Source organism: Novacetimonas sp. GS1 (assembly GCF_036686925.1).
GTDB lineage: Bacteria > Pseudomonadota > Alphaproteobacteria > Acetobacterales > Acetobacteraceae > Novacetimonas > Novacetimonas hansenii.
Genome location: NZ_VSZP01000001.1, coordinates 2,485,344 through 2,600,686, shown reverse-complemented (window position 1 = coordinate 2,600,686; position 115,343 = coordinate 2,485,344). Strand labels below are relative to the sequence as shown.

Genomic DNA, 115,343 nt, shown 5'->3' with positions numbered 1-115,343 from the left:
CCCCTGTCTATGTCGCAGCGGGCGGCCCGCTTGTCGCGCGTTATGCCGGGTATATGGGGGACGGGTTCATCTGTACCAGCGGAAAGGAACCCGCATTTTATGATGAAAAGATCATTCCAAATATTGAACAGGGCCTGTCACGGCGGGAGGGCGCGACCAGCGGTTATGGCCGGATGATCGAGATGAAGGTGTCATTCGATACGGACATCAAGGCCGCGCGGGAGGCCACGCGCCATTGGGCAGCGCTGGCTCTGTCCGCCGAGGAAAAGCATTCGGTGGCCGACCCCATGGAAATGGAGGAACTGGCCCGCGCGCTCCCGCTGGAGCGAGCGGCCGCCCGGTGGCAGGTTTCTGCCGATCCAGAGGAACATGTGGAACAGGTTGCAGCTTACATCAGGCGTGGTTTCAACCATCTGGTGTTTCATGCTCCCGGCCCGGACCAGCAGCGTTTCCTGTCGCTGTATGCGAAAGAGATCCTTCCGCGCCTGCGGCGACGGTTCGGGGCGGCATGAATACCGCACAGTACACCGCCATTGCCCTGCCTGGCATTCCCGACGTGCGCAAAGGGGATGACCTGGCGCGGATTGTCATGGATGCGCTGGATCAGATGGGGCAGGTGTTGCAGCATGGTGATATCATCGTGTTGGCCCAGAAAATCGTCTCTAAGGCGGAAGGTCGCGTTGTCCTCCTTGATGAGGTGACTGTCACGCCCGAAGCCCGCGACCTGGCGCACCGCGTCAAGAAAGATCCGCGGCTTGTCACTCTTGCGCTTGCGGAATCGGCGCGTGTCGTGCGGGCGCTGCCGGGATTGCTGATCCTTGAGCATCGATTGGGATTTGTCATGGCGAATGCAGGCATAGACCAGTCCAATGTCAGCAGCCCTGATGGGCAGGCATGCGCCTTGCTGCTGCCAGTTGACCCTGATGAAAGTGCACGCAGGGTAGCGGATGCCCTGTATGCCCGCACCGGGTGTCGTATCGCGGTGCTGGTCAATGACAGTTTCGGTCGCCCATGGCGACAGGGTACCGTCGGGGTGTGCCTGGGGGCGGCAGGGTTTCCTGCCGTGCAGGACCTTCGCGGGGAATGCGATATGAATGGTCGTGTCCTGCACAGCACCGTCGTGGGACTGGGCGATGAAATCGCCGCCGCGGCATCCCTGCTGATGGGGCAGGCGGCACAGCGGCAACCGGCTGTGCTGATCCGCGGATATGCATGGGACGCGCCGGAATGCAATGCCCGCGCACTTGTGCGTCCGCTTGCGGAGGATCGGTTCCGATGACATATGACCATGTTGCAGGACGCAGGTTCCTGGCAATTTCAGGCGGTGTCGGGGGCGCCAAGCTCGCACTTGGGCTATATCATGCCCTGCCACCGGAGGATCTGTGTATCATTGCCAATATTGGCGATGACTTCGAACATCTCGGGCTTTATATCTGCCCTGACTTTGACACCCTGCTTTACACATTGTCCGGCGTTGCAAATCCTGTGCAGGGATGGGGGCGTCGTGATGAGACATGGACCTTCATGCAGGTCCTGCGCCAGATCGGGGATGATGCCTGGTTTCTGCTGGGGGATGGGGATCTGGCGCTGCATGTGGAGCGGACCCGCCGCCTGCACCGTGGGGAGGGATTGTCGGCGATCATGGCCGACATCACGCGCCGGATGGGCGTAGGTTGCACCTTGCTGCCCGCCAGTGATGCTCCCTTGCGAACTTTTGTTGATACCAGCGAAGGACGGTTGGATTTCCAGACCTATTTCGTGCGTGAACGCTGCATCCCGGTTGCGACGGGGATTGCCTTCGAAAGCATCGGCGCGGTCCAGCCCCACCCGGAGATCCTGGTCCGTCTGTCTGATCCGGCGCTGGCGGGGATTATCCTGTGTCCCTCCAATCCTTTTCTGAGCATTGATCCGATCCTTGCCGTGCCTGGCCTGCGTGACGCATTGCGACAATCGCCCGCACCGGTCATTGCCGTATCCCCCGTGATTGCCGGAAAGGCGGTGAAGGGACCGACCGCGAAATTGATGGCTGAACTGGGGCTGGAGGTCAGTGCAGCATCTGTCGCACGGCATTATGCCGATTTTGTCGATCTGTTCGTACTTGATGAAACGGATGCGGCATTGCGTCATGACATTGATGTGCCCTGTGTAACGGCGCAAACGCTGATGACCACGCTGGAGGATCGTGTGGCGCTGGCCCGGTATGTGTGCCAACTGGCGCAGGCCATGAGCAGGAACGGGTGACATGACGGGGATATGGGCCATCGTACCAATCAAGGACACACATTTTTCAAAAAGCCGGCTTGCCCCGGTGATGTCCGACAGGATGCGTCGGCAACTGGCCCTGATCATGTTCGAAGATGTGCTGACAGCCCTGCTGCACGCACCAGGGCTTGAGGGGATCATGGTACCGACACCAGATGCGGAAATCACCCGCATCGGGCGTCGGTACGGGGTCGAAATCATGGCTGAACCCACGCCCACTGATTACAACCGGGTTGCCCGGCAGGCCGCATGCCGTATTGCGGAACAGGGGGGGGATGCCGCGCTGATCCTGCCTGCCGATATTCCCCTGCTGACATCAGGTGAGGTGCAGGCCGTGCTGTCTGCGGCCAGTGCGATGCAGGTTGCCATCCTGGCCGCGCGGGACGGGATTGGTACAAATGGACTGTTGTTACGCGGTCCAGACGTCATGGTGCCTCATTTCGGCATACACAGTCTGCATCGGCACAGGCAACTCGCGTGTAGCCATGGCCTGTCCCACACAGTGATGGATTTTCCGGGATTTGGATTCGATATCGATACGAGTTTGGATATATATGATCTGTGGATGCTGGCGTCACCGACGGAAACGGGACGTTTTGTGGAGCAGGCCATCCGCAGGGGTGAGATCAAGGTAGAAAAGCCATGTCAGGTTATGTAGAGACCCGCTCCGAAGTGCCGGGACAATCGCTGGAAGATATGGCAGGGCGGTCCACAGGGACATCGCCCACAGCGACATCCTACGCCTTGGTGCCACTGATCGTACTGTGTCTTGTGTATATCCTGTATGCGTGGGACCGGATGGCGATACCCGTCGAACTGGTGGAAATCAGCCGTGCCTATGGCTTGCAACCTGTCACGGCGGCAACGCTTTCATCAATCTTCACGCTTGGTATCTCGCTGTTCGTACTGCCTGCGGGACTGGTCGTCAGTTATCTGGGGATACCGACCTGCTTTGTTGGCAGCATTATCCTGTTTTCGCTGGCAACGGGGTATACGGCCATCGGGATCTCCGCGCCGGACCTGCTGGTGGCGCGGTGTGTAACGGGACTTGGCGAAGCGGTCTTCAGTGTCTGTCTGCTGTCATTCCTCTCCAGCCTGTCGGAACGGCGCAAGGGCATGTTCATTGGTCTGTCCACGACCATTTATGGTCTGTCGGGCATTGTGGGCGCACCGTTGATCGGTGCGGTACAGCATGGGTTCGGGGACTGGCGGGCCATTTTCTATCTGCTGGGTGGTGGCGGGCTGGTGTTCGGGGTCATCCTGAAATTTGCCCTGCGACAGATGACTTTCGTGGCTTTGAACCAGAGTACGGCCACGGTTAGGGAACGCTTCGCCTGTGCGATGTCCGGGCAGATGCCGCGCTTATACGCAATCATCGCAATCAGTGGCATGGGAACCTATTCGGTGATTACCATGCTGGTGAATTTCGAACGCACCTACAATTCCCTCTCGCTGGCCCGTGCCGCGATGCTGTTCAGTTTTTTTAGCATCGGCAGCATTCTTGGCGGGGCGCCGCTGGGTCTGGTTGCGGATATCGTTGGGCAGAAACGGGTTATCGTCGCTTCCGCATTTACCAAGATGATTGCGGGAACACTGCTTTTCATGTTGCCATTCCATGCCATTTCCACAACGTTTCTGGCCATTATTTTTGGTATTGGGGTGGGGGGGATCTATGTGAATGCCTGCGCCATCATACAGCGTCATGTGGCGGCATTCGCTGCGCCGACCGCAACGGGTATCCTGTTATGTATCTATTATGGAACGGCATCGGTATCCGGGCCAGTGTTTCAGCAGGTCATGAAACATCTGGGCGTGGGGATGGGACCCGTCGTATTCTACGGTGTGCCCTATGCGATTGCCGGTTGCATTGCGTTGACGCTTGCGCTTCCGTCACGCAAAGCATCATAGCAGGTGGCATCTTTCCCGTTGAAATGCTCTCTCGGGTCTGACAGCCTGATGGTTCATTCTTGCAGGGATTATGCCAATGACAGGCCCGCAGCGACATGATGAATTGAAAGTGGAAGGAAACCAGTCCCTTTCCAATGCTCTGTCCCTGATTGATGTGCTGCGGGCAAGTCATATGGACAAGGGGGTGCGCGAACTGTCGCGTGAACTCGGCCTCGCCCCGAGTATTGTCCATCGCCTGCTGGTGAGCCTGCGTGAACGTAATTACGTTGAACAGGATCCGGTGACTACGAAATATCGTGTCAGTGCCCGTATCTTCAACGCGGCGGGGTCACTGCCACCTGCCTGCGCATTCCTTGACAAAGGCATGATTGGCAGACTGACACAGTTTGCGCAGCATGTCGGGATGGATGGCTATGTCGGGGTGATGCGTGGGAACAGCGTGATCTATGTCGCGACCACTGCAACACGTTTTACAACGGCAGATGCAACGGTGGGAGATCAGACCTATCTTCATACTACGGCTTTGGGAAAGGCCCTGCTGGCGGGATTGGAAAGCCGTAAGCTGAACACAATTGCACGGATGATCGACCTGACCCCCCGTACCGACAGGAGTATCGTATCCACGCGAAACCTGATGCAGGAAATCAAGGCGGTGCAGCGTGACGATGTTGCATTCTGTCGGGGCGAGAATCTGGAAAATATTTTTGCGATTGGCGTTCCGTTACGGAATGACGAAAATCACACGGTTGCATCCGTCAGTTTTGCCACACAGGAATATGCGCATTTCATGCAGGCGCAGGATATTGTGACGCAATATCTGCGTGAGAAAGTCCAGGCCATGTTTCCCATGACAGGATCTGTGTCGGCTTCTTTTTGAAAATACACATGATTATTGTGTATGTCTTCGTCATATAAAATAAAACCATAAATATAAAAGAAAGATCTGTTCATATATGGACAGATGGCGGCGTATCGCCATGCATCTGTTCATGTTGCGCTTATGCTGCACAGCTTGGATTAATATGTTTTGGTAAAGAAATATAATTGACAAGCAAAGTAGCGAATACATAACATATTTGAAGCACATGTTCATATATGAACAAGTTTGCAGCCAATGCAATTGTTTTGAGTTCCGTAAGCGCCGATTTCCATAAGGATGGTTCCTGCTGTCTTTTTTGGCTTTCAGTTTGCGTCTTCGTTCTCTCTGTCCGTTATTTAGTTGATCATTGCGAGGATGATACAAATGCGTAATTTTTCCCGTCAGGAGAGGTGTCGAATTCCTCTGGTCAGCATGACAACCGCGTGTGCGCTTGCGGCACTTTTATCTAATATGCCTTCGGAAATGCAGGCCGCGGAGAAGCGCAAGACCCCTACGGATTCGGCGGCGCCATCGCATGAAAAATCTGCGGCCACGACGGAAAAGACCACGGCCCCATCCGGGCAGATGGAACATATCCGTGTTGTACGCAGTACCATACGGTCCAGTAATGGCGTCACCGGGACCGCATTGGGGGGCGGATTGATGACGCGCCAGCATGAGGCCCGTTCGGTCCAGACCATTTCTCGCGATTATATCTCCAAGCAGGCCCCCACACAGAATCCGATTACGTTGATGTCGATGAACCCTGGGGCCAATGTTGTCAGTGCCGACCCTTATGGGTTGTCAATGTCGCAGATCCGCATACGTGGACTTGATAGTAGTGAAATCGGCTGGCTTTTCGAGGGCATGCCACGAAACAACTCCGCCACGAACCTGATGTTCGGGAACGAGGTCGCAGATGCGGAAAATCTGCAAAGTCTTGTAACGCAGCCCGGTTCGGCGAATTATGACACACCCACGATGTCTGCTTCGGGGGGGATGTCGCAGATTTTCATGATTGATCCTTCGCATCATCGCGGGGGCTATGTTGATTTCGCCTACGGCACCTACAAAACCAACCGGGAGTTTATTCGCCTTGAATCCGGCGATATCGGCAGGACGGGTGTCCGTGCATGGTTGTCCTTTTCCCACACAGATTCGGATTCATGGCGTGGTTCAGGTGACAATGAACGCCAGCACCTTGATTTCAAGCTTGTGAAGGATTTTCATAATAACAGCCGGATCGCACTTGCCGTCGCCTATGATAACCAGGTTATCCAGAACCTTCTGTTTCCCACCAAGGCGCAGTTTGACAAATTGGGGGCCAGTGCCAACTATAGCTCCACCTACACTCCGGGTAGTACTTCATATTATAAACAGCATCTGCTGCCGTATAATGACGTGATCGTCAGTGCGCCGAGTGTCTGGAACATTGATACTGCAGGGCATTTCCGTATCGATGAAACCCCGTATTTCTTTTATGGCTGGGGTCCTGTCGATGGTGCGGTTAACCTCAACCTTAACAATCCGGTTTATTCCGGGACACAGAAAGTCTTTATCAATAAGGCCACCAGCGGTTTTAGCCAGGATGCTACGACAGGTGTTGCGTCCACCGCGCAGGTGTCGCAAATGTTCCGTCCCGGAAGCGTGACAAAATTCACATGGAAGCAGGGCCATAATACTCTATCCGCAGGATTCTGGTATGAATGGATGTCCAACCATTCATTGGGAAGCGTCACGCGGATGGATCAGACAACCGGCGTGCCTGCGAATATGTGGGGCAACAGCTATTATCTGAATACGACCGGAGGTCAGCGCTTATATACGCGAAACACCATGACCTATTCACAGACTTACATGATGTTCATTGGTGATACGCTGAAGCTCCTGAAGGACAGGCTGACGCTGAGCGCCGGATTCAAGTATACGTACCTGAACCGGGATGGATATAATTACCTTGAGCAGGGAAACCAGCGCAAACATGTCCTGTATCAGGTTCCAACCCCATATTTTTCAGCGCATTACAACATTGATTCACATCAGCAGATCTATGTTGCCGGTTCGACAAATTTCCATGTTCCCTCTGATTCCAATATGTATAATCTCTATAACCTCACCAGTGGTACCCTTAGCACCGGCATAAGCTCCCAGAAGTCGGAATATAGCATCGAAGAAGAACTTGGATATCGCTATCAGAACCATATTTTTGCGGCAGATGTCTCATTCTTCAATTACAACTTTACCAACCGGCAGCTTGCCCTTCCGGTCTGGCAGAATGATACCCTTGTTTCTGAAAATGTGAACGCGGGTGGTCAGACGTCCCGCGGGGTCGATGTGCAGATCGGGATGGCACCTTTCCATCATTTCCGTCCCTATGTGTCTTTTGAATATCTTTATGCCCGGATGGACAATAATCTGGCGTATGGCACGACTGTCCTCAATACAAAGGGAAAGACGGCGATCGGATCGCCGCACTATCAGGGGGCTCTGGGGATAGATTACGATGATGGGAGAATTTTCGGGAACCTGAACCTGCGTTACACCGGAAGGCAATATTCAACATTCATGGATGATGAAAGTATCCCGGGTTATATCACCGATAACATCACCCTTGGCTATCGCTTCCCAAAGCTTGCGTTCCTTAAGGTGCCGCAACTTCAGGTTAACCTTCAGAACCTGACCAACAGCATGTACAGGACCGGCATCTACACCTTTACGCCCAGTGCAAAGATCAGTGCCCCGACCTATTACATCAATCCCGGCTTTGCCGCATTGTTTACATTCAGTTCCTCGTTCTGATGCGCACTGCGTGCTGCCTGCCGCAGGGGAGGCAGCACGGGCATGTTATAAAAACCATGGATAAGGCAATCGGGTGTCCATAATAATGAATGCTGATGACGGGAGTGTTGCCGAATGTATTGCCCGCCTCGAAAGCCCATCTTCGGACGGTTGGCGGCATCGGGTACGTCTGGTCGTTGGAATGGCAACTTTCCTTGATTCCTTCGATATATTCTCGATTGCTTTCGTCATGCCGGTAATGGCGCCCCTGTGGCATCTTTCACCCGTGCAGGTGGGGATGGTGTTCTCTATCGGTTTTCTGGGGCAGATGATCGGGTCTGTGGTATTCGGTTTTTTTTCAGAACGTTACGGTCGTATTCGCGCACTTTCGGTTGCTGTGTTTATATTCGCGGTGGCCACACTCCTCTCCGCGCTGGTGCAGTCCGCAGCGCAGTTCGAGGCCCTGCGGTTCATACAGGGGCTGGGACTGGGCGGGCATGTGCCGATTGCCGCGACCTATATAACAGAGATCTCCCGTCAGGCCGGACGGGGCAGGTTTGTCCTGCTTTATGAAAGCATTTTTGCGGTTGGCAATGTGCTGGCCGCGGTTATCTGCCGTATATTCCTGGCGGCTTTCGGCTGGCAGTCGATATTCTGGCTTTCTGGTGTGGCTGGTGTGCTACTCCTGCCGTTTGTCATGCGCCTGCCGGAATCGCCACGCTGGTTATGCGCGCGCGGGCAGGCGCGTTATGCCCTTGATCTGGTCCGTGGTCTTGAGACGGGCAAGCAGCAGGGCCCTGGCCCGTTGCCTGCACCGGTCCATGGTGGGGCTGCCGGTCGCCTGCGCGTGTCCTTATTCCTGCCGCGCGATAGCCTGCGCCTGCTGCTGTTGACCGTTCCGTTATGGTTCGCGTTGGGGTTCCTTAATTATGGGCTCGCGACGTGGTTGCCCATCATCTACACACGTCAATTCAGACTGCCTGTGTCCGATGCACTGGATTATAGCATCATTCGCAGTGTCATCATCTTTATCGGCACGATCGCGTGCAGTTTGGCCATCGACGCCATTGGACGCCGTAAGATCGTAATGGGGGGCTTCCTCTGTGCGGCATTGCCACTTGTTGCCCTGGCACTCATGGGCAGCGCGATGACCGCTGGGTGGGTGTTTTTCATGACCCTTATCACCAGTTTCTTTGTCGCTGTCCTTATGCTGGCTGTTTATCTCTATACCCCCGAACTCTGTCCCGCGCAGGCGCGGGGTGCGTTTACCGGGTTTAATGCCGCCGTTCTGAGGTTTGCGTCCATGATTGCGCCCGGTGCGGTGGGACTGGGCATGAGCCACGGTTCCATTGCCGGGGTGTTCATGCTTTTCGCCGCTGTTGGCCTGATGGTCAGCGGCATAAGTTTCGTAATGGCTCGGGAGACCCGGCATCTGGTTATGTGATGCCATTGCCGTGACCCTGTCCCGACCTTTTTCACAGGATATCAGGTTAATGACAGATGCCGCCGACACATGCGCGCATATGCAGATCAGTCTGGATCAGCATATCGGGCGTTTTGCCGATAAGGTTTTTGATTGGGAAGCTTTTCCGGCCAATATTGGTTATGCCGAACTGGCGCGTGGGCAGATGCGCTATATCGGGGGAGGGGGATCCCCTAAAGTTTCAGACAGGACGACCCTTCCTCCCACGCATTTTACCCTTAGCCTGCTGGAGGAGGAGACCGGTACCTATGCGGCCGGACATTCGCACGAAATCGAGGAATCTTTTCTTGTGCTGGAGGGGGAGTTGACGGTGGGATGGGAAAAAGACGGCTCCGTCATCGAGGCGATTTTGGGGCCGCTGGATATGGTCCAGAATCTGCGCGATGTTCCACATGGGTTTCGTAATGACGGTGCGCAGAAGGTGCTGATGTCCGTGACCGTTGATTCCGGGCGTCCCCTGCCGCCACATAACGTTTTCCATCCGGCACAGGTCGAGGGTACGGTGGCCCGCGCATTTGGCGCGCGACCGGGATGTACGGTGCGGGAGGGAACGCTTACCGACAGTCCGCTGCACACCCTGATTGCACCGTATCTGGTACGTTTCGCTGACAGCCATCAGATCACGGAGGCCGCAGGTTTTGAACGCCGGGTGTATGTCGGCGTGGGGGGCGCACCAGCCACAGCGGTGCGCAAGGAATTGTTCATCATTCCCCCCGGATGTGCGATCATGGCAATTACGCGGCCAGTAGAAGAGGCCATGCTTGTGATCGCAGGGGCGCTCGTCGTGGGCTGGCAGTCGGCGGCGGGTGGTGTGGAACGACGCCTGGGACGGCATGACCTCGTGCTGGCGCCAATGGGGCAGGCACATTATTTCCGCAATGACGGGGATGTGACGGCAGTGGCGTGGGTTGTGATTGGCGGGGTGGACGCGGACGATTTCGTATATTCCACAGCCATGGAGCGTGTCGCGTCGTAACAGGGCATCGCGGTTTAGAAATACGTGCAGGCCGGGAATATAGGCATGTCGATCAGTATGAAGCGATCATGCGGGTTTTTGAAGCATAATCCCCGGCAGGACGAAAGCTGCAATATATTGCAGGACATGGGGAAGGGAATTTTGGGTGTTTAATCCCGGAAAAGTGGGACTGGTAAAAAATTTCATCACGGCCTAGGATCGGTATATGGTTATGCCCACCGATCTTTCGTCGCCTGAGTGTGCCGTCGATGGCGCGGTCGTTGATGACCGCTATATTGTCCCTGGCCTTGTGCGTGGGCTGGCGCTTCTTGAATGTTTCGGGGCGGAACGACAGGAACTGTCAATTGCCGAGATGGTGCGTATGACAGGCTTGTCGCGCGCCACCGCCTTTCGCCTGACCTACACACTGGACATGTTGGGTTATCTGGAGCGTGTCGGCAGCGGCAGGACATATCGGCTTGGGACCAAGGTGCTGTCATTGGGATATAGCCTGCTGGCCGGTCGGGATCTGGTGGATATCGCGACGCCATTTCTGGAACGGCTGCGTGACGAGACGCGGTGTTCCACCCACCTTGTCGTCCGTGAAGGCAAGGATATCGTGTATCTGGCGCGCTGTGCGGGAAATACGCGACTGATCAGCGGCATTACTGTCGGCACGCGCTTTCCTGCCTATGCCACCGTGACGGGGCGGGCGATCCTTGCACATCTGCCCATGGCTGAAGTCGTCATGGAATATGAAAAACATGCTTTTCACCACTACACCCCGTCCACGGTCGGGACGCTTGGCGAACTGGTGAGTCAGTTGGAGTTGGATCGTAATCGCCCCAGCCTTGTCAGTTGGGGATATTTTGAACCGGATGTCGCGACGATTGCCGTGCCGATCCGTAATCGGGCAGGTAAGGTGGAGGCTGCGGTTAATGCGACCTGCCCGCTTGATACCTATTCACGGGAAGAATTTGAAACCCGGATATGCGCCGCAGTGGAACGTACGGTACGCGATATTTCACGCTCGATGGGATATCTGTCGTAATCTCCTGCTTCAGGCGGGAGGGGATTTGCAGAATTCCTCCAGAATCTTGTTAAAGGTTTCGGGATATTCGTAATAAGACGCATGTCCCGCCTGTTCCATGATCTGCAGGATACAGCCTGGCACGGCAGTGGTGATCTCTTGTATTGCGCGCATGGGCACGATCACATCCTCGCGGCCGGTCATGATGTAGACTGGTCGTTGCAGTCCCCGCAGATCCTGTATCAGGTTCCCGGTTGCCAGAAGATGCACCGCCTGTGTGTATCCTGCCACTGATACCCGGCCCATTGCGGCCACTGCTTCGGCAATCTGTTGTGCTGTTGCTTGCGGGGACAGGGTGCGTCGGGCGCGTTGAGCGGCCATTCCTGCCGGTCCCAGGCGGGTTATATCGTCAATCCGGCCCTGCAATGCCGGCGGAAAGGGGCTGTTGGGCGGCAGCCCCAGTCCGCTTGCCGGTGCAGAAAGGATCAGGTTTGTCACGCGGGATGGGGTGCGCAAAGCCATGCGGGCAGCCGTCAGTGCGCCCAGAGAATGCCCCACCAGATCACATTGCTTTATGCCGTTATTGTCCAGCAGGCTGCTCAGAATATCTGCATAATCATCAACGACGGGGCGTTCCATGGGAAAAGGCGCACTTTCGGCATAACCGGGAGCGTTCCATGCGATAACCTGTCGTCGGGTGCCAAATGAGGTCAGTTGTGCCTGCCATGACCGGGCGTCGGAGCCAATACCATGCAGCAGTACAAGGGGACGTAACATCGCCTCCTGTGCTGGCATGGCGTGTGCCCAGCTTATGTTCAATGGCCCGTTGCGCAAACCCTGCAGAAGGGTGGAGCGGATGTCATATGTCATGACTGTGCCTCGAACTGGATATCATCGGGCTGTGCGGTGCCGATAACGCAAAGCAGCGTAACAGGGGGAAGTTCATTATTGCGGAAATAGTGACGACGCCCGGCGGGTGTAAGGATGACATCGCGTGGGCCGATCTGCTGCTCCACGCATATGCCGTCTTCCTCCCACCCAACGGTAATGTGACCCTCTAGCACCAGGAAGGCTTCTTCCACTTCACGGCAGTAGGGCCTGACCCCGACGAAGGGTGGAATCAGAAACATCTCCTTACGCACGGTCGTCGCCTTCACACCGCCTTCACCCACATAAATCTTGCGTCCAAACCCTGCGGGCAGCCAGTGCGTTTTCTGGTTGTCATACCGGATGACATTGCGGGCCATCAGTTCACGCAACGGGAGTTCATCTGCCGATGTCAGCAGATGCGTATGCCCAGGCTGTGCGCCAAAGGCCGCCGCAAGTTCCGCGCTGGTATCCTTTGGGTGGTAAAGATAGCGTGGTGGTAGTGGTTTTCCAGCCCCGACCATGACCGACAGCATGACAGGTTCTATGCCTGAATTACGAAAACCATGTGCTATGTCACGGGCATTCAGTATCATATCCTTGGGGCCAAGTGCGACTTCTACCACTTCACCCTCTGATTCCCATCCAACGGTCAGCACGCCGGACAGGATGAAGAAGGCTTCTTCGATTTCATGGGCGTGGCATGCCGCAAATTTCCCCGGTTCCTTATAAATCAGGCTCATGGTGAAATGTTCAGGGCGTAACGTGGTGGTATCGCTACTTTTGGGCGAGCCACCAGATCCGATCATGCGCATCTGTGCGCGGGCCAGTTCCGGGTATCCGGCGTTCGATGGGAAGGCATTCCAATCAAACTGTCGCGTTGCATAACGTTGTATGTGGCCTTGGAAATCGTCTTGCAGGGACATGTTCTGAACTCCTGACCTGCCGGCCTTATGCCGGGATTGGATCGGGTGATGAGGGTGCGTGATGGGGGCTTTCAGTCTTTGTGTAAGCCGCCTGCCACACGCCGATAATTATTCATAATATAACCATAGGTTCGTATTCAATCAAATATATGGATCGGAGTCTGTGTGGGAATCTGACAGAATTTGCAGGAATTCGTCTGAATGGACGTTGCCTTGTATATGCCTAAAAATGAATATTATGTTGTTAAATAAAGAAAAATAAATGGATTTTGTCTTTAATGGCGCTGGTTGTCATTCCAATGATGTGATGCCGAAATAAGTTGATCGAGATATTTATCCGGGATATAAAATGTTCATATAGTGATTAAATGTTCAAGTATGAACATATTTACGATGCGCTGACTTGCTTACAAAAGCATGTGCTTATGTGCGTAAGTTACGGGCAGGGCTGCTGCAGGATTGTCTGGACATGAAAGGCGTGGCTGCGAAATGGACGAATATGGGCAGGATATGCACGAAGTCACCGTGGTCAGGCCGGAGGGGGAAAGTCATTACCTGTCCCCGCCGGTACAACGCGCCTGCCGGCTTTTGCGATATATTGCAGAGGGTGGTTCATTTGCGAACATCAGGGCCGTTGCAACGCAACTTGACATAAGTCGTACTACATTGCTGCGGCTTTTGCATACGTTCGAGGCCGAACGTTTTATCGAAAAGGTCTCTGGCGGTGGGGATTACCAGATTGGTATCGACCTGGTCGGCATGGTGGGCGACCATGCCTATGGGCAGGACCTTGTGCGGATCGGCATGCCGGTGATCGCCCGGCTTGCGGAGGAAACCGGACTGTCAGCGCATCTTGGGGTTCTGGACGGTCTGGATGCCATGTACCTTGCCCGTCGGGTGCCAAATGTCCCGCTGGCCAGCAATATTACGGTGGGTTCGCGTATCAGCGCACATGCAACCACACTGGGTCGTGCGATCCTTGCCGTTATGGATGCAGAGACAGTGCGGGCAATGTATGCGGGATGTGTGCTTGGGCAATATACGGACATGACACCAACCACCTGGGAAAGCCTTGAGGCACGCCTTCGGGCGGAGCGCGAGATGGGATATTCTGTCAGTGATGGTATCTACAGCAATGGGGTCAGTTCTGTCGCCGCACCCATTTTCGGGCATGGTCACAAGGTTCTGGCCGCGCTGAATGTGACTGGTCCTACCTCCTTGTTCAAGATGTCTCTTCGCAGGGAAACACAGATCATCGAACAGGTCTGCAAGGCTGCGCATACATTGTCGGTGCGTATCGGTGATCGTGAAGAGGCTGCGCCACCAGTCGGCAGCCATTGTGACCTGCATGTCGGAAGATGACAGGGGTATTCCTATGAACATGGGATTGAATGACCGCGTTGCCGTCGTGACGGGAGGATCATCGGGGATCGGGCTGGCGACGGCGCGTGAACTGCTGCGTAATGGCGCTTATGTAGCCATCTGTGGTCGTGACGCCAATCGGTTGGCCCATGCCCATGCCGAATTGGTAGGTCTTGCAGGGGCGGGACGGGTATTGGCTGTTCAATGCGATGTCCTGGAAAGCGGGCAGGTGCAGGCATTGCATGATGCGGTGATGGCGTGGCGTGGTGGGTGCCATCTGCTGGTCAATAATGCGGGCCAAGGGCGTGTTTCCACATTCGCGGATACGGATGATGCAGGGTGGCGCGAAGAGCTTGATTTAAAATTCTTCAGTCAGATAAACCCGATCAGGGCATTTCGTAAAACCCTGTCCCATGATGGCGCGGGGGCTATTGTGGCGGTGAACTCATTGCTGGCATATCAGCCGGAACCCCATATGGTATGCACTTCGGCGGCACGTGCCGGAGTGCAGAATCTTTTGAAATCGCTTGCATGCGAACTGGCGCCTGCCATCCGGGTCAATTCGGTTGTGGTCGGGTTGATTGAATCCGGTCAATGGCGACGGCGTTTCGAAGTGCGGGCCAACCGCAATCTTGGTTATGACGCATGGCTGGCTGATGTCGCAGCGCGCAGGACTATACCGCTGGGCCGGTTGGGAAAACCGGAAGATGTGGCTCAGGCGATCGTATTTCTTGGCTCTTCCGCTGCACATTATATTACCGGTGCCCGAATTGAGGTCTCAGGCGGTCTTTCACGCCAGATATGATGGAAAACACTTCATGGTGAATGCAATGACCGGGGAGGTTCCCGATACGGGGATGTCCGTGGGCGAACAGGTTGCGCAATGGTTGGAGACAATCGGGGTTACGACCGTGTTCGGCGTTATTTCGATCCATAACATGCCAATACTGGACGCATTATATCAAAAGGGCTGCATCCGTTTTGTTCCCGCGCGGGGGGAGGCAGGTGCAATGAACATGGCCGATGCCTATGCCCGTGTCAGCGGATGTCTGGGGGTGGTGATTACCAGTACCGGCACGGCCGCAGGGAATGCAGCAGGCAGCCAGGTAGAGGCCCTGACCGCCTGTTCACCGGTGCTGCATATCACGACGCAGGTTGATCGCCCCCTGATGGATCGCGACCGTGCGGCCATTCATGATGTGCCGCACCAGCCCGTCATGCTGCGTGGTGTATCCAAATCCGTGTTCCGTGTGTGGGAAGCCCGAACCCTTCTGCCGATGCTGGCGGCGGCGGCGGCGGCGGCGCTCAGCGCCCCCATGGGGCCGGTCTCCATTGAAATCCCGATTGATGTCCAGCGTGAACGTGCTGCTGTTCCCCTCTATATGCCGCGTCCATATGTTGCACCAGTCATCCCCGATCCGGTGGCGCTTGATCACTTTGCGACAATGTTGCGCCGCGCGCGACGGCCCGTCCTGTGGTTGGGTGGGGGGGCAAGGAAGGCCATGGCTCAGGCTGTCTTGCTGGCGGATCGGGGATGCGCTGTCGTGACCAGCACGAACGGGCGGGCTATCGTGCCAGAAAACCATCCGGCCACGTTGGGGGCATTCAATATGTCTCTATCGGCACAGGAAATCTATGCACGTTCTGACCTTGTCATGATTGTCGGGTCACGCCTGCGTGGAAACGAGACATGTAATAATACAATGCCATTGGGGCAGGCGCGTATACAGGTGGATGCGGATGCAACCCAGGGGGGACGGAATTACGCGGTTGATCTGTTTGTGCATGGCGATGCGCAACTCGTGCTACAGGGGGTTGTGGATCGTATTCCTCAAAATCTTGATACAGACAGAAAATTTCTTGAAGATGTCAGGCATGCACGTTGTAGCGCCGAGGCAGACCTGCGGCAGGCGCTGGGGCCTTATGCTGTCGTTGCGGATACATTGCGTCATCATGTATCGGAGGAAAAGCTCCCGTTCGTGCGTGATGTCACGATCGCAAATTCCATGTTTGGCAACCGTTATGTGACTTTGGCCGCCCCGAACCTGGGGGTGCATGCGCTTGGCGGTGGCATCGGGCAGGGGATCGCAATGGCGATTGGAGCTGCATGCGCCGCACATTCTAGAAAAACCGTGGCATTGCTGGGGGATGGCGGGGCCATGCTGTATATCGGGGAACTGGCCACGGCTGTTGAGCAGCAGGCTGATATTGTCTTTGTACTGATGAATGACCGGGGATATGGCGTGATCCGCAATATCCAGGATTCCCAGTACGGTGGACGGCATTGTTATACATTATCGAATACGCCTGATTTTGCAAAACTGTCGGAAGGTATGGGGATGGCTTATCGCCGTGTCGATGATGCGCAGGATTTTCCCGGCACATTTGCACAGACCTTGCGAATGGAAGGACCGGTCTTGCTGGAGGTCGACATGCTTGCGATTGGTCCGTTCGCACGCAGCTTTACGGGCCCCCCCGCAGGTGCCGCTGGCAGTGGTGTGGCCTGATGGGATGCATGCGGGTCAATATGGGGGTGATCGGATGTGGTGCGATGGCCGCCACGATGATGCAGGCCCTGTACGCAGCGGGAATGCGTTTCCCGACCCTGACATTCCTGGTGCCGCAAGGAAGTGCGGAGCGGGTTCGCGACCGTATCGGAACATGGCAGGAGGGTGACACCTGCCCGGCGGTCGTGACAACATATGATGCGTTTATGGCGGCCCGTCCCGATATCGTGGTCGAATGTGCCTCACAGCAAGCGGTCATGATGTACGGCGCGGATGTTCTGGCGGCGGGCGTGCCGCTGGTTCTGGCCTCTGTCGGGGCATTGGCTGATGATGATGTGCGTACATCCCTGCAGCGTGCTGCATCTTTTGGCGGCACACGTTATCTGGTCGCGCCAGGTGCGATCGGGGCGCTTGATGTTCTGGTGGCGGCCCGTCTGTCGGGTCTGCGCGAGGTGATCTATCATTCCCGCAAGCCACCACAGGCATGGCGTGGCACACTGGCTGAGCAGAAAATGTCGCTGGATACACTGTCTGTCCCAGAAGTATTTTTTGATGGCACGGCACGTGCCGCAGCTCTGGATTATCCCAAAAATGCCAATGTGGCCGCCGCCATTGCCTTGGCCGGGGTTGGTTTTGAAAAGACCCGTGTCAGGCTGATCGCGGATCCCGGTATTACGGGCAACATCCACGAGATTGTTTTTGATTCAGGGTGTACAACCGTTTCCATCCGTTTGGAGGGACGTGCATCCCCTGATAATCCACGCACTTCCCAGACTGCTGGGTACAGCCTGGCGCGTCTGGTAATAAACCATGTGACATGTGAAGTGATCTGAAAAATCCGGAGCAACGCAATGACGTTACAAGATCCCTTTCCAGAAACGGATATGCCCGATGGCAGGATTTATGTCGGCGGTGAATTCCGTGTTGGTACTGGCGAGGAAATTACGTCCTATTTTCCAGCGGATATGCGGATCAATCGGGTCATGCGTGGTGCGGGAACCGCCGATGCGGCGCTCGCACTCGAACGGGCGCAGGCGGCGGCGATGGCCCCTGCCTGGCGCAACCTCCTTCCCCATCAGCGTGCATCATATCTGTATGAAATTGCGGAGGCACTTGCACGCAATGCTGACAGGATCGCGTGGATACAGACACGTGATACAGGCAAGACCCTGATGGAAACGCGCGCGCTGGCCCAAAGTGCCGCCGCGACATTCCGTTATTATGCCGCCGTTGTGGAGACGCGCGAAGAAGCGATAACGCCAGCCCGTGGCCCTTATATGACACTGTCCTGTTATGAGCCGGTCGGTGTTGTTTGCGCGATTACACCATGGAATTCGCCCATTGCAAGCGATGCGCAGAAAGTGGCCCCCGCGCTGGCGGCAGGCAATGCGGTGGTGCTGAAGACTGCGACATGGACGCCGCTGGTTGCGCTGGAATTCGCACGTATCATTGATGCAACCAGCCTGCCGAAAGGTCTGTTTTCAGTATTGCCCGGAAGTGGGGAGATCGTTGGCGAATATCTGGTCAATCATCCCATGGTCAGGCGTATTTCCTTTACCGGTGGCACCCGTGTCGGGCATGCCATCGCCCTGCATGCCGCAAAACGCATGATCCCGGTATCGCTGGAACTGGGTGGGAAATCGCCCACCATCGTATTCGCCGATGCGGATCAGGATGTGGCAATCGCCGGGATTCTTTATGGTATCTTCTCTTCATCAGGACAATCCTGTGTCGCGGGATCGCGACTTTTCATCCATGAAGACATATATGAAAGTTTTCTGGAGCGTCTTGTCAGGGCAGCAAAAGGCCTGAAGGTCGGACACCCCTTCGTCCCACAGACTCAGGTGGGGCCGCTGGTTCATGCCGCACATCTGCGCACGGTGGAGGGATGGGTGGAAAAAGCACGTAAGGCGGGTGGTGATATCCTTGCGGGTGGGCGGCGACCGGAAGGCAGCATGTATGATGCAGGGATCTATTACCAGCCTACAGTGATTGCTGGACTGCCAAATACGTCGGAAGCCTGTAGGGAGGAAATATTCGGCCCTGTGCTGACGGTGCAGAAATTCTCTAATATTGGGGAAGTTATTGCATTGGCCAATGATAATCCTTACGCGTTGGCATGCGGTATATGGACACGTGATAACGTGCAGGCCATGCAGGTGGGACGGCGTATTACCACTGGCACGGTATGGATCAATACCTATAAGCAGTTTTCCATATCCACGCCTTTTGGCGGAGAGAAGGAAAGCGGCATGGGCAGGGAAAAAGGTCTTCAGGGACTTCTTTCATACATGCGGCAGAAATCCTATTATATTGGCATGTCTGAAATCCCGCATCCTTGGGCCGCGTCATGAGAATGCAGGCGCATTCCCGTTGTTTGAGGACGGCATATCCTGATTTTTTGTAAAAATTCCAAAAGAAGAATCTGCACAATGTTTCAGATGGCTGATGAACAGGCCCGCTGAAATTGGCAGGACATAACCGCCCATCCCGATGTAATGGCACAACAGATCCACAGCACGTGCCATGGGCGAGCGTCCATCATGGATAATCCGTGCATATAGTCCATGACAAGAGGCCTGCCGAAGCAATTCAGGCATTGGACTGCGGTTGCTGGGCATTTCGGAAACTGGACGAAAATTTCAGTTTTCAGTTGGCTTTTCAATTTCCCTTCTGACGGTGTGTTGATCCGGCTTCACGGTCTTTAGCCGCACCACAGCCATGTCATGATCGTGCAGATCGCCATCATAGCGCATCCTGAGCATTTCCATTGTTGGATACCATGGGCGGCTGGCATCTTATTGTGTCAGGAGCCCCTTCCATGGGAAACGTGTGGACATGTTTCGCCACAATGTATCCACTTTGAATGAATATCACCTATTTTTTACATAAAGAGCAGTTATATTTATACGAATGTATCCAATTAACTGATACTCGTTGCGGGCAACCTTACCCGCCCGTGTGGGGGGGACGTCATATAAGGAACAGGCCTGATGCGCACCATTCCTCTGGAACCCCAGGCATCATGGGTGCAGCTTCGCTCTACTCAGGAAGACTGGGATGCGATGGAACCTGCCATTTTGGATACAATGCTGGTTCGGTTAAGTCTGATACGGGCGTTTGAAGAAAGTGTTCTCGATCTTGCTGGTAGTGGTCTGGTCCATGGGCCTGCCCATTCTTCGATTGGGCAGGAAGGCGGTGCCGTGGGAAGCATCCTTCCCCTGTTGCCGGGGGATCAGGTCAATGGTTCCCATCGTGGTCATCACCAGTTTCTGGCAAAGGCGCTGGGATATGTCGCGCAACATCAACCGCTGACATGCACGGCCCCTTTCGATGGGGCAATCCGGGAAACACTGCATGGTGCCCTTTCTGAAATCATGGGGTTGCGTACCGGGTTCTGCCTGGGACGGGGTGGGTCTATGCACCTGCGATGGGCCGAGGCCGGGGTAACGGGAACAAACGCCATTGTCGGTGGTGGTGTCCCGCTTGCCGCAGGGGCAGCGTGGGCAGACCGCCTGGCTGGGACACACAATGTATCCGTGACCTATTTTGGGGATGGGGCTGTCAATATCGGTTCCGTCCTTGAAACCATGAACCTTGCGGCGGCATGGAAACTGCCGTTGATCTTTTTTATTGAAAATAACCTTTATGCGGTCTCCACCCATGTGAATGAGGCAACGGCCGAAGCGCGATTGTCGTCACGGGGGCTGGCCTTTGGAATTCCTTCATGGCAGGTCGATGGGATGGATCCTGTCGCGACCTTCATGGCGATGAACGAAGCCCTGGCGGTATGTCGGGCGGGCAATGGTCCGGCGGTCATCGAAGCCACAGTTTATCGTTACTTTCACCAAAATGGAAAACTTCCTGGCAGTGCCTTTGGCTATCGTGACAAGAATGAAGAAGCCGCCTGGCGTGAACGGGACCCGATAGAGCATGTCGGGCGTGAAATGATACGGCGCCAGCTTATCACATCGCAGGACATATCCGACCTGCGTGAACGATGCCGGGCGATTATGGAGAATATATCATCAGAATTGACGATTATGGAAGGGAACCAGCGCAGCATCCGACCTGAGCTTTGGCCTGCGGCATCATTCCGCGATGTCGGGATTCGCAGTGACCTTGGTGAGATCGGTAATCTGCCCATCCTGTCGAAAGATGTTTCATCTGAAGGTAAGAAACGAAAATTTGTTGATATCGTTGCAGATGTCATGAACCGACGTATGGAATGTGACCCCCGTATCGTTGTTCTGGGAGAAGATGTCCATCGTCTCAAAGGTGGCACGAACGGTGCTACACGTGACCTTGCGACGCGCTTTCCTGATCGTGTCTTTGGAACACCAATCAGCGAAAATGCATTTATGGGCCTTGCAGGCGGCCTTGCCATGGATGGGCGTTTCCGGCCGGTGGTGGAGTTCATGTATCCCGATTTCATGTGGGTGGCGGCTGATCAGGTCTTTAATCAGGTTGGGAAGGCGCGGCATATGTTTGGTGGTGCGATTGATGTTCCCCTTGTCCTGCGTACCAAGGTTGCAATGGGAACGGGATATGGATCGCAGCATTCCATGGACCCCGCTGGTATTTTCGCGACGGCTCCGGGGTGGCGTATTGTCGCACCGTCCTGCCCTGCTGATTATGTGGGGCTGATGAATGCTGCCCTTGCGATCAATGATCCCGTTCTGGTTATTGAACATGTTGATCTTTACCAGACCATATCGCCGGAGCCGCATGATCTTGATGGTATTATCCCGCCCGGTTCAGCAGCATTGCGCCGGACCGGGGACAAGGTCACTGTTATTACCTATCTGGCGATGGTTCAGCCCGTAATTGATATCGTGGATGAACTGAATGCGGATGTGGATGTCATTGACCTGCGCTGGCTGGATCGGGCCAGCCTTGATTGGGATACCATAGGGGAAAGTATCCGTAAGACAAACCGTGTACTTCTGGTGGAACAGGGCGCACGTGGGACATCCTATGGCGGCTGGCTGGCAGATGAAATCCAGCGGCGTCTGTTCGACTGGCTGGACAGCCCGGTCATGCGGGTGACGGGGGGAGAAGCTTCGCCCAGCATCTCGAAAGTTCTGGAACGTGCGGCATGTGCCGGACGGGATGAAATCAGTATTGCCCTGGGGGAACTGCTCGCGCTCGCCTAATGGCGGTTGTGGGGGCCCCTTTGGGCATTGGTCCCGTTTAATAATGGAGACTGCAATGCAGGAATTTACAGGTCGTATCCTGCTCCTGACCGGGGCAGCAGGGGGCATTGGCCGTGAAATCGCCGCGTTTTTCTTTGCACGCGGCGCCAGCCTGCTTCTGGCGGATCTTGATGAAAGCGCCGTAATCAACATGGCGCGGCAAATGGACCCTCAGGGTGAACGTATCATTGCCGCGCGGTATGATGCCGCGTGTGAACACGATGCCGGGATTATTGCCAGTCTGGCGCATGATCATTTCGGCGGAGTTGATTTCATGGTGCCGGGGGCGGGGATTTATCCCCATTGTCCGGTGTCGCAGATGGAGGGGGCTGACTGGCGCAGGGTTATTGCGATCAACCTCGACAGTGTTTTCTATCTTTGTCGGGCGGTCATGCCCATTTTGCGTGAAAATAGCGCCATTGTCACACTGACATCCGTTGCGGCCCATCGTGGTAGCCAGAATCATGCCCATTATTCCGCATCGAAGGGCGCAGTTCTTAGCCTGACGCGTTCGCTTGCCATTGAGCTTGGCGGGCGTACCCGCGTCAATGCGGTTTCTCCGGGGATTATAGAGACCGCGATGACGCGTGAACTCCGTGGAGAAAAAGGGGACATCTTAAAGGCCCAGACACCGTGCGGCCGCTTTGGTCAGCCGCGTGAGGTGGCGTCCGTCGTGGCATTTTTGTGTGGTGATGATGCAAGTTTTGTGAATGGGGAGGTCATCCATGTCAATGGTGGCCTCTATATGGCCGGCTGAGCCCTGTCAGTGAGGTAGATCTTCATGGCCGTCAATATTTGCATGCCCGACCTTTGCGCATCGTCCGGAACGATAACGCTGTCGCGATGGCTTCGGGCCGAAGGGGATGCGATTTCTGCCGGGGATATCCTTGCGGAGATGGAAGCTGACAAGGCGACGATAGAAATCGAGGCACCGGCAGGTGGGATTCTGGGGCGTATTTTGGTTCCGGATGGTACTGAAGGTGTCAGTGTTGATCAGGTCATCGGAATGGTCGTCGATCCTGGCGAACCCATCCCGGATGCGCCCGGCAATCTGAATGTTCAGGCCCCGGCGGCAATATGTCCCGATACAGGCCCCATGACGCAGGCTGTGTCCCCGTGTAGCGAGAGGGGAATATCCCTGCCGGACATAAGTGGGGACGTTACGAGGACGCGGGTTTTTGCCTCACCAGTTGCGCGCCGTCTGGCGCGGCTGCATGAGCTTGACCTGCGACGGGTTGAGGGAAGTGGCCCAGGGGGAAGGATACTGCGTCGCGATATCGAATGCCTGCTGTCGAATGAAAAAATCATTCAGGTAAAGGAAAAGACGAAACCGGATGTTGATCGCGTTGTTATGTCGGGCATGCGACGGACCATTGCCGCGCGTCTGACGAACGCAAAGCAGACGATCCCGCATTTTTATGTTTCCGTGGATGTGCAGGTTGATGCCTTACTGGACCTGCGCGAAGAACTCAATCGCGTGGCGCCATTCCACGGCGCCCCCGATGCGTTTCGCATTTCGGTTAATGACATGCTGATCCGTGCCTGTGGTGTGGCCTTTGCCACGGTGCCATCCATGAATGTCCTGTATGCCGAAGATGCGCTGCTTTTCCCGCGGCAGGTTGATATCGCCGTGGCGGTTTCTGTGTCTGATGGATTGCTGACGCCGGTCCTGCGTGACGTGGGTGGAAAATCGCTGCTCGTCACCAGTTGCGAAGTCCGCGCACTTATCATGCGTGCGCGTGAAGGAAAGCTGAGCGTGGAGGAAATGCGCGGTGGCAGCTTTACAATCTCGAATGTCGGAATGTTTGGTATTGATAGCGTGACACCGATCATCAACCCACCCCATGCTGCGATATTGGGGATTGGGGCGATCCGTCGCCTGCCAATCGTCAGGGAAGGGCAGATTGCAATTGCATCCCTTATGACCTGCACCCTTAGTGTCGATCACCGCGTTGTGGATGGTGCGTTGGCTGCGCAATGGCTGGCCGCGTTCAGGAATATCGTCGAACACCCCATAAGATTGCTGACCTGATAAACGTTTTCTTCAGATGATGCCCCTGTGGATTGGGGCATGGGAGACAGGATTATGGCTGACGGCAAATTACGGTGTTATATGCCCGACCTTGGGCGTCTGCTGGAGCAGCTTCCAAAAAACTGGGGGCGGTGGGGCGAAAATGATGAGGTTGGTTCGCTTAATTTCCTGACCGCGCAAGAAGTCCTGCGCGGCGTGGCATCAGTCCGCCAAGGAAAAGTGTTTACGCTTGGCATTCGTATCGCCGCCCCCGAAGGGGACCCGATCTGGCCCGGCCGTGCGACGGCGCACCGGGTCAACGTTATGGATCGTGGCCATTTTATGTGTGGTAAGGCCGAACCCCTGTCGGGTGGGGGCGAATGGGCCGACGACATGGTGGTGATGTATCTGCAGGGATCCAGCCAGTACGATGCGCTGGGGCATGTATGGTATGATAATACCCTTTATAATGGCTACCCCGCCGTGACGACAGTGGGGGGCATGAGCAAGGCCAGTGTCCTTCCCATTGCCGAACGTGGCGTGGTTGGGCGCGGTATCCTGATTGATATGGCCCGTTTCCGGGGCAAGGAATGCCTTGATCGTGGCGAGACCTTTACACATACGGACCTTGAAGCCGCAGCAGCGCAGCAGGGGGTTGAGATCCTGCCCCATGATGTTCTGGTGATCCGCACAGGCTGGATTGGCAAATTCTATCGCACGCCAAAAGAGGAGTTCTATCGCGACTTCCTTGAACCCGGCCTGACCTACAGCCCGGAGCTGGTGCGCTGGTTTCATGAAAAGGAAATTCCCAACCTTGTAACGGATACGATCGCCAATGAAGTGACCGTTGATCCCGAAAGTGGGGTAACTCTTCCGCTGCATTGCGCATTGATGCGTAATCTTGGGGTGGCCTTTACCGAAATCATCGCCCTTGATGCACTGGCGGAGGATTGTGCCGCCGACGGGCAGTGGTCTTTCCTGTATACAGCAGCACCGCTGAAGGTGGTTGGTGGATCGGGTGCGCCAGTCAATCCGGTTGTCATAAAATAAAAATACCGCTCGGCGGAGGAACTTTCATGAAACCACTATCTGGTAGTACGGCGCTTGTGACCGGTGCAGGGTCGGGTATCGGCCGTGAAACAGCTATAGCCCTGGCAAATGCAGGTGCGGCCATTCTGGTCAATGACGTCTCGGGCGATGCCGCACGTGCGACATGTGCGATCATTGGTAAAACCGGTGGGCAGGCCACTCCTTATGTTGCGTCCGTGGCGGACCCGGATGCGGTACGCGCCCTGTTTGAAATATTTGATGATGAAGGGAAAACGCCTGATATTTTAGTCAATAATGCAGGGATCAGTGGAAATGGACCAACATTGGACCTGACGGATGAAAGCTGGCTGCGTGTCGTGGGCATCAACCTGAATGGAGCATTTTTCTGTAGCCGTGAGGCCGCGCGTCGCATGAGCGCAACGCGGAAGGGGACGATTGTCAATATCGGCTCGATTTATTCCATTGTCGCCGCCCCGCAACGCCTGTCCTATTGTACGACAAAAGCTGCGATTGCGATGATGACGAAATGCCTCGCGCTGGAGTGGGCGGACGCTGGCATTCGTGTCAACTGCGTGGCGCCTGGATATGTGGACAGTGCCTTGACGCGCGAACTTGCCGCGGCAGGGCGGCTTGATATGGCGGCGCTGGAGCGTCGTACACCACAGCATCGCCTGGGTAAGGCAAGCGAGATTGCAGACGCGGTGTTATATCTGTGTGAACCGCGCAGCGCGCATATCACGGGTCATGTCCTTTCGGTGGATGGTGGCTGGACAGCGAATGGATATCTCTGATCTGTGTCTGCAGGCTGTTTCCAAATATATCGGTATCGAATCCATGGGAATGAAAGACAGTCATCATGGAGCAATCCCATCCGCTTCCAAGGTTCAGATGGCGTATCGGCTGTCTGCTCGCCCTTGGGGTTTTCGTCAACTATATTGATCGTATCGCCCTTTCGGTGGCTTCACCGCAGATACAGGCTGAATATGGTCTTGATAGTATTCAGCTTGGCTGGCTTTTCAGTGGTTTCTTCTGGGTCTATGCATTTGCCCAGATCCCCAGCGGGCTGCTGGCTGACCGATATGGTGCATGTGCGACAATGCGGGTCAGTACTGTCCTGTGGACGGTTTCATCCGGCCTGATGGCATTGGCGCGTGGGTTCCCCGGCTTCTTTGCGGCACGCATGCTGCTGGGACTGGCGGAAGCTCCTGCTTATCCGGCTGGTACAAAAGCGACCGGATACTGGTTCCCACGCAGTGAACGTGGAACAGCTACGGCGGTATTCGACGCATCCGCACGGTTTGCGAATGTGCTTGGGGTTCCGCTTGTGGCACTTGTGACCGTTTACCTGGGCTGGCGCTGGTCATTCGTCATGACGGCATGTTTCAGCCTGTGTTACGCGATTACATTTTTTCTTGGTTATCGCGATCCATCACAGCATCCGCGACTGAGTTCACATGAACATCGTTATATGCTGGCGGGTGGTGCCTGTGTCGAAGGGGATGCAAGCGCAGGAAGTGGCTGGGCCACTATTCCACACCTTCTGCTGCAGCGTAAAATATGGGGTATCATACTGGGGTTTGCGGCATATGGGTATTTTTTTACGCTGTTCCTGACATGGATGCCAAATTACCTGGTTCGTGAACTGCATGTCGGCACGATGCAGTCGGCGATGTATGTCATGATCCCGTGGGGTATTGCCACGCTTGGCGAACTGTTGGTCGGTGGCTGGTTTATTGATGCGCTCTGCCGTCGCGGTTATGACGATACATGGACGCGCAAGGGGATGCTCCTGCTTGGTTTCATTCTGGGCATGGCCATGATCGGCGCCATTTTCACGCATCGTCCCGGATGGGCGGTATTCTGGATTTCACTTTCCCTCGGGGGCTTGTCGAGCGCCGCGCCAGTAATCTGGAGCTTGCCTTCTCTTGTCGCACCACGTGGGGTAGGGGGAACGGTGACTGGTATTGCCAATTTTGTAAATAACGGCGCGGGCATCGTGGCAACGATTCTGACCGGGTATCTGGTCAACCTGACGGGATCGTTCGGGGCGGCGTTCACGTGCGCATCAGCGATGTTGCTGGCGGGTTTTGTCGCTATTGCCATCCTTGTGGAATCCTTTACACCCGTTGGGGAACCACCGGAATGCGGGATTACAATACCCTTGTCCGGCAGGTGGATGAAGGGACGGTGAAGCCCTGAGGGTGACAGGGATAATTTTCCATGCTGAGTAACGTATGACAGAGAATGCCGCTTCGCAGCCATTGGCCCCGACCGCCCGCCGGATTGCAGATGCATTGCGACATGACATCCTGTCGGGTGTGCTTGTTCCGGGAACACGTATCCGGCAGGAAGATTATTCGACCCATTTCGGTGCCAGTCGCATTCCCGTGAGGGAAGCCCTCAAAGCCCTGCAAAGCGAAGGATTGCTTGTCCTTCAGGCGAACAGGGGGGCATGGGTTGCCCATATGAACCAGGCACAATGTCTGGAGATCTATAAGATACGCGAGCGTATAGAGCCACTGGCCCTGAGCGAAAGTACGCAACGCATGCCATCGGCAACCATGGACGTGCTTGAGGAACTTGTCGATCGTATGGAGCAGGCGGAAACTGTTGATGCGTTCATTCCCCTGGATCGGGAGTTCCATCTACGAAGCTATGAGCATTCATCACTTCCTGAACTGAATGCGATGATCCTGCGATACTGGAACACGACGCAGCAGTATCGTCGGACATATATGAACGAGGTGGGATTCAGCCTGCGCACGATCGTCGATTCTGAACACAGGTTGCTGATGGATGCAATCCGGCGACGTGACAGTTACAATGCGGAATGCCTGCTTCAGGTGCATATCCGTCGGACACGCCTTGAGTTTGAAAAAAACAAGGTTGTCGCGACAGGGGAGAGGTAACACCATTTACCATACGAAGGGAATGCGGTCATGGTCGGATTGCCGGGATTGCGCGGTGTGGAACATATTGGTTTCACCGTGCCGGATATTGAAGAAGCCACGCGTTTTTTCGTCAATGTCATCGGATGTGAATATGTCTATTCTCTGGGACCGTTTCAGTCGCCTGATGATTGGATGACCACGCATCTGAACGTTCCTGCAGATGCGGTTATGCGGGAATTAAGGTTTTTCCGGTGCAGAAATGGTCCAAACTTTGAGGTATTCCAGTATGAAACACCAGCCCAGCATTGTATCCCGCCCCTGAACAGTGATGTCGGTGGGCATCATCTGGCCTTTTATGTAGACGATTTCGACGCAGCACTTACACATCTGAAGTTGCATGGTGTCCGTCTACTGGGCAAGCCCACATACCGCAACACGGGGCCAAGTGCTGGTCAGACATGGGTATATTTCCTGACCCCATGGGGGATGCAATTGGAATTGGTAAGTTTTCCAGAAGGCAAGCGGTATGAACGCACAGCAACCACTATGTTGTGGCAGCCTGCGTCAGCCTGAATGACAGTAATATTCATTTGAATGACCGCAACCCATACAGAGCAGTGTTCGTTATGACGGGCAACGAAATTCTTGCAATGTGTGGATGGGTTATAAATGGCAGAATGAAGTATTTTTGCACTATGTAAGTAATATATTTTTCTGTAGGTTTTGGAAAAATATTCCTTAAGTCCGTGTTCCAAAAAATAAAAATAATTCATGAACCAAGCGAACTCAGGCTGATGCATAAAATCAACATGTCCATGGATGTTAGCTTAAGGAACATAAGGTAATAGTTCCTGGGTAATGGTGATGTTGTCATGGGTATCCATGGATCAATAATTCGTATTGATATTATCAGCGCTGGTTGATTCCGGTTCATGATCTTCATCGGATGAGGTTCAGGGCATGCGCGTCCTTCATGAATCATTTTTTCTTTATGTTTTAAATCATATTCGCTCAGCAACATGGACTTCACGAAGTCGGAATGCCGTGAAGCTTCCATTGGGGATCGCCGCCTGTTTTGGCTGCTGTCTCCTGCTTCAATCTGTGGCGCTGGCTGCGACAGATCAGGATTCGGTAATTCTGCCGGTTCAGCAACAGCAAACAAAAGCGGCAGATCAAGATACGCAGGATGTTAAACTGCCACGCTGGATTCAGAAAATACTAGGAAAAAAAATCAAGGCCACAGGTCCAGAGGAGGTATCAAACCCTACACCATATGCCGAAACGCAGCCTACAACGCCGTTTTATCTTGCGATACCGGGATTTTTACAGGCACCATATGGCCCACCTTCTTTTGGTCCGCCATTCGGTACTACCCATTTGCTGGGTGATTGGGGCGGGGTGCAGCCTTGGCTTCAGAAACGGGGGCTATATTTTGCATTTGATGTTTATGAGGATCTTGCCGGAAATGTGGCTGGTGGTAAAAAGCGTGATTACAGTGTGGCTGGACAGGTCGGTTCTACACTCGACGTGGACTGGGAAAAATTGCTGAATGCCGGATCATGGTCAAAGGATCTATGGCTGCATCTGCTTGTTGTAAATGGGCATGGTCGGAATCTGAGTCGCCTGTTTGGTGACAATAGCAACCAGGTGCAGCAGATATATGGAAGCCGTGGTAACGTAATTGCACATATGGTCTGGGCTTATTTTGAAAAATCCTGGCTGGATCACAGGATTGATTTGTCCATGGGGTGGATACCAACCGGCGTTTTCTTCCAGAATTCTCCATGGGTCTGTAACTATATGAACGTGTGGTTATGTGGTGGGGAGGCACCTACAAAATTCTTGACGGGTGGTCGTGGCTGGCCATCGGGGAATATTGGGACGGTCCTGCGGGTGATGCCGACAAAACAGGTATATGTCATGGGCGGATTGTTCGCCGTGTCGCCACATCCCTATAATGGTGGTATTTCTGGATGGTCCTGGGCGCAGGATGGGTTGGGAAAACTTTCGACACAGGTTGAAATCGGCTGGATTCCTGCGTTCGGTCGCGACCATCTTGTAGGGCATTACAAGGTTGGCGTGATGTATGATAATTCCCGTTACAGTCATCTGTATGAAGATATCAATGGCAATCCATGGGTGTTAACCGGTCAGCCCGCACGCAGAGAGAGCGGCCAGACATCATTGTGGGTGATTGCAGACCAGATGTTGGTTCGCCATGGGCCAGGAGAACTGAATGGTCTGATACTGGGTGGATATTATGCCTATGCATCCGGTCAGACATCGCAGATTAATCATGCCTTTGTGGCGGCCCTGATGGATACCGGCGCGGCATGGAAACGTCCGTTGGATAGTGTGGGTATTGCGTTCTTATGGGCCAGTTTCAGCCGTTCCGCAATCCTGTCACAAGAAGCTGCTGCTGGGCATGGGCTGTCACTGCCAGGGGCAAATTTCGGTGTTCCATATGGTATTCAGGGGCATGAGAGCATTTATGAAGCATATTACGGTTTTCATATAATGGATGGCCTGTCGATCAAGCCGGATTTCCAGTATATAAATCATGTTGGTGGCACAACAACCTTCAGAGATGCTGTTGTGTTGAGCACCGCTGTCAACGTTGCGTTCTGATTTTTCAAGACTACAGGAAGCCGTGGCATGACTTGCTACGGCTTTTTTGTATTTATCCTTAATAAAAGGTATTTTCCAAAAATGGTTTATGTAAGGGGCATTTGATTGTGCTGTTGCTCATAAATACCCAGATTTATGTTTGTGAGGTCAAGGAGGGGAGTTGAAAGATCATGCTTGCGTGCCCGTATCACAAGATCACCAATAATCTGCTGGGCTTCGATCGGTCCACCCCGGCAAAGATCGCGAAACATTGATGATGTCAGCGAGGAGTCTTTCTTACTCAGTAGCTTTATAATGCCGTCTATGGTTTGTCCATCAGGGCAATATCCTGTTACTGTGGCAATGGCAACACATTCGTCAATGACGGCGTGTATGAAATTTGTTCCGTATTTTTGGCTTGATATTTCCCCAACTGTTCCGCGCATCAAGCAACAAATACTTCCCAGAGATGCGAGAAGTACCCACTTGTTCCACATATCTTGCAAGATATGCGTCGAACATATTGTCTCAAAACCAGGGCTGGAAATAATTTTTTTGATTTGTTGTGCTTTGGCTGTTTCCCGACCGGATATTTCCCCAAAAGACAGCCGCGGCATGAAGCCGCTTTGTTCGATATGTCCTTGCTTATTCAGTTTGCTGACAATAAAGCATGTTCCGCCCATGACGGCATGTTGGCCGAAACGTGCTGTCAGGAGATCAAGATGCCGCATGCCATTGAGCAGCGGTATAATATGAGTGCCTGTACCGACAGCAGCAGAAAAATCATCCATGGCAGACGCAAGGGAATAGGCTTTTACGCTGAGCAGCACAATGTCATACGGATTTGTGATATCTTGGGTGCTGGTGGTTTTGGGCGTGAGCGTAATATCTCCGATGGTGCTGCGCAGGCAAAGGCCGTCTGCCAGTAATTGAGACCGCCGTTTTGGGCGCACAAGGAATGTCACATCATGTCCGGCTGCGGCCATGCGGGCACCAAAATATCCCCCCACAGCGCCTGCGCCGACAATAAGGATTCTGCTAGTCATCGGGCGATTTCCTGTCTTTGTTGAGGCCTGACCCAGGCAAAGAAATTCAGTGAACGCATTCAGTCTGATATTAACCTATCACACGAAGGTTTACATCTGGCTGAATGCGTAGGCAGTTCAGGCCACTTGATTTGTGATTCAATATGATGCTCGGGTGAGGACAGATCATCATATCGATGGTGTTATCAATTGGCTTATTTGTATGTACACCTGACAGCAACAGATCCATAATCTGCATGGATTGCAAAGCTACCCGAGCATCATCAGGACTGATACACATTGGCGGAAAGGGGGCGCATTCTGATTGAGGCCCTCTCAATCCTTGCTCAGGTGCCGATCGCGGCTTGGACAGGAGAACATGCGTTTCACAATCCAGCGTTCGGATAAAATTTCCGCATCGCATTGTGCACGATTTCGACGTTTACAGCGCAGCAAACCTGGTTCAGTCCTTGCCGAAATTTCGATCTCTGATAGCCAGTGCTGATATAGAAGTTTCAGAAGGAATGGATGCAGCCCAAACAAGGTTGCCATTAGCAGGCCCTGTGTATCGACGAGGAGATAACGTTTCTTCCCCTTGATGTTTTTGCCGCTGTCGGGCAGCCATAATGGGTTGTTTGTTCTCGGCACAGGACGTAGGACGCATGGTGTAGACGATCGAGTGTACCTTCATGTTGCCAGCAGCGAAAGTAGTAGTTCACTATGCTGCACGACGGCAGATCTTTCGGGATTGCACGTCACTGGCAACCTGTTCCAAGAACATACATCAAGTCGTGTTTGGAACATACTGACAGGTTGTGAACATTGCAATCTACAAGTTCTTCCTAAAAAGCAACTTTCTGTTCGTGATGCGTCTTTTTGTCAGGAAATAGCGGTTTCATCTTTGCCCATCAGGCATTCATAAATCTGGTACAGTTTATATAGATATTTCCTGACAGACTCTATAATACATTCCGGCATTCCATTTGACGTGCCCCCTTTTTTGTATCCACTTAAAAGGAGAGTTCCCGTTTTTTATGGCTTGGGGTTGATGGAATGACAAGGGTCTCGGGGGCATGCCCCCGAGACCCTTGTCTGGCGATCTGATCCGGTGTCCTGCCATCCAGCTGGGAATGGGGACGCACCGTATTGTAGTCTTCCCGCCAGTCAGCCAGAACCTGTCGGGCATGGCTGAGAGACGTGAACAGCGTCTCGTTGAGGCATTCATCCCTCAACCGGCCGTTGAAACTTTCGACAAAGCCGTTCTGTTGCGGTTTCCCGGGGGCGATATAGTGCCATTCAACCTTCATCTCATCCGCCCATTTCAGGATGGCATGGGATGTGAACTCCGTACCGTTGTCGCTGACAATCATGAGGGGTTTGCCATATCGTTCCACCAGGGCCGTCAGTTCCCGCGCCACACGTCCACCTGATAATGACGTGTCGGCAACCAATGCCAGGTTCTTGCGACTGAAATCGTCGATAACAGCCAGAATGCGGAACCGGCGGCCACAGATCAGGGCATCCGAGACAAAATCCAGGCTCCAGCGCTGCCCGGGTTCCTGAGGGATGGTCATGGGAGAACGCGTCCCCAGTGCCCTCTTGCGGCCGCCCCGATGGCGGACTTTCAGCCCTTCCTCCTGGTAAAGACGGAACAGCTTCTTGTGATTGGGGCTGAACCCTTCGCGTGCCAGAAGATAACCCAGGCGGCGATAGCCAAAGCGGCGTCTCTGGCTCGCCAGATCCCGCAGGCGCTGGCGCAGGGTGGCATCATCTGCCCGGGTGGAAACATACCGCGCAACACGCCTGGCAAGACCAACAAGGGCACAGGCGCGACGCTCACTCACCTCCAGAGCCTTTTGAAGGTGTAGGACCGCCTGCCGCTTTGCGACAGGCGTCACCACTTTTTTCCAACAATTTCCTTCAACGCCGCATTATCCAGCATCGCATCCGCCAGGAGACGCTTCAGACGACCGTTTTCATCTTCCAAGGCCTTCAGTCGTTTGGCCTCAGATACCTCAAGGCCACCATAGCGGGTCTTCCATTTGTAAAACGTCGCATCACTGATCCCGTGTTTGCGGCAAAGATCAGAGACCTTGAGCCCAGCCTCCTGTTCCTTCAGCACCCCTATGATCTGCTCTTCCGTAAAACGACTGCGTTTCATTCGTCCGTATCCTTCTCGATCGGACTCTACTTTAAAATGGTTACATTTTCGGGGGGCACGTCACATTATTCAGGGTTGGTTTTGGAATGCCGGAACTGTTAATCAGAAATCAGCACTTAATGAGACCATGGCCGTAAAAGCAGAACCAACGACATAAGTCGGTGTCGATGCATGAACCGTGTTGCCCTGAAGACCTTTCTGGGTCACGGCAGTCATGCCAAAACCGTTGATGGAGGAGAGGTAGTTAACCCCTCCCATATTTACCAAGTTAAGCATAATTCTGGGACGAACATGTGTGTGGAATGACGGAAGTGTCCTGCCTATATTCAGGTCCGCGGTAAAATATCCGGGAATTTTCTGGTCATTCATCAGGGTTGAATACTGCTTCCCCTGATAGCGCAGGTTGAAATTACTGAAATAGGTGCCATCATCATATGTCAGGCCAATCGCACCACTCCATTTAGGAGAGCCCGGTTCTTCTTTTCCTTTGGTCGGCAGATAGTCAGTGCCTGCATTCACGTTATTCCCGATGGTTGTATTTAGATACTGCCCTGAAGCATAGGCACTGATATGATGCCATGGGCGGGTACCAATTTCTCCCTGGAAGCCCCATGCTTCCTCGCCGCCAGCAGAAATGGGCGTACTGATCAGTACGCTTGTTCCCGGAAGGTAGGATGAACTAGAAATCTGGTGGTTCGTCAGGTTGTAGTGAAACCATGCCGCAGAGAAATTGACAGGACCATTATGTCGGAACCCGACTTCCTCCCCAATAAAATATTCAGCATTCAAGTTGGAAGTAGGCTGGCTGGAGGGTTTAGGGGATGTCATGGAGAACTGCTGTACGTAAGGACTCCATCCGGCAGGAAGTCGATAAGATGTCGTCGCATTCATATAAACCTGATCAGATTTAGTAATATTATAACTGGCCAGGAATTGTGGTGTAGGTTCAAAATAATTTTTCCCAGCCTTGTAAGGTGAAGCGCCGGGCAGATTTTCTGTTGAAGTCACTGAAGCCATGGAGGCTTTGAAACCAGCATCAAGGACAAGCCTGCCCCCGAGCAGGATAACCTTGTCATCAATACCTATGGCATTGACCTGCTGACGTGTATTTTCCTGATATCCGGTAACACGCATCCCATTGGCCGTCAGGTATTTTTCGCCATAATTCCACGATCCCGTGGCCGACAGAGGATACTGGTCCTGATATTCGGTATGCCCCCCATAGGAATACCAATAAAATACAGACAGTGAATTATGCTTTGTCTTCCAGTTGAGGTTTGTCGTAAAGCCACTGGTATTCTGACGCCAGGGATGGACACTCTCAACAGTGACGGTGCCTGATTGAGCTGCATAACCATCAAGGTGATCATATTGCTGTGTGCCGATATAACCACCAGAAATGGGAATTGTGGAACCGTAATTATTCGGGCCGCTCTGAAACGTTGTATAAGGTTCGACATGTAATGTCAGGCCGTTCCCAAGGGCGAAATCATTATGTATCGCACCAAAAACGACATTCGTAAAACGTTCGTTGATGGCGTAATAGTTCGAATCCCCTGCCTTATATTTTCCGTCGTAATTGAAGCTGCTTCCGTACTGGTTCCACTGTGCAAGAGATGGATTACGATAAATATTCTGGTGCGATGTTGTATATCCAAATACAATATCAGAAGAACTATTTTTTGACCAACGTTTTTCAAGATTCGCATCAATATGATAACGCTCGATATTACCCATTCCACGCCATAGGTTGCCAGCGGAATGTGAAAAAGAAGCAAAAGCCCTTACATCGCTATGGCCGATTTCGCCTGAATTAAGACGAATGAACTGCTTTTGCAGACTATGAGTGCCGCCAGCGAAGTCAACGCTGCCACCAAATTTATCTGATGGGCGGATTTCCTGCATGGAAACAATTGCGCCATCGGCATTGTAAAGCGGTGCAGACAGATCAACAGATCCCTGTGTTACCTTTACCGAAGCGATATTTTCGTTATCAACCATCGATGATGCCCAAGGGGCATAGCTGAAAGCATCCGAAACTGGAACACCTTCAAACAGAAAACCGATCTGGGTCTGGTCAAGGCCGCGGATATGCATGGTTTCCGTTTCGGTATTCAATGGCCCTTCATTGCCGGCCTGAACACCCGGAAGGCTGGCGATCAACTGAGTTGGTGAAACGGTTGGTACCTGTTTTGAAATATAGGCGCGCGAAACCTCGCTGACTGACACTGGGGCCGTCTGCCGTACAAGAAGGCCACCACCAGAATTATGGTGCTGCGCGGTGACGCTCAGTTCTTCATTCTGCGGAGGCTGCTTGTTCTGGCTTGTGGTGGGTCTATGTGAGGCTGAGGAGCCTGATACCACCTCTTTGGCTTTGCGAGGGGATGGTTGCTGGTCTGATCTTGCCGCAAGGGCATGCCCCGTGGTCATCAGAATGCCACAGCTCATCATGATGCATGAAGAGAGAAGATGGCGACGCAATCGGCCATGTCGGGTACTATCTCTTCCGATGGTCAGAATCGTCATAGAAGAAACCTTGGATTGGTAAAGATGTTGGACAGGAAGATATGGTTTACAAACCATAAATTTTTGCATGTAAAAATCAGGGCAGATTGCATGGAAAGACAGCGCACATCTTGAATGAGAGGCAGTTTGTGATACTGTTCGGTATCAACAGGTTTCCGGTCATTTCGTATCAGAATATATCAAGCAGCCTCGCATATGTGCCCTTTTGGGGAGAAGGAGATGCTACAAAATCTATGAGAGGAGACGTGTTATTATTTTATGATATTTTTGTTTCTATCGTGTAAAAACGATTTATTAATATTTTTGATTTTCTTTATTTTTTCTGGATCAAGTATCGTTTATGATGCCTTGTAATTTTTGAGGATGTAAAAGTCAGTGTTGATAATGCTGATGGATATTGACACGGGGAATGGAATTTGAAGAAAATCTTATATAAGACGTCTCTGGTGCTTGTATGCGTAGGCTCTCTCAGCTTCTCGTTGCCAGCGGTGGCACAAGAACTTCCGCAAATACATGACCATGTCACAGAAAGCCTGCAGCGTCGGATATTTCCGCAACTTTCTGCCATGATAGCTGATGCTGGTTGGAGAAAAATTTTCTTTTCTGATCAGAATATACAGAAAATATTACAAGACCGCCGTGCCAGGTTTTCAGATATAACCAAATGTATTCCTGCCCCTCATTGTGTTGTGGAGGCATGGAAAATCACCCCCGATGAACGGCGCATCATTGGGGAGGTTCTTGGACAGATATCCTCTCATTTGCCGGTATCCCGTGGTTATGGCATATCTCAATGGGAACATGATGCAGATGCAATTAACTACATCCTGTCAGTGTATGGCGAAGGTAGCCCGCCTCATTATCCACATATTGACGCGATGACACAGGATACAACGTCAAAAGACTTTAATCAGTTGATTTCAGGTCTGCAATTGCAGGAGCTTCAGAACTGGCCACAACAGGACATGGATATTTTTTCTGCCCCTCTGCGGTATGCAGCGATCCTGCTTGATATGAATGATCGTGATGATGCCATACATTTCCCGATGTTATGGCAGACGTGGAATGCGCCAGCCCTTCATCTCGCGCAGAATCTTGACTGGCGTCACTATCCTTATACAGCAATCATTGTGCCTGGGGCGGGGCCGGAGGCGCAGGGCGTATCTTTGTCGGCAATGGGAAAGTTGCGACTGATGTTGGCGGTGGATGCCTTCCGTAAGAAGCAGGCGCCGTTTATTCTGGTTTCAGGTGGAGCAGTCCATCCCGCACAAACCCATTATGTTGAGGCGCAAGAAATGCGTCGTGAGTTGATTTCCCGCTTTGGTATTGCGGAACGCAATATTATTATAGAGCCCTATGCAAGGCATACGACAACCAACCTGCGTAACGCATCAAGGCTTCTTGCCACGATGAACGCACCACGACAACAGCCTGCCTTGATTGTAACGGATCAGGATCAGAGCGCATATATTGCAAGTCAGACTTTTGCACAGCGTAACCTGAGGGAGTTAGGATGCGCGCCAGGAGTGCTTGATGCACGTATATCCCTGTTTGCCATCCCGTTTCATCCTGATGTGCATTGCAATGTTACGGACCCGATGGACCCGCTTGATCCGTAAAGATCAAGCGGGGGCAGGATATTACAAACACAAGGGATACAAGTTTTTTGATGAAAATTTAAATATATTTTTGCATGTTCTTGGACGGACACTTAGAAATATCTCGACAAGGGTGAAATTTTATTTGCTATAGCGTCCAATTGCCGGGTCTGTTGTGCTGTTGCTTCCTGTTTCAATATGTCCAGCAATATGCCATCGAATATGGTGATGATGCTTGTTGCGTAAGATCAGGTCATACCACCCGGATGTGTGCCGTGTATCAACCTCGATACAAACAGGGGCGGGGGTGGGGGCATAATCCGTCACATGGCCTGTATAACCATTTTCTATCTTCAGATGAGTGAATGGGGAATGGAATGTAAGAATGCAGATGCCACGCTTGGGGTCATTTTCTGTTGAAATCGATGTCTTTCCATAATCATGATGCATGTATCCCGAAAAGCTACGAAAGAAGCCATTAGGGCCATGGATATCGATGTCATAATGACCGTGCTTTGTTGTCCACCTGTCTGCAAGGGTGCTTCCCGGCTGGACACTATAGGATCGGGGCTGGGTATTGTCGGTAATGTCACGGACATGAAAAACTGCTGCGGCTTTTCCGGTATTGATAAAAACAAGACTTATTTCCTTATCCGAATTGTCAATCTCTGCCGTCACATGCAAATCATAGGGAAGGGGCCGGGCACGACGGATGCCGGGTTCCTGGATCGGCATGGCCTGGTGCCGTGGAAGGGTGATGTTGGAATTGGGATGTGTTTTCTGGTCCTGTGGTGCGTAGGATTTGGTGGAGGGAAGGGCCGGAAGGATCGTATTGGGATTCGTAAAATCAAATGCTGATGTCAGGTCGCCGCAGATGGCGCGCCGCCATGGGGTGATTTGAGTTTCCATAAGCGTTGGATGTTCGTCCCCGAACCGACGTTCAATGAAGCGGATGAGGGAGGTATGATCAAACACTTCTGAGTTGACCCAGCCTCCTTTACTCCATGGGGAAATGACCAGCATGGGAACGCGTGGCCCAAGGCCATATGGGCCTGCATCATGCGTGGCGTTACCTGGAAAAATCTCATGTTCTGGTGAAATGTTGGATTGTCCCTGCATTGGATGCGCCGGTGGGGTGGGGGGCATGGCATGGTCAAAAAAACCATCATTTTCATCATATGTAATGAACAGCGCTGTGCGGCTCCATACATCCGGATTGGACGTCAATGTCTCGATGATCCGCGAGATGAACCAGGCCCCGTAATTTGCAGGCCAATTTGGATGTTCATCATATGCATTGGGGCACATCAACCATGAAACTTGTGGCAGTGTACCATTGGTCACATCTTTCTGTAGGTCATCAAACAGCGTGCCGGAAACGGCAATGTTCGTACCGGTTCGTGCTTTGCGCGCCAGTGGACTTTGCATCGTTGCATTCTGGTAATTGACAAAGCGCAGTAGCGTATTGTTGGCAGAGTTCCCGATATAATGGTTTGGGTCATCGCCCCAGTTGTTTGCTGCTGTCAGGCCGCTGCCAACATCCTGATAGATTTTCCATGACAGACCCGCATGCTCCAGCCGTTCTGGTAAGGTGTGCCAGTCACAGACCATGTCATTCGTGTCAAGTTGCGGTCCATATCCCTTGCCATCATTGCCTGTCCATCCGGTGAACATATAATTGCGGTTGGGGTATGTCGGTCCCATGACCGAGCAATGATAGCTGTCACAGATGGTGAATGCATCTGCCATGGCATAATGGAACGGAATGTCGGTGCGGTTGAAGTGTATCATGGTTGACGGCGTCTTGTGTGCAATCCACTCGTCCCATCGCCCCTGGTTCCAGGCGCGATGTGTACTGTTCCAGTCATGGGGGGGATCCCCGATGAAGCTTAAGCCCAGATTGTCGCTGGCAGGGCGAAAAGGCAGCAGGACATCTTTGCCATATGGCTGTTTCCAGACGGGTTGTCCGTTGGGTAATCGCATCGCCCGTGGATCACCAAAGCCACGCACGCCCGACAAAGTCCCATAATAATGATCAAAGGAGCGGTTTTCCTGCATGAGGATGATAACGTGTTCCACATCCTTGATGGAGCGTGTGCGGGTATTGGCAGGTAGGGCAAGTGCCAGCCGAATGCTATCCTGAAGTGCGGTGACAGTCGCGCCTGCTCCAAGAAATTTTAAAAAGGAACGGCGATCCGACCGTTGCATGGCATGCTCCTAAGGTAACATCAGGAAGGAAGATGTTATCTTAGGGTAATTTATGTTCAGGAAGTGTACGGTTTGAATGAAGATTTTATGACAGCGGACGGCGTCCAAAACCCTTTCGGAATGGTTCAATCAAATCCCGGGGCTTCTTTGACTGATGAATTTCTGGCCCCGGAATATGTGTGTTCCTTGTAAAGATATTTATTGGATGGATATTCCCTGAATGGGTTTCATGTCTTGGGTCTATGAAACCTGTATCTGGATGTTATCTGTCCAGTTGGGCGATACTTTTTCTGATATCAGGCTGGGTGGTAATCAGCTTTTCCTTGTAGAATGCCGCTGAGATGGCCTCTTGCTGCGCAATCGCGTCGTCATCCATGGTGTTGAATCTGAAGGTCAGTTTTTCAACGGAATTCCCCACAATGTCCGGTGACAAACCAGTACTGCTGGCAAGGATATGCGTTACATCTTCCTTGTGTGTCTGTGCCCAGTTGTCGCATTCAATAATGGCATTTCTGACGATGGACAAAAGGTTGGGATTGTTTTTGTAAAATGGAAGGCTGGCAAGATAGAATGCCATCGCCCCTTTGATGTCTGCGCCCGTGGCAAGGGGGCGGACCTTCTGACCTACGGCGGAAAGGTAGGGGTCCCATATGGCCCATGCGTCAATGGTTCCGGCCTCAAACGCCGGTCTTGCCGCCGCAGGCAACAGGTAGGAAAGGTGAATGTCATGGAATGACAGGCCTTTTTGCAAAAGGGATGATAATAGCAGCCAGTTGGCGTCTGATCCCCTTGTTACGGCGACTTTCTTGCCTTTCAGGTCTTCAATGCTGCGGATTGGGCTGTCGTCATGGACGATGATTGCCTCACTCGATCCGCATTTGGGTTCATGTCCGAAATATACAATTGAATCCGGTATGTTCGCCTGTGCAAATACGGGGGGCAGATCGCCAGTCTGTCCTATATCTATTGCACCTGCGGCCATGGCTTGCAGCAATGGTGGCCCAGCAGGAAATTGTGACCATTCAACCGCAATGCCTGTATTGGCAAGTGCCGTCTCCAGAAATCCTTTTTCCTTGAGCAGGATAAGCGTACCATATTTCTGGTATCCGATCCTGATTGTCTGGGGCGCAGCAAATGCTTTCTTTCCCATCGATATGCTGGCAAGGGCAGACAGCGTGAATGTCATTAAGCTGCGTCGATCCAGCATCATCCTGTTTTCCATAAAAACGTTCCCTTCAAAGGTGATAGGTAAATTCACCGCCAAACATGGCGGGATCACCGAGTTGCCCGTAAAACATTCCCCCGTGGGCCTGTGGGGTCATTGTAATGAAATAGCGTTTGTCCAGCATGTTATGTCCCCAGAAACTGACATCCCATTTCCCGGAACGTGGGCGTGCACCGATATGGGCGTCAAACAGGCCATACGGCGCGATCCGGGTATAGGCAGATTCAGATGGGTCTGCGTAATAACTGCTGCGATAGGTATAGTCTCCACCGATATAGAGCAGGAGATCCGATCCCCAGTGTGACGATGTGGGCAGGAACGATTGAAACGGGATCGTATATTCCAATCCGGCGGATAGGTTCCATTTGGAATTAAGGGGAATCTGGTTTCCAGAAAGATCGCGCATGGTTTTGATATTTGAGGACTCCAGCGGCTGTGTCGCATTTCTAAACGATGCATAGAAGGCATCGGTGTAGGCAGCGGAGAGGCGTCCTTCCAGCCCCGGTGCAATCGTTCCGCGCGCATCAAGTTCGAATCCCCGTGAAACCACGTGCTTTGCGTTGGTAAGATAGGAAATGATCGTGCCTGTAGGCGTATAATAGCTGGCGCTGGTGATATAGTTATGGACGTTATTCCAAAATGCCGATGCGTTCACCAGCAGTCTTTTGTTGAAAAAGGCGTTCTTGACCCCAAATTCAAACATGTCATTCAGTTCAGGCTTCACATCGGGATTCGCCCCTTGTGAAACATTCAGGTTGGCCACATTGATTCCCCCGTTTCTGACGCCACGACTGTATGTCGCATACAGCAGGTGTGCCTCACTGGGCCGGTAAACCAGACTGAGGCTACCGCTGGGTTCCGTTTCACGGTGAAACGCACGATAAGACATGGCCGATCCAAACATGGAATTGCGCAATGTCGCGGCCGTACGGGCATCCGTTGCCGACAGACCTGCAAATGACGCGCCTGAACTTGTGCTGGACTCATACCCTCCTGATTTGGTTACGAAAGAATATCGGAAGCCGCCTTCGATCGTCAGTTGGTGGTTGATCTGGTATTTCGTCCTTACATATCCAGCAAGGGAATTCGTCACCGGATCGTCTGATGCGCTATATCCATATCCGTTCAGGGCGGCGTTATAGACGGCCGGGCTGTATCCATAACCATAATATTTCGCCCCTTGTGGCGTGATGGCGTCATAGATTGAATCAGGTACGGCCTCGTACATGTAAAATACCCCGCCGCTGACCTGCCATGGTCGGTTTTCTGGTGAAGATATACGCAGCTCTTCGGTGGCATGCTGTTCATACACCTGATTATTTCCGGCGGTCTGGGCCCATATGCCCGGAATGATACCCGTGCCACCGGTATAGGCATTGTGGGGATACCAGTACCAGGTTCGCCACGCCGCGATATTTTCCAGCTTCCAGCCGTGCGCAAGCCGATAATTGAGGTCAAGCGACACGCCATAGGATTCCTGGTCATAGGCCTGGCTGCCTGGCCCGCTGATCAGCATGTCACGAAAGCTGTGCGCCGGGATTGCCGTCGCCCCCGCATAGGCCGCGCGTTGTGCATAGGTCCCGGCAATCGCCGCGCCGTTGGCGTAATGCGACAGCATGGTGGAGGGAACGGACACGCAGCAACTGCCGCGCATGTGGGTATAATCGGCGATCAGGCGCAGACTCAGCCTGTCTGTCGGGTTCGCGAGTATCTGTCCCTTGACGCCGATATCATGGTAATCCTGATACATGCGACCAGTCGTCACATTTTTTATATACCCATCACGATTATTGGAAAAACCTGAGATACTGTAGGCAACCTTGTCACTGTTTCCGATTGCCCCTGTTGCGCGGAGCCGTATATTCCCCGTGTTATAGCTGCCGTAATCCCCGGTGACGCTATACTGTCGCTTGAATGACGGGGCAGCTGTGGTGATATTGATCATCCCGCCATCGTTATCGACGCCACCACGTGTCGCCTGCGGCCCCTTGAGCACTTCGAACCCACTCAGGTCACTGATATCGTAAAGGGCAGATCCCGGTCGTGTCTGGTAAACTCCGTCGATATAAACCGCCGTCCCGTTTTCCAGCCCGTCCTGCGCCGTGGAACTGAAATTCCCAAGCCCACGTATATTGATTGCCGTATTACGTGGGTTCGTGACCTGAAGGGTAACGGACGGCATCAGTTTCTGCGCCTGTTGAAGATTGGTGATCTGGTGTGACTGCAGGTCTTTTTCCGTCACGGTTGTGACGGAAACCGGGTCATTTTGGTGTGCAAGCGCCTGACGTCGGGATGTCGAGGCCGCAGCACGCACATGTATGGTTTCCATGCCGCTGCTTTTGGCATCTGCTGCGGTGTCTCTGGCGGCGCCTGGTCTGCCTTGAGCGTGGTGGGCTGCGTGTGGTGTGCCGGTCAGGTCGGCTGCATGGGCGTCAGCAGCGCTGAACAGGCAACAGGCAAAAAGGGTCGAGGTCATGACAAGGCGTTCCGGGGCGTTAAGGGCCGCACGGTTCGTCATGTGCCGGGATGTTGGATTCTGCCTGTTTGTGAAAGCCATGAAACAACACTACCGAATCGGTTGAAGGTAAAACAACATCCAATGATCGTGAAAAATTAGCAATAGTTTCGTAAATATGCATTGACATTAGTTATATGATGGATTTGCATGATCAGGGGCGTGAAAGCGCGACAGGAGCAAGGCGCGTGAGGGGCCACAGGTGCTTACGGGTCAGGAGGATTAATCAGGCGCATGAAGGAATTAACGGGAATCAGCGCGCAATGCCGACATGACGTGACAGACCGCGTGCAACAGCCCGCCGCGGATCGTGCGCGCGCGGGGCTGTGGCGCCATGGGTGGCAGCGTTATGTATCATCCGTGATCGTGCTTTGTGCATGGCAGGCCGCGTCCTGGGGGGGGCATCATCCCGCCGCGCATCCTTTCATCACCCCTTCAGATCCTGCAGACGGGGTGGGGATTGGTCGGTGATGGGACTTTGCCCGCCAATCTGGAAATATCGCTCCTGCGGGCATCGGCAGGGCTGGGGCTGGCTGTGGTGGTGGGGGTGGTCCTGGCGCTTGTGGCGGGCCTGTCGCGTGTGGGGGAAAACATTGTGGACGCCCCGCTGCAGGTGGTCCGTACGTTGCCCGCGCTGGCATTGGTGCCACTGTTTATCCTTTGGTTCGGGATTGGGGAATGGCCCAAGATCCTGCTGGTCGCATTGGGGGCAATGTTTCCCGTCTATCTCAACCTGCATAAGGGAATACGCGCCGTGGACCCAAAGCTGATGGAAATGGCGTCGATCCTGGGTCTGTCGCGATGGGCAACCATCCGGTTCGTTGTGATCCCGGGTGCCATGCCTGATTTCCTGATCGGCCTGCGTTTTGCCGTCGGGATTTCATGGCTGATGCTTGTGGTGGCGGAACAGGTCAATGCGGAAAGTGGGATCGGCCATATGATGATGGATGCGCAGGACTTCTTGCGCACTGACATCATCCTTGTCGGCCTCGTGATTTATGGCGTGCTGGGATTGGTGTCCGATCAGGTCGTACGGTTTTTGGAAACACGTCTTCTGTCATGGCGACCCGCCAGCGAAAGGAATGCGTGACATGGTGCAGTCCCAACAAACCCCGCATATTGTGCAGCAGCGTGGTGAGGTGCAGGTGCGTGCGCTCATGCATCGTTTCGGTGCAGGGCGACCCGTGCTGGACAACCTTGACCTGACGATCAGGGCGGGGGAGTTCGTCGCTCTGCTTGGCAGGAGTGGTTCGGGAAAATCTACACTGTTACGCATGCTCGCCGGGTTGGGGCAGCCCACGCGTGGGGAGGTGCATGTCCCATCAAACAAGGCGGTTGTGTTCCAGGAAAGCCGCCTGTTGCCATGGATGCGTGTATGGCAGAACGTCGCGCTGGCTACCCTGCCGGAAGGAAAGGCCGATCGTACTCGTGCAGAACGCCTGCTGGGGGAGGTCGGGTTGTCGCATCGGACGGATGCATGGCCCCTGACGCTGTCGGGGGGGGAGGCGCAGCGGGTCGCCCTGTCGCGTGCGCTGGTGCGTGATCCGGATTTCATCATGCTCGATGAACCCTTTGGCGCGCTGGATGCACTGACACGCCTGCAGATGCAGCATCTGGTATTGCGGCTATGGGCGCGGCATGCCTGTTCGATCCTGCTGGTAACACATGATGTGGACGAGGCGCTTTTGCTGGCGGATCGGGTATTGGTGTTGCAAGAGGGGCATATCCATATGGATGTGTGCATCGACATACCCCGTCCACGCCACCATGCCGACCCTGATTTTGAGGCATTGCGCACGACGCTGCTCAATGCCTTGGGGGTTTTTGTGGATTAGCAGGTCATTGATCGGGGCAATGAAATCTGGTGGAAAAAGTATTTTTTGAAAATATGACCTGACTTGTGGAGATTTCTGGATACGGATTCACCAAAATATTTTCCATATCCCGTGTGATGTAGCGTGAAAATATCGTGGGTGTTCAAACGGTTTGTGCAGGGGATTTTTTTGTGACACAATCGTATCGAAACCCATGTAACCGAGATCCCGATGACCCCAGGATACCGTCCCCCGGCCTTCAGAACGCTGCTTCTGCTTTCCGCCCTCGTGCTTCCTGCGTTATTGCCACCCGGCAGTGCCCATGCGGATGCCGTGGGGGAGGCCACGACCAAAAGTGGCTATGTCGTGAAAGAAGTGATGATTGCCATGCGCGATGGCGCGCATCTGCAGACCGTGATCGTCACCCCCGCCCACCAGAACGGTCCCTTGCCGATCCTGATTACCCGTACACCATATGGTGTGCCGGATCAGGGGATCGTCGATCGGGAATCCATCAAGCCCGTCTCCAGGGAATTGCCAAGCTGGCAGGCCTTCCAGAAGGACGGCTACATCATGGTTTATCAAAATCTCAGGGGGCGGTTCAAGTCCGAAGGTGAGTTCCTCAAGACCTCGCGCTATGACAAGAACGATCCCAAGCAGGCCAATGAGGTCAATGACGCCTGGGATACCATTGACTGGTTGGTGAAAAATGTCCCGCAGAATAATGGCCGTGTCGGGATCTATGGGGTTTCCTATGCTGGTCTGACGGCCGGCCTGACGCTTTTGAACCCGCATCCCGCGCTTAAGGCGATCAGTGAGCAGGCGTCCCCCGCGGATCAGTGGATGAATGATGATGATCATCATTATGGTGCGCTCAGGGAAGCCTATACATTTGAATATACCGTATTGGAGGAGGCGAGCCGGACTGCGAACACAAACTTTGATTTCAGTAAACATGATGTCTATGACTGGTATCTTTCGCTTGGTCCGCTAACGAATATCAATGCGAAATACCTGCATGGCAAACTTGATTACTGGAACAGCGTCATGGCGCATCCAGATTATGATGCGTTCTGGAAAGAGGAAGCATGGGTTAACAAGGTTCATGCCTCCACTGTTCCAAACCTGAATGTCGCGGGTTTCTGGGATCAGGAGGACCCGTGGGGGCCGTGGAAAATATTCCGTGGAGCAGAACAGCATGACCCGGACAACACGAATTTCATTGTCGGTGGTCCATGGTATCATGGTGGCTGGCAGCGGACGGATGGGGAAAATATCGGCCTGCTGCCCATGGGCGGGCACAGGACGGCTGAGGAATTTCGCGGACAGATAGAAGCCCCCTTCTTTCGCTATTACCTGCATGAAAAAGGGGAAAAGCCTAACTGGAAGGCCAAGATGTTCGAAACCGGCTCGAACGAGTGGCGCCAGTACGCGACATGGCCGCCTGCGGGTGCAACGCTGAAGGAACTGTATTTCCATTCCGACGGCACGTTGTCCTTTACCGCGCCAAAGTCTGGCGAGGTCGCATTTAGGCAATATGTGTCGGACCCGGCCAATCCCGTTCCCTATCGTACGCGTCCGATTTCGCCCACCTATCCCACGCCGGAATGGCGGACCTGGGAAACCAATGACCAGCGCTTTGTCGATCATCGCCCTGACGTGCTGACCTTCACCAGTGCGCCGCTTGAAGAGGATCTGCGCGTTGCAGGCCCGCTGGAGGCGCACCTGTTCGCATCCACGTCAGGTCGGGATTCGGATTTCGTGGTGAAACTTATTGATGTCTTCCCCGAAAAAGACCAGAAGGCTTTCGTCGCGCATCCTGATGCTGCGACATGGGCGGATTCCCTTGATGGATATGAACTGCCCATCGCCATGGAGGTCCGGCGCGGGCGTTACCTGCATGATTTCTCGCATCCTGCACCGCTTGTCCCAGGCAAGGTAGAGGATTGGGAGGTGCCGTTGCGTGACCACGATCATGTATTTCTCAAGGGGCATCGCGTGATGGTGCAGGTGCAATCCACCTGGTTCCCGCTGATCGACCGTAATCCGCAGACATGGATGGAGAGTATCTATCAGGCAAAGGAAGCGGATTTCCGCCCTGCCACGCAAAAGGTTTTCGCAACCCCCGCCAGCCCGTCACATATCACGCTCCCCGTGCTTCCCGCAGGGGATTAAGCCCGCCGGTCCTGATATCGGGTGATGAAACCCCTTGGATGATGCCTTGTGAAAAGGCATCATCTTTTCAGGATGTTTTTGAAAAAACTGTAGCCCAATGAGGCTGTTGGGGGGGCTGATTTGGTCAACTGGCGTATGCCGTGTCGTGATGGTTTTCAGGGCATTTCATGGGTGGCTTTTTTCAGGCACGCCCATCAGGCTTCGCGCCTGCCGCAGGGGCATGTTCGCCACGATCAGCGGATGGGTATGTTTCGTGACCCCCACCCGTTGGGACAGGTAGATGCCTGAATGGCCCGAACATAGGTAGGCCACGAAGCAGCCTGTGGCGATATAGACAATATCAGTTGCCCCAAACAGTTCGACCCCCATAAAGGTACAGGCCAGCGGTGTATTGGCGGCCCCAGCGAAAACCGCGACAAAACCCACACTGGCCAGCAGGTCGGCGGGAACGCCCAGTATGCCGGACAATGTATTGCCCAGGCCCGCACCAATGAAGAACAGGGGCGTGACTTCGCCGCCCTTGTATCCCGTCGCCAGCACAACAACCGTGAACAGCAGCTTGTAAAGCCAGCTCCACGTATAATCACCCGCGTGAAAGAAGTTTACGATCGACGGCGCGTCATGTCCCATGGACACGACACCAAGGCCAAGGTAATCGCGCGACCCGACAAGATAGACCAGCAGAATGGTTGCAACGCCACCAATGGCCGGACGTAGCCATGGGACAGGGCAGGCACGACGGACCAGCGGGGTCAGGCGATGGATGCCCTCGGCAAACAGCAGGCTGGTGAGGCCGAAGCAGACTGCGGCAAGTCCAACCTTGATCAACAGGGCAGGGTGCGTGTGAAAGACGCTGCCGCCCCAGTCAGGAATAATGCCGGATGCCACGTGGTAGGACGTATGGTGGATCCCCCAGGCGTGGCATACCCAATCGGCCAGGATGGAGGAAAAAGCAGCAGGTAGTAGGGGGCGGTAATTGATCTGTCCGATACTTAAGACCTCTAGCGCGAAGATCGCCCCGGCAATGGGGGTTCCAAAAACCGCCCCAAAACCTGCGGCCACGCCCGATACCAGCACAATGCGCACCGCATCGTGGTCCAGTCTGAACAGACGGCCAAAGCCGGATGCAATGCTACCCCCGATCTGTACGGCTGTCCCTTCGCGGCCGACAGATGCACCAAACAGGTGGCTGATGACGGTGGCAACAAGGACAAGGGGGGCCATGCGCAGGGGGACGCCCCCTCCGGGTTCATGGATCTGGTCAATGATCAGGTTGTTCCCGCCCTCAGCACATCGCCCGAGATGGTGATAGGTCAGTCCAACACCTACACCAGCCAGCGGCAGCAGCCATAGCAGGCCCGGATGGGCGATGCGGTCGTTTGTAACCTGGTCCAGTAGCCAAAGAAATATCGCACATAATGTACCAATACACGCAGACATCGGTGCGAGAAGCCCCCCCCATTTCAGAAGGACGCGCATGTTTACCGCCGACAGCGTGATGAGCCGGGAAAGATTCATGGGAAAATATGCCTGTGCAGGATTGGGGATGGCGTCCCGGCAGCCGGCGCATGGCCAAGGCTAACAAGTGACGGACGGAGGTCGTGGGACGGGTATTTCATGGCTCTGTACAAATTCCTCCCTCTGTTGCCGTTATGGCGAGGTAGGAATCATCAGCCCAAGGGGCGGTTCGGTTCGCCGTGAAGGCTGCACCTGGCAGAGTCCATTGCCGGGTGACAGGATGCGTTTTGCACGATGTGAAAGTCAACCCATGTGATGCTCTGATCCCTGATCCCTGATCCCTGATCCTGCGTGTGCGAAGATGCGCCTGTCTCGGGTCATGCGATCTGTATGTGATGTGGCTGTATGTGATGCGACTGGCATGCGCGACGCGGAGCGTATAATGTTGCCACTCCCGCCCTGGTTGGCGGGGGCGGGGATCGGATCGCGCGATGTTCCTTCCGGCAGGGCGGGCATGGATGCCTTGTTTTCCTGCCGCATGGCCCATTGTTGCGGCATCCATGTGCGATGCCAGCCCGAAAAGCGGCGAAACCAGTTTTGTGCGGTGGGGAAACATGAAAAATACCGATGAAATATGGGGCGGCGTGGATGCGCTTGGGGCGGCATTTTGTGGTTTTGCTGACCGCATATGGGATACGCCCGAACTTGCATATGACGAATATCGCTCTGTCGAGACACAGCGCGACATGCTTGAACGCAATGGGTTCAGGGTTACGCGCAACCTTGCGGGAATCCCTACCTCCGTCATGGGGGAGGCAGGTGAGGGCGGCCCGGTCATCGCCTTCCTTGGTGAATTCGATGCACTTCCCGGCTTGAGCCAGCAGGCCGGGGTCGCCAGTTGCAATCCGATGGACGGGACGTCCAACGGCCATGCCTGCGGGCATAACCTGCTGGGCGGGGGCGCGATGCTGGCGGCCACGGCGCTGAAGAACTGGATGGCGGAAAAGGGGATGCCCGGACGGGTGCGCTATTACGGCTGCCCGGCGGAAGAAGGCGGCGCGGCCAAGACCTTCATGGTGCGTGATGGCGTGTTCGATGACGTGGATATCGCGCTGTCATGGCATCCGGGGTCGATCATGGGGCCGTTCTATCCGGCCTCCCTTGCCAATACGCGCATCGACTTTACATTCCTTGGGCGCGCATCGCATGCGGCGGCGGCACCGCATCTGGGTCGTTCCGCCCTTGATGCGGCGGAACTCATGAATATTGGCGCCAACTACCTGCGTGAACATATGCCATCGTCCGCGCGGGTTCATTATGCCTATATGGATGCAGGGGGGCAGGCCCCCAATGTGGTGCAATCGCGGGTCACGATCCGTTACCTTGTACGGGCCGATGACCTGCGGCAGTTGCGCGAACTGGTCGAACGGGTGCGCGCGATTGCCCAGGGCGCGACCCTGATGACCGAAACAACAGTGCAGGAACGTGTCGTAAGCGCGGTTTCCAACCTGATGGGCAATCTGCCGCTGGAAGATACGCTGTTCGCCAACCTTACCCGTCTTGGCCCGCCTGTATATGCACCTGAGGATTACGACTTTGCACGAGAGATCCAGGAAACCCTAAGTGCGCAGGATATCCGGGCGGCCTATCTGGCGGCGGGAGTTCCCCCCCGTGATGGCAGCCCTTTATGCGAAGTGATTGCACCGCGTGAGTTCGTGCCGCCGCCATTCGGGTCCACTGATGTGGGGGATGTCAGTTGGGCAGTGCCAACGGTCCAGGCCTGGGGGGCGACATGTGCCATCGGGACGCAGTTGCATTCATGGCAGATGACAGCACAGGGCAAGAGCGGTATCGCCCATAAGGGCATGATCCATATGGCCAAAGTGCTGGCTGCGACGGGGCGTGACGTGCTGCAAGATCCGGTCCTGCTGGACCGTGTGAAGGCAGACCATGCCCAACGTCTGGCACAGGATCCCTATGTCTGTCCGCTGCCGCTGGATGTCATGCCGCCCATCGGGCAGGGATGACAATCGCGCAACAGGGATGGCAGAAAATACCACCGGGGCAGGCTGCCAGCCGCAAAGGTTTTTGGTAAATCTGTTTTCTGCTCTTCCTGAACAGGCATTGCCTGGTCAGGAATGAAGGCGATATCCTGAAATCCCCGCCAGTAGAACCCTTGCGCAGCGCTTATTCCGGCACGGCCCATTCCACATGTGACTCCGCTTGCCCATCCCCAAGGAAATGGCACAGCGATGTAAGGATGGTGCGAGCCTCTTCTTCAAAGCGGAAAGGAGGATTGGCGATGATGATGCCGCTGCCGTTCAGGCGTGACGGGTCCAGCGGTGGCCGTAACGTCAACTCAAGGGTCAGCAACTTGCGTTGTCCCGCATCCTTCAGGGTATTGACGAAGGCGCGGACGGGGGCGCGATGTTTTATGGGATACCACCCCGCGACAATGCCTGCGGGGAATCGCTGGCGTGCCGTCATGATGGCGGTGGCAAGGCGCTGGAACTCATCACCGCGTTCGAAAGGCGGGTCCATGAAGACCAGCCCGCGTTTTGCCTGCCGCGGGGGCAGCAGCGCCGTGATGGCTTCGTAACCATCGCGCCCATGTACGCTGACATGGCGATCATGGCGGAACAGATGGCGCAGTGTCTGCTGGTCTTCGGGGTGGAGTTCGCAACAGATCAGGCTGTCGCCTGGACGCAGAAGGCGTGCGACCAGAGCGGGGGAGCCGGGATAGGACAAGCGCCCTGCCTGCTCATCCCGCATGACCGTACGGATGATCCGCAGCCAGTTTTCCACGCCCGGTGCCGGGGCGCCGGCAGATGTGGGGTGGGATGGGGCGTCAAGCAGACGGCCGATGCCATCGCGCCATTCCCCTGTTGACTGTGCCTGTATGCTGGAAAGGTCATACAGGCCAGTGCCCGCATGGGTGTCGAGGACACAGAAGGGCGAAGGTTTGCGTCGCAGTACCTCGACCAACGCCATCAGCACGACATGTTTCATGACATCAGCGAAATTGCCCGCATGGTAGCTGTGTCTGTAATTCACGCTCTTTCGGCCCCACAGGTTGATCCACCCCACGCATGGGGTGGGTGAGTGTTAATGCATGGCCGTATCCTTTTCCATCGTCGCGCGGTTTTTTTGCCATCTTGCCAGTAGATGCATTCCAACGCCCGTTCCCATGATGAGGAGATAGAGGCCGAACGCCGCAGGGTTGCTGATGGCCATGCCCATAAACGACAGCACCGCGGCGACAAGGGCAAATCCGGGAATGATGGGATAACCCGGCGCGCGCCATGGGCGGTGCAGGTGCGGCTGCGTGTGGCGTAGTCGAAACAGGCTTCCCATGGCGAAGACATACATCGTCAGCGCCCCGAAGACGGACATGGTCACGATATTGGCCGTCAGCGGTTGTCCCCCGATGGTGACGTACTGGTCTGCATAAATCGCCACCAGTCCGACACTCCCCCCCACGAGTATCGCCGCCCATGGGGTTCCGAAACGTGGATGTACCCGTCCCAGCAGGGCCGGAAGATAACCTTCGCGCGCCATGGCATAGATCTGGCGTGAATATCCCATAATGATCCCGTGAAAGGAGGCGACGAGGCCGAACAGCCCCAGCCACACCAGCATGTGGACATACCCGCTGCGCGGTCCGACGACGCTCAGCATCGCCTGCGGCAACGGGTCATTCAGGTTTGCCAGTAATTTCCAGTTGCCAACACCGCCCGCCATGATCATGACACCAAACGCCAGCAGCATCAGTGTCGTGATCCCTGCGATATAGGCCATGGGGATGGTGCGTTGTGGTGCGCGTGCCTCTTCCGCCGTCATGGCCACACCTTCTATGGCAAGGAAGAACCAGATCGCGAACGGCACGGCGGCGAATATGCCGATGATGGCATGAGGGGTGAACGTATCCGACCCCGCCCATCCGTCATGGATGAAATGCCCCCAGGAAAATCCTGGTGCGACCACGGCCATGAAGATCAGGAGTTCCACAATCGCGGCGATGGTGACGATCAGTTCGAATGTGGCGGCGATGCTGACGCCTGCGATATTGAGCGCCATGAAAATTACGTAGGCCCCGGTCGCCGCCATTTGCTCGGTGATGGATGGATATTGCACATGCAGATAGGCCCCGATCGCCAGTGCGATTGCCGGGGGAGCAAAGACAAGTTCCACGATGGAGGCGAACCCCGCGATAAAGGCCGGCACCGGCCCGTAAGCCGCCAGTACATAGGCGAATGGGCCACCGGCGCGCGGGATGGAGGTTGTCAGTTCGGTATAGGAAAAGATCAGCGCCGCATACATCAGCGCGACCATGACCGTCGTGATCAGGAATCCCAGTGTGCCCGCTGTGGCCCAGCCATAACTCCAGCCGAAATATTCGCCCGAAATGACAAGGCCGACCGCGATCCCCCACAGGTGAAAAGTCCCCAGTCGCCGTTGCAGGGAGGGCGCCCCCGTATGGGAATGGGGCGAATGCGAAGGCCGTTCGGAAGGTGATGCGGGCATTGTCCGAAATCGTGCGAGAGGTGGGATGGATGGCGGGCATGGTGCGCGCGCCGTCATGATAGCGGGCCACGATGTCATGTTATGTTATTATTATGTAATGATGTTGACGCCCAAGCAATGTGGGTGATGATGAAAAGAGATGTCCATCCCCGCCGCATGATCGGGATGGCGTACACGCATGCAGGACGGGAATGGTCATGGAGAGGAAAGTTTCGCGGCCGGATGGGAATGAACCATGGCAGTGGCCCGAAAGCCGGTGGCGCGGGATTGTCAACCGCGTCAGGGCCGGGCGCAGCCTGCGGCCGCCCTCATGGCCCGGTGGTGCCCGCTGTGCTTTTGCGGTTTCCTTTGATGCGGATCACGATACGATTCCCCTGCGCGATGGGGATGAAAGCCCCATGCGCATCAGTCAGGGTCATTATGGCAGCAGGCGTGGCATCCCGCGTATCCGCGCCCTGTTGCAGGCGGCGGGGATTCCGGCGACGTTCTTCTATCCCGCAGTATCGGCCATGCTGTATCCTGACGAAGTACGGGCGTTGGTGGGCGACGGGCATGAAATAGGCATTCATTCATGGATACATGAACGCAATACCCTGCTCCCGCCCGAGGATGAATTGCGTCTGTCATTGCGCGCGCGCGAAGTGCTTGCGGAGATTGGCGGCGTGGAACCCGTCGGCATGCGGACCGCAAGTTGGGATTTTTCCGTCCATACCATGTCCATCATCCAGCAGATGGGCTTACTGTATGACAGCAGCCTGATGGCGGATGACGACCCGTATGAACTCCTTGCCGATGGGCGGCCCACAGGAATTGTCGAACTGCCACCCGAATGGATACGTGACGATGCGATCTATTTCAATTTCGAACGGTTTTCCGCCCTGCGCCCCTACACGCCGCCTTCGGGCGTGGCGGAGGTTTTCCGGGCGGAGTTCGATGGGGCCTATGCCGAAGGCGGCCTTTTCCTGCTGACGTTGCATCCGCATGTCAGTGGACATCGCAGCCGGATTGGCATCATCTCCGACCTGATTGCCCATGCGCGTGCGCGCGGCAATGTGTGGTTTGCGACGCATGCCGATATTGCGCGATGGTGTATGGCAAACGCAACGTCGGGCGATGGCGCGGTCCCGTAATCACGTTGCGCATACGCCCGTTTTCGTATCGAAGGTCAGCATATCGTGGCATATTACGCATCCTTGGCAGGGGAGCGTTTTACGTTCCCCTCCCTCAAGCAGGTTCTGGCCCATGCCTCGCCTTATCGCAGTGGCGATGAACTGGCCGGGGTTGCCGCCCCAGATCCCGTGCGTCGCGCCGCCGCGTGCGAGGCGCTGGCCAATATCCCGCTTGCGGCATTCCTGAACGAGGTTCCGGTTGCCTATGAAGCGGACGAGGTCACGCGCCTGATTATTGATACCCATGATATGCGCGCCTTTGCCCCTGTATCGCACATGACCGTGGGGGAACTGCGTGACTGGCTTTTGTGTCATGAAACCGACGGCGCGTGCCTGTCCGCCCTCGCCCCGGGACTGACGCCCGAAATGGTGGCGGGTGTCAGCAAGCTGATGCGTAATCAGGACCTTGTCGCGGTGGCGCGCAAGATCACTGTGAAAAGCGCATTTCGCAATACGCAGGGCCTGCCCGGACGCATGGGGTCGCGCCTGCAGCCCAATCATCCTGTGGACAGTCTGCCGGGAATTGCGGCGGCGATGCTTGATGGGCTGCTGCTTGGTGCGGGGGATGCGGTTGTGGGGATCAACCCGGCATCCGACAACATGGCCACCGCCCACGACGTCCTGTGCATGATCGAGGATGTACGCCTTCGCCATGCCATCCCGATGCAGCACTGCCTGCTGACGCATGTGACCAATACACTGCAATTGATGGAACGTGGGACACCGGTTGACCTGGTGTTCCAGTCCATCGCCGGCACACAGGATGCGAATGCGGGTTTCGGGGTTTCGCTGTCCCTGCTGGAGGAAGCCCGCCTTGCCAGTTGTGCGCTGGGACGTGGCACGGTCGGCACGGACACCATGTATTTCGAAACGGGACAGGGGGCGGCGCTGTCGGCCGATGCCCATCATGGAATGGACCAGCAGACGGCAGAGGTCCGTGCCTATGCCGTTGCGCGTGCGTTTTCACCCTTGCTGGTCAATACCGTCGTCGGGTTCATCGGCCCGGAATATCTTTATGATGGCAAGCAGATTATCCGCGCGGGGCTGGAGGATCATTTCTGTGGCAAGCTGATGGGCCTGCCGATGGGCTGTGACGTCTGTTACACCAACCATGCGGAAGCCGATCAGGATGATATGGACAACCTGATGATGCTCCTGTGTACGGCAGGCGTGAATTTCCTTATCGCCGTCCCCGGCAGTGACGATATCATGCTTAATTACCAGAGCCTGTCCTATCATGATATCCAGACCTTACGCTCTGTCTTTGGTGTTCGTGCTGCGCCAGAGTTTGAAGACTGGCTCCGTATCCGTGGCCTGATCGACGGGCGGGGACGGATGCGTCTCAATTCCCCTGCCATGTTTGCCGATATGTTTTCCAATATGTATCCGGGCGGCGATGCCCGTTTGGGGAGGCATGGCGATGAGTAAGGCGCCTGTCGTGTCATGGGATATCCTGAGGGCGCAGACATCGGCGCGGATCGGGCTGGTACGCACGGGGGATACGATGTCAGGCGCGCATGTGCGGCAGTTCAGGCATGCGCACCTGCGTGCGCGGCATGCCGTGTCCATGGTGATGGAGGCATCACGCCTCGGGCTCGACCGGCCATGGATGGAGGTCGAAAGCGCGGCGCGTGACCGTGATGAATTCGTCCGTCGTCCCGACCTGGGGCGGCAGCTCTGCGCCGACAGCCGGGCACGCCTTGTGCAGGCGGGACATGATCGCGCGGTCTCTGGTCCTGATGCCTATGGTCCCGGGCGCTCCTATGACATTGTGTTTGTGATTGCCGACGGATTGTCGGCCCGCGCGGCAGAACGACAGGCGGCGGGGGTGCTGTCCGGGGTTTTGCCGCTTCTGACGGGGTGGCGTATCGCACCTCTGGTGGTTGCCCATCGTGCCCGTGTGGCGTTGGGCGATGAAATCGCCACCTGCCTGAACGCGTGCAGCGTGGTCATGATGATTGGCGAACGCCCCGGCCTTGAATGTGCCGAAAGCCTGAGCCTGTACATGACATGGAACCCGCATCCCGGCATGCGTGATTCCGCACGCAACTGCATTTCCAATATCCATGGACAGGGGGGACAGTCGCCGGTGACGGCGGCAAACCGCCTGGCATGGCTGCTGAAGAATGCGCGCCAATGCGGGTATAGCGGTATCAACCTCAAGGATGAAACCTGCCTGATCGAAGGGGGCGTCTCTCACGCATTATCAGGTAAAGGCTGAGGGGGGAGGCCTGGTAAGGCGCCTTATGGAGGACTGTTTTCAAAGAGGCCCTTGGGAAGTGATGTCGCATTTACTTAGAGAGTGTTTGAAAACAAATCATTGATAAAAAACAGGAAAAGTTTTTGGGTGCCGCCTTTTTTCAAAAAGGCGGCGTCTTTCGAAGCTTTTTGGAAAAAGCTTCACCAAAAACCTTTATCATTTCATGATCTTATCTTGAACCAACCCGATCAGGTGGAGAGGCGCGACGTATCATGGCGGGCATGGTCCCTGTTGCGCGATGGCGGTGCGTGCGCGAAGGTGCAGAAGACGACACTCAGCACAAGAAAGATGACGGCACCTGCCTCCATCACGGTGGGCCATCGTCCCGTCCACAGGCAGCCATAGAGCAGCGCGAACAGGGTTTCTCCTACCGCCATCTGCCCGCTGAGCGTCATGGGAAGGAGGCGGCAGGTGCGATTCCAGAAAATCCCGCCCAGCAGTGATGACACCAGTGCAATACCGGTGCCAAGCGCAATGAACCACACCCATTGAGATGGCGTATGCGATGCCGCGCCATGGCAGGCGAACGGGATGAGGAACAGTGCTTCGGCCCCTGTGGCAACCCCGGTCAGCAGGCCCCATTCCTCCGCACTGGTATCAGGAAGCCGCCTGAGCCAGCGTGCATTCGAAATGGCAAAGATGCTCCATGATGCCAGTCCGCCGACAGCACATATGAAACCTGTAAGGTGGGCGGTGTCGAAACCTGCCTGCGTGTCAGGTGCATACAGGGCCTGTACGGCGGTCAGGCTGATCCCCATCAGCATCAGCAGCATGGATGGCACAAGTCGGCGCAGGTCCAGCCCATCGCCTTCACGCGTGCCCAGCACCCCGACAATTACCGGCAGGAAACCTGTGACGATGGAGGTGATGTTGATACCGCAGAGCCCGACCGCTGTTGCGATCAGGATGTAATAGCCAAGATTGCCAGTCAGCCCCAGCCACAGCAGGGCGGGGCGTCCCCCACGCGGGATGCGCGCGGCAAGGCGGCCTGCGCGTGGCAGCAGCAGCGCCACGGAAAAGACCCCGTACATAACGTAGCGTACCGTTGCCAGTTGCAGCGCCGTGAAATCCGGCATCATGGCCGGTGCGACGAACACCAGGCCCCAGCAGGCCCCGGCGGCCACGCCATTGCCCAGGCCAGCCAGCAGGGAAGAAGGAGACCCGGCGCGTAAACTGTTCATGTCCGTCCTGTTTCAGGTGTCTGTGGTCAGTATGGAATAGTGCAGGCGATATGGAAATGCCACGGCCATGCATCATGTTGTGGCGGCGGTTGGGCCTCTGACGCTGATGGGTGCATGGACGGGTTTCGGCCTTGCCTCCACGCCGGTGAAAGGCGATGAAAGTTTGTCCTCAGATGCTCTCTTTACAGGAATAAGATGCCATCCCGATCGGAGCCCATATATATTTCCTCCTCCAGGTCGGGGACGGAGGATGCCTTCCCTTTGGGCGCTCCTGATAAAGTGGAAGGACAGGCGACCGGGGGCATCCCGCCGCAGGGGGAAGCATGCCTGCATGCCGGGGTCAGGGCGGCCCTGCTGGCACTTGGGCAGGGAGTACTCGATGCCAATGTGGATATCCGTGATGCGGTTGGGGCGGATGGTCGCATATTGTCGCGTCTGTTTGACGAACTGCTTCGGGTGGTTTGTCGCCTTGCATTCCTTGCGGGGATGGAGGCGCGTGGCCTGCTGCATCATGTAGAGGGGGATGCAGGGCGTTATTTTTCATACTGGCTGGCGCGGGCCTGCGCACCGGACGGGGCGATGGATGACAGGGTTTGGGAAAGCCTGCGCCGTGTCCTTGCCGCAATGGATGTTGGTGATCCTGAGCGCGGGATTCCGGCATTAGGGGCGTGGGGGGATCCGGTGGGGATGCCTATGCTGATGTCCGCACGGATTGAGGATCAGGCATGCCTGTGTGCAATTCGTCACCTCGGCTTTATTGGCGGCGAAGCGCATGCATCGCTTCGGGTTGACTGGTGCCGTGTTGGCAGCGGAGATCTTGCGACCGTGTATGAAAGCCTGCTGGAAATACGGCCCGGTAGTGTCGGTGGGCTATTCACGCTTGATGATGCCGGGCGCGGTAACGATCGCCGGACATCGGGAAGTTACTATACACCTGACAGCCTTGTTCAATCCCTGCTCGACAGTACGCTCGATCCCGTCATGGACCGGGCCGAGGCGTCCGGCGGGGCGGCGGCCCTGCTTGCGCTGCGGGTGATTGACCCGGCCTGTGGTGGGGGGCACTTCCTGCTTGCTGCCGCACGGCGCATGGCCATGCGTATCGTGCGCCACCATGCCCCGAAGGGGGGGGAATATCGCACCATCCTGCGTGAGGTGGTGGCGCGGTGTATATATGGGGTCGATTGCAATCCCATGGCGGTGGAACTGACGCGCATGGCATTATGGATCGAAATGGGCATCCCCGGACGTCCTTTGTGCTTTCTGGCGGCGAATATCCTGTGTGGGAATGCGTTGCTTGGCGTGGCTGATGTGGCGGTGCTCCAGCAGGGGGTGCCAGATACGGCCTATCGTGTAATGGGCAATGATGATCCCGCCATCGTCCGTCGTTGCCTGCAGCGCAACCAGCGCGCAAAGGCTGCATTGCCCCCACCAGACGTTCTGCCGCTTCATGCCCCTTTTGTGGCGGGCCTGTCCGGCCTGCGGGAAATGGCGGAGGATACGGTGCATGAAATCGCGCGAAAGCAGCAGTATTTCGAGGACTGGTGGTCTTTCGTGTCCTGTTCCGCCCTTGGCCGGGCCTGTGACATGTATGTCGCGGCGTTCATGCTGCCCCGCCCCGTGGGCAGCACCGCCGACATGGTGCCTACGACGGCGCAGATATGGACGCGGCTGTCGGGTGATCCTCCCCCCGCCGGGTATGAGGACGCGGCCATTCGCATTGCACGCGGGGCACGCGTATTGCACTGGTCACTGGCCTTTGCCGACATCATGGGGGGGCATGGGGGATTTGACGTCGTGATCGGCAACCCCCCGTGGGAGGTAATGCAACTGGAGGAGGAAGAATATTTCGGGTCACGCTTGTCCGAGATATCCACCCTGAAGGGGGCGGCGCGCAAGGCTGCGATTTCAGCACTCAGCACAGTGCGACCCGACCTGTTCGCGCAGTTTGCCCATGCGCGGCGACATAGCGAGGCGATGGGTCTTTTCGTACGTGCCAGCGGTCGCTTTCCCCTTGCCGGGCGGGGCAAGGGAAATACCTACGCGCTTTTTACCGAACTGTTCCTCTTTCTTGTACGGCGTGAGGGGCGGGCGGGGCTGGTGGTACCGACCGGCATTGCGACCGATGCCACGACTGCGCCACTGCTGGGGCATCTGGTGGGGGAAAGGCGATTGGCGCGCCTGATGGATTTTGAAAACAGCGCACCGCTGTTTCCCGGGGTTCATCGCAGTTTTAAATTCTGTCTGTTGACGATTGGTAACGCGATTGTGGAAACGGAATTCGCCTGTTGCCTGACCGATACGCAACAGTGCCACGACATGCGGCGCTGCTTTTCCCTGTCGGCAGAAGAAATCGCGCGGATCAATCCCAATACGCGGACGATGCCTGTTTTCCGTTCACGCATGGATGCCGCCTTGACCTCCGCGATTTATGCCCATGTCCCCGTTTTCGTGCATGAGTCTGATGGACCAGCCGGGAATCCATGGGGGGTAGAGTTCCGTCAGGGCCTGTTCAACATGACAAGTGACAGCCGCCTGTTCCGTACTGCGGCCCAGTTGGCGGGGGGAGGCTGGCGACGCAGGGGGGTGGACTGGGTCCATCCTGCCCCAAGGGCGAAGGATGCGGCGGAAGATGGACATGCAGGACGTTATGTCCCGCTGTACGAGGCCAAGATGGGGTATTTTTATGACCACAGGCATGCGGGTTACGGCGCGCGCAAAGGGGAGCGTGGCCATCGCGTCCTGCCGCAGACCGGGTTGCGTGAACATCGTAATCCTGCATTCGAGATCACGCCCCATTACTGGGTTCCGCAGGCAGAGGTCGTGCGCAAGGTCGGGAATATAGCGGATGCACCGGTATTTTTCGGATTTCGCAACATCATGTCCCCCACGAACGGGCGTACCTTCATCTGTAATCTATTACCGCCATGGGGGGTGGGGAACAGCATGACCCTGCTGTCGCCCCGCATGGGATGGGCCGACCCGCGGGCAGCCTGTCTGGTTGCCAATCTGTCGTCGTTGCCATTTGATTTTGTCTGTCGGCAGAAAGCGGGGGGGGTTAACCTGAATTTCTTTATCGTGCGACAGCTTCCCGTGCTGCCCCCTGATTTTTATGGTACGGATGATGTGGCATTCATTGCGTCGCGGGTGCTGGAACTGACCTATACCACCGAGACCATGGCCCTGTTCGCGCGGGGTATGGGGTATGGGGGGGCACCTTTTGCATGGGATGTGGCACGACGCGCATTGCTTCGCGCGGAACTCGATGCATGGTACGCGTGTGCTTATGGCCTGGATCGCAGGCAACTGGAATATATTCTCGATCCCCACGATGTTATGGGGACCGATTATCCATCACAGACGTTCAGGGTGCTGCGCAAGCACGAAATGGCCACCTATGGCGAATACCGTACCCGTCGCCTTGTGCTGGCGGCCTATGACCGGCTGGAATGTAAAAATTAAAAAGAATTGAAAGACATTGATTATTTAACAGGGCGTCGGATTGGAGTTGAAATGGATATTATTCATAACTGATGAAAACATATTTATTTTTGCATTGAAATTCTATGGTTATTCATAATTCACGCAATGCCGTTACGTAAAAAATCCTAGGGCCTGTTAGGCCTTGAATGACGGAACGGATTGCATAGCTGTTTATGATGAGCATGATGCAGTCTGTCTTTTCCGATACCGCATGGTCTGTCTGGGAGCCTTTGATCGAGGAAGTCCGTCCGAAGGGCAAGACCCCACCAAAGAACCTTCGACGGACGATATCCGCGATTTTCTGGCGCCATCAGAACGGCGCGAAGTGGCGTGCCTTGCCATCAGAGTTTGGTCCCTGGTGGATTGCAGCACAGTTGTTCATTCGCTGGTCGAAACTCGGTGTGTGGCAGCGCCTCTTTGAAAAGGCCAAAGACAGGGATCAAGACCTCGGCATGGTCTTTCTTGATGGCACGACAATCCGTGCCCATCATAAAGCGGCCGGAGCGGCTAAAAAAGGGGGCACAGAGAACGCCGAAAGGATCGTGAGGCTCTTGGCCGCTCACGTGGAGGATTTGGCACCAAGGTCTGCGTAGCTGCGGACAGTCATGGCAGGGCACTGTCCTTCACGCTGGCACCCGGACAGGCACATGAATTACCGTGTGCCTACGCCCTGCTTGACGCTCTGCCATACCCACCAATCCATGTCGTCTGCGATCGTGGGTATGCCTCACATAAATTTCGTGAAGATCTTTGGAACCGTGGATCTCGTCCTGTCATCCCGCCAAGGAAGAATGATCCAGAAGTCGCTTGTCCCAAATGGGCTTACAGACACCGGCATCTGGTCGAAAACCTGTGGGCAAGGCTCAAGGAGTGGCGGGCTGTCGCGACCCGATATGAGAAAACCGCCGCATCCTTCCTCTCCGTCATTCTCATCGCTGCTACAGCAGACTATATCAAGGCCTAACAGGCCCTAATCCGACAACCTGTCAGAGGCTGTTTGAAAAGTCAGGATTAATAACATCCTGAAATTATAAAGGTTTTTGGTGAAGATTTTTCTAAAAATCTTCAGAAGACATCACATTTTTCAAAAAAAGTCGGTACTTAAAAAATTCTGGATATTTTTAAAATTAATTCGTGCTTTTGGAATTTTCAAAAACACTCGCCAGACATTTTTATTGTTTCTGCGGATTTCTAGTCCTGCCTTTTCAACCGATCCCTTATTCAACGGATCGGTTGAAAACAGGCATCCCGTAGATCAGGTTTCAGATGATCTGGTTTGTCATGACGCCACCGGTTTCGAGTGCTGCAAGATTCTTCATCAGGATATCGACGACATTGCGTTCATAAAACTGGGTCTCCCCCGCCGTATGCCCGGTCATTACCAGATTGGGGCGCGACCACAGCGCGGAAGACGATGGCAAGGGTTCCTCGTCATAGGTGTCAAGTGCCGCACCGGCGATCCGGCCCGCATCAAGCGCCTCTATCAGGGCTGTTTCCTCCACCACCGGGCCGCGCGCCACGTTCACCAGGCAGGCATCGTGTTTCATCGCGCCAAATGCGGCGGCGTTGATGAGGTGGCGCGTCTGCGCGGTGAGCGGGCATGTCAGGATGACGTAATCCGCCACCTTCAGGCCGGAATGCAGGTCATCCATGGCGATCTGCTCCACCCCCGCAACGTCGAGGGGACGTGCGCTGTGGCGTGCGCCACTGACCTTCATGCCCAGTGCAAGGCACAGGCGCGCGACACGATCGCCGATCGTGCCCATGCCAACGATCAGTACATGCTTTTCCGACAGTTCCTGAAGGCGTGGGCGCGGATCAGTGCCTGTCGTTGACCAGTGGCGGAGTTTCTGGTTGTCGCGTGCTTCGTAAAGGCGTCGCGCAAGGTTGAGCATCAGGGCCAGCGCATGTTCTGCAACCGCATTGGCGTTGACGCCACGGGCGTTGCACAGTCGGATACCGCGTTTCTTCAGGCGGTCCAGGTCGAACTGATCCACGCCGGAACTGATGGACTGGATCAGGCGCAGCCGGGGCGCCATGTCCAGCAACTCGTTCCGCCAGAGCATGGAAGTCACAAGCACTTCGGCCTGGGGAATGATCGCCTTGAGGTCATCCAGGGTGGACACCTGCGTACAGGCCGGTGCGCCGGGCCGCTTTTCCAGTTCCTGGCGAATATCGTAATATGCGTGCGCCGCGTAGATGTGCTGTATCTTGTCCTGGGGCATGGCGTGTTGACAGATTCCACGATTGGGATGGGTGTCAGCGCATATATGGTCAGGTTCAGGCCGCCAGCACCCCTCCGGGAAAGGGATGTATACATTATGATGCTATAATGACGGGCCGTCTTGTTCAATACAGAAACCGGCAGGGGGCGATGCCGGTGCTATGCAGAAGCAGAATAACAAACGTATTTTTATAAGGTATTGATAAAAATAAACATTCTGATGTCGCCTTTTGAAGGGCGACATCTTTGCGAAGTTTTTTTAAGAAGTTTTCCCCGTGAAACACGGGACCATAGCATTATCGGGTCGGATGATGCTGTTCATGTCTCAGAGATTGTTTGAAAACAGATCATTGATAAAAAACAGGAAAAGTTTCTGGATGCCGCCTTTTTTCAGAAGGGCGGCGTCTTGTGAAGCTTTTTGGGAAAAGCTTCACCAAAAACTTTTATGATTTCATGATGTTATTACGCCCGACTTTTCAAACAGTCTTTCAGTGCTTGTAGTTTTGGTAAAACTGTCCAAAGCGGTTTTCGAGGAATTGCGACAGGGCGATGTCTTCTTGCAGGATCAGCCCGGATGCGGGGATGCGCCCTTCGGCCAGCAGGTCAAGCACCGCGCAGATTGCGCCGGCCGTCGTGATCTGGATGCCGGTACGTGCCCGACCGTTGACGGTTGTGCCATGAATGGCACGTACAAACGTCTCCTGCGTCAGGCGGCCGTCACGTTGCCCAGAAACCGTCACAAGAATGATGATGACGTCCTGCATCGTGACCGGCAGGGCATGTTCAAAGATCGACTTGATGACATCGCGCCGTTCAGACAGGCGCAGGTCATTAAGCAGCACCTTCATGATTGCGGCATGCCCCGGATAGCGGATGGTGCGATAGTTCAGTTCCCGCACGCGCCCATCATATGTATCGCACAGCGACCCAAGCCCGCCGGAGGTATTGAATGCCTCGTACTTCACGCCGTCGATCGTCAGGCTTTCCAGCCCATCCAGCGCGGGCACTAGGCGGCGCTTTCCGCTGACGATAGCTTCGCAGGGTTCGATATATTCATTGATGACGCCATCCGTACTCCATGTCAGGTTATAACCCAACGCATTGGTGGAATATTCCGGCAGCGCGCCGACACGCAACTGAATCGTATCCACACTGTCGAACCGGCGTGCGATGTCATGGGCCACGATGGAGACAAAGCCCGGGGCAAGGCCGCATTGCGGGATAAAGGCCACCGATGGTGCCTTGGCCGACAGTTCGCGCACGATCTTTGTGCTTGCAACATCTTCCGTCAGGTCAAGATAGTTGACCCCGGCCGCTGCGGCTGCACTGGCGATGCGGGTTGTCAGATGGAAAGGGGCGGCGGAAAGCACCGCGAAGCAGCCTTGCAGCAGGTCGGGCAGTACATCCCCGCTTTCAAGGTCGGCGGTGACGCGACGCACAGAGTCCGGGACGTTGGCGGTATTAAGCGTGTGTTGGTCACGATCGGTCAGGGTGACGGTATAATCGCCCGTACTGGCGAGGAAATCGGCAATGGTGGACCCGATGTTTCCGGCCCCGATGACAAGTATTTTCCGCATGACCATCCTCTGCATGTTCCATGGCATATGACCCTTGGATCAGACCGCGCCCCACTGTCGGCAACAAGCCGAGGATAGACGGCAGATGGCACTTTTATTTCGGCGTTATGCTGCTAATTATCGGCATTATGCATATCGACGCCACTGATCGCCTCATCCTCTCCCTGCTGGAGGAAAATGCCCGCATGCCGACGGCCGAACTTGCCCGGCGTGCAGGCCTGTCGCGCACGACCGTGCAAAGCCGGATCGAACGGCTGGAACGTGGTGGTGCAATTGCCGGGTATGCGGTGGTGATGGGGGCGGCTGCGCGTGATGCGATCCGGGCGCATGTCATGATTACGCTGGCGCCACGGCATGTTTCCTCGGTCGAAGATGCGTTGCGCCGCTTTCCCGAAATCCGTGAACTGCATGCCGTCAGCGGACAGATCGACATGATTGCGGTTGTTGGCGCACAGACGACGGAGGCCATCAATGATGCGATTGACCGGATTGGCATGCTCGAAGGGGTGGACCGTACGACATCCGCCATTGTGCTGTCCACGCGTGTGGTAAGGCAGGGGGCGGTTGCCGCCACGCCACCGCGTCAGAAGATACGTTAAGAGATTGTTTGAAAACAAATCATTGATAAAAAAGAAAAGTTTTTGGGTGCCGCCTTTTTTCAAAAAGGCGGCGTCTTCTGAAGCTTTTTAGAAGACGATTCACAAAAAACTTTATGATTTCAGTATGTTAGAAAGCCCGACTTTTCAAGCAGTTTCTAAGGGATGTCTGAAGATAACCTGTTGAAGAAAATGAATTTCCGGGCCTGATTTTTCCCCTGCCCATCAGGGCAGGGGCATGATTTTGGCGATTTTCATCACAGGGGAGGAAGGGGTAAGCCATCCCCCCTGAAACCCTGCACGCTGCAATCCTGCGCGAATATAGGGATTATGCTTCATGACATTCCATACCAGCCCGGAGCGCCAGTTTTCAATCATGAGCAGGATCGGTCCCTGATCAATTCCAAGATATTCATTATCAGACCAGAATGACGTTCCGTTGCGAAAGCTGGGATTGAACGCATCGACAAAACCGTATCTGCCGTAAATCCGGCTGCCATAACGTGATTTCATGTCCCTGACCGTTGGCAGGACGATTTCCGGTGCGAAGGCGATCGACCCAACGGCAGCGGTTGGTGCAATGGTGCCATCATCTTGCGTATAATCCCGTCCCGCCCCACGTGCGGAATAGGACAGGAAATGCCGGTCCTGTCCATCCATCCGCTGTGTGACCTCGCCAGGTCCGTCACAGGCGGTCAGCCCCCATGTCGTCGCGCTGTAATCGCGCCATTTCCCAGGGTTCGCAATGGCATAGGCACGTTGCGCATATACGGCGCGGCGGCTGTTTTCGAAATAATCAATCTGCTTTTCGTGTGCCCATTTATCCTGGATGCCGCGGAAATCAATCCATGCGTGACTGTATTGATGGCCAAATAACGGTGCGAAATTCAGGAAGGTCTGCCCATAATAATCCCCCCACCGACGGTTATTGGTCGCAAGCCATGCCTGCCACGATATCGGGTCCAGTGCATGTGTGGGGGACCCAAGCCCAAGGATATAGGCCATCATCCCTTCGCTATAGCCTTCCCAGTAACTGGCGATGAACTGGTGTTCGGGACTCCATCCCATGCTGAGGCGGTTATCCGGGCGCCGCATCCATTGCCAGTTGACACGCCTGTAAAGCTGGTCGGCCATGTCGCGTATGTCGTGCTCCGGCTGCGTCTCCCTGTCGTAGAAGGACTGAGCGAACAAGACGCCCTGCATCAGCAGGGCCGTATCAATGCTTGATAGCTCGATATCACGATTCAGGCGTAGTCCATTGTTTTTCCTGAGGAAGTGATAATAAAAACCCTTATAGCCGGTCGCACCGTCTTCGCTGTCATTCTGTTCGCTGTGCAACAGGTAATGCAAGGTGGCGCGTGTCCGTTCTGCGGCCTGTTCACGGGTGATATATCCACGCGTCGCGCCAATGCCGTAGGCGGTTAACCCGAATCCGATTGAAGCGACGCTGGCCTGTGTCTGATCCGAAGGATAACGATCTGGAATTAGTCCCGAAGCCGGGTCCGCCGACTCCCAGAACCATTGGAATGTCCGATGTTCAAGATCGTCTATCAGGATGGTGTCTGCCGCACCGGGATCAGGTGTGGTCGCCGGTAAGGGGGCCGGGGGCTGCATGATGTTCACGCCCTGCCGATCAAGGGCATGGGCCGGCGGGGGGGAAGATGAGGCACAACACAGGAGAATTGATACAAAGGCGGTAATATGCCGCCCACCCATTTTCCGACAATGCAACGTCTTGGCTCCTGAGCGCTACCCGTCGGCATTTATGAATTGAGGGGGGGATAAATTGCAATCCCGTTATGGTTCCTTTCTCGGGCTGTTACAAAACATAAAAAATCATGCACGCATATTGGGATCAGGTGTGGTGTTGGGCGGCCCGGCTTCATCTGCCGATGGATGCACCAGTGGCAGGATTCCGGTGCGCAACGGCAGTGGCGTGCCCAGCCACAGGCTGTCACGATCATGATCGTGGCGCGGATAGGTCGTATTGGGATGGATCAGGATCGTCAGCCCGTTGCGATTCAGCATAAGCCAAGGCACGAAGGTTGCGAACAACGACGTTTCAAATGCAACCTGAAACATATTTGCGCAATGTGGCCCCACAGGGGTCTGGTGCATATGGCCGACCCGAACGGAAAAACGGGCCGACAGCGCGTCCCGCAGGGCGACGGCGCCAGGCATTGTCTCAGCAGAAAAATAGATGTGCGCGTGATAGCTTGCAATTTCATCAATATGCCGTACGGCGGCGGCCGGAAAGTCCATTGCCGGGGTGTCCATTGTCAGTCTTTCCTTCACATAAGAGAGGGTGTCACCCGTATCATACAGGTTTTACCGTGATATCGCAGGTACAGGGGATGAAGTGGTATCGCCACCATCGTTGATGACATGATGTTGCACCCCAAGGTGTGCGGGCAGATTTCTGATGATGGAGGGCCTGATGGGCATCGATCCGTGCCTTTATATGGACGCAAGGCCATGGTTGCCTGCGCAAGGGGAATGGGCAAGATGTCGTGATGATGTCGGGCAACCGGCCCCTGAAGGACTAAGGAGGACATGCCATGAGGCATCGTTGTATTCGGCTTGCGGTTCCATTGGCATTCTCCCTTGTGGGGGCAGGGATCATGGCGTCTCCGGCTGATGCGGCCCATGTGCCGTATATTCAGTTGGCACAGTGGAGTGGGGAGCAACAACAGCAGATGCAGCAGATGCAGGAACAGTTCCGCCAGCAGCGCGAACAGTTGCGACAGCAGCATGAGCAGCAACGCCAACAGATGGAACAACAGCGCCAGCAGATGGAAGAGCAGTACCGTCAGCAACAGGACCAGTTGCGCCAGCAGGCCGAGCAGATGCGCGGACAGCCGAATGCCGGATTCCAATTACAGCAGCGTCAGCAACAGATTGAAATGCAGCGCCAGCAGCAGATGCAACAGATGCAGCAACAATACCAGCAGCAGGAAATGCAGTTACGTCAGCAGGCGCAGCAGATGCGTCAGCAACAGATGCAGCAGATGCAACAGATGGGGGGAGCAGGCTGGAATGGCCAACAGTGGAACAACGGCCAGGACTGGGGCAACTGGTAAACCGATGGCGCCAGATCTGCATGAATGAGGTTATGGAAGACTTGGGTGAACCTTGTCCCAAAATCTTCGGGTCATGCCACCCGTAGCAGGCCGCCTGAAAATTTGTATCGATTTCCTTCTGGAATGCCGGGAGATTGTTTAAAAACAACTCATTGATAAATAATAAGAAAAGTTTTTGGGTGCCGCCTTTTTTCAAAAAGGCGGCGTCTTCTGAAGGTTTTTGGAAAAAGCTTCATCAGAAACCTTTATGATTTCAGTATGTTATCTGGTCTGACTTTTCAAACAGTTCCTTAAATAAAGGGAGGCACCCTTTATGGCACTTGTTATCCCATGAAACTGCAATGGCTGTCTTTTGGGGAATATAGCAAAAGGAAAACCGTCATCCGTCACATGCACGGCATGTAATGAATGACGGTTCCATTTCACTCTGGGAAATGCTCAGGGTGTGTTCTGCGCACCGGCTGGGCGCAGCTTTGCGACCTGTGCCGCAGTGACGGCAGGGTCGCCGCTCCCGAAGGTTTTCATGACGTAATTGACCACATGCGCGATTTCGGTATCGCTAAGGCGCTGGACATCCGAACTGGCGCCAAAACCCGGCATATGCGTATGCAACCCATCTGCCGTCCGGTCCACGCCCTGCAGGACTGTCATGATCAGGTTATCTGGGCGCCCGGCCCCTGTGACCGAGTTATGGAACAAAGACGGGGCATAATGATCGGCCGTGCCCGCCCCGTTCATGCCATGGCATGCGGCACAGTTCGCGTCATAGACATGCTGTCCGTCCATTTCCGTCAGGTCGTCGATGCGAGTCAGATTGCCGCTGCGTATATCGGCCTCTTCCACAGGGTGACCAAAATTCTGGCGGGGTTTCTGTTCGGCGCTGTCTTCTTTGGCCGGTACCTGCAAGATATAGGCGGCAAGTGCATGCAGGTCCGCATCCGTCAGGTGGCTCGTGCTGTGTTCGACCGCTTCACCCATCGGGCCTGCAGCCTGGCTGAGGCCCGCGACATGGCCGGTATGAAGATACTGAACAAGGCTGTCCTCGCTCCATCCACCGATACCGCTTGTCTTGCTTGATGTGATATTGGGGGCATACCACCCCGTCAGCGGCGCACCGGCAAGGTAGTTGTCCTGCTCTTCGCTCATCATCATGTTGCGCGGTGTATGGCAGGTGCCGCAATGTTCAAGCGCGGTAGCCAGATACTTGCCACGCCGCATCTTGTCGAACGTTGCGGAATCGCCACTTTCCGGCGGGACGGTGCCTGCCACCATATTCCATGCACTCATGGCGATACGCAGGTTGGCCGGAAAGTTAAGCGACGTGGTGGGCGGGCTTTCCGCCACCGGTTTTTACACTGTGCATGAACCATGCATACAGCGCCTTGACGCCCTCGTCCGTTATCCCGGAATACGATACATAAGGCATTGCGGGATAAAGGTGGCTGCCATCACGGCGCAGGCCATGGCGCAGACTTTTTTCAAAGTCTTCTTCGGTATATTTTCCAATCCCGTGGTCGGGGTCGGGCGTGATGTTGGTGGAGATGACATCGCCCATCGGCGTTGCGATCTTCAGCCCCCCGGCAAAGGGCTTCCCACCCGGAGCGGTATGACAGGCCACGCAGTCGGCGGCCGTGGCCAGGTATTCCCCACGGGCGAGGACAGCCGCCGATGTATCCTGCGCCCGGGCGGCGGGGAACGACAGCGAAGCAAGGGTCGTCCCTGCCGCCATGATGGACCACAGGGCTTTGCGCACGATATCAGGCATGGGAGAGTTCTTTTTTCAGCGTATCGGCGACACGCAGGGCAAGGGCAGCCACCGTCAGGGTAATATTGCCGGTTCCAACCGAAGAGAAGACCGACGAACTCGCCATGAACAGGTTCTCATGGTCATGTGTGCGGCAAAAGCCGTCCACTACGGAATCCTTCGGGTCCGTGCCCATGATGGTACTGCCGGCGGGGTGGTCCTGCGGGAAATATCCCGGTGTCCATTGTTCGTCCGTGCCATGCATCAGGCCGATCAGCTCACGGAACATGCCGCGCGTATGTTCGCAGCTTTTTACCGTGTATTCGGGAAGCTTGTAATAGACTTCCGGGTGCGGAATACCCAGTACGTCCTTGTGCGTCTGGCTCAGTGTCAGGCGGTTCTGCGGGTCTGCAATCCCTTCATTATGGCTGAAGAGCCGGACGGTATGGGACGCGAGATAGCGTATCTGCTCCTCCAGTTCGCGTCCGACATACCCCTTGGAAATCGCCAGCGCCGTCGCCAGATCCACCTGGTTGTCATCGACCATGTGAACAAGGTAGGCACCACGGGTGTCACGCCATGCACCATCGCGGAAATTGTCGATGACGTTTGTTTCCAATGGCCCGCGCCCAGGCCATAGCGCCTTGTCCCCACTGATGAAACTGACCTGCACGCCGGTATGGTCCATCATGTTGCGACCGACATGGCCCGAACTGTTGGCGATGCCGTCGGGGCTTTGTTCGTCCGCGGAAACCAGCAGCAGCTTTGCCGTTTCGATGCAATGGGCCGCAATGACGAAATACTTGCCCGTCACGCGGTGGCTGCCCTTGTCGGGGTCATAATAATGGACCGCCGTCACGCGCTTGTTCGCGCTGTCGCGCTCAATCCGGTAGACCACGGCGTTGGGGATGAACTTCGCGCCCGCCGCCTCGGCGTGATACACTGAATAGCTGCCATTATACATTGCCCCGATGGGGCAGATCGGCATGCAGTTATTATGCCCCTCGCAGGTGGGACGGTTGTCATAGGGACGCGTGTTGCGTGCCTGCGGTTCATGCACGACGCGCCAGGGGGTCTTCTCGCTGATCAGCTTGCGGAACTGTTGCGCGGCATAGGAGATCGGCAGCGCTTCCATCGGGTATGGTTGCTGGCGTGGGGAACCGAGGTCTTCCACCGACGGGTCGGGACCACAGACGCCCATCATGACCTCGGCCTGGTAATAGAACGGCTCAAGGTCTTCGTATTTCAGCGCCCAGTCACGTCCCTGCCCATAGCGGCTTTTCAGTTCGAAATCAGACGGCAGGTAACGCCATGCGCAGCCGGCCCAGTGCCATGTGGTCCCCCCCATCATGCGCAGGTACACCTGCTGGTACGCTTCGGCATCGGGGCCGGTCGTGTGCAGGTATTCGTTGGGGGTGATCTGGTTGGGGGGATGGATCGCCCACGGTACCGATGGGAATGGCCCCTGATAGGAGGGCTTGTTTTCGAGGTTGCGGAAATTTTCCACGAAATGCTGGCGGTCCACCCTGGGGCCAGCCTCCAGCACGATGACGGAAATACCGGCCCGGGCCAGTTCGTTGGCGATGGAACTGCCCGCGACGCCGGACCCGACGATCACGACATCCGCAGAAAGGGTTTGTTCGGAAGACATTGCGCGACGCTCCGGCTGTCAGGTGGGTTCCACGACGAATGTCGAGGGCGAAAGGGCTGGCTCGCCGGTTGGAACGGCCACTTCCGGTGGGGTCTGGGTCCAGTAGAACGGGCCACCCGCCGCATAGGTCTTGGGATAGACGGCGTCCTTGGTGATGTCGAACATCAGGGCGGAGCGGTAGACGACGACCTTGTGATCCGCAAGGCCGCGGTACCACCCCGTCATGATGTCATGGATGACGTCCTTGAAACCCGGGTCAGCCTGTTCGGCGGCCTTTGCCAGGTCATGCGCGCTGGCAAAGCTGTTTTTGGTCATCAGGTCATGCAGGCGGCTGACCTGGTCGCGGCGCGTGGGCGTGGCATGAACGATTCCCGCGAACAGGGCATGGCCAATTCGCATGTCGAGGGTGTCACGATCCGTCAGGCGTTGTGACACGGCCATGAATGCCGCGATGTCGGCATCATCGGATGTGGCGGCAGCAGCCCCGGTGGCGCCAGCCAGTGCGGCCCCCATCCCACCCATCAGGACATCACGGCGCGACATGCGCAAAAGCCGGTTCAGTCGCGCACCGTTGGGGGTGGAAAGATGTAGGTCAGCAGGAAAACAGCGCTGCTCTGTAGCCATTTAGCGTCGCCTCTCGAAGACGTTTGGTCCAACCGCGATGTCCATGACAGGGTATGGCCGTAACGATGCAATAATGTCCGCATCATTACAGCTTTTTCATTTATTCCGGCAACCTCTGACCTACTCACCTATGGAATGGCTGCCGCGCGAACAGGTGGTATATTCCATATGGATTTCATAAAATCCGCATATTACAGCCAAAAAACAGGGGAATTTCCTCCCTGTTCCTCAATCGTGATGAACAGATTTTCGGCTTGTGGGTAATGATGATCCGGCAGCAAGAAAAGATGTATTTTTATTCCGGGTTTTTACGGGCTGTTATGGGTGGGAAAGCCCGTATTTACGTATCAGGAGATGTCGGCCATCAGCGAAACATGCGCGGCGATGACTTTCCACCCGTCGGGTGTACGAAGCCAGGTCTGGCTCTGGCGGCCTATGCGGGTTCCCCCGATACGCTGGAATTCAAGGTCAACCGTCGCCACATCCTGCCCCAGTGTGGTGATGACGCGTCGCAGGACCGTGCGTGGCGGCGACCCACCGGTACGGGCTCGGCGAAAGGCTGCGATCTCTGCAGCGCCATAAAGGTTTTCGCCCACGCCATATCGTACCGTTTCCGGACCGTCATAAAACAGGCCATCAAGGGTTTCGATACGGTTATCGGCCAATGCCTGTTCATACAGGTCTGACATGGCGGTGACTTCCGCGAGGGTGGCGGGATTGTTCAGTTCCGGCATAGGAATCTCCTCGGTCTGCGCGCATCGTGTCGTAATATGTGCTTTGGCGGTCTGTGGCTGGGTGCGGGGCATGATGTTTCAGGATTGCAAAGGCACCGGCCCCGAACCTGATCCCGACGCGTCCGCATGGGGGGCAGTATTGCGTACTCTATCGCGGGATTGGAAATATTGCGCCACCATAACCAATCCGAAGCCGATCGCGGCAAATTCTGCCGACAGGATCGGCAGGCCGCCATATGATCCGTGCATTCCCACCAGAATTCCCCCCGCCCATGCGCCGATGGCATTGCCGAAATTGAACGAACTCTGGTTCATCACTGCGGCAATATTGGGGGCAGATCCGGAACAGGCCACCACATAGGATTGCAACGGCGCCATGGGGGCATAGATACACACGCCCCACAGGAACAGCAGGACGAGGCAGCTCCATACATGCAGGCTGCCTGGTGCAAGCAGGATCTGGATAATGGCCACCGCGCCCATCAGGCCCGCGCAGGATGGAAGCATCTTCCAGTCCGCCAGCCGCCCGCCCAACAGGTTCCCAAGACACAGGCCCGCGCCAATCATCAGCAGGACGCCATCAATCACATGTTCCGTCAGGCCCGTCCGGATGTGCAGGAATGGCGAGATATAGGTGAACAGCGTGAACATGCTGGCGGATGTGCACATGGAAACCAGCATCATTGTGACGACCAGCGGGCGCGTCATGGCGCGAAACTGCTCATACAGGCGTATGGTGGGGCCAGCCTTTCCGTCCTGTGGAATCCATAGCCATATGGTGCCCCAGGCGGCAGCACCCACACAGCAGATCAGCCAGAATGCGATACGCCATGACGTCATCTGTGCCACAACCGTGCCAAGCGGGACGCCCAGGATCATCGCCAGCGTCAGCCCGATATAGACGAGGGACAGGGCCTCGGCGCGTTTTTCTGGCGGAACGAGCTTGCCCGCCATGATGGACGCTGCGCCATAGAACGTGCCGTGGGAAAATGATGTCAGAACCCGTGCGATCATCAGCGACCAGTATCCCGGCGCCACTGCGCTGCAGGCGTTTCCCGCGATGAAGATCGCCATCGTCAGCAACAGCGTATCCCGACGCGACAGGCTGTTGGTCATGATTGCGACCAGGGGGGAGGCAATGGTCACGCCGATCGCATATCCCGACACAAGCATTCCGGCCTGCGCGATGGTAACGCCCAGCCCATCGGAAAGTTGGGGCAACAGGCCCATGACGATTGTTTCGGTGGTCCCAAGCCCAAACGCCCCGATCGCAAGGGCCAGCAGTGCAACAGGCAAGAACGTCATCCTTTTTGCGCAGGTCATGCAGGCGGACGGCATCCGCCATGTCATTGGGTTTTTCATACCGCCTGTGGCTGCGCCAGTGCTGGCATGGGGCGTCTGATCTTCGTGATTTACTATTGATATCTGGTGGGAAAACTGAAACGTCTTCAGGAAACCCTGTCCGCCCGCTAGAGATTTGTAATATTCTGAATAATAAAAGTTTTTGGTGAATCCCGTTCCGGGGAAAACATCAATGGCGTCGTCTTTCCCGAAACAGGGGCCGCAGGTAAAAACATTTGCCCCCACTGCAACCGTGGGGGCTTCGGCATGAAATTGTGCCTGGCGGTTTGTAAGGCCGGTGACGTCATGCACTGCATAAAATACATGCATTGCACGGGCATTATATTGGCAGGTCGGTTGGGATGGGTATGTATGTTTATTCCCGCAGTCCCCCTGCGAAGTCATGGAAGCGGATTTTCAAAAGGCTGCTGATACCTGTAAACGTACCACGGCCTGCCAGGTGCGGGCGGGCGCAGTAAGTGGCGGGCCGTGAGGCCATGACAGCAGGGGGCGGTATCGATGCGTGTTTTTACATTTTATGGGTGGTATGGGCATGTCACCTGAGATGGTGCATCTGTTGCTTGAACTTCTGTCTGGCGTGGTCGTGGGGTTTACACTCGGGCTGATCGGGGGGGGCGGGTCGATCCTTGCCGTGCCGCTGATGGTATATGTCGTGGGTGTGCCCAATGCACATGTGGCAATCGGCACCAGCGCCGTCAGCGTGGCAGCGAATGCGCTGGCCGGGTTGGGGTACCATGCACGGGCACGTACGGTTAAATGGCGGTGCGCGGGCATCTTTGCCTCATGCGGGATCCTTGGCGCGCTTGTCGGTGCATCGGCGGGCAAGGCAGTGGATGGGCAGAAACTTCTGCTGTGTTTTGCGGTCCTGATGATTGGTGTCGGGTTCCTGATGTTGCGTGGGCGGCATGATCGGGGGTGCGCCGATGCGCAGTGTAATCGCGACAACGCACCGCGTGTCATGGCCTTTGGTGGGGTGACGGGGCTGCTGTCGGGATTTTTCGGTATTGGGGGTGGGTTTCTGATCGTACCCGGCCTGATCGCATCGACACATATGCCCATACTCAACGCCGTGGGCACGTCACTGGTGGCGGTGGCGGCATTCGGCCTCAGTACCGCCATCAGCTACATGATGTCGGGATATGTTGACTGGGGGCTTGCGGTGTTGTTCATCGCGGGGGGAACGCTCGGCAGTTATGGTGGCATGCGGGTGTCGCGCCGTATGGCGGGGTCATCCGGGATGCTGACCGTTTTTTTCGCCGGGGTGATTTTCTGTGTGGCGACGTACATGATCTGGCGTAGCCTGCATGGCTGACCATGGTGTGTCACACCATCTGCCCCATTAATGCAGACCCCCATGACACGCGCATGGGCCTGATGCCCGCTCCTATCGAACGGCAGCCTGTTTCTTGCCTGTCGGATACGTACCCATGATATTGGGGGCAGGCCAGTATAATAGAGCAGGCTGTCAGACCGCAGCAGTCCCAGCACCCTCATTCCCCGCCGCTGGAAGGCAACATGGCGGATATTTGCCGCCTTCACGGTTCAGGCCGTGTTCAGCCCTGAGAGCGCCAGCGTAGGCCCTGTCGGCCAAGCATCCATGCCTGGGCCATGCCGTGTCGCAGGGAGGCCCGTTCCTCGTCGGCCAGTCCCTGCCGCCACAGCACGGTATAGAACACCACAAGTCCACCGGCCCCGATGGCGCCGCCCAGCAGGTGCGTAATGTTCGGTAATGCAAGGAGCATCGTGCCCACCCCGGCGATTGCCGTGGGAATGAGGTGGCGCAGCATCTGTGACAACCATGGATAAAGGCGGATACCCAGGCGTATGCGCACCACGCAGTCCATCACGCTACGGCTGGCCCAAGCAAAGGCGGCACCATCAACTCCGAACCAGTGCAGGAACAAAAGCAGCAGCGGGATATAGACCACCACCTCCACTACCGAGAGGATGGCGTTCATTTCCGCACGTCCGATCCCATCAAGGAAACCGGCGGCCACCGCATCCATGCCAAAGACAAAGACCCCGATACTGAGGCATTTCATGATCAGTGTGCTGTGCAGCGCGAAATCCGGCCCGACCCACAGCGTCAGGATATCGTGACTGAAAAGGGAGCCGAGCAGGCAGAACGGAAACAGCAATCCCACCACTGTCAGGATGCTGTTGCGATAAAGTGCGACCGTTGCGGTGGTATCGGTGCGCCAGCATGCGGCCATTGCAGGATAAGCCGTGCTGGTCACTGCCATGGTGATCATCGACAGGCGTGCGACCACGTCAAAGGCGGTGGTATAATATGCCGTGACCGCAGCGGACAGGACGGTGGCGATCATAAAGCGGTCCATATAGGACAGGATGGGAAACATCAGGTTGGAAATGGTCATCCACCCGCCAATCCGAAACAATGGGCGCAGCAGGCCGAACGCCGGACGTGCGCGGCGCAGGGATGGCATGATACGCAGGCAGACCGCACCATATCCCACAGTCATCGCCAGGCGGCACAGCGCCAGTACCAGCATAACGCCCACCAGGCTGTTCCAGACCTGTAATACAAGCAGCGGGCCAAGATAATACATGATGGAAATTGGGATATTGATCAGGTTGGCCGTGCGGAATGCCTGATACGCCGACATAACGCCCCACATGGCGGCGTTGATCATCACCAGTGGCGCGGTGCCACACAGCACCCACATCGCAATCATGGTCTGGTGTTGCAGGTCGGCTGGAATCTTCAACCCGTGATAGACCCAGAACCGCACGCACAATGCTGCGATCCCGCCCCCGATCACCCCGAAAAGGCCAAGTGTCAGGATGCCCGTTAACGTCAGGCTGGCGCTTTCTTCTTCTTCCCCGTCCGCGATACGTTCTGCGATGGCGCGTGTCAGCGCGCGGCCCAGCCCGAAATCAAAAATACCGAATGTCCCGACAAGGCTGAGCGCAATGGTCAGCACCCCCCATCGCGCCAGCCCCAGCCGGGTAATCAGCGGCGGTGTCACCAGCAGGGCGACGGCAACCGGCCCGATACGGCCAAGCATGTTCCAGCCTGCATTGAATAATACTGCCTGCATTCGGGTCAGGCGTGCATGGTCCGTGGGTGTCATTGAAATATGATCCTGCCCGTTCTGCGATACTGATGCATCAGGTGATGGTGACGTCCGCCATGGCATGGCAGCCGCGATCGGCTGACCTGGCGGGAAGAGGGGAGGGCGTGGCGCGACAATCTTCCCGCTATCAGGGGGAGGACGGCCGGAAGGCCTCTTCGGGTGTGGCAGGTAAAGGAAAATCCGCGACCAGGGGGATGGCGGGGCTGGTCTTTTCCACTGCCCGCACTGTGGTGGGGGACGGCAGCGCATATCCGTCGGGATGGATCAGGCGCCAGCGGAATGCGGTTTCAACAATGTCATCAAGTGCGGCGATACGTGGCGTCCACCCTGTTTCACGACGCAGGCGTTCCGATCCCGCAATCAGGGTGGCAGGATCGCCCTGCCGTCGCCCCGACCATGACCAGTTCACCGTGCGCCCTGTGACGCGTTCGACCGCACGTATGACGTCAAGGTTTGAAAATCCTGTTGTATTGCCAACGTTATATGTAACGCTGCGGGTCTCGATCTGCTCCAGTGCCATAAGATGTGCATGGGCAAGGTCGGTGACGTGAATATAATCACGCACGCATGTCCCGTCTGCCGTTGGATAATCCGCGCCAAAGATCGACAGGTCGGGGCGACGGCCCAGCGCCGTATCAATCGCCAGCGGGATCAGGTGGGTTTCGGGCCGGTGGTCTTCGCCTGCGCGCCCCATCGGGTCGGACCCCGCCGCATTGAAATAGCGCAGGCATGCACTGTGCATTCCATAAATCGTTTCGGCCCAGTGCAGGACACGTTCAATCAGGAACTTGCTTTCCCCATAAGGGGAGCCGGGATTGACCGTGGCATGTTCCATGATCGGCTGCTGTTCAGGGGTGCCAAACAGGGCTGCTGTGGATGAAAAGACGAAACGTGGAATGGCATGATGGATGCACATTTCAATAAGTTGAAGGCTGTTGAGGTAGTTTTGTCGAAGGTAGGTAAAGGGAACACGCATGCTGTCCCCCACAAGGGACAGGGCGGCAAAGTGCAGGACACCATCGAAGCGTTCATGCGTCATAACCGTGTTAAGGAGCGCCTGATCCGACAGGTTGCCGACAACAAGTGTGACATCCGGCGGAACCGCGGCACGATGCCCTGTGCTGAGATTGTCAAAGACCACGACGGAATGGCCTGCATCGCGCAAGGCAAGGACAACATGGCTGCCAACGAAACCGGCGCCCCCTGTGACAAGGTAATGCATCGTATTTTCCCTGTGGTACTGCACTGCGATATGAACTTGTGTGGCAGGGACATGCCGGTGGGACCATGCCTCTGGCTGCTTTTCGCGAACGACAGGGCTGTGGCTACGGTTGCATGATGTTGGGGGGATAGAGTGAAATTTAATATTTCATTTCTGTTTTATTATATCACGAAATAATAAAATTTATCTTATCATGCTGTATTTGGTGGGGAATTTTGCATCCCCTGCCGGAATTGCCATGCCGTGTCATGGGTGGGTTGCAGTCTTTCCTTTCTCTGTAAAGGAATGAACAGGATCATCTGGTACGGAAATCGTATGGCGGGATGGAAATATTTTTGATCCCATGTAAAACCCGTCCGGTGACTGGCCTGTTCCCTTGCGGAGGTCATGCAGCAGACAGGATCTGCGAAAGGAACGGGACATGGATGCACCCAGACATCATTACGCCGCTTTGGATGGGGTGCGTGGCTTTGCCGCCCTGTCGGTGATGATCTATCACCTTGGGCACTGGCTGGATGTGCCGCAACTGGCGGTCAATAGTGGTCTTGCCGTGGACCTTTTTTTCTGCCTCAGCGGTTATGTGCTGTCGCTTTCATATGACACGCGCATGACGGGGTCGCGCGGCCTGTCGATGGGACAGTTCTTCAGTCGGCGTCTTGTTCGCCTCATGCCCGTGGTCGTTGTGGCCACTATTCTGGGCGGGGCTTATGTCATATTGCGGGCGTATCTCAATGGTGGGGATGTCCCCTATGCGGCGTTGTGTGTTGCGCTTGTCCTGGCGTTACTTGATCTGCCATATCTCTTTGCGCCCCATGAGATCGGCGGCCCGCAGGTTTTTCCGCTCAATGGGCCGCAATATTCTCTGTTCCTTGAACTGTTCATCAATCTGTTGTGGTGGATGACCCGTCGTCTGGATCAGCGCCTGCTGGCGGTGGCCATGGTGGGAGTGTGCCTGCCGCTGGTATGGGTGACCGGACTGGGGGGGGATGTGCCCGCCACTTTCTGGAGCGGTTTCCCAAGGGTTGGCGCATCCTTTTTCATGGGGGTGGCGCTGTATCGTTTCACGCAGGTTATTCCGGCTGCCATTTCTGGCGTGTCCATGTTCATGACATGTTTCTGTCTTATGTTGGTACTGTTTTTCTGGCCCGGTGTGGCCTCGCGCGGGGTGGAAATGGCATGGATTGCCATCTTCTCCCCCCTGCTGGTCATTTCTGGCGCCCGGGTCAGGATGCCGGCTGCCCTGACGCGGCTGTCCCTTTTGGGGGGGGAGGTCTCATACCCGCTTTATGCGCTGCATTACCCGGTTTTCTGCTGGGTTAATGGTCTGTTCCAGGCAATGGTGCATGCACGCGTTGCGATTGTCGAAATCCCGCTGGTCTTTGTCATGGCTATTATGGTTTCTGTATTTGTCCTGAAGAAGGTTGATGAACCGGTCCGTCGCATGCTGTCGCACCGCAGTCCCCCCAATGCACCGGGTGGGCGTTCCTATCCGGTGGTGGGGGAGGCTTCGGCTGTCATGCCGGTGCATAATGAAAGATAACCTCTGACGCGACCAAGGAATGTCATTGCATAATAACGGAAAAATGGAATATTCCCCTTGAGCAGATAAAATGCGCTTCCCCCGATGGGGCGCAGCATGAATGTAAGGACGGTGCCGGGGCTGAGGTGGTTGTTGCGCATAACCCGCCCCATCCCCGCGCCATAGCTGTAGGCGCGTGCGATATTAAGGGAAACGGGCTTGTCAGGATGGATGATGCGCAGATCAGGAAGATAAAGACCTGAAAATCCTTTTTTCAGAAGGCGTAAGGCAAGGTCCTGTCCCTCGGCGGAGCCAAAGGGCGTGCCCGGCCCGATATTTTCATCAAACCCGCCGACAGCATTGAAGGCGTGACGACGAATGAAGAAATTGAACTCGATCAGGCATGTCCAGACAGTATGGGTGTCGATGACGGTTTCCTCGGCCTTCCATCGTCCTGAACGACCTGTATGGCCTTCATGCGTGATGACGGAACCGGTTATGAATTCAGGCGAACGCACACCGCTGAATGTTCGGTTGACGGTCTTAAGGATGTCTTTTGTATAAGCACAGTCATCATCAGGGAATGCAAGGATATCGCCCCCCGCGCGACTGGCGCCGAGGTTGCGGGCATGGTTGCATTTTCGGATGCTGCTGCGCAGGTGAAGGATACTCAGCCTGTCATTGAACTCCGCCACGACGGGGGCAAGCCGGTCATCGCCGTTCTGGTCCACGATAATGACTTCAAATGTCCTGAGCGACTGCTGCGACAGGGAAAGCAGGAGGTTGCGTAATTCTTCAACCCGTCCCAGCGTCGGTACGATCAGTGAAAAGAACATTGAAAAAAGCCCCCATGGGTTAAAGTGTCAGCATTTTTTCAGGTGATATGCGCCCCAGGATCGCGTCACGTATGGCAAGCCAGTTGCCAATGATACGCCCCCGACGGTCGATATAGGGTTCGGGCCACAGGCTGCGTATGGTATTCATCGCCATGTTGCGGCCAATACTGCGCAAGGCATGGTCCAGGGGGAACGTTCCCTTGCGCGACAGGTAAAGCGGGTTTGCCACCTGCGAATATCCCAGTTTTCGCCCCGGCGTACGTCCGGATTTGCTGCCCAGATGGATGCCCTTTGCGCCGTTGACGCGCACGATACGACCCTGCCGTCCCAGTTGACGTGAAAAATCAATGTCTTCGTACCAGGCATACAGGGGCAGGCGCTCATCAAAACGCAGTTCTGCCGATGCGATGCTCGACAGGCGATAGGCCATATTGCACCCATAACCGTTCCACGCCGCCTGTATGGCGGGCAGGGGGGGGCGTGTCATTCACGCTCGGGTTCGCCAGCATGTCGCGCGCGGCCTCCACCGTCAGGCCCGGCCCCTTTGCCCCATCCGCCAGTACGCGCCCGGTCGCGACGACAATATCGGGGTCCATGGCAAAGGCGCGTGCACAGTGTGCGAGGTAGTCGGGATCGGGCAGGAAATCATCATCGAAAAACACGATGATATCCGCATCCCCCATATGCCGCAGCAGCAGGTTACGCTGATGCGCCAGGCCCCGCGGTCCCTGAAGGAGGATCAGCCCTTCGGACGGGGTTAGTCCGGTCATGTCCTGCATGGTGGGGGCACACACGATGATCCTGTGTGCCTGATGGGTCTGCCGGCCCAATTCCGCGATCGTTTCACGCAGGATGTCCGGTCGACCGCTTGTCGCGATACCGACCGTAATTTTCATGTTCCGTGCGGCGGCAGAGGGCGCATCAGCCATCGGGGCCTGTGTGGTGGATGTGCGCTGTGACAGGAGTTCGCGCGACAGCGCGACATGGCGCAGGGCATAGGATTTGGAATTGAGGCATGTGTGCATGCGTTCACGCGCATTGCGCACCATCCGCGCGCATCGGTCCGGGTCACATGCCAGCGTGACAATGGCGTGCCCCATGGCCTGTGCATCCCCGACCGGGACATAAAAAACACATGTCCCGTCGAAATAATGACGCAACCCGCCGGTATCCGTGACAATGACCGGCAGCCCGCGCAAGGTGGCTTCCTCGATCACCGTAATGCCGGATGCATGCAGGTTATGTGTCAGGGGGACCACCACGATATCGGCGGCATCATACAGCCCGAACAGTGCGTCGTTGTGTGTCGGGGTGACGCGCGTGACATGGGCGGCAGAGGGCGGAAGGCTGGCGGTTGCGATGGTGACATGGCACGTCACATCGGCAGGCAGGGAGGAGGTCGCGGTAATCAGCGTGGTCCAGTCGCGATGGCGGTCATTCCCGAGTGACAGGACCTGTATCGGGGCACCCGGTGCATGCCGGGGGGCAGGGTGGTCCGTCATTTCGTCCGCACGGATGCCAAACGGAATCCATTCCATCCTCTGCCCAGGGAAAATGGTGCGTGCCTGCGCCAGGTTTTCGGGGGACAGGAATGTCAGTATGTCCGCGCGTGACAGCAGGCTGCGCATTAACAGTCGCCGCCATGCGGGTTCATGGGGCCAGCGATCCATCAGCCACACGCTCTGCGCGATCAGGGGGGGATGGGACGCGCCTGATGTCAGGCGGTACAGCAAAAGCACCGCCAGGGCCTGTGCCTCGGTATGGGTCCAGACCACGTCGGCGGACAGAATGCCCCCCCGGTTGCGCCAGGCCTGTACGAAATCGAAGCCAAGGATGAAGCGTACCCCATAACGCACAAGGCGGGACAGCGGGCCTTCTACCTTGTCCTCGGATTGGGCGATAACGATGCCGGGTCCTGCCGCACGATAATACCCATAGGCATAGGGTTCGTTAATTCCAGGAATCTCCCCCTTTTTCCAGCGTGTATGCCAGTTTGTCGCGCCATAGCCGTAGCTGAGCTGGACAAAGGCGCGCAATGGGGGGGCAGTATCTGTGGGCATGGGGGCGTCTCCTATGCGCGGATCTAGAAAATACCGACCGGGACAATCCTGAAATTACGCTCCGCCATATGTGCGATCAGGTCAGCATGGGCTGTCGCGGCGCGATGGCGGGTAGGAAAGGCATGGCAGTAAGCGCCTTCCAGAACCACATGCATGCCAAAACGCAGGTTGACCGTGCGGGCAAACCTGCCGCCATAGGCATATACCGCCATCCGTGATGTCATGGGCAGGGAGTAGGGAGTGCTGATGAAGATCTGCTGGCTGGCGGGATCGCTGATGCTGCACCATACCGACTGCGTGGCGGCCGCACCTGCCCCCTGCGCGCAGGCCATGACCATCATGCCCCCCAGATATAGCGACCCCAGCCAGTCGAATGTCCAGCCCAAGGTATGGATGTGCCTCATGCGGTCATATCCTGTGCAATCTGTAACAGCGACTGTGCCGCCCTGTCCCATGTGAACTCCGCAACCCGCTCCTTGCCCGCGGCCCGCAGTTCCTGCGCCACGACGGGTGTGTCCAGGATACGCACCACGCTCTGTGCGATGGCGTCTGGATCGGCGGGATTGGCATAGATCGCGGCCATGCCACAGATCTCATGCAGGACGGGGATATCTGCGGCGACCACGGGACAGTGACAGGCCATGGCCTCCAGCGGGGGAAGGCCGAAACCTTCATACAGGGATGGAAACACGAAGCATGCCGCAGCCTCGTACAGCGCGCGTAGCTCCCCGTCGCTGACACGCCCGACATAAGTGGCAGGGTGGGGAAGGGTCTGTGTGCCGCTGGCATTGAATATGGTTGTGTTCACGCTGCCGCTGATGACAAGCGGGATGCCACGCAGCGACAGCGCACGCGCCACCACTTCCAGCCGCGCAAGGTTCTTGTGCGGGGCCAGATTGCCAACCGCGAGGACGAAGCGTTGCGCCTTGAGGTCATGACGGGCCAGGATGGTGGTGTCGGCGGGCGCGCGCACGATATGCTCTGCCCCTTCGCCCATGACCGAAATCCGTTCGGCGGGAATGCGCAGGTACCGCGCAAGTTCCATGCGGGAAAACTCGGAAACTGTAACAAGGCGCGTACGCGTACGGGACAGCAGGACATGCAGGACCCGGTACCACAGCCGGAATTTCCATGAATAGGACTCAGGATGCCCGAATACGCCTGCATCATGAATGATCACGATCTGGCGGCGCCCGAATAAGGGGGCCGTATTGCCAAGGTTGAGCAGGATTCCATTACGTGCAGCCATGGGCAGTTCGCATTGTTCCCACACCTGCCCATGGCGTGTACCCACCGTGCGGCGTGGCAGGGCTGGTGCATCATGTTCGGCAACATGTCCCGATGGTGTCAGAAGCACCGGCGTGGGCCGTCCCTGCGCATGGCTGACCCTGGCCAGGGCATGGCAGATTTCAATCGCGAACCGCTGCACCCCGCTCAGGGGTTGGGTCATGAAGCGGCCATTGACATAGATGGCAGGTCTCACCAGAGCACTCCAAACGTTGCGCGCCACCTCAGGTCGGGGGGAGCAGTCCATAATGGCTGTAAATCCGGAAGGGGTGCCGCTCTGCTTCACCCAGGCTGTGCGGTGGGGCCTGCGTCAGTACTGCCCCCAGCGTGCGTGCGTCATAGGTGTGCAGCGTACGCATCGCCTGCACCAGTGTCGCGGCGCTGGTGCGTCCCCATTTGACCACCATCACCACCCCATCGGTCAGGCGTGACAGCACGGCCGCATCGGGAAATGCCAGTGCAGGCGGCGTGTCGAGCAGGATCATGTCATAGTGCGATCCCACCTGCGCCAGTATCTGTCCCAGTTCCTCGGGCAGGAGCATTGCACCGCCGCCCCGATGCATCATTCCCTCGGGCGTGAGGATGTCGACACCGGGCAGTACGTCGCGTTCCAGCCCGGCGAGCAGCGGGGACACCGGGGCATGGGTGTTGCGTACGATACTGACCGCACCCATGATGCGCATGGCCGATGGATTGCGCATGTCACAATCAATGACCAGCGCGCGTTGGCCACACCGTCCCGTATTGGCCGCAAGCGACAGGGCGAAGGTTGTCTTCCCCTCGGCCTGCTCGGCGGAAGTCACGAGTACGACCTTGGCGCGAAAACGGCTGTGGCCAAAGGATAGGACACTGCGGATGGATTCCACCGTCTCCAGATACGCCGAACGGTCCCGGCTGGCATACTGGCGCGACAGTGACCCGGCGAAGGCAGGCACCAGTCCCAGCGCGAACAGGCCGGGTATGGCATCAAGTTCGGCTGTGCTGCGTACTCCCTTGCGCATCCGGTCGATGACCAGCGCGGAGCCTGCCCCCATCATAAGTGCGAAGATGAAGGCAATGAGCATATATTGCTTGCGCGGTGGCCCATAGGGGCCAAGTGGTGTTTCGGCCCGTGAAATCAGGTCTGCTTCCGCTACCTGAAGTTCCGCCTGTGTGGAGGTCTGGGCAAACCTGCCAAGGTAGTCCTGATAGACCGTGCGTGCCGCGGTTGCCTCGCTTTGCAACTGGCGCAGGGTCACGTCCGCCTCATTTTCAGCAGTGACCTGCCCCTGTAGCCTGTCTACTTCGGCGGACAGGGCTGCGACGCGGGCTTCAGCGCTGGAGAGTTCCTTGGCGGCGCTGCTGGCGACACGCTGGATTTCCGCACCAATGCGCGCACGCACCTGTGCGGCGGCCGCACGTACCGATTGCAGGTCGGGATTGCCGTCCATGACCGTTTGGCTCAGGCTTGCGGCGCGGCTGCTGATCTGGGCTTCCTGCGCCTGCAACTGCTGGATCAGGGGGGAGGAAACTGCATCGGGAATACTGTCGAGGCTGCCATTATGGATTGCGTTGCGTATTTCCGTATAACGCGCACGTCTGCTTTCAAGGTCGCCGCGTGCAGTAATCAGTTCACGGTTCATCTGGATCAGTTGCTGGTCGGTCACGGTCGTGCCACCGCCATCGGCATTGCTGTTGCCGTTCGCGCCCGGCGCGCGCTCCAGCTCCGCCGCGATCAGGCCGTTTTTTTCACGGAATGCCTGCACCGCCTGTTCTGCCTTGCGCAGGCGTTCCCTCAGGGGGGCGATCTGTTCGTCAAGCAGGGCATTGGCCTGCCATGTCGCCGAGATTTTCATGTGGCGTTTGAAATCGAGATAGACATCCGCATAGGCATTGGCGATGCGCGCGCTGGTTGCCGCATTGACCGTACTGGCCGTGATGGTGATGATATATGACCGGCCGTCATTGAGGACCGTCACCCATTGGTTGAGCAGCAGGCTGGTGGCCTGAAGGCGTTCGTCCGCTGTCATCGGAATTTGTGGCGGTGGTGTCACGAACATGCGCGAAATTGCGTCGATCATGCGTTTACTGATCGGGACATGATCGAGTGCTTCCCGAAAATCCGGGTCATTCACCAGATCCAGTTTTTGGGCGACCGCACGGGCAATGGCCGGGCTGCGCAGGATGCTGACCTCGCTATTGACGGCCACGGTGTCCACCTCGGGGGAGGAAACCGTGGCCTGCAGATCGCGAAACGGGGCCTGATGTGTGCCGATGATCAGGATCGAAGATGCATTGTAGTACGGCCTGAGCGAGAATATGCCGATCCCCGCAGGGACCGCGATCCCCAATGTCACAAGGGCGATCGCCAGCCGGTGGCGCCCCATGATGCTGAAGGCATGCAAGGGTGAAACCTGCTGTGTTGCCGTTGGTTCCGGCGCGGGGCCGTTGAAGGATGCGGGCAATTGGAGCGTATTCATCACTTGCGTCCTTCCGAAAGGGTCGCTGTGGACAAAAGGGGCATGGTGGCTGCCTCTGTCCTGTGGGCAATCTTTAACGCGCGCCTTTCTGTGCCAGGACGGCAGGCACGGTCTTCACAAGGATGACGACGTCGCGCCACAGGCTCCAGTTCCGCACGTACCAGTTATCCAGTTGGACACGGCGTGTATAGGATGTGTCACTGCGGCCACTGACCTGCCACAGGCCGGTAATCCCGGGGCGGATGGCCATGTAATATTCCATGTCCTCGCCATAATGGACTTCTTCGGCCATGACGATCGGGCGCGGTCCGACAAGGCTCATTTCCAGGCGCAGTACATTGAAGATCTGCGGCAGTTCATCAAGGCTCGTCTTGCGCAGCAGCCGTCCGATGGGGGTAATGCGTGGGTCTGACGTCAGTTTGCGTGTGCTCGCCCATTCGGCTGCCGCCTGTGGGTCATGCGCCAGGATATCGGCCAGAATGGCGTCGGAATTGACCGCCATCGTCCTGAACTTCAGGCAGCGGAAAGGACGGCCATTGTGCCCGATGCGCATATGGCCAAAGATGGCGGGGCCGCCGTCGATGCGGACCAGCGCGTATACCAACGCCAGTAATGGAAAGATCGCCACCAGGACAAGGGAGGCTATGAAAAGGTCGAGCGCCACTTTCATGGCCCGGTGAACCGGTCGGTCCAGGTTGTTGCGGAACGTCATCATCATGGCGTCATGGCTGAAATATGCCTGGCACCCGTGGTCCAGCGGCAGTCCGTGCATTGACGGCATCAGGGAAAATGGCAGGCGTGTGCGGGTGACATGTTCGACCACGCGCCGCCCGTCACCATCATGCACGTCCATGACCAGCAGCAGTCGCGCCGCCCCGTGGCGGGCCAGCAGCATGCGGTGCAGGTGGGTGCCCGACATATGCAGCAGCCGCGATGGCGGGATGCAACCAACCGAGCGCAGGCCGGGGAAGCGTTCGCTGGAAAATATCTCGATGGCGCGGCCGCAATCCTCGGGTTCGCCAGCCAGCAGTACGGGAATGCGCCACAGTCCCATGGCATGCAGCACCCGTTTCGTGATCTGGCGCAGTGCCACATCGACAAAGGGGAACATCATGAATGGAAACAAGGCGGAAAGGACATGTGTGTCAGGCCATGACAGCACAAAAACGACCATTCCCGCCATGGCTGCCGCCATGACGATCTGTGCCACCTCGTTCCAGAATGGGGGGCGATCGGTGTAATGGCGCTGATATGTAAAATAACCAATCATGACCACAAGCATGGCGCAGGACAGGAAAAACACGTTTTCCAGTTCCATGTAATGAATGTTTTTTGGGAAAAACATTTCTTCGATGGCCAGGCATAGCGAAAATGCGGCACAATCCGCGGCAATCAGACCTGTTGTGCAGGAAAAATGTATATGTCGTAATTGGATGGTAGGCGTATGGATTCCCTCCACCTCGCCCAAGGGTGCATCACTACGGGGTATTGCCGCAGGGATGGGGCCGACGGCCGCGGGGGAGAGATGAGTATCCATGATATACTCCGCATTATTTCAAAATATGTAGAGCCAAGAATACTTGGTGCCGCGTTTTTTATTTGGTCCGGCAACGCAGTTGCATGAAAGCACTTTTGACGATTGCCGGTTTCACCGTGACAGGCCCTATACGTGGCAGCGTGGAAGCAAGTTTCGCCGAAAGGTTAAAAATTTATTTCCAACAATAACGCGAAAGTGACCACAGTTTTGTTATGAAAACGCGAAAATGGAAAAGACGCCGAAATAATTTAATATTAAGAAGGAATTAAATCTGCGTGCCTATGCCTCCTTGTCCGAAGAAAGAAGCAAGAATACCCCATTAAGGCAGGTTCCCAGATGGCTGTTCCCCGGCGTTTCCATTCATGAATGTTCAATAGGTCTCTGGTGCGCAAAATAATTGTCTTCAGGCTGGGCCTGACTGCTGCGGCTCCGATTTTCCTGGCCGATGGCGCATATGCCCAGGTTATCGACAACTATTTCCCGGCCATTGGAAGCGGGGCGGGTGAATTGGCGCAGGAACCGGCGCAGGTGCGTGCGATGGGGGCCTATACGCCGCTGGGTAAGCGGTACGGACCTTTGCGCATTGATGCCGATGGCAGCGAATCGGAAGGATATGCCAGCAACGTTGACCGCAACGTCGGCGGTCATTCCAGCGCGGTTGTCTCCACACAGGGGAACCTGTCGGCGGTGTCAAGGTGGGGCAAGCGCGATCAGGTCCATGGTAATATCAACGTGGACGATATCCGCTATCCGTCGCGCAGCATCCAGAACCGAACGAACTGGACCGCCAACCTTGGCGGGGTGCATGATTTTGGTCACGATACGATTGGTGTCTCCTATACTCACCTGTCGCTTGTGCAGATGCCCACGGATCTTGGCGCGCTGATTGTCAATCGTCCTGTGCCGTACCAGGTTGATGACGGCAGGCTCAGCTATACCGCGACGACACATGGGCGGCTGAGTATCATCCCGCAGGTTGACGTGCAGCGTTATCATTTTGATTATTTTACCCCGACCGCGAATCAGCCAAGCCAGGGATATCGTGACCGTGTGCTTGTGACCGAAGGGGTAACCGCGCAATATGAGCTGCGGGGTGACAGCCATGTATTGCTGGTGATGCAGGGGACGGAAATCCGTTACCAGAACCCGTTGGAAAATGCGCCATCGCGTGATTCCAACGGTGCATCGGTCATGGCGGGGTATGATTTCGGCATGCGCGGTCCGTTACGGTTCCGTGCCCTTGTAGGGTACCAGACCCGGCGTTACCGTGCCAGCGCATATGGCAGCATCAATTCCCCCATGGCGGAAGCCGAACTCAGTTGGGTGCCGACGCGCCTGACCACGGCAACCCTGAGCGTCCGGCATGGGATTGAGGACAGCGCCTTTGAAAATGTGGTTGGCTATACATTTACCAGCGCGAGGATCGGTGTAACGCACACGTATCAGCGTAATATCGTTTTTTCTGCATATGGACAGATACAGAAAGCGAACTATCCGTCGGCTCCGGCCTTTCTACAGAACACGGTCCTGTACCAGGAGCACAATAACCAGACGTTTTATGGTGTGGGGGCCGAGGTGCAGTGGCTGATCAACCGCCACATGCGCCTGTCGGCAAATTATGATTTCAGCAGTCAGAATACGGTGGGAAGCGGACAGTTCCCGATACATACTTTTCTGGTCGGGTTTCATCTCTCGCTTTAGGCGACGCGTATCCGGGCGTCTGGTCTTCCTGCCGGGATGGATATGATGACAGGAGCATACGACGCAATGCCGACGACCTGTTCAAGACCCTGCCGGGCGGCCATCTGGCTGCCGGCGATCATGGGCGTGATGGGGGGCCTGCTTGCAGGTTGCGCGCCCGGTTCGGATTTGAAACCGGTTCCCCCTTATGACCCCGGACACTACCGTCTGGGCGTGGATGATGAAATCCGTGTCATGACATATGAACAGGATCAGTTTACATCGGATTTTCGTGTCGATAGCAGCGGAAAGGTCGCCTTTCCCGTTGCGGGCAGCCTGCAGGCAGCAGGGTTGACCACAGTGGAATTCGCAGCCGAGGTGTCAAAGGCCCTGCAGGCGGCGCGGATGCTGCGTGACCCGAGTGTTTCGGTCGAGGTTTCGGCCTATCGCCTGGTGTCAGTGCTGGGGGAAGTAGCAAAGCCTGGCCAGTATCCCTACCAGCCGGCCATGACGCTGCTGACGGCGGTTGCGGCGGGGGGGGGATTTACCTATCGTGCGCTGGAAACCCGTGCCTATGTCGTGCGGCAGGAAGGGGATCATGCGGTTGTCGGGTATCTTAAGCCCCATGATTACGTAAAACCGGGCGATGTCATAAAAATATACGAACGTCACTTCTGATACCATACCCGCGCTCATCGCAGCAGACAGAAGGCCGCGATGATCGCCCCCCAGCATGCAAGGCCGATCATGATGCCGATAACCATGCCCCGCGCGGGGCGCAGGCGGTCCGGTACGGTGGGGCGCAATCGGGCGCGCGATGACGATGTGGGGGTACCTTGTGGCCTGTGGCGGGATTTCAGGGGCAAAGATCATCTCCTGCTCGGTGCCGCGTCAGGCCCTGTTTACGTAATGTCGGCGATATCTTCATGCCTATGTCTGAAGATATGGATAATGCCCACGTGCCTGCCCTGTAAAGCATGTGGACACATGCACGGCAAGGGGACGTGACAGTCAGCAAAGCGGAGGGGTAATTCATGAATATTCTTCCTGCGGCACGCCCGCAGCCGATGGCCCCGCGTGTTGCCATCGTCCACGAATGGCTGGAGCATTATGCGGGATCTGAACGGGTGCTTGAACAGCTTGTGCTGATGTATCCGCACGCTGCACTCTTTGCGATCGTTGATTTCATGCCCCCTGATCGCCGCGACTTTCTGGGGGGGCGATCAGTCGAGACAACGTTCATACAGAAACTTCCTTTTTCCAGAAGGTATTTTCGATATTATCTTGGCCTGATGCCCATTGCCGTGGAACAGCTTGATCTTGCGGGATTCGATCTCGTGATTTCCAGTAACCATGCGGTGGCCAAGGGGGTGATTACGGGGCCGGACCAGGTCCATGTCTGTTATGTCCATTCACCGATGCGTTATGCATGGGACATGCAGGCGGCATATCTGCGCCATGGCGGGATGGAGCGTGGGATAAAGGGGATATACGCGCGCTGGCTGCTGCATCGGTTGCGCAACTGGGATGTGCGGTCCGCCGCCGGTGTCGATGTGTTTGTGGCCAATTCAAGCTATATCGCGCGCAGGATACGCAAGGTCTATCGCCGGGAGGCTGTGATTGTATATCCCCCTGTCGATATCGACAGGTTTCATGAAAAAATGCTTCCACGACGCGAGGCTTACGTCGTGATATCACGCATGGTTCCCTATAAACGCATCGACCTTGTGGTGGAGGCATTCCGGCGCATGCCCCATCGTGTCCTGCATGTGGCGGGTGACGGACCGGAGCGTGACCGGATCGAGGCGGTGGCGGCAGGCGCGCCGAACATCATCTTTCGTGGCCGTGTCAGTGATGCGCAGGTTCTGGAGATGATGCAGGAGGCACGCGCCTTTGTTTTCGCGGCGGAGGAGGATTTCGGGATCGCGATGGTGGAGGCGCAGGCATGTGGCACCCCGCTGATTGTTTTCGGGCGTGGTGGGGCATGTGACATTGTTCGTGATGCCGATGATCCCGAGGGGCCGACAGGTGTGTTTTTCGAGGAGCAGGAGCCGGACGCCATTATTGATGCGGTCGAACGGTTCGAGGCGATGCGCGACCGGATGACTGCACGTGCCTGTCGCGCCAACGCCCGGCGTTTTTCGCATGAGGCCTTCCGCCAGTCCATGTCTGACGTGGTGGGGCAGGCGATGCGTGATACCTGCGCACGCCGGATGCACACGCCGCGATAGGTCGCGCATGGAAACAGGTAAGGCGGAGGCTATGTGCAATGACGATCCCGGTTGTCGGACTGATTCTGTTTCCGCTGTGCCTGCTGTTATGGATGCGTCCGCTGCTGATGCTCCATATCCTGCTGCTTGCAGGGATTCTGCCTGCGGCGGCGGCACTGGTGCTGGGTGGGTTGGGGGTACAGCCTGCCATGGTGCCCGCCATGGCGTTCATGAGCTTCGTGATGCTGCAATGGGTGATGGGGGTTCATTATCCAGGGGAACGTACGGTCATGGCGCTGTGTTTCCCGTTCGTGGCGGTGGTGGCATGGACGCTGCTCGCCTCCATGATCATGCCACGACTGTTCATGAACCAGGTCATGGTCTGGCCGCAAAAGAGCGATTCAGTGGGGGGCAGGGTACTGCTTGCGCCGAATTTCGGGAATATCTCGCAGGATATGTATCTGCTGATAAATACACTCTTCCTGGTGCTGGCGGCACGTTTCCTGACCCGCAGCGACATTCGGCTGGATCGTCTTTACCGGACCTTCCTGCTGTCGGGGTGGTGTGTCGTGGGGATCTGCATGTGGCAGTTCGCGCACCGGATCGGTGGTGTCCCGTTTCCCGATACGTTTTTTTATTCCAATCCCGGTTGGGCCGTCCTTAATACCCAGACCGCAGGGCCGGTGCCACGCATCAATGCGTCGTTTTCGGAACCAGCCGCCTGTGCCGCCTTTCTTGGTGAAATCCTGTTTTCCAGCGTCTGGATCGTTTTGCAGGGATATTCCGTGGCCCGTGCCAGATGGCTGGTCCCTGCGTCGGCCCTTGCGCTTGTTTGTACGACCTCGACCACGGGTTTCATTACCGTGGCGATGGAAATCTGCCTCCTGCCCGTGGCGGCCATCGCCACCGGGTCGATGCAGCTTTTGGGAAATATAACCCGAATGATTGTCGTGGGGATTGCACTGCTGGCCTGTGGCGGGCTGGTGGTCGTCACGGTTGCGCCACAGGTCGTGCCTGCGGCACAGTTCGTGTTCCAGTCCACGGCGGAAAAGAAAGACAGCCAGTCTTATCAGGATCGTTCCCAGGTGGATCGGGATTCCATGTCCCTTGTCGGGGAAACCTATGGGCTTGGGGTGGGGTGGGGCAGCAACCGGGCGTCCAGCCTACTGCCTGGTCTGTTATCGACCATCGGGGTGGTGGGGGCGATTGGCCTTCTGGTCTTTGACTGGCGGTTGTTACGTGCGGCGATGGCGGCGCGCAGGCGTGTGCCGCCGGGGCCGGAGCGCCTGGTTATCGAAGGCGTGGTGCCCGCCCTTGTCGCACGTCTGATTGCGGCATCGCTTTCCAGTCCGACTGTGGGCTTTCTCGATTTTTACCTGCTGATCGCCATGCTGGTTGCCGCGATCGCGCGCATTGACCTTCAGTGCGCGGCCATGGACCCCGCACGTATCGCGCACCACGCGCTGGCGCCGGTATATGCCACTACGGGACAATACCATGCGGAGGTGGAGACGGACAGGCCGCAGATCCATGCATGAGACGGGATGGAAGATGATGCATGTCCTGACCAATGCGGGGGATCAGGCCCTGATGATCCCTATGGAGGTAGGGGTCTTGTTTGTCTTCATGCTGTGTCGCTGCTGGCGTATGGCCGTGGCATGGGCTGTCATGGTTCTTGCGGGATCAGGGGTGATGCTGCTGCTGAAGCTGTATTTCGAGGCATGTGGTCCCGCCCGTCATCGTGTGTTGTACAGCCCCAGCGGTCATACGATGGCGGCGACCATGGTATATGGTGGCCTGCTGTCGCTGACGCGGCTTGACCGTGTTTCCCTTGCGGTCGGGGTGCTGGCCATTGCGGTGCTGGAGGGATGGACCCGTGTTGCGCTGGGTTATCACACCGTGGTTGAGGTCATGGTGGGCGGGGGGATCGGTATTGTGATGGTGGCCGGGTTTGTGGCATGGACCCCGCCAAGACAAACGAAATTTCGTCCGATCCTGTCCGTCCTGTTCGTGGTCATGATCGTGGCGATATCCATGCATGGATGGCACCCCAATATCGAACGCACGATACAGTCGGCCTCGCGGTTGTATTTTTCAAAGTGGGAATGTAAAAAACCGCCTTTGCACGAATAAGGCAAATATTGTCATAACATGCCGGATGAAGCGTTTGGACATATCATGCGGCGAACAAATGTTTTTACATCGTGATCGGCTGGTTTTATACGCTTGGTCCGGCATATGGGGCATGATGTGGTGATGTCCGGGTCTGGCGATCATGCCCCATGATGAATATGGCCACCTTGCGCTGCGCAATTGCAGGGTGGAAACATCTGAATATACAACAGGTAACAGACACCCGACAATGCGCCATGTCCCAAAACGACCTGACCATCTGATACTGTCGCTGTTGTTTCGGTGCGGATGTCTGGCAATGGGGGGGATGGCCATGTTTTCGCTGTCCCAGCAGGCGTATGCGGCACCATCAGTCGCGCGCCATACCCATGCACGACGGCCGGCAAAGGCCATGCCCACCCGGGCCGAAGCCATCACGGTCAATGCGCAGCGTCGCGATTTCCCCTATCCTGAGGCGCAGCATTCCCCGGATGCGGATACGCGCCTGACCGGTACGCGCCTGATCGAACGCGGGGTCGTATCCCTGCGCGGGTTGGAGCGTGTGGCACCAAACCTGACCATCCAGAGCATCAACGGCACGGCCTCGACCAATTTTTACCTGCGTGGGGTTGGTTTCAACGATTTTACGCAGAATAACATGCCGTCGGTACTGTCCTATTTCGATGACGTTCCTTTTGCGTTTTCGACGATGACGGACGGGATGATGTTCGATCTGGCTGGGGCAGAAGTTACGCCGGGGCCGGTGGGCACACGCCATGGACAGTCCGATACGGGGGGAGAGGTGCGGTTGCGTACCAATGACCCGACCGATCACTGGCATTACGGCGCACGGCAGGATATCGCCTCCTACGCCCGCAGCCGCAGCGAGGCGTATGTTTCAGGTCCGCTTGCACGTGGGCTGAGCTTCCGCCTTGCGGGACAGACGCAGCAGGGCGGCGGGTGGCAGACTGATCCGGTCAATGGTGCCCACCTTGGCGATGCTGACCTGTGGGCCTTGCGCGGCAAGTTGAAATGGACACCTGACAGCCATACCACCTTGCTGGTTTCCGGGCATTTTACCCAAGATGACAGCGAGGTGGTCAATCCCATTCCCGTTGATCGTCTGGTGGGGAAAGCCCCCCTGCCCACGGGGTCATGGCAGCAGACGCAATGGTCCATGCGTCCCGAATTCGCCCGCCTGATTGGGCGCAAGCCGGGGCTGAAACCCAGCGAGCATAACCAGTTCTGGGGGGCGGATGTCCATTTCTCCCATGATTTTGGCCCGGTGACATTTTCATCCATCAGCGCGTTCGAGACGGAACGGCAAGGTGAGTATACGGACCAGGATGGCACCGCACTGGCACAGGCCGATACTTATCGCACCATTGACGCGAATACTTTTACACAGGAAGTGCGCCTGCAATCTTCCCACCCGCATGACCGGTTGCAATGGACGGTGGGGGCCTTTTACCAGCGCAGCCGCATGCAGCAGCGCTTCTTTTTTGATTATACCGATTATGTTCCGCAACGCGGTTATATGATGGCCACCCATTTTGGTATGGATCAGGAAAACACCTCAGAATTCGGTAATGTCAGCTATCGCGTGGGACATGGCGTAACCCTGTGGGTGGGGCTGTTGCATGAAATTGATGACCGGTCGATCTCCGGCCTGCAATCTGTCATCTTTGGCGGTGTATCGCGCGATTTTCATGGTGAAAGCACGGCGGCCGCGCAATATGCGGGACAGGCCGGGGTGTCATGGCAGGCAGCAGCGCATGAGCTTGTTTATTTCAAGATCAGCAAGGGATTCAAACCTGGCGGGTTCACGGCAAACAATACCCAGATCCAGGCACAGTTGAACCCGTTCAAGCCCGAAACTGTCCTGACCTATGAACTTGGCCTGAAAAGTGACCCCATTCCCAACCGTATCCGTCTTAATGCGGCGGCATTTTACAATGATTACCATAACCAGCAACTGGTTGGGACAGTATTGATCCCTGATTATGGACCGTTGAGTGAAATTACAAATGCGCCCAAATCCGAAAGCTGGGGGTTTGAGGCAACGTTGGACATACATCCGTTCGCGCATCTGTTCGTGACGCAGAATCTGGGGTGGCAGCGGGGAAATTTCCAGAATTTTCCAACCGTGAACCGTGCCGCCACCAATGCTTATTATGCACGGCATGGGGTGTGGAAGGCGATTGAGGATAATTTTGCCGGTGTGGATAACGGACAACCCAAGCTGACCCTGAATGGTAATGCGGAATGGCGTCAGGCGCTGGGCACGCATTATGGTATTGATGTCGGTCCCGACTGGCTGTATCGCGACAGTCAGGCGATTACGCCCGGCGGGACGGGGTTTTATCGCCTGCCGCCCTATTTCCTGCTGGGTGCGCATGCGACGTTCCATCCGGCATCCGGGCACTGGTCGGCCACGGTTTATGCGACGAACCTGCTCAATCGACGTTATGCCGAAAGCGGTGGCATGGCGACTACCACCTATTTCTATATTCCTGGCGCCCCGCGTTTCATCGGTGGTCGCGTGTCGTGCGATTTTTGATACGCCGTGCCATCACGTCACCAAAATGTGTGCTGTTACGTGTGGCAAAGTCACGTGTCGTGAACGTCGATCATGTAATATCGTCCCACATGAAAAAGGTATGTGCCGGGAAACGTTTTTCCTGTTGGGAATAATGATGGCAGCCTTTTGACAGAGGGAAGCCCATGCACGAAGACGACGCCAAGCCATCTGGTGAACTGACCATCCGTGTCGTGGCAATGCCCGCGGACACCAACCCGGCAGGGGACATCTTTGGCGGCTGGCTGATGTCGCAGATGGACCTTGCCGCCAGCACGACCGCCGCCCTGTGTGCGGGGGGACGCTGCGCGACGGTTGCGATCGACCGTGTTGTGTTCCATCGCCCCGTATCGGTGGGGGACGAGGTCAGCATTTATACCCACCTGACGAAACAGGGGCGTACCTCCATGACCATCGCTGTGGAGGCATGGCGCAGGGTGCGTCGCGCAAGCCAGCGGCAGAAAGTGACGGAGGGACACTTTGTTTTTGTCGCACTTGACGAAAACGGGCGCCCGCGTCCTGTGGATGCCCCCTGACGCGGCAGAGAAGTTAGGGATTGTTTGAAAACAACTCATTGATAAAAGATAAGAAAAGTTCTTGGGTGCCGCCTTTTTCAAAAAGGCGGCGTCTTCTGAAGCTTTTTAGAAAAAGCTTCGCCAAAAACCTTTATAATTACAGTATGTTATCAAGCCTGACTTTTTAAACAGTCTCTTACAATGTACGGGTATCTTCGCCCACAGGCGTCATATCATGCAGCATCGCGGCCATTTCATCCAGGGAGGGTAGGGTGCGATGCGGTGGGGAGACGATTTCGGGCCATTCCATCTGGCGCATGACCTGTGCAAACCGTGCCGGTGTGGTTGCCTCCGCGCTGGAGGGGGACAGGGAGCGTTCCATCCAGTTGACACTGGCCATTCCCGCCATCTGGCGCAGGGCAAACAGGATCTGTTCCGCCCGGTCCAGGCGGGCGGATCTGTGCAATCCTTCCAGCCGGGTCTGCTGGCACTGGATTTCGGCCCGGGTGCTTGTGGTGCCTGCCATGCGGCGGGCCTGTTCGATTTTCTCACGTTCGGCCTCATGCGTGCCGGTCGCCATGACGGCGTAGCGGATATTGGCGATAAAGGCTTCCGCCACCTGTGTCGCCAGGGCAGGGCCGCGGCGTTCGGGCCAGAGCACAAGGCATCCCGCCAGCCCGACAAGGCTGCCGATGATGTTATTGACCGATCGTGCCATGCCCACATCCCATCCTGCGCCTGGACTGACAAGGTCCGTAACCAGGACGAACAGTTGCGTCATGAACAGGACAAGCAGTGTGTAATTGACCGCCCGTAATGCAATCGTTGCCGCAGCCAGCGGGAAAATCAGCACGAGGATCAGCCACATGGGCAGCACGACGCCCATGATGGCAGCCAGCAACCCGCCCGCGATGCTGCCCACGACACGTTCGATCGTGCGGGGCAGGGTGATCACGCCCTGTGGCTGCATGACCACGACCACCGCCATCATGGCCCAGTAGGCATAGGGCAGGGAGAATTCCCGCGTGATGCCATAAGCCACCAGCACCGATACCGACAGGCGCATGGCGTGGCGCAGTACCATCGGCCATCCGCGCCATCGTGCCTGATGCGCCGTCCGCCCCCCGTCATGGATCACGGGGTGCTGACGTGGTGTTTCGGACAACGTGGAGAGCAGGTCGCGCAGGGCCGTGGCACATGTGCGTGCGCCACGGCCATAAAGGCTGTTTTCATGGGCGCAGAGCATATCAATCCGCGCGATATGGCGTTGTAGCGCCATCGTATCGGGGGGGGGGTGACCCACCACCCGGGCCGCACGTTCAAGCATGACCATCAGATGACGCAGGATACGGCGCGTCATCGGCGATGGCGGTGCCAGCAGGACCGCATGTTCAAAAGCGATCAGGACCACGAAAATCCGATCGCATATTTCCAGTGTGGGCAACAAAACGGCGCGTGTCTGGCTGCCTGCGGCATCTGGTGACAGGATTTCGATGCGTGCGCGGGTCCGTTCGATGCGACTGCGGATTTCGCGACGATAGGCACCAATCGAAGTGTGCGCACCGCTTATGCCAGCCATACCCTGACGCGGTGGGATCACCATGCGTCGGGTCATGCGCCCTTCTTCGCGAAATATTTCTGCACAGGCTTGGCGCAGCGGGGCATATGCATCCACGGGCCATGCAATGGTACAGACCACCACGGCCCATCCGGCCCCCAGTGCAAACAACCCGGCCAGTACAAGCGCACCATGTGGTGGCATGGGATAACAGATGGCCACGACCGCCACGATGGCGGCCAGTACCCCGATCTGCGTCGCGGTGGCGCCACGCAGACGGCTCAATCCGCAGCACAGGACAATCACCGCCAGTAATGGTGCGGCCAGCACGGGACCATACCCCGCCGCCATGGACATTATGGCGGCAATTACAGTGCCCATCGTGCCGAATGTCAGCAACGTACGCAGCCGGGCGACCAGCGGGCCACCAGGGTCGACCAGGCAGGTCCAGAACGCGGCAAAGGCCGACCATGCCATCAGCGGCATCTGCAACGTCAGCGCAAGCGCCATCATGATGCCGACCGCCACCGCCGCACGCAGCCCTTCGCGCAGGGCAATCTGTTCGGGCGCCATGCTGATGGCCCGTATGCCCAGCCAGTGCGTCAGGCGGGTGGGCGTCAGTCGGCGCGACAGGGTGCGCAGGGGGCCATACTGGCGTGGGCGTAGTTTTGTCTTCATGGACTACCGCATAAATGGAGGCACGAAAGTAAAGTGTAGGCTGGCATGGTCGGTCTGTTGCAGGTTCCTATCATGAAAGAACAGGCTGACACGATAACTGTCGATTGTTTCATGAAAGAAAAAATACCGACGTAGCCGATTTATCAACATATTCCCGCCATCATAAGGGGACCGCGTGGGATTCTGGCCGTCATGGTGCATTGTTGATCCATCGGGGGCAGGCAATGTGGCTGCCTGCGTCATCAGGGAATGGCGGAGTGCTGATAAAGCCCGATATCGTGTCGCTGGCGCTGATGCCATCCGTGATCGGAAATGTGCCAGATGCTGTCTGTATGGTGCGTGACCTGTCGGATATGCTTTTGGTGCCAGCTGCCTTTATTCATGTTGTGGTGCGCAATGGTGGCGCTACGCTTCCCTCGATATCATGCCTGCCCTGCCTGAACCGGAGCTGAGTACGTTCAACGGTTTTGTAAATGACAGCACTTGATCCAAAGTTAAGCATGACGAAAGCCATGGTCCACATCCCGGACGCCATGACCGATGATATGATGATTGCGTTCCTGCTGGCACTCAGTCATTGGTGGGGGGGGGGAACTGCCCCGTATCGCGTGTGGCAGCATGGCGACGGGAATGTGCTATCCATGGGCCGGTATGATGGGGGGCAGGCCGGATGCCGTCCCCCGATGCCCATGCTGGCGGTGGAAACTGTCATGATCCAGCCCCATCGCATCAGCGCCACGATGGAAATGCGCCGGGCGATGGGATGCAAGTGCAGGATAATCCCGCCGCATTTGATGCGGGCAGCGCACGTTCCTGCGCTGTGGACCGATGACCTATAGAGGCCCTTCGGGCACGTCCGCTGCCGACAGGACCGGCAGGGCATCGCCATCGGGCAGGTTGTAATGCCACCATTCCGGCTCATAACTGTCCCACCCCGCCGCACTCATCAGCCCGAGCAGGAGGGCACGGTTGCGGATCACCTCAGCCGACAGGTCCTCAAGCGCGCCATGGGCCGAGAGTGGGGTTACGGCATCGAACCCGGTTCCCATGGGCAGGTCCTCCCCCGTGGCAAGGTCGAACAGCGTCAGGTCAAGTGCGATGCCGCGTGGATGGGTGCCGCCAAGGGCCGGGTCGGCTACAAATGTCTTGTCCGATACCGCGTCCCACAGGATGGATTGCACTTCGATGGGGCGAAATGCATCGAATATCCGAAAGCCAAGTCCCAGGACCTGCGCGCGGGCAAGTGCGCGGACAAAGGCCGCATGTGCCTCCCGATGCAGCAGGGCAACAGGGCGGGCATAGACCGCACGACCGACAAAATTATTGTCCGAAGCATAGCGGATGTCGAGAATGACTCCCGCAGTTTCCTTAATGGGCAGTAACATGCATATCCGTCCCGTCTGCTGTATCAATTAAGGGAATGTTCGCAAAAATTTCAAACGAACTATATTAAAAAATTCTGGAAAGTATATTTCGAACCCTATGCAGGCTATTTCCTTTGTGGGGAAGGCCTTGTCCTACTTTATACCCATTTCATCCTTCATTTTCCGTATTTCCACTTCGTTTTCATAGGCGACCATCTGGGGCCGCATATGGGCGAACAGGATCTGGTCGTTACGGATCACCATTTTTCGCAGGTGCCAGAACTGTTCGGCATCCATGATCAGCGTGCGCGAAATGCCATCAAGGGCGTCAACCTGGATATATTCAAGGTGCTTTTCCAGATCCCTGTATGTTTCCTCGGCAAAGATGGGGACGAAGCAGAGTTCCAGATGGCACGGAATCCCTGAATAGGGTGTAATATTCAGACCATCAAAGACCTTGATGCGGCTGATATCGAATTTTGTGAACTGTTTCAGAAGCCACGCTTTTTCCTCCTGGGTGGCCATCTGGTCAAAATCCTTGAGATGCACGTCAAGGAACACGCTCTGGTCACGGACGACCGTCTGGTTCACTTCATCCAGTTGCTGGACATAGGCGGCCTCTTCCTGTGAATGTTTCATCAGGATGTTATGCCTGGCGAAATCCACGTCCCGGTTGTCCGACCACAGGAAATAACCGCCCATCAGCAACAGGATCGACAGACCGGTCACGCCCGCCGCGATCAGTAGCAGGTTGCGCTTAATATACAACAAAATCCCCTATCGCGCATTGTGCGTCACAAGCGGGCATCGTATCCGTGAACCTGCCGTTCAGGCAATCCGTATCAGCATGGCCGGGTCCTGTTGCGGTGTCCCTGTCGCGCGCATATTTACGCAACACCGCCCCCTGCATATCGCGACAGTGTCGCGATGGGCGGTGGTGTTACCCCTGCACGGGCGGTAAAGCGCGCGGTGCTGGTGTCGCACGCATACAGGGATGCGGCCTGTCTGCTGTCGCGGGCAAGGGTATCGACTGCATGGATGATCTTATCTGCCTTTGCGTCATCCATCAGGACACTGAAATTGAGGCGTACCCATCCTGGCTTGTCAATTTCCTGCCCGGACAGGATGGCCGTGCGCAACAGGTCCGAATGTGCCTGCTCAATGCCCATCAGGCGATGCGCATATGGTCCTGCGCAGGCGCATCCTCCGCGTGCCTGAATGCCGAAAAGGTCCGAGAGCATGCGGGTAAATAATTGCTGATGGACGGGTTCGCCCGTCTCCGGGTCGCGCACCTGAAACGAGAAGAAGGGCAGATGCGCATCGGCCCGCGGGTTGCCAAGGATACGCAGCGACGGATTGGTGGACCATACGGATAATGCACGTTGCCGTAACCGGGCATGGCGTGCGTCCATCGTATCCTGTCCTATGGCGTCCTTGACCATGAAGGCCAGCGCCGCGCGGATGTCGCCGATGACATTGGGGGTGCCGGCTTCCTCCCGGCTGATCGGGCTTTGGGAATAATCATGCCCCCATGGGGAGACGAAGCGCACAGTCCCGCCCCCAGGCATGGTGGGGCGTGACCGGCGCAGGGCTGCGTTGCGCACGATCATGACACCGGAAGATGCCGGGCCACCAATGAATTTATGCGGCGACAGGACCACCGCGTCCTTTTCCCACGGGGTCTGCGCCATCATGTCCACCGGCAGGTAGGGGCCACCCCCGGCATAATCCCATACAGCCAGCGCCCCATGACGGCGGAGGAGCGCAGTGGTCGCGTTGGCATCGGTGATGATGCCCGTAACGTTGGAGGCGATCGAGAATGCCCCGACCCTGATCCTGTCGGGCGATGTGGCGCACAGGGCGCGTTCAAGGGCGGCAAGGTCAGGGCCGCCGGTCTGTGCCTCGGGGATTTCGATGACCTCGGCGCCACTTTCGCGCCACGGCAGGATGTTGGAGTGATGTTCATATGGCCCGATGAAAACAATCGGCCTGCCCACGTCCCCATTGTCGCCGTTCGGCCCTACGCCCAGCAGGTGGACAAGACGATTGATCCCTGCGGTGGCGCCCGACCCGGTGAAAATGACCGAAAATCCATCATCCGCACCGCACAGCCGGGCAATTTCCCCCCTGGCGCGGGCGCGCATGCGGGTCATGTAAGCGCCGCAGAAGGACGCTTCGGTATGGCTGTTGGCATAATAGGGGAGGACATGGGTTGCGATGAACGCCTCCACCTGCCGCAGGGGACGGCCTGAAGCCACGTAATCGGCATAGATCAGCCCATGCGGCCCAAAAGGGCCGGGGATCATGATACCTTCCCCGATCAGGCCCGCGCGCAGCAGCGCCAAGGTGTCCCCTTCACGCAGGCTGGCGGCAAAGGAGGCATAGAGGGTGGCTTCGTCCTGCATCTGTCGGTTTTCCCGTGAATGTCGTGCTGCGCAGAGCCTATCTGTTTGTACAGGAGGTGTTTTCCCATTTTCTGCTTTATTTTTATATTTTTGTGGTCATATGATCTAAAATGACTAAAGAAATGGATCATTTTGATCGTTGCATCCTGCAGGCCCTGCAAAATGATGCCGGCCTGTCGCAACGTGAACTGGCCGATCGTGTGGGGCTGTCGCAAAATGCCTGCTGGCGGCGGGTGCAGGCCCTGCGTGAAAGGAAGGTCATCACCGGGCAGACCGTGCGTCTTGACCCGGACAGGATGGGCCTTGGGCTGACGGTATTCGTCATGGTGCGTACCCGCCATCATTCACGTGAATGGCTGCAGAAATTCCGCATGATCGTCATGGGCATCCCCAATGTGATCGATTTTTACCGCATCGCAGGCGATTATGATTATATGCTCAAGATCATGTCAGAGGACATGAACGCGTTCGATGCGATCTACCAACGGCTTATCGAACAGATCGAACTGGACTCCATCACGTCGTACATCACGATGGAAGCCATCGCCAATAACCGCGACCTGCCCGTACGCTGAATTCGTGGCGTTGCGTGCGCGGATGAGGTAGTGGGAGGACATGAAGGGACCATCTTCTTCCGCCAGGGCGCGTGCGCGAAAGGACGGGCGTGGCGTTGCGGCGGCCGTGCGTAAACGGCGCGAACGCCGTGCATTGTTGGGATTGGCGGCGGCAACCGCGATCCTGTTATGCGCGGCGGCGGGTTTTCGTGCCCTGATCGCAAACCGGCCGGTGGAGGAAATCGGTGGTCCTTATACCCTGCTGGATGATACGAACCATGTCGTGACGCAGCAATCGTTCCATGGACGTTATACGTTGCTGTATTTCGGCTATACTCACTGCCTGGATGTCTGCCCGCTGACGCTTGCGACCGTGACGGCGGCGCTGGATCGGCTTGGTGCGCGTGGGGCGCAGGTTGTGCCGGTTTTCATTTCCATCGACCCGGCACGTGACACGCCTGTGCGTGTCCATGATTATGTCACATCCTTTTCCCCGCGTATTACTGGCCTGACAGGTGACCCGCAGGCGATCCATGCCGTGGCTGCGGAATTTCACGTGATGGTCCGCCCACGACAGGCCACGCCTGCCACCGCCGGGAATTATCAACTGGATCATAGTTCGATGCTGTTCCTGATGGATGGGCAGAACCATATGGTGTCCATGTTTCCCGTGGATTCCAGTGCGGAGGAAATTGCCACACGGTTACGCAATCTCCTGCCCGCAGGGTAAGAGAGTGTTTAAAAACAAATCATTGATAAAAAACGAGAAAAGTTTCTTGGTGCCGCCTTTTTTCAAAAAAGGCGGCGTCTTCTGAATCTTTTTGGGAAAAGCTTCACCAAAAACCTTTATCATTTCAGGATGTTGTCAAGCCTGACTTTTAAACAGTCTTGAAGAAAATAAAGGTTAAGTGGTCCCGTGTTTTTTCAGGCAGGAGATCTCCTTTTTAAAGCCTGCGAAAAAATCTTCATCAAAAAAACTATGATTTATCGGCTGAGTTTCTGCCGGGGTTCGTCAGGGCACATAGCAGGACAATCACCATTAGTGCGGCACCGAGTTCCGGCAGAACAATCCCCATCACCACAATGCAGGTGATGGTTGCCCCCCCCAGATGTCCGTCGCGCACCGATGGCGGGATACCGATATGGCCCGGTGGCCTGCGACGGCTCCACATTACGAAGGCGGCAATACTCATCGCCAGCAGGCCGAGTGCAACCACAAGGTTGATGATCTGGTTGGCAATCCCGAACAGTTGGCCTTCATGGGCGGCCACCCCATAGCCGATTACCCGATCTACGATCGGTTTGTCCGCAAATGTGTCGCGCCCTACGACCTGCCCGTCGGGGGTGACGCGCACCGTCATGCGCCAGGGGCGGTCCTGTGTATCGGAACGCACCTGCCATGGTTGTCCGGCCTGTGGCGGGGGGGGTAAGCAGCACGGGATAGCGCAGGCCGAGCGTCGCCCCCGTCAGCGCAACCCTGTCAAAAGCGGCCTCATCCAGGGGAGGAACCGGTGCGGTGGCGACGGGGGGCATATCCATACCAGGCATGGAGGACATACCCTTCATGCCTGTCATCGTGTCCGGTACGGGGGGCGTGGCAGGTGTCCCCGCGATGGTGTCGCGCACGCGGACATGACCGATTTCCCAATCCTGTATTGTTGTGATGCGACCAATGGTTTTTTCAACGGATTGCAGCGCGTGCCCCCATACAAACGACCAGGGCAGGCCGGATGCAAGGAACAGTATGACAAAGAGCGAAAGCCATGCGCCGGTGACGGCATGCAGATCGCGCAGGCGTGTCCGCCCCCACGCGTTGAGGCGGGGATATACCACGCCGCCGGTTTGTCCTTTGCGCCCGCGTGGCCACCACAGATACAGGCCGGTTACAATCAGAACGATTGTCCACGATGCCACCATTTCCACGATTACGGAACCGACATTGCCAAGTAGCAACTGCCCATGCAGGTTGAAAATAATACGCTCGAAACGGTGTTCTTCAGAAACATGCTTTAATATCTTAAGCGAGTGGGGATCGACATAGACACGTACCGCATCGGCCCCATGGCTTACGATCACACGTGTGGCGCTGTGTGCCGTGCGTGGCAGTTCATAGGCCAGGAGATGCGATCCTGGCACCGCCGACAGGGCGGCTGCGACCACCTGTGACGGGGGGGCGTTATTGCCCCCCGTGGCGAGATGTTCGTAACGCCAGTCGATCAGGTCATCAACCTGTGGCTTGAACAGATAGATGCCACCCGTCAGGGACAGGAAGGCCACAAAAGGCAGGCAAAGCAGGCCGGCAAGGAAATGCCATCGCCAGACCATACGATAATCGGGCCACAGCGCGCGCATTATGCGGTGGCGGGCACCGTTATGGGGGATATTCATCAATCTATCCTCAGAAACGGACCTTCACGCCGCCATAAAAGGCGCGTGGGGAACCGGCGTAGATCGAGCCTGTACGGGTCGCAAGAACAGCCGCCCCCGCATTATGCCCATTTGATGCAAGCACATCGGTAATATTGGTTGCCCCGGCGATGTAGGTCTGGTTGGCCACGTTCTGTATTTCGAAAAAACCATGCAGATGACGTATCCATCCGAAACGTGCAGGGGGATCGTAATGCAGTTCAAGGTTGAGCAGTGCGTATCCTGGCGCCTTGAGAAGATTGGCATTGTCCAGCCAGTAATCCCCGCGCCATGTCACCTCGGCATAACCACCCAGTCCCTGTAAGGGGCCGCTTGGCTGGTCATACAGAAGGCGGGCATTGAGAAAATGCGGAATGACGCCCGGAATGCTGTTCCCGGAGCGGTCAAGCGCGCGTGACATCGTGCTGTTGGAAAGGACTTCGGTATAACGGGTATAGATCTGGTTGTCATAGGTGTAGCTCAGCATGACCCTGGCCCCTGACAGCGCGCGTGGCAGGGGTGTCCATGTCGCCCCGACTTCCACGCCGCGATGTTGTGACGCGGGGGCATTGAACGTATAGGCGCCCACCGTGTTCACCCCGGCTGACTGACTGACCAGTTCATTGCGGTAGAATTCGTAAAAACCCGTTGCCTGTATATTAATGGTGGAGGATGGATGCCATTCTGCCCCCAAGTCAAAGCCAAGGCTCGTTTCGCTCTTCAGCCGGGTATTGTTGCCATATGTGCCCTGCGGCGTGATGAAAAGGTTTGATGTGGTGGGGGTGGCATAGGCCGTGCCTACCCGTGTATGCAGCGTCCAGTTACGTGATGGCGCATAGGTCAGTGCGGCTTCGGGGGCAAGGTTGAAGAAATGCCGGTCAGCAGCGACAAGGCGGCGTGTGCTACCGCTGGCGCTGTTGGTCAAAAGGGTTTCCTGCGCCTCCAGACCTGAATAGGTGCCCCCCAGTCCGACCACAAGGTGCCATGCCCGTGCGAATTGCAGATCCTCTTGGAAATGCAGCCCCGCGTTCCACTGGTGACTCCAGCTTGATTGCGTCAGTGCACCCTGACGGGCATGTCCGCCAGGGGCGACATTATAGACATTGGACAGGCCATCCAGGTCATCAAAGCTGATGCCCCCCGAACTGTTCAGCGCCATGCGACCGGGATGCGCCGTATTGGTGACCTCGCTGCTGGCAGCATAGGAATCATAGGGACCGGTATAGGCATAGGGTGACGTGGGCTGGTCGATATGTCGCTGGTCATAGGTGAACTGCGTCCGTACCGTGGTGGATGCGTTGATATCATGTTCCCACCGCACGCCCGCGACTGTCCGGCGGTCGAACCGGCCCAGCCCGGCAGCCTGCGGGCTGGTGGCGACACGCGCCCCATAACTACCGTTCGACAGCAGGCTGACTGTGGCGCATCCTGCGGCTGCATGGCTGGCATCGGCGCATCCCGACTGGAACGGGTTGGTGGTATATTGTGCCAGTGATAACCGTACCGGCAGGTGGGTATCGGTGATGTTGTTGACGAACTTTACGATCAGGCGGTCTGATGGCGTCAGGTTGACCCGAAGGCGCAGGTTTTCAGTCGAGGTCTGATAACCGCTGTTGGCGATGAAGCCATTTCCGCGCACGTCGCTGCCAAAGATGACAAGGTCATATTTCCGGCCCGATAGGCCCAGCGTGGCATAATTATTGACCATGCCGAAACTGCCGAAATCCGACCCGACCTCCAGCCCATGGATATCCGCGCCCCGGCGTGTGCGGAAATTGATTGCGCCATTGATTGCGTAATTGCCAAACACGGTGGAGGCCGGTCCCTGAAACACATCCACCCCGTCATAGGCATGCGGGTCGATCAGGTCGGAACGCGCCGTCCCATCGGGTTGGGTCATGGGAAAACCATCCTCCAGTACCTGGATGTTTTTCATGCCATAGGCCTGCCTGTCGCCCGAGCCGCGCACGGACACCACGACGTCGCGTGGACCATTTCCTGCGACAAAGCTGACCCCGGGGATTGTGACCACCATGTCGGCCACGCTCTGACCCACATGACCGGCAAAGCTTTCGCGTGATGCGCTGTAGGTTGTCTGACCGGCGGGGCGCAGTGTCGCCGGGACATGTGATGTCCCGATTACAGTAATCCGTTCCCCCGCAATCCGTTCCCCCGCGCTGACTGAAGGTTTCGGCGCGCTGGTTGTGGTGTGGGTATGATGATGGGCCGCCCCATAATGATGGGGGGCGTCAGCGGCATGGGCGAGTGAAATCGCGGTGCAGGCCGCGAATGCCGCCATGCAGCCCGCGACGCGCGCAGGACGCCACGCCGCATTGAATGCACAATACATGGTTGAATAGACCTGAAATATGAATCGGGTGCGCCCGCACGATGGCGGGGCAATAAGGAAGGCGATTCAGTTCAGGTGAGGGGGGCCTTGCGGGCATAGTGGGGAATAGCGTGCACGTGGCGGGCCGCGCACTGGTGGGAATATCCACACCCCCGACAGCAGTGCCAGCATGTCGGGGCCCACTGGTACAGTCCCCAGCATCGGGGGGGGCATCCAGCCCATGTGCTTCGGCCAGCAGGGTCGCCATATCGGTGGCAGGCAGGTGATGGGCGTGATGGCCATCATCTGGGGGCAGGTCGCCTTCGCACAGGATCGACAGCAGTGATTGCTGTTCGCCTTGCGAATGAAGCACATTATCCGGGGAAGCCAGTCCACCAAAGGCGATGCGACTGATCAGCGCCAGCAGGATCAGCGACCATGCGATAATGGTCGGGCCTCCCTGCTGCTGTCTGGCTGTCATTGCGTGGCCTTTATGGAAATGGTCGGACCAGCGGGAACATGTGGCTGGGCTATCGCTATTTTGACCGGTGATGGAGGGCAAGGCAATTGCAAATTTCATGACCGTCCGTTCGATCAGGGGCGCCTGTATGGTGAGCATGGCATATCCACGATTCTCACGTCCATATGGCATGGGATTTGTAAAATTTACAACATGAATCGTATATAAAAATATAAAACAAAAAAGAATGATATTTTTATTGACGCACTTTCAGGGCGCGCATATTCTTTGCCCATCGTTCATTCCCATGCCGGGATCAGGACAGGAAATACAGGTTCATGCCCCGTCTGACCGCACGAATGTGTCGCATCGGCCGATGTTACCTATCGAATATGCGTCCCTGGCCCACAGGGCGCATCTGGAAAGGATAGTCAGTGGCAATGCTGCTGGCATATGGCCTGTAATGACGGGCAGGAAAGGCAGTAAACCGATGCTTGAATCTCATATTATCGAAATCGACGGCACGTTTGTTGGAACGGTTATTGTAGAGCTGGATGGCAAGACCCGACGTTTTTATGCCACGCATGACAGTGTACGTTCATTTCATAACCGCTCGCTGTCGCATGATGATGACCTGACACAACAGGTGGCGCTTTCCTTTCGGCGCACCAGCCTGTCGCGACAGTTAACTGTGGAGTTCAACTGATTTGCAGGCGGGCAGAAAATTGATCCAAACCCGTTCCCTACATGCTCCTGCGGCGGCATCATGTTCAACGGGCAGGGGAGTAAGACACGACCATGCGGCAGTGGGTATGATCTGTGGCGCATTGTTTGTTTGGATCGTGCATTGTGCATGGACCGGGGCGTTGACGATGTCCGCCCTGTCCGATGCAACTGCGACATTTTTTCAGTATTGATGAGGCTGTTGGGAAAATATTTAGGAAACATAATAATATTTTCATAAGATATTATTTGAAAAGCTAAATCCGATAAGATCGTGAAATTATAAAAGTTTTTGGTGAAGCTTTTTCTAAAAAGCTTCAGAAGACGCCGCCTTTTTGAAAAAAGTCAGCACCCAAAAACTTTTCTTTTTTTCAGGGGATTTTTGAAAACAAGCCTTTGATAAACAGTAGGAAAAGATTTTTGGTGTTTCCTTTCGATCGCAAGGCAACGTCTTTCAAAGGTTTTTTAAAAAATATTCACCAAAAACTTTTATAATTTCACAATCTTATCGGATTTACATTCTTAAAAAGTCTCTAAGGTTTTTCAAAAAATTCTTCATGCAGCATGATATGACCGTCCTGCCTGCACGCCTCCGGCTTTGCAGCAGGCATGCGGGATTTCATGGCTGCATGGCGGTGGGGGCATGCAGGGCTGAATTGCGCTTGCGGGTTGTGTGGCGCACTTCTCTGGTCTGACGGGAAGGGTATAAAAGGCAGGCTGCGTTATAACGCGTAGTGTATGAAACCTTCTTCAGACCGGAATGGAAATTATTAATGTCAGTTCATGATAGCCTGCGTGAGGCAATTCAGAAAAAAGTTGTTGTTGGATTTGCTTTTAATGAAAAAAATTATATCGGTTCCCCGCATGCTCTGGGTGAAACCGATGGTGTCGCGCATGTCCTGATTTATCGTGGAGAAGATGCACATCAAAAAGGTGTTGCGCCGACCGGGCAGTGGAGTTGCCTGCCGCTGACGGGCATTTCCGATCTAAAGATGCTGCCGTCTGAACCTTTCCATGTCGGTCATCCTGATGCACATGACCTCAAGGGCTTGCATACAGTGGAAATTCGCGTGGCCTGATACCAGTTTTCCCTGCCTTGCCTCATGTAAGCGCGCAAGGCAGGGTGACGGAGATGCGCGGTGTTCAGGTGGTCTGCGGGGGAACCGCCTGTGGTCCTGCTTCCTGTCCAGATATTGGGGGCGTAGTGCCTTTCAGGCGGATATCGAGTGCCGAAGCCCCGGGTACGTTAGCCAGAAGATTGATGTTGCTGGGTGTTGGGAATTTTATTCCTTCCTTGTTCATCCTGACTGCAAGCCTGCTGTAATAAGCACGATAGACCGTCCATTTCGATCCGGGCGTCGTGCGGAACGCCCCAAGGAAATTCGCCCCGTTGCCATCTGCCTGCTCGATCCCGAGGAAGGAGAATTCCGTCAGGATCAGGTGTCCGTAGCGCGTGGTTTTGCGCAGTTCTTCCAGTTCCTCATGCAGGATCGTGGCAACACGCTGCGGGTCTTCGCTCAGGTCGATCATGAAATTCGTGACCACAAGGTTATAATCGCGTGATGTATTGGCGATGGAGGATACTTCGGAAAATGGGATGATATGCAGGTCTCCATTGACCGAACGCAGGCGCAACGTGCGGATCGACAGATGTTCGACGGTGCCGGAAATACCGCTTGCCGTAACCCAATCCCCCACCTGCACCGCATTTTCCGCCAGCATGAAGAACCCGGTGATGAAGTCCTTGACCAGGCTCTGCGCGCCAAAGGCGATGGCCGCGCCCATGATCCCCGCCCCTGTCAGCAGTGGAGCGACATTGATCCCGATCTGCGACAGTGTGGTCACTGCCACAATGATAACAATGATCGCCAGTAGCACCGTCTTGATAATGGGCAGGACGGTGCGCAGGCGACTGGCGCGGCCTTCCTGTGCGGTGGCATCGAAATGGTCGATCTGTTTCTGAAGTGCCGCATTGACGCCTTCCCATACGATGATCGCAATCGTGTAGGCGACAAGGACCGTCAGGAGTGCGGCAATGATCTTGGTTCCAAGCCGTCCATGCAGGAAAAAATGGATGGCCGGCAGCCCCAGGGATTGCAGGAAAAGCACCATGGTCACGAAAGAAAGCAGGAAAGCCAGTGTTTTGCGCGCAATGGGGTAATAATGGTTCACGCGTGCCTGTAGGCCGGGATAGCGTGCCTCCAGCGTGGGAGAGATATGAAATAGACGATTTTGCAGGTTATAGGCCAATAATGAAAACAGCCGCGACAGGATGATGACAAGTGTCGTCAGGATGACCGTGCGGATGATCCATTCATATCCCCCGCTGATATGTGTTGCCCAGATCAGCCATAATGCGAAGTTGAAGAACATCGCCGGAACCCACCACAGATAGACGATCCGCCCCATGAACATCCAGAATGGCTGTTTGCGCAGACGTTCGGACGGTTGCAGGGCGGCCGCCACATGCATGCGTACCCGCCATGTAAAAATTGCTACAAGCACGTGTTCCACCAGGACCACAGTGCGAATAATCGCTTCTGTCCCACGTGCGGGCATGTCAAATACGCCACCAAGCGTGGACAGGCAGACCACAACCGAAGGGGCCGCCACAAGGAAATTGAGCCAGCGCGTCACCATGAAGGCCGTCTGGTCGGAGGCGTTGCACAGGCGGATGGCGGGCGAATGCGGAACGAAAAGCGTTTCCATCAGCAGATACACTACGCGCGCGACGACATAGGCGTTTGTTAGTGTGATCGTGACAAGTGCCGCCTGGTGCGTCGTGGTCAGAAGGGAGGCAAAAGCATAACCCAATGCAAGGAACAGCCCCACCGGTAGCAGTTTTATCAAAAGATGCAGAAGGGAATATGGCACGCGCGCCAGCAGGCGTAATGTGGCGTGCTGCGCCTGTGCATCCTGTTGCTGGGCCTGTTGTGCATCCATATCATTCATGGCCTGTGGGGTGGCCGGGGATGCCGTCATGGCAAGGCGATGTTCGGTAGCGATGGCACGTGCCGTAACACTTTTGAGCGGGCGACGTAGCAGGAGGGAGATGACATGTTCTGCCATCAGGGCAATCAGCAGGATAAACGTCGCCCGTCCCACTGCATCAAGCATGATGCCGCGTGATTGCTGGTCGGCGAATACCGTGTGTGTCCAGTGTGCAACAAAGACAAGATCCCCAAACAGGGCGACGAAATGCTGGGCCTGCACCAGCAGGCGATCGCGCAGGGACGACATGTCCTGCACAAAGTCGCTGCCCAGGCTATCGGGTTGGACGGAAAGGGTATCCGTAGCGGTGGGGGATGCGTGGTGAGGGGAGGATGGGGGCGGCAACTGGGATACAAGGGCAGAGAGCGTATTTTCAAACGCAGCCCGCTTTTCAGGATCGTTGATGACCGACAATACCTGTTGCGCCTGTGCACGGCTAATGCCGGGGGCAGAAGCACCGTTATCGAGAACAGGGGCAGTGTCCTGCGCATGGGCGACACCATGGAGGCCCGCAAGTGAAAGCAGCAGGATCGCCATGATGGCGATGTGCTGGATCATGGGCGTAAGGACGCCCTGTATTATTGATGTCCGTTGCAACCGATTGGCGGAGGCCCCATCCTGACAAGCAATATCCATAGAATGACGCATGTTCCACGTTCCGTTCCGACAGCAAGGTTCAGCCTGTCCGTGGACATAAATGCGGGCCTTCATTCAGCGTGCCACACAGGCGGCATGCGTTATCGCAGAGATGGGCTGTAAACCGCATGCCTGAAAATGCTAGCCTGATATGCAATAAATTATTTTATTTTCCTGATTGTGGGATGGTATTTATTTCCCATTTCAATGGGTATTGTATCCATATATAATTAAAAATTAAATATATATTATATATAAAATTTAATTACCGAGCCTGATTTTGGATATGCTTCCCCTGCCGGTCCTGGGTGGTGATTGGGATGGTGCGGTGTTGGCATTCTCCCCCTCGGGAGAAAGCATGTGCAGATAGGGAAAGCGACTGGCAGGACTTTCGCCTTCTGGACCGGGTCTGATATGTGGTCATGCGATCTTATTCACCTTGATGGCTGATTCTCAGGCGGATGAAAGCTCATATATTGACAAAAAAAGTTATTTTTTACAGTCCCCTGTAGCCGGATTTGATC

The 115,343-nt window shown here is 56.1% G+C and carries 90 protein-coding genes, 2 pseudogenes and 1 riboswitch (1 of these 93 only partly in view); of the genes and pseudogenes, 51 read left to right on the top strand and 41 right to left on the bottom strand.

From position 1 onward, the window contains the following. The 10 genes from fgd to FYB92_RS11380 all read left to right on the top strand — a co-directional run. A protein-coding gene (fgd, locus tag FYB92_RS11425) for a glucose-6-phosphate dehydrogenase (coenzyme-F420) (RefSeq protein WP_332828682.1) crosses the window boundary here: on the top strand, positions 1 to 512 show its 3' portion. It extends 499 nt beyond the left edge of the window; the window shows 512 of its 1,011 coding nt (coding positions 500–1,011); its start codon lies off the left edge, out of view; the stop codon is at positions 510 to 512. After that, positions 509 to 1,279: a coenzyme F420-0:L-glutamate ligase gene (cofE, locus tag FYB92_RS11420; protein ID WP_075594895.1), complete on the top strand. Its 771-nt coding sequence runs from the start codon at positions 509 to 511 to the stop codon at positions 1,277 to 1,279. Before fgd ends, cofE begins: the two co-directional genes overlap by 4 nt. Then, on the top strand, positions 1,276 to 2,241 hold the full coding sequence (cofD, locus tag FYB92_RS11415; protein WP_332828681.1) for a 2-phospho-L-lactate transferase: 966 nt from the start codon (positions 1,276 to 1,278) through the stop codon (positions 2,239 to 2,241). Before cofE ends, cofD begins: the two co-directional genes overlap by 4 nt. A 1-nt stretch (position 2,242) precedes the next feature. Next, positions 2,243 to 2,920 carry a 2-phospho-L-lactate guanylyltransferase gene (gene cofC, locus FYB92_RS11410; RefSeq protein ID WP_075631846.1) on the top strand — a complete coding sequence of 226 codons (678 nt, stop codon included), beginning with the start codon at positions 2,243 to 2,245 and terminating at the stop codon, positions 2,918 to 2,920. Next, positions 2,905 to 4,170 (top strand): MFS transporter, encoded by a 1,266-nt coding sequence (locus tag FYB92_RS11405; RefSeq protein ID WP_081380259.1) that lies wholly within the window; start codon positions 2,905 to 2,907, stop codon positions 4,168 to 4,170. The genes cofC and FYB92_RS11405 overlap by 16 nt, the downstream gene beginning before the upstream one ends. Positions 4,171 to 4,246: 76 nt before the next feature. After that, on the top strand, positions 4,247 to 5,047 hold the full coding sequence (locus tag FYB92_RS11400) for an IclR family transcriptional regulator C-terminal domain-containing protein (protein WP_332828680.1): 801 nt from the start codon (positions 4,247 to 4,249) through the stop codon (positions 5,045 to 5,047). A gap of 453 nt (positions 5,048 to 5,500) precedes the next feature. Next, entirely contained in the window at positions 5,501 to 7,828 is a 2,328-nt protein-coding gene (locus FYB92_RS11395) for a TonB-dependent receptor (protein WP_075594900.1), read from the top strand. 85 nt (positions 7,829 to 7,913) lie between these two features. Then, positions 7,914 to 9,251 (top strand): MFS transporter, encoded by a 1,338-nt coding sequence (locus FYB92_RS11390; protein ID WP_332828679.1) that lies wholly within the window; start codon positions 7,914 to 7,916, stop codon positions 9,249 to 9,251. Between the two features lie 49 nt (positions 9,252 to 9,300). Continuing rightward, complete coding sequence (locus FYB92_RS11385) at positions 9,301 to 10,266, top strand: cupin (protein ID WP_332828678.1); 966 nt, start codon at positions 9,301 to 9,303, stop codon at positions 10,264 to 10,266. Positions 10,267 to 10,471: 205 nt separating this feature from the next. Continuing rightward, a complete protein-coding gene (locus FYB92_RS11380; protein ID WP_332828677.1) occupies positions 10,472 to 11,296 on the top strand; it encodes an IclR family transcriptional regulator in 825 nt (274 codons plus the stop codon). A gap of 9 nt (positions 11,297 to 11,305) precedes the next feature. On the opposite strand, the gene FYB92_RS11375 is transcribed toward FYB92_RS11380, so the two are convergent. Continuing rightward, a complete protein-coding gene (locus FYB92_RS11375; RefSeq protein WP_332828676.1) occupies positions 11,306 to 12,145 on the bottom strand; it encodes an alpha/beta fold hydrolase in 840 nt (279 codons plus the stop codon). Then, positions 12,142 to 13,068: a cupin domain-containing protein gene (locus FYB92_RS11370; protein ID WP_332828675.1), complete on the bottom strand. Its 927-nt coding sequence runs from the start codon at positions 13,066 to 13,068 to the stop codon at positions 12,142 to 12,144. The genes FYB92_RS11375 and FYB92_RS11370 overlap by 4 nt, the downstream gene beginning before the upstream one ends. Positions 13,069 to 13,557: 489 nt before the next feature. Between FYB92_RS11370 and FYB92_RS11365 the strand changes: the two genes are divergently transcribed. Genes FYB92_RS11365 through FYB92_RS11345 form a run of 5 tightly spaced genes read left to right on the top strand, consistent with a single transcriptional unit; the run spans position 13,558 to position 19,291 of the window. Next, positions 13,558 to 14,430: an IclR family transcriptional regulator gene (locus tag FYB92_RS11365; RefSeq protein WP_003619229.1), complete on the top strand. Its 873-nt coding sequence runs from the start codon at positions 13,558 to 13,560 to the stop codon at positions 14,428 to 14,430. A 13-nt stretch (positions 14,431 to 14,443) separates the two neighbouring features. Then, entirely contained in the window at positions 14,444 to 15,235 is a 792-nt protein-coding gene (locus FYB92_RS11360) for an SDR family oxidoreductase (RefSeq protein ID WP_332828674.1), read from the top strand. A gap of 13 nt (positions 15,236 to 15,248) precedes the next feature. After that, the gene (locus FYB92_RS11355; RefSeq protein ID WP_332828673.1) at positions 15,249 to 16,937 is read left to right on the top strand and encodes a thiamine pyrophosphate-binding protein; all 1,689 of its coding nucleotides are present in this window, start codon (positions 15,249 to 15,251) and stop codon (positions 16,935 to 16,937) included. A gap of 8 nt (positions 16,938 to 16,945) precedes the next feature. After that, positions 16,946 to 17,770, top strand: a complete 825-nt coding sequence (locus tag FYB92_RS11350) for an aspartate dehydrogenase (protein ID WP_332828672.1) — start codon at positions 16,946 to 16,948, stop codon at positions 17,768 to 17,770. An 18-nt stretch (positions 17,771 to 17,788) separates the two neighbouring features. Next, on the top strand, positions 17,789 to 19,291 hold the full coding sequence (locus FYB92_RS11345) for an aldehyde dehydrogenase (protein WP_332828671.1): 1,503 nt from the start codon (positions 17,789 to 17,791) through the stop codon (positions 19,289 to 19,291). On the opposite strand, the gene FYB92_RS11340 is transcribed toward FYB92_RS11345, so the two are convergent. Continuing rightward, complete coding sequence (locus FYB92_RS11340; RefSeq protein WP_075594908.1) at positions 19,286 to 19,465, bottom strand: hypothetical protein; 180 nt, start codon at positions 19,463 to 19,465, stop codon at positions 19,286 to 19,288. The genes FYB92_RS11345 and FYB92_RS11340 overlap by 6 nt on opposite strands. Positions 19,466 to 19,930: 465 nt before the next feature. Here FYB92_RS11340 and FYB92_RS11335 point away from each other — a divergent pair, with 465 nt between their 5' ends. The 9 genes from FYB92_RS11335 (at position 19,931) to FYB92_RS11295 (ending at position 30,712) form a co-directional block, all read left to right on the top strand. Continuing rightward, the gene (locus FYB92_RS11335; RefSeq protein ID WP_332828670.1) at positions 19,931 to 22,093 is read left to right on the top strand and encodes a thiamine pyrophosphate-dependent enzyme; all 2,163 of its coding nucleotides are present in this window, start codon (positions 19,931 to 19,933) and stop codon (positions 22,091 to 22,093) included. A 55-nt stretch (positions 22,094 to 22,148) separates the two neighbouring features. Beyond that, positions 22,149 to 22,889, top strand: coding sequence for an SDR family NAD(P)-dependent oxidoreductase (locus FYB92_RS11330; RefSeq protein WP_003619241.1), 741 nt, complete (start codon positions 22,149 to 22,151; stop codon positions 22,887 to 22,889). 24 nt (positions 22,890 to 22,913) lie between these two features. Beyond that, positions 22,914 to 24,164, top strand: a complete 1,251-nt coding sequence (locus FYB92_RS11325) for a dihydrolipoamide acetyltransferase family protein (protein ID WP_332828669.1) — start codon at positions 22,914 to 22,916, stop codon at positions 24,162 to 24,164. 39 nt (positions 24,165 to 24,203) lie between these two features. Further along, positions 24,204 to 25,193: a cyclase family protein gene (locus FYB92_RS11320; RefSeq protein WP_239015730.1), complete on the top strand. Its 990-nt coding sequence runs from the start codon at positions 24,204 to 24,206 to the stop codon at positions 25,191 to 25,193. Between the two features lie 26 nt (positions 25,194 to 25,219). Then, positions 25,220 to 25,984, top strand: a complete 765-nt coding sequence (locus FYB92_RS11315) for an SDR family NAD(P)-dependent oxidoreductase (protein ID WP_192264519.1) — start codon at positions 25,220 to 25,222, stop codon at positions 25,982 to 25,984. A gap of 65 nt (positions 25,985 to 26,049) precedes the next feature. Then, positions 26,050 to 27,384 carry an MFS transporter gene (locus tag FYB92_RS11310; RefSeq protein WP_332828668.1) on the top strand — a complete coding sequence of 445 codons (1,335 nt, stop codon included), beginning with the start codon at positions 26,050 to 26,052 and terminating at the stop codon, positions 27,382 to 27,384. Between the two features lie 43 nt (positions 27,385 to 27,427). Further along, on the top strand, positions 27,428 to 28,102 hold the full coding sequence (locus FYB92_RS11305; RefSeq protein WP_003619250.1) for a GntR family transcriptional regulator: 675 nt from the start codon (positions 27,428 to 27,430) through the stop codon (positions 28,100 to 28,102). 30 nt (positions 28,103 to 28,132) lie between these two features. Beyond that, positions 28,133 to 28,657 (top strand): VOC family protein, encoded by a 525-nt coding sequence (locus FYB92_RS11300; RefSeq protein ID WP_075623868.1) that lies wholly within the window; start codon positions 28,133 to 28,135, stop codon positions 28,655 to 28,657. A 387-nt stretch (positions 28,658 to 29,044) separates the two neighbouring features. Then, the gene (locus FYB92_RS11295; protein ID WP_332828667.1) at positions 29,045 to 30,712 is read left to right on the top strand and encodes a carbohydrate porin; all 1,668 of its coding nucleotides are present in this window, start codon (positions 29,045 to 29,047) and stop codon (positions 30,710 to 30,712) included. Between the two features lie 86 nt (positions 30,713 to 30,798). Here the strand turns inward: FYB92_RS11295 and FYB92_RS11290 are convergent, their stop codons facing one another. The 3 genes from FYB92_RS11290 to FYB92_RS11280 form a co-directional block, all read right to left on the bottom strand. Further along, positions 30,799 to 31,737 carry a ketopantoate reductase family protein gene (locus FYB92_RS11290; RefSeq protein WP_332828666.1) on the bottom strand — a complete coding sequence of 313 codons (939 nt, stop codon included), beginning with the start codon at positions 31,735 to 31,737 and terminating at the stop codon, positions 30,799 to 30,801. A gap of 989 nt (positions 31,738 to 32,726) precedes the next feature. Further along, a protein-coding gene (locus tag FYB92_RS11285) for an IS3 family transposase (RefSeq protein ID WP_237915129.1) occupies positions 32,727 to 33,877 on the bottom strand; the annotation gives its coding sequence in 2 pieces (ribosomal slippage) (positions 32,727 to 33,619 and positions 33,619 to 33,877; 1,152 coding nt in all). A gap of 102 nt (positions 33,878 to 33,979) precedes the next feature. After that, positions 33,980 to 36,403 (bottom strand): TonB-dependent receptor plug domain-containing protein, encoded by a 2,424-nt coding sequence (locus FYB92_RS11280; protein WP_332828665.1) that lies wholly within the window; start codon positions 36,401 to 36,403, stop codon positions 33,980 to 33,982. Positions 36,404 to 36,819: 416 nt separating this feature from the next. On the opposite strand from FYB92_RS11280, the gene FYB92_RS11275 reads away from it, so the two are divergent. Then, positions 36,820 to 38,022, top strand: a complete 1,203-nt coding sequence (locus FYB92_RS11275; protein ID WP_332828664.1) for a YdcF family protein — start codon at positions 36,820 to 36,822, stop codon at positions 38,020 to 38,022. Positions 38,023 to 38,142: 120 nt separating this feature from the next. Here the strand turns inward: FYB92_RS11275 and FYB92_RS11270 are convergent, their stop codons facing one another. The 3 genes from FYB92_RS11270 to FYB92_RS11260 all read right to left on the bottom strand — a co-directional run bounded on the left by FYB92_RS11270 (position 38,143) and on the right by FYB92_RS11260 (position 43,910). After that, positions 38,143 to 40,209: a phosphocholine-specific phospholipase C gene (locus tag FYB92_RS11270; protein WP_332828663.1), complete on the bottom strand. Its 2,067-nt coding sequence runs from the start codon at positions 40,207 to 40,209 to the stop codon at positions 38,143 to 38,145. A gap of 262 nt (positions 40,210 to 40,471) precedes the next feature. Next, on the bottom strand, positions 40,472 to 41,467 hold the full coding sequence (locus tag FYB92_RS11265) for an aliphatic sulfonate ABC transporter substrate-binding protein (RefSeq protein ID WP_332828662.1): 996 nt from the start codon (positions 41,465 to 41,467) through the stop codon (positions 40,472 to 40,474). Further along, complete coding sequence (locus FYB92_RS11260; RefSeq protein ID WP_332828661.1) at positions 41,445 to 43,910, bottom strand: TonB-dependent receptor domain-containing protein; 2,466 nt, start codon at positions 43,908 to 43,910, stop codon at positions 41,445 to 41,447. Before FYB92_RS11260 ends, FYB92_RS11265 begins: the two co-directional genes overlap by 23 nt. Positions 43,911 to 44,183: 273 nt before the next feature. On the opposite strand from FYB92_RS11260, the pseudogene FYB92_RS11255 reads away from it, so the two are divergent. The 3 genes and pseudogenes from FYB92_RS11255 to FYB92_RS11245 all read left to right on the top strand — a co-directional run bounded on the left by FYB92_RS11255 (position 44,184) and on the right by FYB92_RS11245 (position 47,938). After that, positions 44,184 to 45,039 (top strand): annotated as a pseudogene (locus tag FYB92_RS11255) (ABC transporter permease). Continuing rightward, the gene (locus tag FYB92_RS11250; RefSeq protein ID WP_003619271.1) at positions 45,032 to 45,784 is read left to right on the top strand and encodes an ABC transporter ATP-binding protein; all 753 of its coding nucleotides are present in this window, start codon (positions 45,032 to 45,034) and stop codon (positions 45,782 to 45,784) included. The pseudogene FYB92_RS11255 and the gene FYB92_RS11250 overlap by 8 nt, the downstream one beginning before the upstream one ends. 210 nt (positions 45,785 to 45,994) lie before the next feature. Further along, a complete protein-coding gene (locus FYB92_RS11245; RefSeq protein ID WP_062809266.1) occupies positions 45,995 to 47,938 on the top strand; it encodes a CocE/NonD family hydrolase in 1,944 nt (647 codons plus the stop codon). Positions 47,939 to 48,103: 165 nt separating this feature from the next. Here the strand turns inward: FYB92_RS11245 and FYB92_RS11240 are convergent, their stop codons facing one another. After that, positions 48,104 to 49,456 (bottom strand): voltage-gated chloride channel family protein, encoded by a 1,353-nt coding sequence (locus FYB92_RS11240; RefSeq protein WP_247066922.1) that lies wholly within the window; start codon positions 49,454 to 49,456, stop codon positions 48,104 to 48,106. A gap of 136 nt (positions 49,457 to 49,592) precedes the next feature. After that, positions 49,593 to 49,675: riboswitch (Fluoride riboswitch) on the bottom strand. A gap of 335 nt (positions 49,676 to 50,010) precedes the next feature. Here FYB92_RS11240 and FYB92_RS11235 point away from each other — a divergent pair. Then, positions 50,011 to 51,423 carry a M20 family metallopeptidase gene (locus FYB92_RS11235; protein WP_075595204.1) on the top strand — a complete coding sequence of 471 codons (1,413 nt, stop codon included), beginning with the start codon at positions 50,011 to 50,013 and terminating at the stop codon, positions 51,421 to 51,423. A 160-nt stretch (positions 51,424 to 51,583) separates the two neighbouring features. Here the strand turns inward: FYB92_RS11235 and FYB92_RS11230 are convergent, their stop codons facing one another. Together FYB92_RS11230 and eat are read right to left on the bottom strand one after the other, a co-directional pair. Next, complete coding sequence (locus FYB92_RS11230) at positions 51,584 to 52,450, bottom strand: 23S rRNA (adenine(2030)-N(6))-methyltransferase RlmJ (protein ID WP_075624693.1); 867 nt, start codon at positions 52,448 to 52,450, stop codon at positions 51,584 to 51,586. A 51-nt stretch (positions 52,451 to 52,501) separates the two neighbouring features. Next, positions 52,502 to 53,920: an ethanolamine permease gene (gene eat, locus FYB92_RS11225; RefSeq protein WP_075631864.1), complete on the bottom strand. Its 1,419-nt coding sequence runs from the start codon at positions 53,918 to 53,920 to the stop codon at positions 52,502 to 52,504. 191 nt (positions 53,921 to 54,111) lie between these two features. Here eat and FYB92_RS11220 point away from each other — a divergent pair, with 191 nt between their 5' ends. From FYB92_RS11220 to eutC, 3 genes are read left to right on the top strand one after another with little or no spacing between them, the layout of a single operon-like run. After that, positions 54,112 to 55,050, top strand: a complete 939-nt coding sequence (locus FYB92_RS11220; protein WP_081378553.1) for a polysaccharide deacetylase — start codon at positions 54,112 to 54,114, stop codon at positions 55,048 to 55,050. Between the two features lie 45 nt (positions 55,051 to 55,095). Beyond that, complete coding sequence (locus FYB92_RS11215; RefSeq protein WP_003619280.1) at positions 55,096 to 56,517, top strand: ethanolamine ammonia-lyase subunit EutB; 1,422 nt, start codon at positions 55,096 to 55,098, stop codon at positions 56,515 to 56,517. After that, positions 56,510 to 57,310: an ethanolamine ammonia-lyase subunit EutC gene (eutC, locus tag FYB92_RS11210; protein ID WP_075624683.1), complete on the top strand. Its 801-nt coding sequence runs from the start codon at positions 56,510 to 56,512 to the stop codon at positions 57,308 to 57,310. The genes FYB92_RS11215 and eutC overlap by 8 nt, the downstream gene beginning before the upstream one ends. A gap of 227 nt (positions 57,311 to 57,537) precedes the next feature. Here eutC and FYB92_RS11205 read toward each other — a convergent pair whose 3' ends face one another. Next, positions 57,538 to 58,530, bottom strand: coding sequence for a DMT family transporter (locus FYB92_RS11205; protein ID WP_062809262.1), 993 nt, complete (start codon positions 58,528 to 58,530; stop codon positions 57,538 to 57,540). Between the two features lie 261 nt (positions 58,531 to 58,791). On the opposite strand from FYB92_RS11205, the gene FYB92_RS11200 reads away from it, so the two are divergent. After that, positions 58,792 to 61,989 (top strand): Eco57I restriction-modification methylase domain-containing protein, encoded by a 3,198-nt coding sequence (locus FYB92_RS11200; RefSeq protein ID WP_332828660.1) that lies wholly within the window; start codon positions 58,792 to 58,794, stop codon positions 61,987 to 61,989. Positions 61,990 to 62,195: 206 nt separating this feature from the next. Then, positions 62,196 to 62,974, top strand: a protein-coding gene (locus FYB92_RS11195) for an IS5 family transposase (RefSeq protein ID WP_332829011.1) whose coding sequence is annotated in 2 segments (ribosomal slippage) — positions 62,196 to 62,535 and positions 62,535 to 62,974 — 780 coding nt in all. Because the reading frame shifts where the segments join, the coding sequence is not laid out codon by codon here. A gap of 298 nt (positions 62,975 to 63,272) precedes the next feature. Here FYB92_RS11195 and FYB92_RS11190 read toward each other — a convergent pair. Further along, positions 63,273 to 64,235, bottom strand: a complete 963-nt coding sequence (locus FYB92_RS11190; RefSeq protein ID WP_062809260.1) for a D-2-hydroxyacid dehydrogenase — start codon at positions 64,233 to 64,235, stop codon at positions 63,273 to 63,275. A 487-nt stretch (positions 64,236 to 64,722) separates the two neighbouring features. Further along, positions 64,723 to 65,811 carry a saccharopine dehydrogenase C-terminal domain-containing protein gene (locus FYB92_RS11185; protein WP_332828659.1) on the bottom strand — a complete coding sequence of 363 codons (1,089 nt, stop codon included), beginning with the start codon at positions 65,809 to 65,811 and terminating at the stop codon, positions 64,723 to 64,725. 128 nt (positions 65,812 to 65,939) lie between these two features. On the opposite strand from FYB92_RS11185, the gene FYB92_RS11180 reads away from it, so the two are divergent. Then, a complete protein-coding gene (locus FYB92_RS11180) occupies positions 65,940 to 66,410 on the top strand; it encodes an Lrp/AsnC family transcriptional regulator (protein ID WP_048859198.1) in 471 nt (156 codons plus the stop codon). A gap of 222 nt (positions 66,411 to 66,632) precedes the next feature. On the opposite strand, the gene FYB92_RS11175 is transcribed toward FYB92_RS11180, so the two are convergent. After that, positions 66,633 to 68,021 carry a glucoamylase family protein gene (locus FYB92_RS11175; protein ID WP_332829010.1) on the bottom strand — a complete coding sequence of 463 codons (1,389 nt, stop codon included), beginning with the start codon at positions 68,019 to 68,021 and terminating at the stop codon, positions 66,633 to 66,635. A gap of 222 nt (positions 68,022 to 68,243) precedes the next feature. Then, on the bottom strand, positions 68,244 to 68,684 hold the full coding sequence (locus tag FYB92_RS11170) for a DOPA 4,5-dioxygenase family protein (protein ID WP_081378554.1): 441 nt from the start codon (positions 68,682 to 68,684) through the stop codon (positions 68,244 to 68,246). Positions 68,685 to 68,965: 281 nt separating this feature from the next. Between FYB92_RS11170 and FYB92_RS11165 the strand changes: the two genes are divergently transcribed. Continuing rightward, complete coding sequence (locus tag FYB92_RS11165) at positions 68,966 to 69,487, top strand: hypothetical protein (protein ID WP_332828658.1); 522 nt, start codon at positions 68,966 to 68,968, stop codon at positions 69,485 to 69,487. A gap of 438 nt (positions 69,488 to 69,925) precedes the next feature. On the opposite strand, the pseudogene FYB92_RS11160 reads toward FYB92_RS11165, so the two are convergent. The 5 genes and pseudogenes from FYB92_RS11160 to FYB92_RS11140 all read right to left on the bottom strand — a co-directional run bounded on the left by FYB92_RS11160 (position 69,926) and on the right by FYB92_RS11140 (position 75,545). After that, positions 69,926 to 71,252: pseudogene (locus FYB92_RS11160) on the bottom strand (c-type cytochrome). After that, positions 71,245 to 72,882, bottom strand: coding sequence for a GMC family oxidoreductase (locus FYB92_RS11155; RefSeq protein ID WP_075595178.1), 1,638 nt, complete (start codon positions 72,880 to 72,882; stop codon positions 71,245 to 71,247). Before FYB92_RS11155 ends, FYB92_RS11160 begins: the two are co-directional and overlap by 8 nt. A gap of 18 nt (positions 72,883 to 72,900) precedes the next feature. Then, positions 72,901 to 73,506: a sorbitol dehydrogenase family protein gene (locus FYB92_RS11150; RefSeq protein WP_062809256.1), complete on the bottom strand. Its 606-nt coding sequence runs from the start codon at positions 73,504 to 73,506 to the stop codon at positions 72,901 to 72,903. Between the two features lie 347 nt (positions 73,507 to 73,853). After that, positions 73,854 to 74,240: an oxalurate catabolism protein HpxZ gene (gene hpxZ, locus FYB92_RS11145; protein WP_040511838.1), complete on the bottom strand. Its 387-nt coding sequence runs from the start codon at positions 74,238 to 74,240 to the stop codon at positions 73,854 to 73,856. 78 nt (positions 74,241 to 74,318) lie between these two features. Beyond that, entirely contained in the window at positions 74,319 to 75,545 is a 1,227-nt protein-coding gene (locus FYB92_RS11140; RefSeq protein WP_332828657.1) for an MFS transporter, read from the bottom strand. A gap of 589 nt (positions 75,546 to 76,134) precedes the next feature. Here FYB92_RS11140 and FYB92_RS11135 point away from each other — a divergent pair. Continuing rightward, positions 76,135 to 76,914 carry a sulfite exporter TauE/SafE family protein gene (locus tag FYB92_RS11135; RefSeq protein WP_075595199.1) on the top strand — a complete coding sequence of 260 codons (780 nt, stop codon included), beginning with the start codon at positions 76,135 to 76,137 and terminating at the stop codon, positions 76,912 to 76,914. Between the two features lie 241 nt (positions 76,915 to 77,155). Here FYB92_RS11135 and FYB92_RS11130 read toward each other — a convergent pair whose 3' ends face one another. Together FYB92_RS11130 and galE are read right to left on the bottom strand one after the other, a co-directional pair. Next, positions 77,156 to 78,697 (bottom strand): flippase, encoded by a 1,542-nt coding sequence (locus tag FYB92_RS11130; RefSeq protein ID WP_332828656.1) that lies wholly within the window; start codon positions 78,695 to 78,697, stop codon positions 77,156 to 77,158. 130 nt (positions 78,698 to 78,827) lie between these two features. After that, positions 78,828 to 79,922, bottom strand: a complete 1,095-nt coding sequence (gene galE, locus FYB92_RS11125; protein WP_075631872.1) for a UDP-glucose 4-epimerase GalE — start codon at positions 79,920 to 79,922, stop codon at positions 78,828 to 78,830. 421 nt (positions 79,923 to 80,343) lie between these two features. Between galE and FYB92_RS11120 the strand changes: the two genes are divergently transcribed. After that, positions 80,344 to 81,462 (top strand): acyltransferase, encoded by a 1,119-nt coding sequence (locus FYB92_RS11120; RefSeq protein ID WP_332828655.1) that lies wholly within the window; start codon positions 80,344 to 80,346, stop codon positions 81,460 to 81,462. Here FYB92_RS11120 and FYB92_RS11115 read toward each other — a convergent pair. The 7 genes from FYB92_RS11115 to wbaP all read right to left on the bottom strand — a co-directional run bounded on the left by FYB92_RS11115 (position 81,408) and on the right by wbaP (position 89,620). Further along, the gene (locus FYB92_RS11115) at positions 81,408 to 82,277 is read right to left on the bottom strand and encodes a glycosyltransferase family 2 protein (protein ID WP_062809250.1); all 870 of its coding nucleotides are present in this window, start codon (positions 82,275 to 82,277) and stop codon (positions 81,408 to 81,410) included. The two genes, FYB92_RS11120 and FYB92_RS11115, sit on opposite strands and share 55 nt — an antisense overlap. A gap of 19 nt (positions 82,278 to 82,296) precedes the next feature. Next, positions 82,297 to 82,764 (bottom strand): hypothetical protein, encoded by a 468-nt coding sequence (locus FYB92_RS11110; protein ID WP_332828654.1) that lies wholly within the window; start codon positions 82,762 to 82,764, stop codon positions 82,297 to 82,299. Further along, a complete protein-coding gene (locus FYB92_RS11105; protein ID WP_332828653.1) occupies positions 82,661 to 84,337 on the bottom strand; it encodes a glycosyltransferase family 4 protein in 1,677 nt (558 codons plus the stop codon). The genes FYB92_RS11110 and FYB92_RS11105 overlap by 104 nt, the downstream gene beginning before the upstream one ends. Positions 84,338 to 84,360: 23 nt before the next feature. Then, the gene (locus tag FYB92_RS11100) at positions 84,361 to 84,741 is read right to left on the bottom strand and encodes a hypothetical protein (protein ID WP_062809249.1); all 381 of its coding nucleotides are present in this window, start codon (positions 84,739 to 84,741) and stop codon (positions 84,361 to 84,363) included. Next, the gene (locus FYB92_RS11095) at positions 84,738 to 85,787 is read right to left on the bottom strand and encodes a glycosyltransferase family 1 protein (RefSeq protein WP_231105584.1); all 1,050 of its coding nucleotides are present in this window, start codon (positions 85,785 to 85,787) and stop codon (positions 84,738 to 84,740) included. Before FYB92_RS11095 ends, FYB92_RS11100 begins: the two co-directional genes overlap by 4 nt. 61 nt (positions 85,788 to 85,848) lie before the next feature. Continuing rightward, positions 85,849 to 88,083: a polysaccharide biosynthesis tyrosine autokinase gene (locus FYB92_RS11090; RefSeq protein ID WP_003619321.1), complete on the bottom strand. Its 2,235-nt coding sequence runs from the start codon at positions 88,081 to 88,083 to the stop codon at positions 85,849 to 85,851. Between the two features lie 73 nt (positions 88,084 to 88,156). Beyond that, on the bottom strand, positions 88,157 to 89,620 hold the full coding sequence (wbaP, locus tag FYB92_RS11085) for an undecaprenyl-phosphate galactose phosphotransferase WbaP (RefSeq protein WP_192264488.1): 1,464 nt from the start codon (positions 89,618 to 89,620) through the stop codon (positions 88,157 to 88,159). Positions 89,621 to 89,986: 366 nt separating this feature from the next. Between wbaP and FYB92_RS11080 the strand changes: the two genes are divergently transcribed. Continuing rightward, positions 89,987 to 91,321, top strand: a complete 1,335-nt coding sequence (locus tag FYB92_RS11080; RefSeq protein WP_332828652.1) for an outer membrane beta-barrel protein — start codon at positions 89,987 to 89,989, stop codon at positions 91,319 to 91,321. Positions 91,322 to 91,387: 66 nt separating this feature from the next. Next, positions 91,388 to 91,978: a polysaccharide biosynthesis/export family protein gene (locus FYB92_RS11075; protein WP_332828651.1), complete on the top strand. Its 591-nt coding sequence runs from the start codon at positions 91,388 to 91,390 to the stop codon at positions 91,976 to 91,978. A gap of 14 nt (positions 91,979 to 91,992) precedes the next feature. On the opposite strand, the gene FYB92_RS11070 is transcribed toward FYB92_RS11075, so the two are convergent. Continuing rightward, positions 91,993 to 92,166, bottom strand: coding sequence for a hypothetical protein (locus FYB92_RS11070; RefSeq protein WP_155116145.1), 174 nt, complete (start codon positions 92,164 to 92,166; stop codon positions 91,993 to 91,995). Between the two features lie 168 nt (positions 92,167 to 92,334). Between FYB92_RS11070 and FYB92_RS11065 the strand changes: the two genes are divergently transcribed. The 5 genes from FYB92_RS11065 to FYB92_RS11045 all read left to right on the top strand — a co-directional run bounded on the left by FYB92_RS11065 (position 92,335) and on the right by FYB92_RS11045 (position 98,736). Continuing rightward, the gene (locus FYB92_RS11065) at positions 92,335 to 93,531 is read left to right on the top strand and encodes a glycosyltransferase (RefSeq protein ID WP_332828650.1); all 1,197 of its coding nucleotides are present in this window, start codon (positions 92,335 to 92,337) and stop codon (positions 93,529 to 93,531) included. A 38-nt stretch (positions 93,532 to 93,569) separates the two neighbouring features. Next, positions 93,570 to 95,048: a hypothetical protein gene (locus FYB92_RS11060; RefSeq protein ID WP_332828649.1), complete on the top strand. Its 1,479-nt coding sequence runs from the start codon at positions 93,570 to 93,572 to the stop codon at positions 95,046 to 95,048. Then, positions 95,041 to 95,643 carry a phosphatase PAP2 family protein gene (locus FYB92_RS11055; protein ID WP_003619327.1) on the top strand — a complete coding sequence of 201 codons (603 nt, stop codon included), beginning with the start codon at positions 95,041 to 95,043 and terminating at the stop codon, positions 95,641 to 95,643. The genes FYB92_RS11060 and FYB92_RS11055 overlap by 8 nt, the downstream gene beginning before the upstream one ends. A 313-nt stretch (positions 95,644 to 95,956) precedes the next feature. Then, on the top strand, positions 95,957 to 98,182 hold the full coding sequence (locus tag FYB92_RS11050) for a TonB-dependent receptor (protein ID WP_239021126.1): 2,226 nt from the start codon (positions 95,957 to 95,959) through the stop codon (positions 98,180 to 98,182). Positions 98,183 to 98,346: 164 nt separating this feature from the next. Continuing rightward, entirely contained in the window at positions 98,347 to 98,736 is a 390-nt protein-coding gene (locus tag FYB92_RS11045; RefSeq protein WP_003619330.1) for an acyl-CoA thioesterase, read from the top strand. A gap of 175 nt (positions 98,737 to 98,911) precedes the next feature. On the opposite strand, the gene FYB92_RS11040 is transcribed toward FYB92_RS11045, so the two are convergent. Further along, entirely contained in the window at positions 98,912 to 100,951 is a 2,040-nt protein-coding gene (locus FYB92_RS11040; protein WP_075631947.1) for an FUSC family protein, read from the bottom strand. A 257-nt stretch (positions 100,952 to 101,208) separates the two neighbouring features. On the opposite strand from FYB92_RS11040, the gene FYB92_RS11035 reads away from it, so the two are divergent. Both FYB92_RS11035 and FYB92_RS11030 read left to right on the top strand, forming a co-directional pair. Continuing rightward, positions 101,209 to 101,403, top strand: coding sequence for a hypothetical protein (locus tag FYB92_RS11035; protein WP_143455990.1), 195 nt, complete (start codon positions 101,209 to 101,211; stop codon positions 101,401 to 101,403). 60 nt (positions 101,404 to 101,463) lie between these two features. After that, positions 101,464 to 101,790: a hypothetical protein gene (locus FYB92_RS11030; protein ID WP_332828648.1), complete on the top strand. Its 327-nt coding sequence runs from the start codon at positions 101,464 to 101,466 to the stop codon at positions 101,788 to 101,790. On the opposite strand, the gene ddpX is transcribed toward FYB92_RS11030, so the two are convergent. The 3 genes from ddpX to FYB92_RS11015 all read right to left on the bottom strand — a co-directional run bounded on the left by ddpX (position 101,785) and on the right by FYB92_RS11015 (position 104,720). Further along, entirely contained in the window at positions 101,785 to 102,336 is a 552-nt protein-coding gene (ddpX, locus tag FYB92_RS11025) for a D-alanyl-D-alanine dipeptidase (protein WP_332828647.1), read from the bottom strand. The genes FYB92_RS11030 and ddpX overlap by 6 nt on opposite strands. 132 nt (positions 102,337 to 102,468) lie before the next feature. Continuing rightward, on the bottom strand, positions 102,469 to 103,086 hold the full coding sequence (locus FYB92_RS11020; protein ID WP_139312461.1) for a hypothetical protein: 618 nt from the start codon (positions 103,084 to 103,086) through the stop codon (positions 102,469 to 102,471). A 116-nt stretch (positions 103,087 to 103,202) separates the two neighbouring features. Beyond that, complete coding sequence (locus FYB92_RS11015) at positions 103,203 to 104,720, bottom strand: aminotransferase class V-fold PLP-dependent enzyme (protein WP_003619341.1); 1,518 nt, start codon at positions 104,718 to 104,720, stop codon at positions 103,203 to 103,205. Between the two features lie 110 nt (positions 104,721 to 104,830). Between FYB92_RS11015 and FYB92_RS11010 the strand changes: the two genes are divergently transcribed. Both FYB92_RS11010 and FYB92_RS11005 read left to right on the top strand, forming a co-directional pair. Next, positions 104,831 to 105,295 carry an Lrp/AsnC family transcriptional regulator gene (locus tag FYB92_RS11010; RefSeq protein ID WP_040510685.1) on the top strand — a complete coding sequence of 155 codons (465 nt, stop codon included), beginning with the start codon at positions 104,831 to 104,833 and terminating at the stop codon, positions 105,293 to 105,295. 40 nt (positions 105,296 to 105,335) lie between these two features. Next, on the top strand, positions 105,336 to 106,004 hold the full coding sequence (locus FYB92_RS11005) for an SCO family protein (RefSeq protein ID WP_075623937.1): 669 nt from the start codon (positions 105,336 to 105,338) through the stop codon (positions 106,002 to 106,004). A gap of 247 nt (positions 106,005 to 106,251) precedes the next feature. On the opposite strand, the gene FYB92_RS11000 is transcribed toward FYB92_RS11005, so the two are convergent. The 4 genes from FYB92_RS11000 to FYB92_RS10985 are packed head-to-tail and all read right to left on the bottom strand — an operon-like array spanning position 106,252 to position 110,490. After that, positions 106,252 to 106,635, bottom strand: a complete 384-nt coding sequence (locus tag FYB92_RS11000) for a PepSY domain-containing protein (protein WP_332828646.1) — start codon at positions 106,633 to 106,635, stop codon at positions 106,252 to 106,254. Beyond that, positions 106,532 to 107,662 (bottom strand): PepSY domain-containing protein, encoded by a 1,131-nt coding sequence (locus FYB92_RS10995; RefSeq protein WP_332828645.1) that lies wholly within the window; start codon positions 107,660 to 107,662, stop codon positions 106,532 to 106,534. The genes FYB92_RS11000 and FYB92_RS10995 overlap by 104 nt, the downstream gene beginning before the upstream one ends. Positions 107,663 to 107,672: 10 nt before the next feature. After that, entirely contained in the window at positions 107,673 to 110,030 is a 2,358-nt protein-coding gene (locus FYB92_RS10990) for a TonB-dependent receptor domain-containing protein (RefSeq protein WP_192264470.1), read from the bottom strand. Continuing rightward, positions 109,930 to 110,490, bottom strand: a complete 561-nt coding sequence (locus FYB92_RS10985) for a hypothetical protein (protein ID WP_332828644.1) — start codon at positions 110,488 to 110,490, stop codon at positions 109,930 to 109,932. The genes FYB92_RS10990 and FYB92_RS10985 overlap by 101 nt, the downstream gene beginning before the upstream one ends. 469 nt (positions 110,491 to 110,959) lie before the next feature. On the opposite strand from FYB92_RS10985, the gene FYB92_RS10980 reads away from it, so the two are divergent. Both FYB92_RS10980 and FYB92_RS10975 read left to right on the top strand, forming a co-directional pair. Continuing rightward, entirely contained in the window at positions 110,960 to 111,175 is a 216-nt protein-coding gene (locus FYB92_RS10980) for a hypothetical protein (protein ID WP_062809235.1), read from the top strand. Between the two features lie 790 nt (positions 111,176 to 111,965). Next, positions 111,966 to 112,271: a hypothetical protein gene (locus tag FYB92_RS10975; RefSeq protein ID WP_003619358.1), complete on the top strand. Its 306-nt coding sequence runs from the start codon at positions 111,966 to 111,968 to the stop codon at positions 112,269 to 112,271. Between the two features lie 64 nt (positions 112,272 to 112,335). Here the strand turns inward: FYB92_RS10975 and FYB92_RS10970 are convergent, their stop codons facing one another. Continuing rightward, positions 112,336 to 114,741 (bottom strand): mechanosensitive ion channel domain-containing protein, encoded by a 2,406-nt coding sequence (locus FYB92_RS10970; RefSeq protein WP_332828643.1) that lies wholly within the window; start codon positions 114,739 to 114,741, stop codon positions 112,336 to 112,338. Between the last annotated feature and the right edge of the window lie 602 nt (positions 114,742 to 115,343).

What these genes read in the sequence shown, in the direction of transcription:
- cofE (WP_075594895.1), top strand. Translation starts at nt 509, where the DNA reads ATGAATACCGCACAGTACACCGCCATTGCCCTGCCTGGCATTCCCGAC.
- cofD (WP_332828681.1), top strand. Translation starts at nt 1,276, where the DNA reads ATGACATATGACCATGTTGCAGGACGCAGGTTCCTGGCAATTTCAGGC.
- cofC (WP_075631846.1), top strand. Translation starts at nt 2,243, where the DNA reads ATGACGGGGATATGGGCCATCGTACCAATCAAGGACACACATTTTTCA.
- FYB92_RS11405 (WP_081380259.1), top strand. Translation starts at nt 2,905, where the DNA reads ATGTCAGGTTATGTAGAGACCCGCTCCGAAGTGCCGGGACAATCGCTG.
- FYB92_RS11400 (WP_332828680.1), top strand. Translation starts at nt 4,247, where the DNA reads ATGACAGGCCCGCAGCGACATGATGAATTGAAAGTGGAAGGAAACCAG.
- FYB92_RS11395 (WP_075594900.1), top strand. Translation starts at nt 5,501, where the DNA reads ATGCCTTCGGAAATGCAGGCCGCGGAGAAGCGCAAGACCCCTACGGAT.
- FYB92_RS11390 (WP_332828679.1), top strand. Translation starts at nt 7,914, where the DNA reads ATGAATGCTGATGACGGGAGTGTTGCCGAATGTATTGCCCGCCTCGAA.
- FYB92_RS11385 (WP_332828678.1), top strand. Translation starts at nt 9,301, where the DNA reads ATGACAGATGCCGCCGACACATGCGCGCATATGCAGATCAGTCTGGAT.
- FYB92_RS11380 (WP_332828677.1), top strand. Translation starts at nt 10,472, where the DNA reads ATGGTTATGCCCACCGATCTTTCGTCGCCTGAGTGTGCCGTCGATGGC.
- FYB92_RS11375 (WP_332828676.1), bottom strand. Translation starts at nt 12,145, where the DNA reads ATGACATATGACATCCGCTCCACCCTTCTGCAGGGTTTGCGCAACGGG.
- FYB92_RS11370 (WP_332828675.1), bottom strand. Translation starts at nt 13,068, where the DNA reads ATGTCCCTGCAAGACGATTTCCAAGGCCACATACAACGTTATGCAACG.
- FYB92_RS11365 (WP_003619229.1), top strand. Translation starts at nt 13,558, where the DNA reads ATGGACGAATATGGGCAGGATATGCACGAAGTCACCGTGGTCAGGCCG.
- FYB92_RS11360 (WP_332828674.1), top strand. Translation starts at nt 14,444, where the DNA reads ATGAACATGGGATTGAATGACCGCGTTGCCGTCGTGACGGGAGGATCA.
- FYB92_RS11355 (WP_332828673.1), top strand. Translation starts at nt 15,249, where the DNA reads ATGGTGAATGCAATGACCGGGGAGGTTCCCGATACGGGGATGTCCGTG.
- FYB92_RS11350 (WP_332828672.1), top strand. Translation starts at nt 16,946, where the DNA reads ATGCGGGTCAATATGGGGGTGATCGGATGTGGTGCGATGGCCGCCACG.
- FYB92_RS11345 (WP_332828671.1), top strand. Translation starts at nt 17,789, where the DNA reads ATGACGTTACAAGATCCCTTTCCAGAAACGGATATGCCCGATGGCAGG.
- FYB92_RS11340 (WP_075594908.1), bottom strand. Translation starts at nt 19,465, where the DNA reads ATGGCACGTGCTGTGGATCTGTTGTGCCATTACATCGGGATGGGCGGT.
- FYB92_RS11335 (WP_332828670.1), top strand. Translation starts at nt 19,931, where the DNA reads ATGCGCACCATTCCTCTGGAACCCCAGGCATCATGGGTGCAGCTTCGC.
- FYB92_RS11330 (WP_003619241.1), top strand. Translation starts at nt 22,149, where the DNA reads ATGCAGGAATTTACAGGTCGTATCCTGCTCCTGACCGGGGCAGCAGGG.
- FYB92_RS11325 (WP_332828669.1), top strand. Translation starts at nt 22,914, where the DNA reads ATGGCCGTCAATATTTGCATGCCCGACCTTTGCGCATCGTCCGGAACG.
- FYB92_RS11320 (WP_239015730.1), top strand. Translation starts at nt 24,204, where the DNA reads ATGGGAGACAGGATTATGGCTGACGGCAAATTACGGTGTTATATGCCC.
- FYB92_RS11315 (WP_192264519.1), top strand. Translation starts at nt 25,220, where the DNA reads ATGAAACCACTATCTGGTAGTACGGCGCTTGTGACCGGTGCAGGGTCG.
- FYB92_RS11310 (WP_332828668.1), top strand. Translation starts at nt 26,050, where the DNA reads ATGGAGCAATCCCATCCGCTTCCAAGGTTCAGATGGCGTATCGGCTGT.
- FYB92_RS11305 (WP_003619250.1), top strand. Translation starts at nt 27,428, where the DNA reads ATGACAGAGAATGCCGCTTCGCAGCCATTGGCCCCGACCGCCCGCCGG.
- FYB92_RS11300 (WP_075623868.1), top strand. Translation starts at nt 28,133, where the DNA reads ATGGTCGGATTGCCGGGATTGCGCGGTGTGGAACATATTGGTTTCACC.
- FYB92_RS11295 (WP_332828667.1), top strand. Translation starts at nt 29,045, where the DNA reads ATGCGCGTCCTTCATGAATCATTTTTTCTTTATGTTTTAAATCATATT.
- FYB92_RS11290 (WP_332828666.1), bottom strand. Translation starts at nt 31,737, where the DNA reads ATGACTAGCAGAATCCTTATTGTCGGCGCAGGCGCTGTGGGGGGATAT.
- FYB92_RS11280 (WP_332828665.1), bottom strand. Translation starts at nt 36,403, where the DNA reads ATGACGATTCTGACCATCGGAAGAGATAGTACCCGACATGGCCGATTG.
- FYB92_RS11270 (WP_332828663.1), bottom strand. Translation starts at nt 40,209, where the DNA reads ATGCAACGGTCGGATCGCCGTTCCTTTTTAAAATTTCTTGGAGCAGGC.
- FYB92_RS11260 (WP_332828661.1), bottom strand. Translation starts at nt 43,910, where the DNA reads ATGACCTCGACCCTTTTTGCCTGTTGCCTGTTCAGCGCTGCTGACGCC.
- FYB92_RS11250 (WP_003619271.1), top strand. Translation starts at nt 45,032, where the DNA reads ATGCGTGACATGGTGCAGTCCCAACAAACCCCGCATATTGTGCAGCAG.
- FYB92_RS11245 (WP_062809266.1), top strand. Translation starts at nt 45,995, where the DNA reads ATGACCCCAGGATACCGTCCCCCGGCCTTCAGAACGCTGCTTCTGCTT.
- FYB92_RS11240 (WP_247066922.1), bottom strand. Translation starts at nt 49,456, where the DNA reads ATGAATCTTTCCCGGCTCATCACGCTGTCGGCGGTAAACATGCGCGTC.
- FYB92_RS11235 (WP_075595204.1), top strand. Translation starts at nt 50,011, where the DNA reads ATGAAAAATACCGATGAAATATGGGGCGGCGTGGATGCGCTTGGGGCG.
- eat (WP_075631864.1), bottom strand. Translation starts at nt 53,920, where the DNA reads ATGCCCGCATCACCTTCCGAACGGCCTTCGCATTCGCCCCATTCCCAT.
- FYB92_RS11220 (WP_081378553.1), top strand. Translation starts at nt 54,112, where the DNA reads ATGGTCATGGAGAGGAAAGTTTCGCGGCCGGATGGGAATGAACCATGG.
- eutC (WP_075624683.1), top strand. Translation starts at nt 56,510, where the DNA reads ATGAGTAAGGCGCCTGTCGTGTCATGGGATATCCTGAGGGCGCAGACA.
- FYB92_RS11205 (WP_062809262.1), bottom strand. Translation starts at nt 58,530, where the DNA reads ATGAACAGTTTACGCGCCGGGTCTCCTTCTTCCCTGCTGGCTGGCCTG.
- FYB92_RS11190 (WP_062809260.1), bottom strand. Translation starts at nt 64,235, where the DNA reads ATGCCCCAGGACAAGATACAGCACATCTACGCGGCGCACGCATATTAC.
- FYB92_RS11185 (WP_332828659.1), bottom strand. Translation starts at nt 65,811, where the DNA reads ATGCGGAAAATACTTGTCATCGGGGCCGGAAACATCGGGTCCACCATT.
- FYB92_RS11180 (WP_048859198.1), top strand. Translation starts at nt 65,940, where the DNA reads ATGCATATCGACGCCACTGATCGCCTCATCCTCTCCCTGCTGGAGGAA.
- FYB92_RS11175 (WP_332829010.1), bottom strand. Translation starts at nt 68,021, where the DNA reads ATGCAGCCCCCGGCCCCCTTACCGGCGACCACACCTGATCCCGGTGCG.
- FYB92_RS11170 (WP_081378554.1), bottom strand. Translation starts at nt 68,684, where the DNA reads ATGGACACCCCGGCAATGGACTTTCCGGCCGCCGCCGTACGGCATATT.
- FYB92_RS11165 (WP_332828658.1), top strand. Translation starts at nt 68,966, where the DNA reads ATGAGGCATCGTTGTATTCGGCTTGCGGTTCCATTGGCATTCTCCCTT.
- FYB92_RS11155 (WP_075595178.1), bottom strand. Translation starts at nt 72,882, where the DNA reads ATGTCTTCCGAACAAACCCTTTCTGCGGATGTCGTGATCGTCGGGTCC.
- FYB92_RS11150 (WP_062809256.1), bottom strand. Translation starts at nt 73,506, where the DNA reads ATGGCTACAGAGCAGCGCTGTTTTCCTGCTGACCTACATCTTTCCACC.
- hpxZ (WP_040511838.1), bottom strand. Translation starts at nt 74,240, where the DNA reads ATGCCGGAACTGAACAATCCCGCCACCCTCGCGGAAGTCACCGCCATG.
- FYB92_RS11140 (WP_332828657.1), bottom strand. Translation starts at nt 75,545, where the DNA reads ATGACGTTCTTGCCTGTTGCACTGCTGGCCCTTGCGATCGGGGCGTTT.
- FYB92_RS11135 (WP_075595199.1), top strand. Translation starts at nt 76,135, where the DNA reads ATGTCACCTGAGATGGTGCATCTGTTGCTTGAACTTCTGTCTGGCGTG.
- FYB92_RS11130 (WP_332828656.1), bottom strand. Translation starts at nt 78,697, where the DNA reads ATGACACCCACGGACCATGCACGCCTGACCCGAATGCAGGCAGTATTA.
- galE (WP_075631872.1), bottom strand. Translation starts at nt 79,922, where the DNA reads ATGCATTACCTTGTCACAGGGGGCGCCGGTTTCGTTGGCAGCCATGTT.
- FYB92_RS11120 (WP_332828655.1), top strand. Translation starts at nt 80,344, where the DNA reads ATGGATGCACCCAGACATCATTACGCCGCTTTGGATGGGGTGCGTGGC.
- FYB92_RS11115 (WP_062809250.1), bottom strand. Translation starts at nt 82,277, where the DNA reads ATGTTCTTTTCACTGATCGTACCGACGCTGGGACGGGTTGAAGAATTA.
- FYB92_RS11110 (WP_332828654.1), bottom strand. Translation starts at nt 82,764, where the DNA reads ATGACACGCCCCCCCCTGCCCGCCATACAGGCGGCGTGGAACGGTTAT.
- FYB92_RS11105 (WP_332828653.1), bottom strand. Translation starts at nt 84,337, where the DNA reads ATGCCCACAGATACTGCCCCCCCATTGCGCGCCTTTGTCCAGCTCAGC.
- FYB92_RS11100 (WP_062809249.1), bottom strand. Translation starts at nt 84,741, where the DNA reads ATGAGGCACATCCATACCTTGGGCTGGACATTCGACTGGCTGGGGTCG.
- FYB92_RS11095 (WP_231105584.1), bottom strand. Translation starts at nt 85,787, where the DNA reads ATGACCCAACCCCTGAGCGGGGTGCAGCGGTTCGCGATTGAAATCTGC.
- FYB92_RS11090 (WP_003619321.1), bottom strand. Translation starts at nt 88,083, where the DNA reads ATGAATACGCTCCAATTGCCCGCATCCTTCAACGGCCCCGCGCCGGAA.
- wbaP (WP_192264488.1), bottom strand. Translation starts at nt 89,620, where the DNA reads ATGGATACTCATCTCTCCCCCGCGGCCGTCGGCCCCATCCCTGCGGCA.
- FYB92_RS11080 (WP_332828652.1), top strand. Translation starts at nt 89,987, where the DNA reads ATGTTCAATAGGTCTCTGGTGCGCAAAATAATTGTCTTCAGGCTGGGC.
- FYB92_RS11075 (WP_332828651.1), top strand. Translation starts at nt 91,388, where the DNA reads ATGCCGACGACCTGTTCAAGACCCTGCCGGGCGGCCATCTGGCTGCCG.
- FYB92_RS11065 (WP_332828650.1), top strand. Translation starts at nt 92,335, where the DNA reads ATGAATATTCTTCCTGCGGCACGCCCGCAGCCGATGGCCCCGCGTGTT.
- FYB92_RS11060 (WP_332828649.1), top strand. Translation starts at nt 93,570, where the DNA reads ATGACGATCCCGGTTGTCGGACTGATTCTGTTTCCGCTGTGCCTGCTG.
- FYB92_RS11055 (WP_003619327.1), top strand. Translation starts at nt 95,041, where the DNA reads ATGCATGAGACGGGATGGAAGATGATGCATGTCCTGACCAATGCGGGG.
- FYB92_RS11050 (WP_239021126.1), top strand. Translation starts at nt 95,957, where the DNA reads ATGTTTTCGCTGTCCCAGCAGGCGTATGCGGCACCATCAGTCGCGCGC.
- FYB92_RS11045 (WP_003619330.1), top strand. Translation starts at nt 98,347, where the DNA reads ATGCACGAAGACGACGCCAAGCCATCTGGTGAACTGACCATCCGTGTC.
- FYB92_RS11040 (WP_075631947.1), bottom strand. Translation starts at nt 100,951, where the DNA reads ATGAAGACAAAACTACGCCCACGCCAGTATGGCCCCCTGCGCACCCTG.
- FYB92_RS11030 (WP_332828648.1), top strand. Translation starts at nt 101,464, where the DNA reads ATGGTCCACATCCCGGACGCCATGACCGATGATATGATGATTGCGTTC.
- ddpX (WP_332828647.1), bottom strand. Translation starts at nt 102,336, where the DNA reads ATGTTACTGCCCATTAAGGAAACTGCGGGAGTCATTCTCGACATCCGC.
- FYB92_RS11015 (WP_003619341.1), bottom strand. Translation starts at nt 104,720, where the DNA reads ATGCAGGACGAAGCCACCCTCTATGCCTCCTTTGCCGCCAGCCTGCGT.
- FYB92_RS11010 (WP_040510685.1), top strand. Translation starts at nt 104,831, where the DNA reads ATGACTAAAGAAATGGATCATTTTGATCGTTGCATCCTGCAGGCCCTG.
- FYB92_RS11005 (WP_075623937.1), top strand. Translation starts at nt 105,336, where the DNA reads ATGAAGGGACCATCTTCTTCCGCCAGGGCGCGTGCGCGAAAGGACGGG.
- FYB92_RS11000 (WP_332828646.1), bottom strand. Translation starts at nt 106,635, where the DNA reads ATGACGGTGCGCGTCACCCCCGACGGGCAGGTCGTAGGGCGCGACACA.
- FYB92_RS10995 (WP_332828645.1), bottom strand. Translation starts at nt 107,662, where the DNA reads ATGAATATCCCCCATAACGGTGCCCGCCACCGCATAATGCGCGCGCTG.
- FYB92_RS10990 (WP_192264470.1), bottom strand. Translation starts at nt 110,030, where the DNA reads ATGTATTGTGCATTCAATGCGGCGTGGCGTCCTGCGCGCGTCGCGGGC.
- FYB92_RS10985 (WP_332828644.1), bottom strand. Translation starts at nt 110,490, where the DNA reads ATGACAGCCAGACAGCAGCAGGGAGGCCCGACCATTATCGCATGGTCG.
- FYB92_RS10980 (WP_062809235.1), top strand. Translation starts at nt 110,960, where the DNA reads ATGCTTGAATCTCATATTATCGAAATCGACGGCACGTTTGTTGGAACG.
- FYB92_RS10975 (WP_003619358.1), top strand. Translation starts at nt 111,966, where the DNA reads ATGTCAGTTCATGATAGCCTGCGTGAGGCAATTCAGAAAAAAGTTGTT.
- FYB92_RS10970 (WP_332828643.1), bottom strand. Translation starts at nt 114,741, where the DNA reads ATGATCCAGCACATCGCCATCATGGCGATCCTGCTGCTTTCACTTGCG.